This is a genomic window from Bacillus sp. FSL K6-6540, assembly GCF_038007545.1.
On record NZ_JBBOXH010000001.1, the window covers coordinates 3958259 to 4073601 of the forward strand.

Below are 115343 nucleotides of genomic sequence, written 5' to 3' on the forward strand. Positions count from 1 at the left end.
GTAATAAACCTATGGTAGAAACCGTAATCCTTCGATGTCCTAAACCGAAAAGTTTAGGATCCGTCAGCACATGCAAAGCATCAAATACATATGGATTTGCAAGTGCCTCTCCCATTCCCATAAAAGACACACTGTCCAAGGGATGGTTATTCAAAGTAAAATAAAGCAGTTGATCCGTTATTTCATCCGTTGTAAGATTCCTCTTCAAACCGAGTGTTCCCGTAGCGCAAAATGTACAACCAAATCCGCAACCGCACTGCGAAGAGATACAATAGGATTCCCAGCCCGTTTGATAACTTAACCTTACGGATTCAATGTATTCATCGCCTGGGATAGCAAACAGAATTTTGCTAACTTGGTTGGATTTCTGCTCCATTTTCGGTGTGATGCTTAACACATTGTTTCCAAGCTCTTTGATTAATTCATTTCTTAATGGCTTAGGCAAGTTGTTCATTGCTTCGAAATTTCCGATCTTGTTCTTGAAGATTGCCTCTGTTATTTGCGAATATCTATAATTCGGTTGATTTAGAGCCGATAAGATCTTACGTATTTTTTCATACTTAGATAAATGCTTCATTTCTATCTCCCTTTAAACGGAGAAAACGCAAAAAAGCACCAGCTTACCGGTGCTTTTTGCGTACATTAACCTAACTATACCTATACAAAAATAAGAGACTAACTATAAATAAGTCGCGAACTGTATATATGCATAGAAGGATAAAGTTCCGGTATCTGATTTGTAATTATGTGAACCTTGTCAAACATCGCTTTACATGACAGGTTCACGTTTACATCTACAATCTCAGAAGCAGTCATCACTTTATCCCTCCCATTGTTCATCATCGTTATTGCATGAAAAAAATTTAACACAAGATATATATTTCGGTCAAGGCGGGCTCAAAAATAGGATTCAACGGCCTTTACTGTTTCGTCTTTAGTGCTGTTGAAGCCTGCACCTCTGATTGTTCTGGTGGGTAGAGGGTAAATCGTTATGAGTTTCTCATATATTTCCTTTACCTCTGATCGATTATCTTGTTTTATATGGACTACCAAAGATTCGAACTCCGGAATGTCCTTCTTTCGATACAAGTCATATCCAAGCTCTATCGTTTCGGCAAGTTGATTGCGAAATGCTTGAGAAACTTCCGGTCTTTCGAGATACATCTTAATGGAGTACATAATATTGGACCCATACCGTTCTCCGGCTTGGCTTAATTCATCGGTTCCTGAATCAGCTTGGGGATTCATATTCATGGACTCAACAGCTTCTTTCGTTGCTATCTCTTCTGGGATGCGTGGATTGCTTTGTTCACTAGCGCTGCAACCGACACTAAATGCAATGAACAACATCATAGTGATGCGGCCAGAATTTTTCACAAAACTCTTCAAGCCTGGTTCCTCCTTAAACTTTATATTGGTAGTTTACCAGGCCGAGGTTTATTTTTCTATAAAACCCATTATCTTCATTAGATTAAGGTGTAGCATGCTGCCCATTCCATTCATTCGTCTTATTTTTGACCTGTAAAGTCATCTTGGATCTTTTTCAATCGTTCAAGATGCGGTTTCAACTGCCGCAGCATTTCCGCTTTATATGACTCTATTTGATCCTCGAAAAACATGTGGTGTGCGGCATCCTTGAACGACATAATGGTTTGATTTAACGCACGGAGCTCAGTCGCCAGTGCGCGCAAGGTTTCTCTGGTCTTGGCGTCAATTGTTTTTGGATTAGACTTCCAATACGAATAGCTTATTTGGTATAACGGTCGCCATGTCCTTGCTTGAAAAGCGAGAATAAACATGTCCTCCTGGTTATCCGTTGTCATTGCCGTATTATTAACTGAAAGCTTGGGAACCGCGTTGTTGGGGAAGGTGTCGCTAAATTCAATGATCGTTAATAGCTGCTCATCGATTTCCTCCGCTTGGATCTTCGCCTTATCGATCCATTGCCGTATCTTGGCAGGATCTTCATTTTCCTTCGACTCGCTGATCGCCATCAGCGTATCAGCAAGCGGAATGGTTTCAGAAACGTGCTTCACTAAATAGGCAAATGCCGAGTCGTTCTTCAGCTGATACAGGGAATGGAGACTGTTGTATCTAACAGATGCCTGGTTTTCCAAATGCCTGTACACCGCAACGTTTATAATGATGATAATAATAAGTATTGGTGCGTAGATCTTTATGTGCTTAGGCAAAGCTGTACTTCCTTTCTGATACATTCATCTTGTAAGTTGGATGATTTAATTGCTGCTATATGAAGTTGCTAGTTTATTTTCGCGAATGTTAGTTCATATTGCAGTCGAAAAAATAGTTTAACATACCAATTCATCAACCCTAAATGGATAATATATTCCTTAAAAGTGCCCGTCAGCTTAATAAGCATTAAATGCACCTGACTTAAGTAACAACAAGAATTTATATATTTCAAACCAAAAAAGCCGCATAGGATGCGGCTTTAAGGTCTTCAAGTTCTTTTCGTCCAATCAAAAGAAAGTCCAAAAATGATCCGTCATGATTCCCATTGGTTATCCCGAATATAATAGAAACTCCTCACTCCGCGTTTCGATGTACAGCCCGTAACGCAAAGTCATGAAGATTGCGGAAACGCCGGCCCAGCAGCTCATACCCCTCGGCTCCAGGGTGTAGGCCATCCGTCAGAAAGGCTTCATCCTCCGGACCGAACCACTTCAAGCCGTCCTGATAGTATAACTGGCGATCGCCCCGAGCCCTTAGCAGCTCCACGGTCTCGCGGATAATTTCCCGCATTACGGGCAGGGTGAAGCCCAGCGAATTGAGCTGCGTTTCGCGGACGGTGCCATAAATCGGAGAAATGACAAGCAGCGGGGTATCCCTGTGTTTGTCGCGTATCGTCTCCAGCAGGCCAATCAGCAGCGGCTTGAACATGCGAGGACTTAAGGTGCCCCCGCCATAGATGTTCACGCCTGCACATATCGAGATGAAATCGGCCGGCAAGTCGCGAATCAGACGCCCCATCATCGGTTCCATGTGGCAGTTGCCGGAGAAGCCGAGATTGGTCAAGCTGAAGCCGCAGGCTTCGGCGGCAATGGCTGGCCAAGCGCGGGAGGGGCTGGAAGCCCCGACGCACTGTGTAATGGAGCTCCCGTACGTAACCCAGCGGGGCCGGGTGTCCGGCAGCGGGACTCCGACGGCATGGGCATCAATCCGTAGGCCGGTGACGGTTATTCCTATATTTTGAGGGAGCCAAATCTCCACATCCTTGATTCCGTCCTTAAGTCCGCTGAACAAGGCTTCTGTTGCTCCGCCGGGCAGGCTGAGCGTCTGGCATAGTCTACCTTCTACAACGCAATCCATGGCGGCGGCGTCCGCAAGCGGTGCAAAAGATACTGCCACCTCGGTGGAGTCCGTCCGCAGCCGCAGGCGAACACCGGCACATATCTCGGCTTTGCCATCGATTCCCCCAGGCGGATACAGCTCGTAATCCATGTAAGGAATACGCCACGGCTTGATACCATCCTCCCCGTGTTCGAGCGACACGGCACCGTGAAACCACTCATCCGTTAATGGAAGCCGCTTCACGGCGCATTCCCGCCCTTCTGCTTATCAGCCGGAATGAAATCTTCTCCCAGCCATACATCCTGCTCCAGCAGCCGCTGCTGAAGCTCGGCTACGGAAATGCCGCGCGAGCCGGTGCCGTCCCGCAGCGCCAATGCAGCCGCCGTTCCCGAGGCCTGACCCATGGAGAAGCAGTTCGGCATCACCCGAAGGGAGCCTTGCACTGCTCGGTCCGAGGATACGCAGCGTCCGGCAACCCAAAGGTTGTCGATGCCAATCGGCAGCATGATCCGGTACGGTACGCCGTGTGAAACCCCGGGCGGCAGGTGGTTAAAGGTCATCTCGCTTTTGCTGTTGGCGAGATGAATATCGATGTAGTATGCGTTGCGGGCAATGTCGTCCGGGAAGGAACGCGCAGCAAGGAAGTCATCGACCGTCAGGATATAGTCCCCTTCGATCCGCCGCGTCTCCCGGATGCCGAGCTGCTCCCCGCTCGCTACCATATGGGCGCGCTCAAAGCCCGGCACGTAGCGGCGGAAGAACTGCAGCTGGCGTTCCGCCGTGCGGCGCCCTTCAATCGCCCCCCGCGTCAAGTCCTCGGCAAGGGTGCCGTCCACGCCGAATACATGGCCGAAGTTGACGCCTACCAAATAGTCGCTGACCCAAGCAAGGCCGGAGATCGACTTGCGGCCCTCCGGCAGCGCGCCGTCCTCGATCGCCAGCTCCACCGTCTTGTGCAGTTGTCCCGTATCCCCGCTCTCCTCTAAGTACCGTCTGAACCTTGGACGGTCCACATTCGCAAGCAGATAGCACATGCTGCCGGGCTGAAGCTCGCCCGCTTCCCCGCCCTTCTGAAAAGGAGCTCCCGCCAATGCGGCAACATCCCCATCTCCCGAGCAATCGATAATATACCTGCAGGGGATGAAAGAACGTCCTGTTTTGTTGACGACAACGACACCTTCAACCTTTCGGCGGTCCTCAGACAGGACAACATCGTAAACAAAGGTGTGATACAGCGGCGTCACGCCGCTTTCCAGAATGGCATCATCATAAACCCGTTTCAGCACTTCGGGATCGATCGGCACCCAATCCAGCATCTCTTGATATTCCTCGCGGTACTGAGGATCGCATGCCTGCTTCATCCGTTCCATCAATTGAAGGCCGAGACCGCGGATAATCGGCTTCCGCTTATCCGTAAAGGGACAGAAAGCCGGAACGAGCGCAACCGTGCCCATGCCGCCAAGGAATCCTCGCTGCTCCACCAGCATTGTTTTCGCCCCCCCTTTCGCAGCGGCAATGGCCCCGGCGATGCCTGAGGCGCCTCCGCCGATGACAAGCACATCCACCTCGCGGCTGACCGGAATGCTGGCGGATGGCAACGTAATATGTCCTTTCATAGAAACCCTCCCCATTCTGTATAGCTTCAACATGTCATCATTACTTATGGACTGTGCCGTTCAGACAAAGATGCAGCAAATCATCTACATGCGCAGTTGCCAGGCATTCTACGGTATCGGCGGCGCCGTAGTAGATTTTGACTTCTCCGGTATCCTCCAGAATCATGCCCCCCGGAAAAATAACATGATTGCGGAAGCCGCCATCGGTCTCATAATCGGCTTCCGGGGCAAGCAGCGGCGTCTCCGCCATGCCAATGATCCGGCTGGGATCGGCAAGATCCAGCAGTAATATGCCGGACGTATATCGCTTCTTCCAGCTGTCCTCCCAGCCGTTCTTCCCCCGGCTGCGATCGATGTCCACGGCATGGAACAGGGTCAGCCAACCTTTATCCGTTTTGACGGGCGGAGCGCCGGGGCCTACCTTGTCATTGGCATAAACTACATCTTCAACCGCCAGCAGCAGCTTGGAGTTTCCCCAGTATTTCAGGTCAGGCGAGTCGCTCATCCACATATCGAAGCGGTCTATCCCGCCCCGGCTGTATACAGGCATCGGGCGCTCCAGCCGGACGTACTTGCCCCCGATCCGCTCCGGGAACAATACCATGTTGCGGTTGTCCGGCAGCGATAGGCTCAGCACCTCGAAGGATCTGAAATCTTCGGTGACGGCGATGCCGCCGCGCAGCCCGTGCTTGGTATCGACCGCAAAGCACATATAACATTGTTCGCCGATTACCGTTAGACGCGGGTCATACACGCGGATGACCTCTTCATCATGCCAGGACCAGCACGGTTCCGGCTGCACATCCCATTTTATGCCGTCATCGCTGAAGGCCAGCCCAAGATTCGTCGTGTGATGAGGAGCAACAATCCCTTGATGTTCATCACCGTAGTCATTGCGAAAAACCATCACATATTTGCCTTTAAATTTGGTAACCCCGGCATTAAAGACCAACGCCGGACCATAGGGCACATCACCCGGAGTCAGAATCGGATTCGCGGAATGCCGGGTCATGATCGGGCTGGAAAACAAAGGTCCCACTGTTGAATCTCTCATTTGCATCAAACTCCTTGTATATGGAATTATGAAATTAACCTTTGACTGAACCCGCCGTCACTTGAATAAAGGATTTGTTCGCCACAATATAAGCGAGAAGCATCGGCAGAATCGACAGGCATGCTCCCGCCATCATCAAATGGATCTGCATGGCCGCGGAAGAACCGTAACGAAGATTCGCCAGCCCGACGGTGAGCGTCTGCAGCTGAGGATTCGTCATCGTGAACACCAGCGGCAGAATGTATTCGTTCCAGGCATGGCGGAAAGCAAACAGCCCGGCCACGCCAAGCCCCGGCGTCAGGAGCGGGAGAATAATCCGAAAGAAGGTTCGGACAAAGCCGGAGCCGTCCACCATGGCCGCTTCGTCAAGCTCGCGGGGAATCGCTTTGAAGAAACCCAGCAGCATAAAAAATGTGCTGGAATGGGCACTGATCAGAATCAGGATCACGCCCCACAACGTGGTATTCAGGTTCAGCGCGACCATCAAATCGAATTGCGGGCGCAGCACGATCGCACCGACGGATATAAACATCATCGACGCCTGCGTCGTCACATACAGGGATTTGCCGGGAAAATGGCGACGGTCCACCACATAAGCCGCCATGGCAGCTACCAGCAGGGTGCCTGCGGTAACCATAATGCTGACAAAAGCGCTGTTCCAGGTATAGCGGGCAAAATTAGCCTGCTTCCATGCTTCGGCATAGTTGACGAACTGCAGCTTGGCCGGCAGTAGGCTCCCGCCGGTCATCATTTCGGCGCCGGTCTTGAGCGAACCGGACAAAGTCATCAACAGGGGAAATAATGTCAGTATCGCCGTTATCAATAAGAACAGCCACATTACCGTGCGGCCCGCAATTCTGCCTATGTGACCGGTAGGCGGGCGGGCGGCGATTTTGCCGCGCGCATCCGGCTGTTGGGGTAATACCTGTTCGTTCATCTGCTGATCCTCCTGCACGCCTGCAGCCGTTCATGATCAATCGGTCTGCGGCGTTGTTGTCAAATCGTAAGGGCCTTTGCTAAGTTGGCGTCTATTGTTGCATATAGTGCATGTTCAAAAATCATGTTAAGTGGGCTTTTTAAAAGAAACTCTAATAAAGCTTGTTCATTTTACGGCTTAATAAGAAATACAAACCCGTGATGGCTCCCACAATAACAGCGGTTGCGAAGCCAACGGCGCTGCCGTATCCAAGCTGCTGCTCCACAGGCGATCCCGTGGAAACCGGAAACAACAGTTTATACAGATAGAGATACATGACCTCGGTTTTGCCGATCGGTCCGCCTTCCGTGATGAGCATAATGCTCTCATAGCCTTTCAGGGATGCGATAATTGCGAGCATGATGACCAACTGGGCTACCGGAGCCAGCATCGGAAGCGTAATGCTCCAGAACCGTCTTCCGGCGTTTGCGCCGTCCATGGCCGCGCTCTCGTATAAATCCTGCGGAATGCTCTGCAGTCCGGCCAGAAACAGCAGCATATAATTGCCGACCGCGCCCCATACCGCCACAATAATGACCGTAAGCATCGCATGCTTCGGCCCGAGCCAGTCGATCGGCTGCGAGATCAGGTGCAGCTTCATCAATACGGTGTTAACCATCCCGTTATAGGAATTGAAGATCGTATAGAACACCACGGAGATAACCGCGGTGCTGATGATCGTCGGCATAAAATAGATCCCTCGCAGCAGTTTTCCGCCTCGCAGCTTGCCGTTCAGGATGACCGCGAGCAGCAGGGACAATGGCAGCGTCAGCAGCAGCTTGCCTCCGGCGTAGACAAAGGTATTGCCGACCGATTCCCAGAACAGCGCATCGCGCATCAGCCGACGAAAATTGTCCAGCCCAACGAACAGCGCTTCGCCATACCCGGCATAGTCATAAAACATATAACGCAGCATCCATATCAAGGGGTAGATGCCCAGGGCAGCCGTCAAAATGATGCTCGGCGATAGAAACAGAGCATTCTCCCCTAGCCGTTTCCATTTCATACTCACGATGGGTTCCTCCTTCGGGGAAAGAAAAGGGGCATCCGCCAAAAAAGTGCGCGGCAGCCCCATCCTTGCCTGTTATTCTCCCTGTGGTTTGGTTGGATCAAAGGCAGGGTTCGGCGTTACATTGATCTCGCCTTTCTCCACCGCTTTGGACAATGCGGCGTTGTATCTTGTGTTCAAATCCTCCGTAATCGCTTTCAGATCTTCATCGGTAAGCATATATTTGAAGAAAGCGTCCGCATAGGTGGAACCCTCCGGTGTAACGTTTGGCGAAGCAGGCCAGAGCGAGTCGTGTTCCCCCACCAGGAAGCCTTCCATGCCATTGATCTCCGGATCTTTTGCCTGTTCTACAATGCTCGGTACAATGGCAATCCCGAAGCCTTTTTCGTGATAGGTCTTCAGAACCTCATCGCCGTACATATACTGCATGAATTTCCAAGCCGCTTCCTTATTGGCCGATTGGGCGCTGATGCCGAGCCACGTTCCGGCGGACACGATTTCGGAAGTTCCCTTGATCTGACCGTCCAGCGTTGGAGCCAATGCGCCCCCCCAGTTGATTTCAGTCGGGAATTGATCCATGTACACGCCCGGCTCCGTCGAGAAGGATAGATACATACCGATTTTGCCTGCGGCGAATTGGGCGCGCAGCGGGTCGATGTCCAACGCTTCCGCGCCAGGCAGAATGCTTCCGTCTTTATGCATTTGCTTGAAATAATCAATGACCTGCGAGTAAGGCTCGAAATCGAACTGGCCTGTTTTCAGATCAAAGCCAAGTCCCTGATAACCGCTCAAGGATAGAATCTCCCGGACGGAACGGTCAAATGCTTGCTTCGGATTTTTGAAGTTCAGCGCAAAACCATAGATGCCCTCGGCCTTGCCGACTTCGGTAATTTTCTTGGCATCCTCCACCATTTCCTGCAGCGATTTCGGAGGATTCTCGATGCCCGCTTTGGCAAAGAGATCCTTGTTGTAGACCAGACGCATGGTGAGACCGGTATTGGCAAGCGAGTACACCTTGCCGTCAAAACGGTTGACATCGTCGATCAGCAGGCTGCCGAACTTCGCTTTCAAGTCATCGGTCAGATACTCGTCAATTGGGGCGAGATACCCTTTTTTGACGAATCCGGACGTATTGGCGCTCTTTAGACGCAGTACATCCGGCGCCTGGTTGCTGGAAAAGGCAATGTCGACGCTTTGCGCGTAATTCTCGGACATGACCGTCAATTCCACCTGGATGTTATCGCCGTTTGTTTCATTGAACTTGTTGATCAATTCCTTGATATACTCCTGGTCATGACGGTCGTCAGTCCAGTATTTAAGCTGTACGGGTTGGCCCGTCTCGGTTGATGGTGCTGCCGTTCCGCCGTCAGACTTGCCATTCGTCGTGCCGCCATTGCCACTGCTGTTGTCGTTTCCGGCGCAGCCTGCGATTCCGGCTGCCAGAATGAGGCTCAAGCCGAGGCTTAACCATTTTTTTCGCATACATTCTACCCCTTTGATTAACGTTTGTATTGTGAGCTCGTTTTTTATTATAGAATCCCGTTCTCGGAAAAGGAGTGAGGCAAATTCACTCTCAAGGGATAGAATCCTATGGTCTCCTGCAGCAGGCACCTCACGCCTCCGGCCGGTCCATGTGATAGCCCGCCCTGAATTCCGACGGTGTCTGGCCGGTGATCTTCTTGAACATCTCGCTGAAATATCTGCGCTCCTCATACCCTACCGCCGCAGCCACCTCCTGCACCTGCGCCCCCTCTACCAGCAGCAGTCTCGCCTTTTGAATGCGTTCCGAGGTGATATACTGTGTGACCGTCATTCCGGTCACCTGCTTGAACAAGCTGGAAAAGTAGCTGGCACTGAGATGCACATGGGCGGCACATTCGCCAACGGTAATATCCTCGGACAAACGGCCCTTGATATAGCCTATGGCATTATAAATAACCTTCTGCCCTTCGGATAAGCTGTTCCGGCGAACCAGCTCGGCCCCTTCCGTGCACAAGGCAAGCAGTTGACGCTGCAAAGAGGCCAGCGGCAGCCCCGCCGTCCCTTGTACCGTTCTGAATTTCTGAATCATCGGCTGTATCTCCGAATAAGGAACCATTTCGTAAAGCGTGCGGATTGCTGAAGCGGCCAGTTCATCGTACAGGCTGAGGAGATAATCCGGATTTTGCCGCGAGATCCGTTTCTGCAGCACTTCCGAAATCGCGGACAGAATCGCGTCCGTCCGGACAGCATTCCCGGAACGAAGAGCCAGCAGGAGTTCGTCCTTGTACTCCAGTGCCAGCGGTTCCTGGCTTCCGCTTTGGAGGATATCGTCATACATAATGGCGGCATTGCCTTCGGTGAACAGGTGATGGGAGAGCGCCCGATGAGCCTGGCGATAGGAATCCGGAAGATTGCTGATCTCCTCCACTCTGCCGCCGACTCCGACCGAGACCGTGAACTTGGTATATCGTTCAATATTCCGGCAGCACTGCTCGGCGATTTCAATCGGACTGGATGGTCCTGTATCGTTCAGAACGGCCAGGTACTGATCATGACGGGCGCGGAAAAGAACGCTTTGCGCATAATGGGCAAGCGTCTCCTGCATAATATTCAACAGCGAGAACCGGATCAGCTCCATTTCCTGGATGGACTGCTCGGCAACCTGCTCCCGGAAACGGTCAATTTCAATCAGCATCACCACGAAGCCCCGCGGCTCCAGCTCAATATTCAGAAACTCCCACCGTTCCGAGGCCTCTTCCCATGAAGTGCGGTGGCTTACGAGCAGCGCAAAGTATTCCTGCCGCAGCGCCGGCATGCTCTCGCGGAGCTTGTTTTCCATTTCCCTCAGACTTAGCCGCTTGGACCTCTCTTCCATAACCTCTGCTTTGGCTCGCAGCACAGCCGACATCATTTCTTCTTCTGTGAAGGGCTTCACCACAAAATCAAACGCCCCCAGCTGCACCGCCTGCTGCGCATATTCAAAATCGGCATAGCCGCTGATCAGAATGACCTTGCAGCTGGGGTTCTCTTCCAGCACCAAACGCAGCATGCTCAACCCGTCCATGATCGGCATCCGGATATCGGTAATAACCAGATCCGGACGCAGCCCGGTGATCAGCGTAAGCCCCTCTTCCCCATTGCTCGATACACCTGCGACCCGAATCCCCTGCTCTTCCCAGTTCATTGCGGTCAGTCCGTCCACCACGCTTTTAATATCGTCGATAATGCAGAGACTGATCGCCTCAGGATTGCTCATCCAAATGCTCCCCTTTCTTGGGCAATGAAATCCGTATTTCGGTTCCGCGCTCCGGCGCACTGTCTACGTGAAATTCCGCACCGTCCCCATAATAGAGCCGGAGCCGCCGGATCAGATTGGATACCGCATATCCCTTCTTCGACTCCTGCAAAAAGAGTTCGCGCACTTGGGTCTTGTCCATTCCCTTTCCGTTATCACGTACGGCTATCGTCCAGCGTTTCTCATCCCCGCCAATCTCGATTTCGATTAGGCCGCCGCTCTTCAGGTCGCGAAAACCGTGCAAAATGCTGTTCTCCACCAGCGGCTGCAAAATGATGCGCGGAATCGAAAGCGATGACGCCTCCGGTTCGCGTACATGGATCTCATAAGAGAATAAGTCTTCATAGCAGCTTAACTGCAGTTCCAGATACTGGCGCACATGCTCCAGTTCTTTCGACAGTGTCGTAATTTCCTGGCCATTGTTCAATCCGAGTTGGAACAGGCGTGAGAGCGACATGACCATTTGCTGCGACGGCTCGATCTGCTTCAATTTCAATTTCCAGTAGATGGTGTTGAGCGTATTGTACAGAAAATGCGGGTCCATCTGCGCTGACAGCGCCTTGATCTCTGCAGATCGCTTATGCGTCTGCGCTTCCGTAACCTCATCAATCAACACCACAATTTGTTCCAGCATCCGGTTAAACCGAAATCCCACTTGAGCCAGTTCATCTCCGCTGCCGCTCTCAAAACGGGCGGTCAGATCGTTGTTCTCGACCCGCTTCATCACCTTCAGCAGCCCTTGCAGCGGCTTTAGCAAATAGCGTGAAAATGCGCCCGAAATCAACGTGGTGACGGTAAAAGCAGCCAGCGTAACCCCGGCAATCAGCCATTTGACAAAAACCATGTCCTGGAGCACGTCGGCCCGGGAACGGATGGTGGTCATGGTCCAATCCGCAATGCCGAGTCGGGCATAATTAAGCAGATAGGTCTGGCCTTCCATTTCAAAGGGCTGACTTCCCTCCGAGCGGCTCATCATGCCACTCAAATTACCCGTCTCCACTGCCTGCCTGACCAGCGGTTCCTTCACGGGGTAAACCGCCTCTCCATCAGCGTTCAGCAAGAAGCTGGACGCCCCTTCCGCGGTGTTCCCCTGTACCAGCTTGCGGAAACCGTCCTCACGGATATTCACGACAATATAAACACCGCTGACCGGAGTGTCAAAGATCGGCTCCAGAATAAGCGAAATGACGCGTTCCTTGCCGGAGAAGAGCATATCCTCATGCCCCTCCACCCACAGGTTCTTTTTCTCCTGTTCGATGCGCGCATACAGAACGGTATCCTCGAATTCGGTGAGCCGATTGCGGTTCATGGACGAAGGATAAAATTCGCCGATCGGTGTAAATACGTAGATCGATTGGATAAGCGGCTCGGCGATCCGCGCCTGCGAGAAAACGTTATCAAGATCGTTCAGATGCGTGTAATATCTGCTGGCATCCCCGGAGGCGGCATCCTTCAGCATGTCGTAGAAAGGCTGGCTGATCATAAACGTCATCATAATCAGCATCAGTTTGTTCAGCTTCTCATCCACGATTTGTGCCGACCTGACCACCGTGTCCTGCGTGAGCTTCAGCGCATTCTTTTCCAGCGTGGCAGCCGAGATATAATAAGACAACCCTCCGGTCATCAGGACAGAAAGCACGATGACAGCCAGAAAAGCGACCTTGAGTTTGTTGCGGAACGATTGCCTGCGGAGATACTCCAAGCTTTTCACGCCTTCCGTTAAATTTCTTCCTTTGATTATGTCACTGCATCCCCTGTACGACAATGCAAAAAAACGAAGCTGTCCCTGGCAGCCAATCATGGCGTTATGGGCAGCTCCTTCGTATGATCATCTTAACGCTGACCGACCTGTGGATCGGCTTTTTTTGAAAAAGTACGGATGCCGTACTAGTTAGATCGAATCAGGTGCCAGTACCACAACATCATCAAAAGCTACGCCTGCCGAAGTGGTCCGAAATCCTATTTTTCCTGCTGTCAGTTCGGTCTCGGGATTGGTCCATTCCACTTTTAATTCTCCATCCACATAACCTTTTATTGCGTTCCCTTCAATAGAAGCCTTCATCGTATACCACTGGTTCGCCTGAGCTGTAAACGGGGTACTGGATACAAGGGTCATGACGTTGTCCACGGATTTGTACAACTCCAGCTTTTGGGCTGCGGAATGGATTCGGAACATATAGAAATTACCCGCATCCTGTACCCTGAAGAGAATGCCTGCGTTGGCATTGGTGATGGGCATTTTCGCTTTGGCCTCATACGTATAATCCGTCCACGAATCGCCGGCAGCAATGACTGCAGTGGCAGCTTGATTCTGAATCAAGGCTTTTGTGCCGTCCGTTGTTACATCCCAAGAACCTGAAGCAGACGTCCATCCTCCGGCATTTCCATCTTCGAAATCGTCGCTGAATACAATGACCGTAGGATCCGGATTCACGGGAGGTTCATTCACGTCCGTGACATGGATCGTAAAGGTCTTCTCAACATACAGTCCGCCTGAGTCTGTACTCCTCACCCGGATGCTGTAGCTATCCTTGGCTTCGTAATCAGGCGTTACGGCTAGGAACAACTTATTGTCCGAAATGGTGAAGCTGCCGTTGTCCACATCCCCTGCCCCCGCTATCAGCATATAAGCAAATGTTTCTTCCGCATCAGGGTCGCTGGTGGAAAAGGTTCCGACCATTCCTCCCGCCGTCGTGTTTTCAACCACACTGTTGTGTGAAAGGGCAATCTCCTCAGGCGCTTTATTGAGGAGACTAACCACGGCATCGTCAAAATGGACGCCCGCCGAGGTGGTCCGGAATCCGATCCCCCCAGCCGTCAATTCGGTTACAGGATTGGTCCATTCCATCTTTAATTCTCCATCCACGTAACAGGAAATCGTGTTCCCTTGCATAACCGCCTTAACCTTATACCACTGTTTCTCAATGGCCGTGAACGGCATACTGTTTACAAGCGTCAGCTGTCCATTTACGGATTTGAACAACTCCAGCTGTTGATTCGATGAATGAATGCGATACATATAATAATTGTTTGCATCCTGCACCCTAAAGACCATGCCCGCGTTGGCATTGGTGATGGGCATTCTTAATCTGGCTTCATAAACGTAATCCGTCCATGAACCCCCGCTATTAGCGGTAATCAGGGAGGTGGTTGTCTGATTCCCGCTGGACAGCACGTGATTCGTGCCGACTTTCGGGACGGTCCAACCGCCGGACATCGACGTCCAACCCGCCGTATTTCCGTCTTCGAAATTGTCGCTGAATAGCGGAGGTTTGGAATTGGCAAAAACGATACCATATACATTGTTATTGACGGTAACATTCAAGTCGTCCAGGGTTGCTGCAAGCTTGCCTCCAACATAAACATCCGTGAACGTGACGCCGTTAACCCTTCCGCCTTTCGTGGCATTCCCGGAAATTCTGGATTTCTGGGTGCCGGTCTCGCGAACATTGATGTTCTTGACTACAACATTGCTTACATCGCCGGAAGTGCTGGTGGACACTCCAAGCCAATAGTTCCCGAATTGATTGATGCCGACGCGTTCGATGTCGATATTTTCAAAGGTGATATTTTGGGCGTAACCTTCCTCCGGGAGTGTATTCAGTTGGTATCCATGATCAATAAGCAATGCTCGGGCGCTTTGATAGACATACGAATTTCGGATGGTTACGCCGATTTGCGGCTGGGCTACACCCATGCCAATCTTGAAAGCCGCGCATCTTGTCCATGCAAAAGCGTCATCAAAGACCACATTCTCCAAATGTTCAAGCTCGCCCGGCCAGTCTTTGGACATCCCCGTCTGCAGCCAGGTTTTAGTGGAATACGTGTCATCATCCGAGATGGCAATCGAATGCTGAACAAGCACGTTCTGACTCTCATTGATATCGATAACGTCATTCTCGATTTTGTATAAATCCTGGAATCCCTTAAGATTGTTTATGGTCACATTGTCGGAACGTACCACCATGAACGACCAGAAACCGCCATCCCGCAATATTAGGCCGTCAAAAGTAAAATTGGATGTTGCGATCGGAACGAGCAGGTTATTGAGGAACCCTTCATTCTTATTCGGCGCCGGCATCCTTCGCTCTCGCATCGCAATGCCTTTTCCATCAATGGTTCCCCGTCCCCGTATCGTAATATTGGTGGAATCTACGGCAGTACGAATAAAATACGTTCCATCCGCGTTTCGTGAATCCTTGCGAAAATCAATCACGTAGTCTTCCCCCTTGCCCGTGCCGACAATGACGGCGCCGCCGGCCAGGTAAAGGGTTACGTTGCTTTTTAATGTCAGGTTCCCGCTCTTATAAACACCGGCCGGAATGAATACAACGCCGCCGCCGGCTTGATGGGCGTCATCGATCGCCTGCTGAATCGGACCCGATGCCAGCGATGTACCCGTGTTATCCGCATGGTAAGGCGACTGCGTCACATTATAAATCCCGGCACCTGTGGACGGGGGAATATCCGTCTCCAAGGGATCTGCTGCGATAACAATCTTCTTCCTCTGGTCATTGATTTTCACGATGACATAGGTTGAGGATGAAAGATAGAACGTTAGCTTGTTCCCGTTGACCGTGCCTTCGATATTTTTAGCCTGAGGACTGATGGAGTATGATGTAATCGGCACATTGTTGGTAACTTCGATACGGACCGTGCCGGAAAAGGAAAATTGCGCATAATCATAATCAGCCAGATAACTGATAACAGGAATCGCTTCGTTATTCGCTTTCAACGAAAACACGCTGGATGCGGTATAGATGGATGGCATCGGGTAATTTTGTATCGTGGCCGGAGCAGCGGCGGTCTGTGCCAAAGATGCCGGATCAGCGGCATCCGTCATATCCATTGAAGAAATTGAATACCTATCGATTTCTAAAGCATCCGCAGTTCGGGGTGAGAATCCTGTGATCATTACGGCAAGCACGACCAACAGACTAACTGCTTTTCTTGTAATGGTAAGCATAAATACCTCCTCAAGATTATTCATCTGCCACACGATAATAAGGCACTGCAGCTTCCGTTCTCCCGGTTGTATTCTTGCTTGTTTTTTTGTGAAGGCGCTAACATTTATCGGAAGCAGGCAGCCCGCTTTCTGACGTTCACTCCCCCCTCCATCCAAACTTTTCACTGTCACGATGGATTATAATCCCTGCCCATAAAAAAAGGAGTGGGGCAAGCCCACTCTCCAGGGATACATTTTAACTGTTCTCGATCGCCTGCCGTTCCACCGGCAGCCATAGCAAAGCTGCAATGAAGATCTACGCAGGCGCTATCTCCGTTGATTGCTACCAAGACTGCTTTTCCGATAAATCGTCGTAAGAAAGGACTCCCGAAGTCATGTGCTCAAAAGTTCCCTCCTCCAATATTTCATGGCCCATGCGATACAGCAGCGATATTGCGGCGCGAAAAGGACCTGAGCCGGTGCTGATACGCTGGATCCCCAGCGCTTCAAGCTCCTTTGCGGAAGGTATTCCCGGTCCGGCCAATACATTGATCGGACAGCTTATTTCATGGCGCAGTGTTTGGATGTCGGAGATTTCCTGGATTCCGGGGACAAAAATACAATCTGCCCCGGCTTCCTGGTAGGCATGGGCCCGCTTGATCGTCTCTTCAAGCCTCCCAGCAGACGGCATAGACTTGATCCAGTAAGCATCGATCCGTGCATTGATGAAGAGAGGATACCCCATGGCATTCCCCAGCCTTCGGATCACGGCTAATTTGTTTTGCTGGAGCAAAATATCATGCAGCGGCGCTTGTCGATCCATGCTGCTGTCTTCTATGTTAATCCCAGTCGCGCCTGCCTTGATCACCTGCTTAACCGATTCTGCGACTTCATCAGGCATCTGTCCATACCCGTCTTCCATATCCACGGTAACCGGGATATCCACGGTTTGCACGATCCTGCGGACCGTATCCAGCATCCTATCGAAGGGCATATTCCGATCCGCATACCCATGGGAAACCGCTATGCCGGCACTTGTCGTGCCAATGGCCTTGAAGCCGCACTTCTCGAAAGTTTTCGCGCTTGCAGCATCCCATGCATTGGGCAAAATAAAGAAATTAGAGTGAAGCTTTTTAAAGGCGGTAAGCTTTTCAAGCTGTTTTATCATGTCCATACTATACCTCTCCCCATCTATTATCGACTGGCGTACTTTTGTATATAGTATAAACCGAGTACTATTCGATACCTATCGAAATATGGAATGCACATTGAGTTCCAGAAGGATATGGAACTGTCTGACTAGAATAATAATCAGAGCCTATAAGAAATTGGAGTGAATACGGTGGGAGAAGAGACCCTGAATGACAAAATAAATGAATTTATGATTTGGGCTGAAGAAAACGGTTGGACGATAACTAAGAATGAGGATCATCAGTTACATTTAGCTGGCAGCTTGTTATCAAGATATAAGGAAATCCCTTATGATTATTTGGAATTTTTAAGTATTGTAAAACGATGCATCACACCTGATGAGGAGACCTGGTTTCTATGCGAGGATGAATACAATAATCGCTCCGATACTGAATTTAAATGGAATGAATATGAAATGCTCAGTTTGGAGGCAGCAAGGGGCGATGAACTATGGAAATCAGAAATAACTGCGTGGTGGGATTCTTACCTGCCGATCGTGATGTCAGTCGATGGTGGGTATTCCTTCTATGCGATTGATTTAACCAATGACGTTGGTGCTATCGTGCGCGGATATGAACCTGAATTTGAAGAAGTTGAACAAGCGGCACATAATCTTGAAGAGTTTTTGGAATTGATTATGTCGAACTCTATAGAGTTCCAATGATAAATAGGCAATGCATACAACCTTAGTTCGGTACTCAACCAGACTAAGGTTATTGGCCTTCGACCCAGGGAGTATTAATAATCAAGTAGACGGCCATGATCGTTCCATTGACCGTACATTTTGTTTTCTCTTGTGTTGGATATGAATTTGTCTAATCTGCTCTTGAATAATTCCGGCTGATTCTTATAGCTTTGTATCGTGTCGATCCGAACTCTTTTATAAAGATCAGGAAATGCCATGAAATTCTCAAATACTTGCTTTTCCTCTTTTAGCCTTTGTTCTATGACCCCATCTATTCTGAAAGAACCGGGATCCATGTCAGGAAGAACCCTTCTGCCTTCGTCACTCATGAACCCCAACTTTTCGAGGCGGCGGACACGTTCTTTATTCAATTCGGTCCATGAGCTTTTTTTACCTCTAGGAGACAGTCTCTGGGCCAGCTCGGTTTCGGACATTTTCTTTTTAATGCCGTCAATCCATCCAAAGCATAAAGCTTCCTCAACGACGTCCAAATATAACAACATATCAGGGGTTGGCGTCATACTAACCATCACCCAGCAAGACTTCTCGGTCTTGCCATGGTTCTGCAGCCAAATCCTTAAATCCTCTCTCGATTTTGCTGGAACCACATGTTCAATTTTCATAGCTATAACCCATCCTCCTCCTTTCTAATGAGAATATCAAAACATGGCCTTTCATTGGTAGGCCATGTTTTGAATGCGTTACTGTTTGTTTGAAATGACTTTGTCCAGGAAGCGATATGCGTCACGATTAAATTTCCAGGCAACTCCGAATTTATCAACCAGCATTCCAAAACACGAAGACCAAGGAGTATTGGATAATGGCATCACAACATGGCCGCCAACAGACAATTGGTTAAAGTATTTTTCCAATGCTTGTTTATCCTCCATGATTAGACTAATAAGCATGTTGTTTCCTTTCACCAACTCACCCGTTACCGCCTTCATGGAGGGCAAAATATCCGACATCATGATTTTCCCGCCTGCAAATTGTACCGAGGATTCCATGATCATATTGAGTTCATTTTCTGGCAATGGATAGTTTGGATCCTGCGGAAAATCCTTGAAATTCACTTTTTTTACCTCGTACGCCTGTAGAGCCTCCGAATAAAATTCAATCGCTTCTTCAGCGATCCCATCAAAGTTCAAATATGCAATAGCTGACATAAAGTTGTACCTCCTTCTTTTGATAAATGAAGTATAATTTATTAGTGGTGACAGACGTATGTCACCATTTAAAAATTTGTACCAAAAGAGGGGCAGCTATGGAGAAGGTTGAGAGATTAATATCCATTATCATGATATTGCTGAAAAAAGATATCGTTTCAACAAAAGAATTCGCACAAATATTCAACGTTTCCAAAAGAACGATTCTTCGCGATATGGAAACACTGAGCTTATCCAATATCCCCATCTATTCTGTTCATGGAATTCATGGCGGATACGGTATTATGGATGAATACAAGGTGGATAAGCGACTTTTAAACAGCTCCGACTTAGAAAATATATTGACTGCGCTCGGCGGATTGGAACAAATTCTAATTAGCGAGGAAGTTGAAATCACGATTAAAAAAATGGAGGCCATGGTTCACCCCATGTCACTGAAAGGTTCAGTCCGTCTATCATTTTATGATTGGGAGGGTCGGTCCGATATTCTTCAAACCTTGAAGACATGCCAAGAATCGATCATAGGGAAAAAGTTAATTTCATTTGATTATATAGATAAAAACGGCATGATAACGAATCGAATCGTCGAGCCGTATCAGCTTCATTTTAGCGAAACCAGTTGGTATTTGAAGGGATTCTGTTTACATCGCCAGAGCTATAGAACATTTAAATTATCCAGGATCGATAATCTCAATATGAATGAAGAAACCTTTAACCCGAGAGATTATGCATTAGAACAAGACGCAGCCAGTTATCAGCCGCAACTAGTCGCCATTAAAGCGTTGATTGCGCCCGGCATAAAAGATCAGTTTATTGAAAGGTACGGTCGAAAGAGTATTGAAAGCCACAGTTCTGAATATTACCTGGCTACCATCCAAATTCCTCAGAATCCGATTGGATTTCAATTTTTAGCAAGTTTCGGTACAAATCTGGAAATCGTAGAACCGAAATCATACGTAGAGGAGTTTCGCAATTATTTGCTTAAAATGGTCGATAAATATTCTTAATAAGGTCCTTTCAAATGAACATGTCGGCAACTTCTAACGGATAGATGCATCTTGCTGCCAACACAAAAACACCTTCAAGACCGTCTCCATATCTTACGACATGGCTTCGTTCTCCTGAAGGTGCTCTTTTTTACCGAATCGTCACTTCTCCATCCCGGTACCGGCGTCCTTCAAGCCCAGCCGGGAGTTGAAGAGTTGCTCGATCCGGGTGCAGGTATCCGCCGGGGATTCCATGCCAGCCCACAGCAGATTCAGTTCATCCAGCAGCGTCAATATCTCAGATTGGTTCATGTTAAGGATATGCAGCGGATAAGCATGCGGCAGCACCTCGAGATAACGGTTATAGTGCTGCGGATGAATGTCCGGATTCAGCAGGCTGTCATCCTCGGCTACAGACCGCAACACCGGAATGGTGCAACCGTACTGTTTTAGCAGTTTCTGTGCTTCCTCGCCCGTCATAAAATCCACGAGTTTTTCGGCGATATTCCGATGACTGCTCGCAGCGTTGATCGACAGCCCCCCGCCTAGCAGTATAGTGGCGGGTTTGCTCCCTTTCGGCAAGGTCATCACATCCCAGTCGATGGAATGGTCGCGGAATTCATTCATGAAATAATACGTGGACATGATCATCGCAACCCGTTCTTTCATAAACAGGCTTTCGGCTAAATGGCTGCTGCCATGGGAAAAGATCGGCGACACATGCTCCTTGTACATCAGCGATACGCAAAACTCCAGCGCTTCGATGTTTCGTTCGTCCGCCATCGTGCTCCGGCTGCGGTCTGCAGCCATGATGCTGCCGTCATTTTGAAGCAGGAAGACCGGCCAGCGGTTGGGGGACGAAGAGAAGCAGAACCCGTAATGATCGGTCATTCCGTCTTCGTTCGGGGCCGAGGTGCTGGCTTTGGCCACCTCCAGCAGCTGCTGCCAGTCGACAAGACTGACGGGGTGAGACAGGCCGTGCTGACGGAAGATCGAACGGTTATAACATATGACTACCGGAGAGAACACGAACGGCGCCGCGAGCATGCCGCCTTCATGATTGAACAGCTCGAAGACCCGCGGATAGCTGACCCCTTTCTCCATCAGACGGGGTGGAACATACCCTGTCAGCAGATTCGTGCGCCCGCTTTCGGTCCATTCCCGGAAATGCTGATCCGACATGATAAACAGATCAGGCCCTTGACCGTCCTCAATGGACCGGATGATGGTTTCGGTGTAGAAATCCTCGGAATACAGCACCATCTCCACCTGAACGAACGGATGCTTCCGCTCGAACGCCTCGATCATTTTTTCGATTATCGGAATCTCATAGGAAGAAGAGAACCATGCGAGTCTCAGCACGACAGGCGTTCTGTCCTCATCCGGCACTTTCACCCGGTTGCCCTTGCCCGCGATTTTCTCGATCAATCCTTCGTTCACCAGCTCATCCAGCGCCTTCCGGATCGATACCCGGCTCATTTCGTATTTTTGGCTAAGCGTGTTTTCCGGCAAAATAAATTCACCCGGCTGAAGAACACCGGCAACGATTTCATTCCTCAATTCCTGGACAAAGCGTTCATAACGCTCATGAAATTCATTTCTTCTACGCAACAATATATACCGCTCCTATACATGTCTATAAAAATCAGTATATCATGAGGGACATCAGGATTCCATGCACTCCGGATAAAGAACGCGTATATATTTTACTCCGCAAGCTGTTTTTCAAGAAAAGCATAGGCACGCTGCCGGATATCCGGCGGAAAATCGTGCCCTTCATGACCGATCCAGCACTCGAAAGCAGATGAAGCGCCCAGAAAATCATACAAACCATCCAGCTCCCCCAGTCCCGTGACAATCTCTCTCCAGTTCGGAAAAATCGGGTCTCGCGTTCCGGACCACATCAACATCGGCACCGGAGCTGCAAGCGCCGCGATTTCATGCCACTCAAACGGAAGGGAGCCGCTCCTCAGGGTGTCCGTGATGAATGGGATATGGGAAAACCATTCCCGAAGGCCCCAGCGGTTCGGCTCCGGATCGCCGCGGAACATCGTAAATCCGCAGCTCGAGACGACGGCCTTGATGCGTTTATCTATTCCGGCCAGAAACCAGCCATTATAGCCGCCAAGCGAGTGGCCGATCACGCCGATCCTGTGTGGATTTACCTGCGGCAGCGAGGTCAGCACGTCGACCCCTACCATGTGATCGGAAAGCATTTTGCCGACTGCGGTCCACGCAGGGTGCCGTTGATAGAACGGAGCCGTTTGAAACGGCGCTTCCCCTTCATAGATTCGGTCACCGAACGTGATGGAGTCCGGAGCCAGCACGGCAAAACCGCGCTGTACCAGCTCTAGACCATACTGCCGGTTCGCCCGTCCGGAAGCCAGACATACATCGTCTTTTCCATTCTCGGTTGTCGGGTGAAGGGCAAGTACAGCGGGGAATCCTCCTACAGCAGGCTTTCCTGAAGGGAGCAACAGATAAGCCGGGATCGAATCCCCGTCCGGTGATTCGTACATGATCACCTGTCTTGTGTGATCTTCTTCCTCATGCACGGAAAGCACCCGGAACCCCCCGCTGTCTGCGACCGCTCTCGGCTTATAATCAACCGTCTCCGGGGGCTCCCCCAGCAGCTTCAGCCATCGTGCTCTCAGTCTGGACTCCTTCTCCATCCAGGCCTCAAGGGTATGGATTCCCTCTAACAGCGGCACTAATTCCCCATTAAACTGAGTCATAAAAGTAATCACCCTCCCCTTCCATCCGATACCGCCACAGCTCAGCACCGGAACCGAAATACACGTTTCCGTTCAGGCAGGCGATTCCGCTGGTCGCTTCGACCGGAAGCACTTCCAGCAGTTCCGGCTGCATGTTCACCGTATTTAAGGTGAACAAAGCCCCGCTAAGCAGACCCAGAAGGAATGGATGCCCCTTGCGTTCTATCATGAGCAGTCCCTGCCGGACGATACCGCCCCAGGACGAAAGATCGCGGCAATGAATGATCTTTTGCAGTCCAGCATCGTAAACAAAGAACACCGATTCCGAGGTCAAGCCATAGACAAGCCCGTTTGTGCCGGATATCAGCTGAGCGATTTCCCTGGCACCCGGTACCGGCACCCAGCGCCGAATCACTTGTCGGGCAGGCCAATCCAACTCATACATCACCGCTTCCTCCGCCGTGCTGATCCCGCCGCCGGGCGTCTCGATGCTGGTGCCGCCGAATACCCTGCCATCCGGCAGCACGGCAAGCGAAATCGTACTCTGCCCGCTGACCATTTCCCGGTTCTCCAGCATCTCCACCTGCCCGGCCAGTACATCCACGATGCCGAGCCCGCCGCCAGCCGCACCATAACCGGGAAAGCCGACATACAACACATGGCGGCCGTCCGGATGTGCGACTGCGCATCTCGGCCTGTGGACAGCGGCATTTTCATAGATTAGCCGGGGATTCCGGTGGGGTCCTGGTTCCGTACACCATTCTTTCGCCGTATCCATTAGGTGGACCATGCCGCCGGCATAAGCAGCACCCACGATGATGCTGCCTTGAGCCGCATAAGCGGCAATATTGCCGCCGCCTCCCCGCTCCACGATATTGTCGCCACAATCGGTCAGGCGCCCGGCTTCGGTATCGTACGTGAACAGATGAAGCGGGTGATTGGAAGTGCCGTAAAGAATGCCGTCCGGACCTCCGAACAGCGGAGAGAGTGACGTTCCGCCTCCCTTGTAGTCAAGCGGAATCCGGCTCAGGCTTCCGTCCGCTTCCATGATTTCGATCTGCCTGTCGGACAGCTGCCATTTCAGCAGCACTCGACCGGCGTCAAGGTCCCGGTGCAGCTTGTTGTAACCTGCCCCCTTATACGGGGACGGGTTAACCTCCTCCGCCGACACCTGCTCTGCCCCCTGCTCGCCCAGCAGGTACCATATGCCGGCTCCGTCCTCCCCGGTTGGCAGCCAGCCGTAAACGGCGCCGTCGCAGCCTTGGTGAACGGCAGCGCTGCCTGTCGTATCCGGCGGCCCCTCCAGTACGATCTCCAACACTCCGGTTTCCTTATGAAAGCTGGCGATGGCCGGCGACGTCGTGCCCAGTCCGGCATAGACCTTCCCACCGCTTCCGCAGGCGAGCGTCATGGCATACTTCCTCTCGGCATCCAGCCTGCATAAGGTACGTGAGGATTTTGACGAAGCATCGAGCTCCATCAGATAGCTTCCCGGGTAAGTTGTTGCGTAGACCCGACCATCGCCATTCACGGCAAATGCAAAGCCGGCTCCCTCTTCCCCTTCAGGTACCCGGTGCTGCCCGACAAAAGCCGGAGTGAACGGATCGATAACGTAAAAATAGCGGCCTGCTCCGGTATAGAACCGTCCTCGGGAATCACTGATCGACGCAAACGGGTACTGGCCCTCGCCCCCTGGAAAATAAAGCTGCGTGCTGTTTCCTGTTCCCGGATCCGCGATCAGCACATATCCCCGGGCTGCGATTACGATGCGCTCGGTGCCGTCGGCTCTTCGGCACACCGCCGCAGATCTGCTCTCGTCGACATCAACGGGTACGCCGATCCGCTCAAAAACCCCCATCGTCCCCGTTGCCTTGCTGTCGTTCACTTCTTCCGTATTATTCATCGCTTTTCGCATAATAAGCGCCCACCTTGGCAACCGCCTGAATGATATGCTCAATATCCTCGGGCGTGTAGAATTCGTTCATCGGAATCTGCACCGTCGTGTCTAATATCGCCTCCGCGACAGGACAACGGCCAGGCTCATAAGAGACGCTGCTGCCGTCAAACGGAAAATGGCTCCCCGGATAAGCCTGCCGGTTCCGGAACAGCGGCTGCAAATAGCATACCTGCGGGATATAGCCGGCACGGTTGGGGATCCCCTCAGCCTCCAGCGCCCTGCAAAACTCTTCGCGGCTGCACGTCAGCTTGCCCAGATCAAGGCGCAGCATGTAGAACCAGTATGTACAGTCATGCTCCGGGTCGACCTGCGGCGGAATGACGCCCTGGATTCCCTGCAATCCTTCATTGAGCCGGTCGCCGTATTGCTGACGCCGCCCGCAAATCCAGGGCAGCTTTTTGAGCTGGGCGATACCGACGGCTCCCTGAAGCTCGGTCATCCGGTAATTCGGCGCAATATAGCTGGTTCCCCGGTCAACCGTGGTGCCGAGACGGCGGTAGTTTTTGTCCGCGAAGGCGTGAGCGGTTTCGTAATCCTCGCGCGCTCCCGAATTGATCAGCACCATGCCCCCGTCCCCGGTGGAGATATGCTTAAAATCGTTCGTGCTGAAACAGCCATAATCGCCAATGGTGCCGGCCAGCCTCCCCTTATACCGGGTCAGATAAGCCTGTGCGCAATCCTCAATGACCTTAATGCCATGCTTTTCCGCGATCTCCATGATCGGGTCCATATCGCACGGATATCCCGCCAGATGGACGACTAGGATCGCTTTCGTTCTCGGCGTAATGCAGGCTTCGATCGAGGCCGGATCCAGATTGTAAGTGTAAGGCTCCAGATCGGCAAACACGGGGATCGCATTCTGGTACAGAATGCCGATCAGCGTTCCCTGGTCCGTAATCGGGCTTGTAATGACCTCGTCCCCTACGGAGACCCCAGCCGCACCCAGCGCGACATGAATCGCCGCGGTGCCGGAGGATGTCGCTACACTGTATTCCCGGCCGTACATCGCATTGAAATCGGCCAAAAACTGTTTAACCTTGGTGCCGAAATGATAAAACAGCGTGTTCTGCTCCAGCGCTTCGAGCAGATGCGCGGCCTCCTCTTCCCCGAATCTTTTGCCTGTGCCAAAAGGACCGGTCTTGACCGGCGCTCCCCCATGAATCGCTAACGCTTCCACTGTCTGATTCCTCCTCATTGCCGTTATTCAGCTGCTGTTTTCATCATGCTCGCCACTTCTGCACACGGCCGCCCAAAGCGAATGTCCGTCTGCGAAGATGACGGGTCCGCCTCCGCAGCCAACGGCTGGCGCACGACCGCTCCCTGCGGAAGATTCTCGGTGATGAGGGTACCGTCTGCGCTTACCCGGAGCACCGCAGCTCGTCTGGCCTGCTCCCAGCGGGTGATCTCCTCGCTCGTCCAGAACGCATAACCGAGCCGCTTCGCGGTTTCGACCGCTTGCGAAAACGCATGCCGAACGTTCCCTAGATGATGGATGTGCTGCTGGTGAAACAGGAAATGGGCGACGCCGCGGACTTCCGCCACCTTTTCGAGAAACGGGGCAATCACCGACGCATCCGTAAGCGTGGGATGCTCCAGGTCCTGGGTAAGAAAGCCGATCTGCAGCACCCGGTATAGCCGGTTGCGGTCATCCGAACGAGCGATCGGGTAATACGGATGGCTGGTACCGAACGGAAAGCCGACATTTCCTTTTTTGCTCGGCCCTCTAGTTTGATCCGCTTCGATGCCGTTCTGCTCGCACCATACATAGAGCTCTCCCCAGCCCTCAAAGCGGGTATAGTGGTTCTTGTTCGAAATGATCGGCGCGCCGCTGGTGCTCCGGATTACGTTCAGTTGACGGGCAAATTCCTCGGCGCTCCATATCCCCTTCTCCTGCTCCAAAGCATTGTAGTGAAATGCCAGCTCATGCCCGGCAGCCTGAATTTCTTTGTAGAGCGACGGGGAGTAGCCTGGTTCGATCATGCACCAGGTCGAGCGGACGCCGTTTTCCTGAAGCACGCTCAGGGTCGTTCGGGCCGCCTCCTCTATGTTGAAGTCGCTGTCGTGCGAGATCATGGCCACCTGATTGACGCCTTCAGGCCAATAGTCCAGAAACGGAAGCGTCATTCCCATCGCAACTGCTTCCTCCATCAGCTGACGGATAATCACCTCGCGCCACCAGTCTGCATACGGCGTATCAAAGTACGGCATCCCGGTCTCCGTCACCGAGCGGTCTTCATTCCAGTCCAACTCACACCGGTCATCGGCCTTCAAAATGCCTTCGTCCACCGCTCCCGTACCGTCCGGTGCGGGGATGCCGTCCTGGACGACCGGGCCGCCGCCCTGCTGAAGCAGAACGATATTCGCGGGGATGTCCACATTCCAGCGGATCAGCCGGCCGGCACCTAGCGAAAACCTCAGAACGGCTGCGGCTGCCTCGGCACCAGCTTTACGGAGCCGGCGCAGAACGCCATCCGCTTGAACCGGGATGACGGAATTCTCCGACGCCATCCACGGATCGCTGCTTACCGCCCTTAGAACCGGTATGCCTTGCGCATAGCTTAGCGCTGACAGGTCCCCATACACCGCATCCCGGATGACAGACCGGGTACAGCCCAGCTGTCCGGCCATGCGGTTCAATCCGCCGTAACTGATGAGCGTCGCTCCTCGGCGGGCCCACTGCTCCAATCGGTTCAGATCCTCTTCCTTCTCTCCCGGGTGCAGTACGACGATGATATCGGGTTCATATGACTCAAGGGTTTCGGCATCATCAAACCTTGCATAAGGAATGCCCGCATGACCAAGCACCTCCTCCACATAAAGCTGAAACAGGTCCTGGCCGTGTCCCCAGAAGTATTCCGCCGACTGCCTGTTAAACCACAGACCGATTTTCGCTGTCTTTTCCATGATACAGGTCTCCCTCCTCCACAGCTCGCATTCCCATAGGCGCTAGTTATTCCAATGCAGAACAGGGGCAAAAGGATTTGCCCCGCTGTCCTACGGATCATGTATAAAAGCGTCATTTCAAAAGTCTCACTTAAACAGTGCCTTCGGATCCTTTTCTTTGATATTCGCGTTGTATTCCTGGATGACCTGGGCACCGCCTTTGTCCAGATACTCCTGAACCAGTTTATCCCAGTCCGAAACCGGACGGGTGCCTGCAATCATTTTTACCTGCTCATCCATGACATACTTTCTCAGCTCGGCGCCTTTCGAGTTGTCGGTCGGCGACTCCAGTCCATTGATTGGGTTAGCATAAAGCTTGATTTCCCTATACATGGATTCGATCTCCTCCACCAGATCGACCAGCTGCTTGGTCTGATACGTAATGGAGTAATCATTATCGAAATCCTGGGGCGCCCACGAAGTGTTATCAACAAAATAAGTGGAAGGCGCAAGTCCGTCGGATGCGAAATTCTCCTTGTTGACCTGCACGCCGTCCTTCATGTCATAACCCACACCGACTTTGCCCGACCACCAATCAAAATCGGCGTTTGTATCATTCCGCTGATCCTGCGGATAGAACTGACGGCCGAAATCAATCATTTCGAAAATCTTCTTCAGCTTTTCCGGCTCATCGGCAAGTTTGGCGCTCAGCACGGTAATTCCGTTGTAGCCCGCCCCAGACGTAAGCCCTTTGTTGCCGTAATTGTCCTCGAAAGGACCAAGACTGATAAACTGGGCATCCGGATGTATACTGAGCAGGCCGTTCATGTAATCCTGCGACATGCCGCGCGGCGTTCCAATAAAGATGCCTGCTTTGCCGGAATAGAACTCCTTGTTGGTGTCTCCCCAGTTCAGGATGGCGTAGTCCTTCGTCATCGCTCCCTGTTGGTAGAGCTCAGACAGCATCGTAATGAACTCCCGGCGGCCTTCCCCGATAATGCCCGGGATGTAGTTGCCCTGCGCATCTTGGTGGTACCAGGCATCCGGGTCCCAATACGGTCCCTGGTTGAAGTTCGGGTTAATGTCCTGACCAATGGCGATTCCGTAGGTGTCCTTCTTGCTGTTGCCGTCCGGATCTCCGTTCGTGAATGCCAGCGCTACCTCTTTCAGCTCCTCGTAATTTGTCGGCGGTTTCAGGCCAAGCTTATCGAGCCAGTCCTTGCGGAGCACCGTGACGACCTGATACTTCGGAGAATACTGCGGGATGGCGTAAATCTTGCCGTTCACCCGCATGGCATCCCAGATGAAATCAGGCACCACTTTAAGCGACGGATACTCCTGGATATAAGGCTCGATATCTAGGAAAGCCCCCTGCTTCGCAAATTTATTGTAGCGGTTCTTGATGTCAGCCGACATAAGTCCGATCATATCAGGTATTTTACCTGAGGCGAACACAGCGTTGATCTTCTCATCAAAGGCGGTATTCGGCACAAAAACCGGCTTGTAGTCGACTTTAAATTTCTCGTTGATCATGTCAAGTCCCGGACTTGAAGTCGGTGGCGGATCACCGTAGCGAAAATCAATCGTTGTGATCTCATACGTCTGCTCTGTCTGTGCCGGTTTTTCCTCCCCCCGAGTGGTCGTTCCAGGTTTCTCCTCCGCCTTCGGCTGGCCGCCGCATGCTGCCACGCTGATGGAGAGCAAGGCCGCCATCACTGCGGTAAGTCTGTGTTTCTTTAACATGAGCTTTCCCCCATTCTAATCAGTGTTGGAGTGTGACCTCCGTTTATGATTCATTCGAACAGCTCCGTTATTCGGCCGTTCGAAGTCATCAACCTTTGACGGCGCCCAGCATGACGCCTTTCGCGAAGTGCTTTTGCAAGAACGGATACACGATCAGAATCGGCAGCGTCGCCATGAGAATCGCGGCCATCTGGATCGTTTCCGGGGGCGGCGGATTATCCATGAACATGTTATCTCCTCCGAGCGTGCCCGTCGTTTCCCCCACCACCACAATCTGTCTCAGCACGACCTGTATCGTCCATTTGGCCGGATCATTGATGTACAGAATCGGCGCAAAATAGTTGTTCCAGTGCGTGACCGCATAAAACAGGCTGAATGCCGCCAGCGCAGGCTTCGAGAGCGGCAGGATGATGCGCCCGAAAATCTGCAGGTCATTCGCGCCGTCCACGATGCCCGCCTCGATCATATCGCTTGGGATGTTCATGAAGAATTGGCGGATGACAATCAGGTTGAAGGGCGCGATGGCCACCGGCAAAATAAGCGACCAGATGGAATCAAGCAGCCCCGTTTCCTGGACGACCAGATAGGTCGGAATCATGCCGGCCGAGAACAATAGCGCAAATACGACCATAAACATGACGGTACGCTGGCCGACGATCGGTCTTGACAAGGCGTATGCCATCGTCGCCGTAAAAAACAGATTGACGATGGTACCGAGCACGGTAACCAGCGACGTGTTCAGCAGCGCCTGCCGGAACGTCCTGGAGGCCCAGATATATTCATAGGCGTCGGTCGTCCATTTCGACGGCCAGAGCAGCAGTTTGCTGCCCAGAAAATCCTCGAACGAGGAAAATGAAACCGAGAACAAATATAAAAACGGAAACAGCATGACTGCGGATATGACAAGCAGCAGACTGATATTCACGCCGCTGAACAAGCGTTCCGCGATGGATTTTTGCTTCATATGTCGTTCTCCTCCCAGAAAGAATCGAAGCCCTAATATACGCCCTGTTCGCCGAATCGCTTGGACAGCTTGTTGGCGGCCATAACCAGCACGAGACCGACCAGACCCTTGAATACGCCGACCGCGGTCGAGAAGCTGTAGTCCGACTGCTGGATCCCCTTGTAATACACGAAGGTATCGAGCGTATTGCCGATGTGCATGTTAAAGGCGTTCAGTTGAAGGAACACCTGCTCGAAGCCGACCTCCAGCACGTCGCCCAAACGTATGATCAGCATGATAATGATCGTGCTGCGGATAGCGGGCAGCGTAATATGCCAGATTTGGCGGAAGCGCCCTGCGCCGTCCATGACGGCCGCCTCGTAAAGAGCCGGGTTGACGCCTGCCAGCGCCGCCAGGAAAATAATCGTTCCCCAGCCGGCTTCCTTCCAGATGACCTCCAACACCAGAAAAGCTCGGAAATAATCGGGCTCGGTGAGAAAAGGGATCGTCTGCTGCAAGCCGAACCATTCGCGCAGCACGTCGTTGATCAAGCCCTCGTTGCGGAAAAAGATCGTCACGATGCCGACCACCACGACCCAAGACAGAAAATGCGGCATGTAAACGATGGACTGCAGCCCTCTTTTCAAGAGCGGATTTGCCACCTCGTTCAGCATGATGGCCAGAATGATCGGCGCCGGAAATGCGAACGCGATCTGCAGAAATGAAATGGTAAGCGTATTCCAGATAACCTGGATAACCTCCGGGCTTTCGAAAATCCGGGCAAAGTTCGCAAAACCGACCCAAGGACTCTCCGCGAACCCCCGGAACGGGCTGTATTCTTTAAAGGCTAGGGATATGCCCAGCATGGGCAGATACCGGTACACGATAAAGTAAAGCAGGCCCGGCAGCAGCAGCAGGTATAGATAACGATCCCTCCACATTCGGGTCCGGATTCGCTTCCAAGCGCTCTTCTTGACGGGAGCGGATGGATTGACCTCCGAAATCACGGTTTCCACACAGCTTCTCTCCCTTCCGCCTGACCACCTCTGCCGGTATTCATAAGATTCCATTCATAATAGCCGGGTGGTGCGGTTTGTTTGACTTCCACGCCAGCAGTTATCTGCCTCAGCTTGAAGGAGACCTCCACAGGGTGGGGGTTATGCACAATGCAGGTTAAGCGGCGGTCATCGCTGTATAAACTCAGAGGCAGCTCCGCCTCAAAAGCGATGTCTCCGCCGGACAACCGTTCAGCCTTCCACAAATTAAGCATGCCGTTACCCGATAAACGGGCGGCTTCTCCCAGGAAAGTTATGCCCCGGTAGCGGGCTTCCACAGCGTCAGCGCAAAACAGCCAGATATCCTCCGCCCCGCCGGGCCTTTCCACCGTTAAACCGGAAGCCAAGCTTCCGGTATCCTGCTCCTCCTGAAGGATGGCCAATCTCTCGCCGTAATGGACCCGTGGATTGATCAGCGTGATGAACCGCCGTCTTTTGCCTTTCGTGCCACCGACAGCTACATATGGACCGTAGGTTTCAGCCCCAGGGTACTCGCGGAGGGTGAGCACCTTCTCCTTGGGAAAAGGAAACATCAGCTGCAGTGCGGCGCTTTCTCCCTGGAATACAACGGATTCACTTCCCAGAATCTCGCCCGGAGCCTTGGGCTCTTCTCCATCCAGAACCGCCGAAGTCGTATGAAACAGCAGCTCGGCCTCATCCGATTCCTGATGAAGCTCCACGTCATCCACGATGAAGTAATATGCCGAATCGATATGTAGGACAGATCGCCGGTAGCGTTTCAGCAGCCCGCCATAGCTTTCGGCAGCGTCCCCGACAACCGCCTCAAATGACGGGAGTAACAACTCCTCCCGGAGACCCCCGCCACCTAGGTTGATCTGCCCCTGACCATTGACGAGCAGCGAATTATGGCCCACAGTGCCGGTAGTGTAATCCGCCTTCGGACCGGGTACATAATCCTGGTAGCCGGGATTGGTCAACAGCCACTCTCCGCCGACATTGATCACCAGATTGTTCTGGTCCTTGTGATTATGGTCCTTCGCCGAGCTGCTTGAGGTGAAGCACAGCAGATGATCCTCATCGCCCCATCCCGACCGCAGGGCGGCCCAGCCTACGCTCCGGAATACTGCGGAAGCGCGCTTCCCGTACAGCTCCGTTGGACTTGCAGGTGAGGTCTCTTTCCGTAAATAAAGAAGCGATGCGTGATGCGTTTCAGCATGCTTGTGCAGGTACCAAACCGCTGCCGGATGGTCGTAATGGGTAGCTGTCATGGCCATGAGGTAAGCGATATCGAGCTTGTAAAACGAATCCGACAGATTCGGAAACGAGCTTTCCTTTCCCGGTGCCAGGAGCCGAAAAAAACGTTCAGGAAGCTCTTCCCGCAAATACGGATGCTGAACCAGGCTGTCATCGCCGCTGATTCTCCGATAAAGATCCGCCGCCATCCAGGCATGGCGCGCAGCCACATTGTCGTACAGCAGCCCCTCTGTTTCTCCGGACATCCCTTTTCGGTCCAGATAGCTTTGAAGATAAGTAAGTCCGGCCTGCAAATATTTGGCGGCAAACGGGTTCTCATCCATGATGGCCGCCGCGCCGTACACCATCGCCACCTGCTTGGCTGCCACGATGTTGTGCATATCACGGCTTCCGATATCGATGGCCAGCGGATGCAGCCCTTTATCCAGAATGGCTTGTCGAATGGATCGCCGCTCTTCTTCCGTCAGCAAGCTGTGAATGGCATCATAGGCGCACGAAGCGCCTAGCAGCAGATGGGCGTTGCTCAGATTTCCTTCCGCACCCCGCTCGTCGAACTCATACCATTTGCCGAAGGCAGCCAGGGACAACAGATGCTGCTTCACTCGAACCGCATACTTTCTCTCTTCCGTCACCAGGAAGGCCGTGGACATGACGACCAGCCGATCCTCTATCGCTCTGGCGTACATCGTCCAGAACGGGAAGAAGGTATGGCCTTGCGGTTCTCGTACCCGCTTCGGCTCCGTTAGGGGCATCGCAACCTTCCACTGATCCGATATGGACGGATACAGCACCTCGAAGCTATCTTCCTCCACATAGTCGTCCGCTTTTGCCAAGTATCCGGCCCATAGCACAGATGCATCGATTGCCCTCGCAGAACTGCCGTCATCCCGCTTAATCCGATCCCGAAAATCCGCGAGCTCATCGATCGAAAACAACATCCTCGGACGGTCCTTCAGCTTCAATTTCGCGGGTTGACCAGCCGGCCTTACAAGAACCTTCCATTTAAACTCTGAAAATCTATCGTCCAGAAAGTCTACGGCAATTTCGGTCTCGCCCGGCTTCAGCCCGGTGATCGCGCTGCCGTTCACCTCAACGATCTCCGGGTCGCTGCAAGTCATGCTAAAGGTCGTATCCGATTGCGGCTCTATTCTTCCGCAGGGGTGCACAAGCATGAAGTTAAGCCGATGTTCCTCCCCGGCCTCCAGGAGCGAGGGCTTAATAAATTCCATCCGCAGCAACAATCGCAAGTTCCTCCTTTTATTAAGTGAGTATCTTTCTTTTCAATCGATCAAGAAAACGCTGTCATAAGTTTTTGCAACAAAGCACCGATTGAAGCCATCCGCCGTTACGTAACTTCTGGTTGTCATGATTCAATTGAATTCCCTTTTTAATATACATGTATATTACTTGTATATTTTATGATCTGTCAATTCAAATTTTTGTTGCATTCGTCCAACTGCAACATGATCAATCGGAAGGAAATCCCCCTTATACGGCCTGCTATAAGGAAACTTGCCCGTTCCACAGCGTTAGGCTGCAACCATATTTATTTCCGACTTTAAATCTTTGTTGTTAATCTCAATCCTTCACTTGCGGCGTCCGTTCAGGCGAAATCCAAATGTAAAGCGGCACCAAACATTCCTTTTGGTGCCGCCTCTTTTTGCCTTGCTATTTAACCGTGACTACACATTCCGACTTCTTGCTGCATTGAATCTTTGCCAAAAGTCTATGATCCATTCCTAAAAGTTAAGCAATTAACATTAAAACTACCTGCCGGGAAGCTTGATGCCGCGCCATTCGCTTACATCGCATTGGCCATATTCATTATCGCCCACGGCTACGACCGTGCCGTCCGATTGAAGGCCGAGCGTATGAGCGCATCCCGCCGCTACCGCTACAATGTCGCGCCAGCCGCTTACATTGCATTGTCCATGCTGATTCCAGCCCGCGGCAATGACCGTACCGTCGGATTTAAGACCGATGGTATGATAACTCCCCGCCGCTACCGCCACTATGCCGCTCCAACCGATTACATCGCACTGGCCGTGCTTATTTAAACCCACAGCGGCCACCGTGCCGTCCGATTGAAGCCCGACGGTATGAAGGTAGCCCGCCGATGCTTCCACGATGTTGCGCCAGCTGCTTACATTGCATTGGCCGTACCGATTATTCCCCACGATCGTTACCGTCCCGTCCGCTTTTAGACCGACCGTATGCCAGTCACCTGCGGCGACCGCCACTATGTCGAGCCAGCCGCCTATACTGCATTGACCTTCATTATTTCGTCCCGCAGCCACCACTGAGCCGTCGGATTTAAGACCGACGGTGCGACGCCAGCCTGCCGCTACCGCAACCATATCGCGCCACCCGCTGACATCGCATTGATTATGCTTATTCCAACCCACGGCCGCCACCGTACCGTCCGATCTAAGACCGATGGTATGAGCATTCCCCGTGTTCGTTGCCATATGAACATTCCCGGCCGCGACCGCTACGATATCGCGCCAGCCGCTGACATCGCATTGGCCATTATGATTATCTCCTGCGGCCGTGACCGTGCCGTCCGATGTAAGAGCCACGGAATGACGTCGACCCGCCGCTATGGTATGTTTGGGCCACCGTTTTCCTTTGAACGCCGCTTCTGGCTGGGAAGTGCAATCCATGTCTTACCTCCTCGAAAAGTGTGAGTTTCGATATTTCTTCCGGAAAGTTCTCCTATTCCATTTCGTTTATGATAGATCCAAATTTAAAGCAGGGCGTACGCCATAACCGTCAATACTGTTATTTCCGTAACTGCGAGCACTGCAGCCTGTCCCTACAAAATACGCACGCGAAGGCTTGTTTCCTTGCGTCCGCAGCCACCACCAGGAACAGCCAGCTTCTTTGCCGTCTATGATCATATAGTTGTCTTTGTTCGTTTTATCATATACATATAAGCTGCATCCATCGGGCTTAATCGTTTTGGCATAATCGGTTCCGACAGCGCGTCTCCAATCCTTGCCGTGAGTCTCAGATACATCGTTTATTTCGGCAACGCTGAGCAGAAAAACCTTATCCTCCGTATCCGGGCAGCCCTTTCCGTTGTCCGTGCAATGCGTCGTCTTGATGAGTTCTTTCTCCGAAGCATTGAATGCGACGTTATAGAATTCATGATTCAGCCACTCGCGCAAGTCGCAGTCATGCCACGATATATCCATGCAATCACGCCACGTCAGATCCGCACGCTTGCCGTGATACCTCTTGCAGTCCAAAATATATTCGCTCAATACCAACAGCTCGCTTCCTGAGTTTTGAAGAACACGCCAAGTAATCGCCTGTTCTTTGCCGTCCACGGACTGCGGATACGTGCCGAACGTAATGAAATCGCCGGGCTTTAGGTTGCGATAGGATGCTAAAGCATAATCCCCTTTTTCCATAACGTTTACCTCCTTGATTTTTGTTCCTGCATCGATCATATAACATTCATGCAAGATTTCGCTTAATAAACCAAGGATCCTTGTGGGAAGAGTCATTGTCTCTTATAATATTGTTGCCGTACTTGAGAGTTTGACTTTAAGGAAGGTGCACGCAAATGGACAGAACCTTTACACCGAAACAGATGGCCAAGAAACTTCATGTCAGCACCACTACCTTGCGAAGATATGAAAATCTCGGCCTGGTGCCTGACGTACCTCGGACTTCAAGCAACAGAAGATATTACACGCCGCTCCATGATCAAGCTTTTCTTGCTTTACGATCCTTGGTCCAAGGATTCGATCTGCCTATCGCCTACGAGGTCATGAGTTTATTAAAGAAAGGTCATGTTGAACAAGCACTTTGGATGATCAATGTACAGCAGTACAACATTCAGGTAGAGAAGCAGCGAGTCGAGGAGGTTATGAGGCTCATTCATCAAACGGATTTCTCCAAGTATAGAAATATTAAGGTCACGGATGAAATGAAAATCGGGGAGGTCGCGTTGATCGCTGGCGTTAACCCCTCCGCTATTCGACATTGGGAAAAGGAGGGGCTTATTCGCGCTAAGCGAAACGCGGAAAACGGATATCGAGTCTTTACGTCCCAGGAATTAAAAAAGATTATAGTGCTAAGCAGTTTAAGAAAAACCGTCTTTTTCATTGAAAGCATGAAACAGCTGCTTGAAGCTCTAGAGACACATGATCTAACTACGATTGAACGCTCCTTCAAAGTGGCTCTTCAGAAGCTGAATGAGCAACTGGAAAAGCAAATGAACGGCATATCCGAAATGATGAGATACATACAATTTTTCAAGTAAAACGTATATTCTTCAAACGAAAAAAAGCCGCATTTTATGCGGCTTTTAAAGTATCCATGGCCATTCTGTTCGATGAAAGATGTTACCTGTTCTTTGATCATCTGAGGAGGCTAGGTGTATTTAACCTAACTGGCGTTTAAAGGCTTTATTAGCGAAAAAGTAAGCGATGACCATGATGCCGACGCACCAGGCAAGCGCGATCCAGATATCGTTGCCGACAGATCCTTCATGCAAGAGGGCACGAATCGCATTTACGATGGAAGTCACGGGCTGGTTCTCAGCGAACGCACGCACAATTTTAGGCATGGTTTCGGTAGGGACAAAGGCCGAACTGATAAACGGTAAGAATATCAGCGGGTACGAGAAGGCCGTCGCCCCTTCCATCGTCTTTGCTGTCAAGCCGGGTATGACCGCCAGCCATGTCAGCGCCAGCGTAAACAACCCGAGTATCCCTGTTACCGCGAGCCAATCCAGGATATTAGCGCCGGAACGGAAGCCCATCAAAAGCGCGACGAGGAAAACCACCACGACCGTAAGCGCATTGGAAACAAGCGATGTCAACACATGAGCCCACAATACAGACGAGCGCTTGATCGGCATGGTAATGAAACGCGCCATCAGCCCGCTCTTTACATCTCCGAACAGCCGGAAGGCAGTATAAGAGACGCCGGATGCGATAGCCATCAGCAAGATTCCCGGCAATAAATAATTGACGTAGTTGGCCGTGCCAGTCTCTATGGCGCCGCCAAATACGTAGACAAACAACAGCATCATCATTATCGGCGTAATCGCCACCGTGATAATCGTATCCGGGCTTCTCATGATGTTGCGCATTAAACGCCCCAATAATACCCCTGTTTTGCTTTTCATTTACATTTCCTCCTTTTTGCCGATGATTGCGAGGAAAATTTCCTCCAATGTCGGCTGCTTCTCGATATACTCTACTTTTGCCGGTGGGAACATCTCTTTGAGTTCGGTAAGGGTGCCGGTCGTGATGATTTTTCCGCCATGCAGGATGGCGATACGGTCCGCCAGTTGTTCGGCTTCCTCCAGGTACTGGGTCGTCAGCAAGATGGTCGTGCCGCTGCCGGCAAGCTCCTTGACGGTATTCCAGACTTCAATCCGTGCTTCAGGGTCAAGTCCTGTGGTCGGTTCGTCAAGAAAAATGACGGCTGGACTCCCGATCAGGCTCATGGCGATGTCAAGCCGGCGCTTCATCCCGCCGGAATACTGGTCCGCCCGGCGGCCCGCCGCATCGGTCAGGCTGAATTTGGCAAGCAGATTGTCGGCGACTTGTGCAGGTTTGGAAACTCCCCTGAGCTTGGCGATCATCATCAGGTTTTCCCTTCCTGTGTTCATGCCGTCAATAGCTGCAAACTGCCCAGTCAGGCTGATGCTTTGGCGAACATGATCCGGTTGACGCTGGACGTCAGAGCCGCAAATACTCGCTGCGCCGCCATCGGGCTTCATCAGCGTCGAGAGGATGTTGACCGTCGTCGTCTTGCCCGCTCCATTGGAGCCCAGCAGGGCGAAAATTTCGCCGCGCCGCACTTCAAAATCCACCCCTTTTAAGACTTCCTTGTCTTTAAAGGATTTTTTTAACCCTTTTACAGAAATCGCTGCATTGCTCATATTTTTTCCTCCTTATAATAAGCCCGATTAGGCCGCGCTTGAGAATTCCGAACATTACGGTTAAGTGCCTTGAGAGCTACATTAACGCAACTAGTTAGTCTGACTGATAATCTGTATCACTTACTACTGGGCAAAAATATAACTGAATAGCGAAGGTGGCAATTCACACGTGTAACCAGCTAATCAGTCGGTATTATTGTAATGAATTTATTTCTTACCCAATCGTTTCATGATGCTCTGATTCAAATCTTCACGATACTTCGCGACATAGGTTTTAGCGTTAGCAACCAGCTCGTCGGCAAAGGATGCCACGTCATCCCCAGTGATCTCCAGCACTGGTCTGCCTTCCGCCGCACCGGCTTCGAACAATTCGATTAATTCATACTGCATATGCAGCATATCCATCCCGTTGCCTGAGGAGAAATTCCACATGTAATTTTGAATCTTCTTAAATACATACTGGTAGTCTTCCGGCAGGGCTTCAACGCGTGCCATCATCATCTTGTATTCTTTTTTATCGCCGATCATTTTTTTGAATATTTCCATCATGTTATGGTTCCTCCTTTTTTATAAAACCGAACCCGACACTACATATCTCGGACGGAATATCTTATGATGCTACGTCGACTTCAAGACGTTGATTTTTGATGATACAAAATCCCACTTTTCCCAAAACAACTCAAGTTCCTGGCGGCCCGCTTCATTCAGTGTGTAAAACTTGCGAGGCGGTCCCATGTCTGACGGTTTTTTTTCGATGTTCACCAATTTCTTCTTCTCCAATCGCACGAGAATGGTGTAGACCGTCCCTTCCACGACTTCGGTAAACCCAAGCTCGTTCAGACGGCGGGTAATCTCGTAGCCATAGGTTTCATGGCGGCTGATGATTTCAAGCACGCAGCCTTCCAGCGAACCCTTCAGCATTTCAGTTAAATTTTCCATGTTCAAAGCCTCCTCTTTTTCGTCCCTCCTCTATTTAGTCTGACCAATATTCAGTACAACATAGTACTAAGGGAATGTTTTACCTAACAGATTTTATAAATCGAACTATTTAGTATTACTTACTACAGGTACATTGTATTACATAGTAGATGGAGTGTCAACTGTTTTACTAAAATTATTCACCACATTCCGCAGCTCGGTAATTAGTGTGACATATTACCGGTATATCGTAACACAAAGTAGCTGGTTTTTCAACATGATTGTCTTTTTCCTTGTAAAGCAGGATCAACCTGACGCTTCTCCAATTATTCACACTTTAGTCCTCCAACCTTGATTTTAGATTCTTTAAATAGCATGATAAGGAAAATCAGGTCACTGCAAGCCATGCTTTTGGAGGGAGTCCGAATGAGATGAGCCTGCCGATCTCAAGTCTGGATTACGTATCCTCCGTTGTTGACTTCATGATTGAGGAATACGCGTGCAAGCTGCAGGGCTACCAGACCATCCTGCGTTCGCGATTTATGGAGCTCGTCGTTCAGTTGTCACGGCAGTATGAAAAGCAGGAGCGTCAAGGAACCCAAAGTAATCTGATGCATTTGGCCAAAGCCATTTCTTTTATGGAGGATCACTATTTGCAGCCCATTTCCCGTGACGAAATTACGGCCAAATCCAATATATCCGTCAGGCATTTGAATCGGATATTCCAATCTTACTACCAAACAACGCCTTTCGCTTATCTCCTGCAGCTCCGATTGGAGCATGCATGCAGGCTGTTAAAGACGACCAACCTGCCGATATCGGAGATTTCTTATCAGGGCGGATTCAATGACAGCAATTATTTTACCCGTCAGTTCTCGAAGATCTTTGGACAGTCTCCAAAAGCATACCGAACCAATAGGTAAAGTGCTTTCTACGCGCGGCATACAGGTTCTTTCTCCACACGCGCCGCCTCGCCAATGGAAGAAGCGACGCACCCATGTAAAAGGCGCGTCGCTTCATATTTACAGCTTCTGATAGATAAAGTTTTTAAACGTAACCTCGCCGGAACCTTTCGCCCGGAGAGCGATTCGCAATGCAAGAAATCCGCCCAATGTGTTATGATGCCAGCCTGAGGTTTCGAATGAATGCTCAAATTTATTCCATAATGATCCATCCGCACTGTAATAGAAGACGACTTCATGCTCGTTATTTTCAAGACGAACGATGACACGCCGATGCGGAAAAGGCTTTGATGGCGTCTCCCAGCCGCGAATAATCCCATAAAGCCCCTCTTGGGATATGCCGAATCCGCTATACGTCGATCCATTATAGAACAATAAAAACTGGGCTGCCGATTCTTCGGAAAGCTCAATCTCTACCTGCGCGGCATACGAATGGTCTTCCGGCATCATAACCAGTGGCGACGCCTCGGGAGCAGCTTGGATCGTTATCGCTTGCTTCTGCAGCGTATATTGAATATCATTGCTGGATTGATACCAGCTCCATGGATACCCCAGCCCGCCGGACACTTCTTGAAATTCACCGTAAGTCATGCCATGGGGAACGGCATCTCCCGGCGGTTTTGGAATAGGCTCATCTGTCTTGCAATGAAGCGGGACGCGGAACCATCCGTCCTCCGTCCATTCCAGCGGTTCGAGCAGCGTTTGCCTGCCGAGTGTGTAGTATCCTTTTTCGTACGCGTGATAAACGATCCACCAACCGCCGTCCGGGGTGTCAACCAATGAACCGTGCCCTTTAGAGCACCATCGTTCATTCCGGCTTTGCGTTCGAATAATCGGATTGTGGGGGGAGTGTTCATATGGCCCCCATGGCTCTTTGGATCGCGCAGAAGCGACCATATGGCTAGTCGAAGGCCCCGATGTACCTCCTTGCGCCACGGTAAGATAGAAATATCCGTTATGAAACGTTAGCTTGGGAGACTCCATAAAGTTTCCTTCCACGACCCATTCCTTCGGAAACGGCCAGCCATCGTACACTTTGCGCGGAGTGCCCACAGCCGACAAACCGTCCCCAGCCAGTTCTACCATATAACCATCGCTAAAAAACAAATACCGGTTACCATTGGAATCCGCGACATGTCCCGGGTCAATTCCTTGCACCCCCACCTTTTGCGGATCACTCCAAGGTCCGTGTGGGTGCGTCGCCGTCAGCACCATGATCTCTTCATTGATGGGAGCATAGATATAAAACCGGTCTTTGTAGTATGTCAAATCTGGCGCCCAGACATCTCCAGCATAATCGGTTAACGCTTTGGCGATGGGTTCCCAGTTCACCAAGTCTTTAGAGTGCCAAATCAATAACCCCGGCGCAAACTTAAAATTGGAGTGCGTCATATAATAATCGTCTCCGACTCTGACTACGCTAGGATCCGCATAATCACCGGCCAATATCGGGTTCCTATACATGCCGTTTCCTAAATCTCCGCTTGCCTGCATGATCAAACTCCTCACATTCCATGATGTTATGAACTGTCCAATCTACAATTATAAGGAGATCGAAATGACCGGACCTTGATTATTCTGTCATGGATTAGCATGATTGAGACATTACTGCTCGCGAGTGCTCTTCCGAATTCGTTCATACAAATCATATTTGGCAAAGGATATAAGTTCGAGACCTTATCAACCTAACATATAGTGCTGTACGGCTATGCTATTTTTGCGTATATTGGGAAGTAAGACTTTTAAAAAGGAACGTGAACGGTGACAACCATACTTGCAAAGAACCACAAACGATTTCGAATCATTGCATTACTCCCGCATTTTGCGGCATTTGTCGTTTTTTTGAGCATGCTCCTGGGGATCCGTTGGCTCTGGCTTGAATCCTATGCCCCTCCTGCAGATCAACCGAAAGTCTCCAATGGAATACTCGATTTGAGAGGCTGGGATCTGTTGGGCGCAAAATCCATTAATCTGGACGGAGAGTGGCAGTTCTACGCCGACATCCTGGCTAAAGAACAAGAAATGAAGCCGTCTCATGAGTTTTCCTACGTAAATGTACCTGGGGACTGGAATAACAATCGTACGAATAAGGCAAAAACTTCGTTTGGCAGTGGAACGTACCGGCTTCGCATTTTGCTGGATCGCCCGCTTTCGACCCCTATCTCGTTCTGGATCCAGGAGATTCAATCCGCGGCTACCGTGGACATCAACGGCGAAACGGTAGCTTCCATGGGAAGGACGGGCGAGCCCGGCCAAGCCTCCTATCTGCCGAACCGCACCTCTTTCGTTGTCGATTATGTTCCCGACCGGGATGCTCGCGAGCTCGATCTGATCATCCGCGTGGCGAACTATGAGCATCCTTACCTAGGCGGAATCGCAAAGCCGATCAAGCTGGGATCGCACCAGGCGATCCAGGATGAGCACGGCGTTTCCGTTGATCTTCAGCTGATTATGTTTGTCGTCCTGATGCTGCACGGACTGTACGCCTTCATCCTATACATATTCAATCCGCGGGAAAGGTCGCTGCTCGATTTTTTCCTGTTGCTAGTATCGGCCGCTTTAACCGTCGTGACATCAGACGACAGCCTCCTGCTGAAATGGGTGCCTTTAAACTATGAATGGGAGGTCAAAGTAACCTTTCTCTCTTATTCGTGGCTGTCGTATTTCATATGGAAGCTGAGCCGCACCTTTACCGCCCGGAACCGTAATGTGTGGTTTATCACATTCAGCACGCTTCTGGCTCTATATACGGTCGTAGTCTTTGCCGCTCCTGTGTCTTGGGTTCACTGGCTCGTAGAATTCCGGGTGTTCGGCGCCTTTTACCTGCTGCCGATGCTGATGTCGCTGTTCCTGTTTACCCGAATGGTCTTTAACAGCCAGGATGATTCCATATTCCTGCTGCTGTCGGCCAGCGGCGTGCTGGCAAGCGCCGTATGGGGGGCGCTTAATAAATATTGGGAACTCCCCGCCGTGTATTATCCGGTGGACGTGCTCGCGGCCATCATCGGGTTTTCGGCCTATTGGTTTAAGCGATACTTCCGCAACCTTCATCAAATCAGCAAACTCAACGATAAGTTGAAGCTCGCGGATCAAATGAAGGACCGGTTCTTGGCCAACACGTCTCACGAGCTGCGTACGCCGCTGCACGGAATCATGAATATCGCCATAAGCCTTGCTGAACGGGAGAAAGAAACCCTCGGCAAACAGAGCAGCGAGGATTTGAACCTGTTGATTACGGTCAGCCGCCGGATGTCGCATTTATTAAACGACCTGCTGGATGCCGTCCGTCTTCAGGAGAAGCAAATTCAGCTGCAGCTAAGCCGGGTTTCCCTGGTTTCCGTCGTCAACGGGGTATTCGATATCGTAAAATTTATGACGGACGGCGCGCCCGTTCAGCTCAAGATGAATATCCCCGAAGCCCTTCCTGCCGTACAGGCGGATGAAAAGAGGCTCGTTCAAATTTTGCTCAATCTGATTCACAACGCCATCAAATACACGGAGAAAGGCTCCGTTACCGTCTCCGCCTTTACCAAGGGCAGTAAAATGACGATCTTGGTAACGGATACGGGGATCGGGATGGACCCTCAAACGCTAAACCGCATTTTTCTTCCGTACGAGCAGGGGAATCAAGGGTTGAATGACGCGAAGGGGATCGGCCTAGGGCTTAGCATCAGCAAGGAACTCGTTGAACTGCATGACGGCGAGCTGACGGTCGAATCGGAATCAGGGAAAGGAACGACTTTTGCGTTCACACTCCCGCTTGCGGACACAAACGCAGAGTACTCTGCTTCGCAGCGGGTTCACGTACCCGCTGTAGACACAGCTGTCTACAAAGAACTCGCTGCCAGCTGGGACGTCGCAGCTGGCGGTACCCCTATGCAGGTACCCACGAAGTTATGGTCGAAAGAGCATCCCGTCAGTATCCTGGCCGTGGATGACGATCCTGTAAACCTGCGCATCCTTGCCGGCATTCTTTCGACAGAGCCGTACAACCTGAGTGTCGTTGCCTCGGCTGCCGAAGCGCTTGAGCTTCTCGGCTCGCAGCCGTGGGATCTCCTCATAGCGGATGTCATGATGCCGGAGATGTCCGGCTACGAGCTCACCCGCACCGTAAGGGAGCGCTTTAACGCAGCGGAGCTGCCCGTACTGCTGCTGACGGCTCGAGGCGAATCGGCCGATGTGTATGCCGGCTTCCAATCCGGCGCAAATGATTATGTGACGAAGCCGGTTGATCCTGTAGAATTGAGATACCGCATCCATTCCCTGATCACGCTGAAGCATACGGTGGATGATCGCCTGCGCATGGAAGCAGCCTATTTGCAGGCACAGATCCACCCTCACTTTTTGTTCAACACCTTGAATTCGATTATGGCGCTTAGCGAAATGGACATCGATCGCATGCGAAGCCTTGGCGAGGCTTTCAGCTCCTATCTGCAGATCAGCTTCCATTATCGGAATCAGGATCGGCTGGTACCGCTGCAGCAGGAGCTTGAGCTTATCCAAGCCTATTTATACGTAGAGACGGAACGATACGGGGAACGCCTGAACGTGACCTGGGAAGTTGATTGGGATCTCAACGTCCTCATCCCGCCGCTGGCGATCCAGCCATTATTGGAGAATGCGGTTCGGCACGGCATTATGAAGAGGGCCAGTGGCGGTACGATACGGGTCAGGATTGCGATGCAAGAGGACTTTATCATCGTTGAAGTGACGGATAACGGGCTTGGCATGGAACCCGACCAGGTTACCCAGCTGTTGAATGCACCCGACCATCGAAAAGGCGGCATCGGTCTCTACAACACGAATCGTCGTCTGCTCCAAACCTTTGGCAGCGGGCTGGTTATCAAGAGCACGATGAATCAAGGCACTACGGTTTCTTTTAAAATTCCGATATAGCTCCCATTACATTCTTAATTAAATAAATCCCAACCTCAACATGTTGGGATTTTTTTTAATTAAGTGGGTGAGTACATTTACAGGTGAATAGCGGCCTCTTACTGGCGCAGAGGACATTCTTCACTTTTCTTCCTACGGCCTATTATCCCCCTCTAAAGCAAGAATCTCCCTTGCGGCTTCTATAAAAGACATCATGATTGGTGAAAGCCACTTGTCCTTATGCCACAACATCTGTGTATACACGTGCAAATCCGGAATTTGCCATGGAAGGGCAACCAGTTCGCCTCGTTCAACTTCGGCTTCCACTACGATTTCAGGAAGAAAAGCAATGCCGATTCCCGAAATAGCACATTGTTTAATCGCTTCGGCACTTTGAAACTCTAAATACGTAATACTGTCAATGCCCTCTTTTTCAAAGGACCGGTCAAACATGGTTCGATAGGGACAACCCTTTTCATTCGTCAAGAACACTTCTTCGTGAAAATCTTCGAGCCGCAGCACCGTCCGTTTTGCGAGCGGGTGGTCTGGAGCGGCGAATAAGCGGAACGTTTCTTCCAGCAAGGGTTCCACGGCAAGTCCGCTTGAGCGAATGGGTTCGTCCAACATAAAGACGACGTCCGCGCTTCCTTCAAAGAGTGTTTGTTTGAGCTCTTGATTGGGAACGGAGCGGAAGATGAGACGCACGCCCGGATGGCGCGAACGAAATAACTGAAAGACAGCCGGAAGCCGATAGGCGCAAATCACCTCGTTGGCACTGATCGTTAGGGTGCCGCTTAGAACCTCGTTGTCATGAACGACGGTTTTAGCTTCTTCCAATTGGTCAAGAACACTCTGGACATGTGTTAAAAAGCGTTTACCCGCCGTTGTGAGTACGAGCTGCTTGCCCAAACGGTCAAACAGGCGAACCCCCAGCTCATCCTCCAATGCCTTCATTTGCATCGTGACGTTGGAAGGGACGTAGCTCAGCACTTCCGCAGCACGACTGAAATTTAATGTGGACGCCACCGTGCGGAACGTAATCAGTTGGCGTAATTCCATCTACGATGCCCCTTTTACCTTCAATTTTATTGAATACAGCTTTGAATTCTATTCACTTTTATTGAGAGTACCATGACCCTATACTGAGTACAAGAACTACACTTTAAATATATGGTTTCATTTTGAAGGGAGCAAACGATATGATGGATTATGAAATTTTTGATTTGGGTGACGTAACCTTGCAATCCGGAGTGACGTTACCGGACGCTTTTCTTGCTTATAAGACATATGGACGATTGAATGAGAAGAAAGATAATGTCATCATCTATCCCACAGCCTTTGGGGACCAGCATACTCAGAATGAATGGTTGATTGGAAACGGTATGGCATTGGATCCGCGAGAATATTTCATTATCGTTCCAAACCTGTTGGGCAACGGATTATCTTCCTCTCCCAGCAACACGCCCCCCCCATTCGACCGGGCTCATTTTCCGCAGGTAACCATCTATGACAACGTTGAATTTCAGCATCGGCTGGTGACCGAGAAATTCGGCATTCACAAGATCGCTCTCGTCGTTGGGTGGTCCATGGGAGGCATTCAAGCATTTCAGTGGGGTGCGAGTTATCCCGACATGGTGGAGCGAATCGCCCCTTTTGCCGGCGTTGCCAAGACTTGGCCCCAAACGTACGTGGTCCTGGAAGGAATGAAGGCTCCGCTCATGGCTGCAGTCGGCTTCGATTCAAGCAAACTAAACAAGTTGACTTCCGCAGACATGCGCGCCGTCGGACGCGTCTATGCCGGGTGGGGCGTATCGCAGGCGTTTTATAGAGAGGAACTTTATCGTGAGATGGGTTTTGACTCTTTGGCAGAATTTATGGCGGGCGTCTGGGAAGACAGCTTTATGAAGATGGATCCGCACAATGTCCTGGCCATGTTATGGACAGGTCAACATGCAGACATAAGTGCGAACCCCTCCTATAACGGAGATTTCGATAAAGCGCTCAAAAGCATTTCGGCGCTTGCCTGCATCATGCCGGGTAGCACGGATCTCTTCTGCCCGGCCGACGACAATGAATACGAGGCTAATCTTATACCACATGCTCTATTTAAACCCATTGAGTCGATCTGGGGTCATTTTGCCGGACGCGGAATCAACAGCGCCGATAATCAATTTATAGATGATAACTTAAAACGCTTGTTAGCGCTTCGTTCTAACGAATAGAACATCAATAGCTGAGGTCACCAGAGCTTGCTGGTCGACCTCTTTTTATCCTTCGCCCTCCAGTCCGGATAGGATGGGTAAAATCCTCAATGCAAAGAGTCTATAAGAATATCCAGAATCGTCTTACAACGTTCCCATTCTCCTCCACATACTCCGACTCAAACTGACCACCATTCTTCAGAATCGTTTTTTCCGATGCCACATTTCCTTTATCACAAACCAGCAGCACTTTGTTTAGTCCCATATCTCTCGTGATTTCAAGGGTTAATGCTAAAAGTACGGAAGCATAGCCCTTTCTTCTTTCCGACGGACGTATTCCGTAACCGATATGCCCGCCGCTATTCAAGAGTTTTTCATTAAGTCTGTGTCTAATATTGACTGCACCCATTACTTTTTTTGAATAGCTGTCGATAAGCCAGTACGTAGAATGAGGGACAAAGCTCTTGTTCTGTAGCTTCTCTTCTGTATCTTCCGCATATAAAAATTCGATCATGGAATCAAAATCAGCTGGATCTTTCCTCACTACCCACGGGGTAATATCCTGTTCATCCGACATCCAATCTTCGTAAAAAGACAGATACTCCCTCTTATATGCAGCTGAAGGTTTCACCAACTCAACGGCGTTCGACATTACACCATATCCCATCTGTTAAATTTTATATATAGTACTCCTAGTAAAATGAATTTACCTTTCTTGTCGTCCGACCTTTTTTATTGAAGTTTGGCTGAATAGACATGGTCAAGAAACTCGATAGAGATGCGTTCTGCTTCCGTTTTGGTTACAATTTCCGATGCCTGGCGTAAGCTTTGGTACAACGCTATCGTATTTTTTAAAGCCTGGTAGCAACTATCCAAGTTGTGGAGGGAAATCGTTCCTTTAAGCTCCTCTAATTCCTGGACACCGTATTTCTCTAATTTTCGAACCCCTCGCGGTTGCTGGCCGTTACGCATGAGAACGAGCGGCCCCAAGACTGCGCTTCGCATAAATGTTAAAAGATCTATTACTTCAAACAACTCGCCTCTCCCTAGTTTTGTTGCACCGTAATGAACCCATACCCAAAAGCGGTCTTCAATCCATTGCGGATCAGGGTTAGGAAAAGACAACGTCGTTTTGTTCAGTATCGTTGTAATGTCAGAACCTCTCTCCCATAGAATTCTCGGGTCTTCGATTCGAGATTCGAGCTCTTGCGGCTGTACAAATTTGAGGTCGACATGAAGCGGATCGGGGCCGTATAGGCAAATAACCAAACGAGGCTCACCAACATGCTCCCCGGTGAATGCCGACAGCAGGTTACCCAGCCCTTCCGCAATTTGAAGCCGTTGATCCATGATCTCACTTCGGAATTCATTACGATAAACCAGAATTAAATCTAAATCACTGTACTCATCCATAGCGCCGTGCACCATAGAACCGCCTGCGAGCAAACCTGCAAATCGTTGATCTTGGCGAAAATGCGTTATTGCCTGTTCAATGAATCGTTCATGCACGGGTAATCTCATACAAAACACTCCTTAAATGATGACCCATAAAATGGGTATTATTAAAAAGTAACATTGAAGCAATACGCGTGTCAATCAAATGAAATCCAATTTGCGAAATATGAAAAAAGCCGCAGTTTATGCGGCTTATCCATGTTTATCTGTTCTTGTCGTCCAACAATAGAAGTTGACAAGGTAGTTACCAGCTGGACTTCGTTATACCAGGAATTTGCCCCTTATGGGCCAACTCCCGAAAAACAATGCGTGAAACGCCAAATTTACTGATATAACCTCTTGGCCGGCCGCTGACCGCACAGCGATGATGAAGCCTGGTCGCCGAAGAGTCGTGGGGCAGTTTTTGGAGCGCTGCGTAGTCGCCCTTCTCTTTCAGTTCCTTACGCTTCTGCGCGTATTTAGCAACCATCTCTTGTCTTTTCCGTTCTTTCACGACTTTCGATTTTTTCGCCACTTGGAACACGCCTCCCTTCCTATTCGTGATTATTCATTCAAAGCCTTTGTTAAAGCGTCGAGGTTTTGACGCATAATGGCAATGTAATCAAGGTTATCCGCGATATCTTCCTCGGTTAATCCTTCGATCGGATTAAGTACGGAAGTCGAAGCGCCGATCTCAGAGGCTATCGTCTCTGCAACGTTTGACGACACAAGCGTTTCAAAGAATATCGTTTTTACATTGTGCTCCTTGGCAAATTCGATCACTTTAGCCATTTGAGCAGCCGAGGGCTCTTGGTCCGGAGACAAGCCTGCAATCGGCACTTGAGTCAAACCGTATTCTCTGGCTAGATACCCGAACGCAGCATGCTGCGTAATGAAGTCTTTTCGTTTGGTATTTTTCAGTCCGTCTCGAAACTCTTTGTCCAATGCCTCCAGTTTACTAACATAAGCATCTGCGTTTGCTTTGAATGCCTCTTGATGTTCCGGAGCAGCTTCGGCCAAACCTGCCTCGATGTTGCGCACTTGTTTGACAGCCATGGCCGGCGAGAGCCATACATGCGGATCCAGTCCACCGTGGTCATGGTGATGCCCCTCTTCCTCATGATCATGGGCGTGCTCATCATGGCTGTGATCGCCCTCTTCATGATCATGGGCATGCTCATCATGGCTGTGATCGCCCTCTTCACCATGATCATGGGCATGCTCATCGTGGCTGTGATCGCCCTCTTCACCATGATCATGGGCATGCTCATCGTGGCTCTGATCCCCCTCTTCACCATGATCATGGGCATGCTCATCGTGGCCGTGATCCCCCTCTTCACCATGGCCATGAGAATGACCGGTACCTTCCATGATCTCTATTCCCTTACTGGCCTCAATTGCCGATACCCCGGTGCCCTGGATGCTCTCCAGAACCTGATCGACCCAGCCTTCCATGCCGGCGCCATTATACACCAGCACATCGGCATCGGAAATCCCCGCCATGTCCTGGGGTGTCGGCTCCCAATCATGCGCTTCAATACCCGGAGGAATTAAATTCTCCACATCTGCCAGATCGCCCGCTACCTGTTTAGTAAATTCATACATGGGGTAGAAGCTGGTTTTAACTTTCAGCTTTGTAGTTTCCGTTGTGGAAGCATCAGACGTCTGGTTACTGGCGGAAGACCCGTTTCCATCATGAGAAACCGTCGGTTTACCCGAGCCGCAGCCTGCAATAGCCAATACTGCGGATAGGGATAGTAGGGTTAATACTCGCTTAAATCTCTTCATAATTCTTATGACTCCTATTTCTATTTATTTTTTGTATCGATCTTCGATTTTGTAACCGAAGCAATTTTTGAAAGATAACGGCCAAGATTAGAAATCCTAACAGAATCAGGGCAATGGTACCTCCTGGCGGCGTATTGAGATAGTATGAAGCAGCAAGGCCCGAAAAAACACCGCTCAACCCAACAAAGACGGCGATCCCCATGGCTGCTAAAAAACCTGTTGCCATCCGCAGTGCGATCGAGGCCGGCAGCACAATTAACGCCGAAACCAACAGCACGCCGACTACCGGCATGGCGGCGGCAACCGTCATTCCCGTAAACACGGCGAATAAAAAAGACAGGAGAGAGACACGCATACCGGATACCGAAGCGGTCTCCTCATCAAAAGCAAAGTTATAAAGCGGCCGGCGCAAACCAACAAAAAAGATGATCCCTACTGCTGCTACCACCGCAATAAGCCGAAGCTGCGTATCGCTAACCGCAACAATCGATCCGAACAAATAGGAGCTGAAGCTCTTGCTCAGATTTTGATTCAAGCTCATCAGGACCACCGATAGAGCAAGCCCAGAGGTCATAATAATGGCAACCGGAACCTCGGTGTATGTACGATACACTCTTCTAAGCTGTTCAATCACAAGTGCCCCGATCATAGCCATTGCAAAACCGCTGAGTGCGGGATTCAGTTTCAAAAAAGAACCCAATGCGACTCCCGCCAAGGATACATGAGAGAGTGTGTCCGCCATGAGAACCTGGCGCCTGAGCATTAAAAACACGCCCAGAACGGGACCGATCACGCCGATCAGGCCTCCTGCCCAAAACGCGCGCTGCATAAATTCGTAACTGAGCATCGCCATCCCTCATTCTCCTTTCGCTCCAAGTGGACGACCTGGTCCAGATATGGACCGATTTCATCAAGCGAATGGGTGACCATAATGACCGTGTTGCCTTTGTCCTTGACATAATCGTTTAATAGTCGGTACAGATCCGTACGACTCGACACATCCATCCCTGTCGTAGGCTCGTCAAGAATCAACACCTGCGGCTCCTGGGCCAACGCCCTGGCAACGCATATTCGCTGCTTTTGCCCTCCCGATAACTCGCCGATCCTCCGATGACGATATTCCCACATCCCCACTTCCTTCAGGCTTCGCTCAACGATCTCATAATCTGCGGATGTGAAACGCTTGAACAATCCGAGTCGTCCGTAGCGGCCCGATCGTACAAGCTCAATCACTTTACTGGGAAAGCCAGCGTTGAACGAGGCCACTTGCTGCGGAACATATCCAACAGATAACCTGGATCCGTCCTCCAATACTCGCTTAAAAACGATGGACCCGCTCCAGGGCTTTATCAAACCAAGCATCAATTTCAGCAAAGTTGATTTTGCGGCGCCATTTGGACCGGATATACCGATGAATTGTCCCAAATGAATGTCGAGCGACAAATTCTCAACGACAGCTTGATCCCCGTATCCAAACATAACGTCGCGCATGGAAGACAATAACATATCCCCATCTCTTCCTTCCTTGTGACAGAAAAACTGTTTTATTCAGCATGAAACCCGGTGTATCCTATTGCTAATCCCTTTTCCAACCCGGCAGGAGGACAGCCATCCCCCTTAAATCTTCGCCAGATCAGGTTTATATTCATCATAGGAATCTTTTATATGGCTTTTCAGCAGCGGTTGCCGTTCAATAATGGCTTTTCGCTTTGCTTTCAATACAATTTGCTCCATGTCGGCAAAGCTGCACCCTTCAAGCAGGTCGCATGCCTCCGTCAACGCTGACGCCTCACACCGGAAATCTCCGAGAAGAATTTCGATATAATGCTGCCTTCTGCCAAAGTCCGGCAGGGAATACGTCATCTTAGTATCGAACCTGCGCCATATTGCCTGGTCCAATTCCTTCTCCAAATTGGTGGCCGCCATCATGATGCTCTTGTCCCCAAAATCATCCAAACACTGCACCAATGTATTAACAGCATGGGCCATCTCCTTCACTTCATCGTTACTGTCCCTCGTCCTGGCAATGGCATCGAACTCATCCACAATTCTCTGATTGAAATCCGGCAATATCAGGTGCCTCGCTTTTTTGCCGCACTCCTTAGGTGAATACACGGTTGCCATATCGATCCCTTTGGCACGCGGAATACGCTGGCTTGCATTGCGTTTGCTCATGATCAACTGCTGCTCCTTCACTGCATAAATCGAGTATCATGGCGTGACCGTTCTTTCTCTGATTCGGTACGTTAACCTCTCTACCGTTTATAACTTAATCGTTTCTTGAACTTATCGACACGCCCGCCGATTTCGGTATTTTTCTGCTTGCCCGTGAAGAAAGGGTGCGAAGCCGAACTGGAATCTACGCGAATCACGGGATAGGTTTGACCGTCTTCCCACTCCATCGTTTCTGTCGAAGTCTTCGTGGACGCACTGAGAAATGAAAAGCCAACGCTCGCGTCTAGGAATATGACTTTTTGAAATGTTGGATGTATCCCTTTTTGCATGGTAATGTTCTCTTCTTTCCGAGCCAATCGACTCTGTATTATTTGTTATTCGTAATATTTACGATTAACATCATGGATGAATATTAAAATATAAAATCATTTCTGTCAACTCTCGGCCCATACTGAAAAAATCGTTTCATTACTCTTGGTCATAAAGAAAAACCGCATACCACGAATGGAATGCGGTCGGACTATGCGATCATAAAGGTTTTTTAAACATTTCTATTAAGCTGGTAATGCTATCGTCAGCTTTGCTTGAAGTTCGATTCCACACAGTCATATTGTAGTCCTGATCCAAAAGAACACTGACCATCGCCTTGCCCATGAGTCCTAAGGTCGATACGCTGAGCTTCCTATCATGTTATTATTTGAGTGTTTGGGTCATGATAAGATCGATTTGCTCTTCATCCCCCATATAGAAAGTATGGGTCCCCATCTGAACAAACCCCATTTTATTATAAAAGGTAATGGCATTCTCATTTTTTTCCCAAACCCCTAGCCAGATCTTCCTTAGATTGCGTTCCAACGCGATCTCTACGGCTTGATTCATTAGATATTTGCCAAGCCCCTGTTTATGAAAGCTTTTCTTGATATAAATCCGCTCGATCTCTAGGCAATCATCGCCCATTGCTTCAGACTGAGCATGATGGGTGTTAATTTTTAAATACCCTGCAATTTCCCTATCAGCATAAATAAAATAGAATTCCGAAAAGATATTCGATAATTCTTTTTCCAATTGATTCAAGTGGAAAGCTTTATCTAAGTAGGCTTTCATATTTTCAGGCGAATTTTGATCCTTAAAAGTCTCGTTAAATGTCTCAATGCTTATTTCTTGAAGCAAGCCCAGATCTTTAATCGTGCACTTTTCTATAGTTATGGTCACTTTGCTTCGTCCTCCTTTGAATACATCAATAGTGTCGCTTGTTACCCTTTTTAACAAACTCCCAGTCTTTTTCCACATTGTGTCGGACTCTTTGGAGAAGCTCAAACATGACTTCTACTTCACTTGCAGAGAATCCGGATAGTGCAACCAAATTGGAATAATCGTTCTCCCTTTTTATTAATGGATACACATGGCTCCCTTTCTCCGTAGGAAACAGTTTTTTGATTTTTTTGTTATATTGATCTTCTCTCTTATCAATAAACCCATTCATCTCAAGCTTCTTTATAGCCCGGGCCGTTGTTGTTCGGTCGACCTTTATCATTTCAGATAACTTTTCTTGAATAATTCCTGGGTGTTCACATATTCGCACGAGGTACAAATACTGTCCTTTTGTAAGGTCGTATTGCTTAAACTCAATATTGCTTATCGAATCCAATGACCTGGCGATCATACCAATCTCACGTAGTACGTCCTTCATATATGCAACTCCACTCTTCTCGAATTTATTCAAATGAAGCAGTAAGAAAATAGTACACCATTTTTGTTGCATTTACAACAAAAAACAAGCACTCGTAGGTCCTGATCAAACACCAAGCCCTACAGGATAACCATCAACCAAAGATAAGGCAAACAAATCGAACGATCATATGGTCATATTCTCCTGTAATGACCGGCCGTCAGAAATCATCGGGTTGCCGTTACTTTACATGTTCTGGCATAACTTTCTGGCCGAAAAACAAATACTATTCATGAAGGAGGGTCATCATGGTTAATATCAACAGCTGGCTTGGACAACTGGCTCACAATTATTTGCTGATTGTCATTGCAGCCATCGTCTTTTTGGGCATCAAATCCATTCTCGGTGTATTAACTTACAGACATTACAATAAAGAACTGCGGCACTTGCACCAAAAAGTAGATCTCCTGCTAAAAAAGTTCCCCAAAGAATGAGGTCGGCGTGCAGAATCTATGATAGAAGGCAAGCCACCCTTCCTCCACTCCATTCTCTTACCGCCCCTCTCTTTCAGCCCTTCCCTATCCGTTGGGGCATCGCCGATGCCCGCTTGCGTTTGCTTTAACGGCCGCCATCAACTTGGTGGATTGGGGCAATAATTCGCGGATAGTCGCAGGCATCCTACACCAAACCATCCTGCGCCATTTAAAATGGACTTCGCAAAAAAAGCGCCGATGGACTCGGTAAGATCCTCAACCAAGCTCATCGGCGCTTCTCATTTCGCTGTTTATCTCGACAGCCTAACATATCTAATACGGATGATCTTACGAAGCCCTTACAGGATCCATTCGGTTACCCTTCTACGATATCCGCCCGCAAATCAGTTGCAATTTCGATCATGAGAGGCACAAGCTCTTGATGGGAAACGGCGACATACAGCTCTCCCATGTAGTGCCTGAATGGAATCAAGGCTTCCCCATGTTTCCACATAAAGAAATCGCCTTCTACCGACATGGTGCTCTCTTCCCCTCTCACAGTGAGCTCCGTCTGATAAATAAAATCAGCTTTGGTTGAAAAATATTGTTGGCATTCTTCCAATGAAATCCCCTGATCGCCAGCGTTGGGTTGCATGGATCTCGTGATCCGAAAACGTTGATTCATTATTGATCCTCCAAAATAAAATAACTTGTATCTCCGATTACTTTCGTTAACCAGCCCTTCTCTAACGGTGGTGGTGTCGAAGCGCCACCGACACAGACAATACTATTCATACCACGATTGGTGAACCTCGTCTACTCTGCCTTAGACTTTCCATGCCGTTCAATTAAAATCCGATTGGTATGCGAAAATTTCTTTGATATGCTGAAATCAAACATATGAAACTGGAGATGAAGCATGTATGCATAAGATACTAATCGTGGACGATGAGGCGGATCTTCGAAAGCTGCTGACCGATTACTTTGAAATCAATGGATATTTTGTCATGACGGCCAAGGACAGCCGGGAAGCCATGCGAAAAGTGGAACTAGGACCCGATCTCGTTTTGCTCGATATCAACATGCCTGAGGAGAGCGGCCTTGAAATTTGCGAAAGAATAAGAGGCTTTGTTTCGTGCCCCATCTTATTTTTGACCGCTCGAATCGAAGATGCCGATAAAATAGCCGGCTTTCGGGCAGGAGGCGATGACTATATCCTGAAACCTTTCAGTATTCGCGAGCTTGGCGCCAGAGTAGAAGCGCATTTGCGCAGGGAACAGCGAGTCCCAACCAAAGCCTCGGTGAGGTTTAACCACGATTTGGTCATTAATTATACGGCCCGGGAGCTCTATTTCCAGGATAAACGAATACCTCTGGCCAAAAAAGAGTTCGGCATTATCGAATTGCTGTCCATGAATCCCGGCATGGTATTCGAGAAGGAGCGCATTTACGAGAAAATTTGGGGCCTGGACGAAGAAGGCGATAGCAGCGTCATCGCCGAGCATATTCGGCGAATTCGCAACAAATTCAAGGAATACGGCTGCAGCGATCGAATCGAGACGGTGTGGGGAGTAGGATACAAATGGCTAAACTCGTAAATAGGCTGCTGCTAGAAAGACTTAATTTGCTGCAATCGTTCATCCTGTTATGCATTCTCACGCTTTTGGCCGTACTGGCCATGATCACTTTGGAATTTGCCTGGGCGGAGATCCTGCGGGAGCGTTTTGGAGAGGCCGATTGGTTGCTGCCCTCCCTCGTCGCGGCGGTGCTGTTGACGGTAGCCGCAGGAATAGTCGCCATGGCCGTTCTATTTTACAGATGGAAATTAAAACGACCGCTGACGATTCTGATGCAAGCATCCAAGAAGATCTCGGCCAACGATCTAGGCTTCAGCATCTCCTATGACAGCCGGGACGAGATGGGCGAGCTCATCGCCGTATTTGAAAACATGCGCTCACAATTGGAAATCAATTTAAAGGCGCTCTGGCGTTCGGTTGAGGAGCGCAAGCAGCTCAATGCAATTTTTGCCCATGACCTGAGGACGCCGCTGTCTGTGCTGAAAGGATACGCCGAGTTTCTCGCCACCTATGTTCCCGGGAAGAAATTGTCGGAAGAGAAGATTCTGGACCTGATCCATACCATGAACCTTCACATCGTTCGCCTGGAGAACTATGCGGAGGCCATGAGCTCGATTCAGAAGCTGGAGGATACCCCGGTGCATCGCGATCCCGTGGATATCATCCCTTTCACGGCTTTGCTGAACGACAGTGCCAATCAAATCGCTAGTCAATTCGGCATAAACTTTGCCTCTTCCATTGATAACGCTGATTCTGAAATCAGCCTGGATGCCCATGTCGTCATGCAAGTATTCGAGAACCTGGTAGCCAATGCGGCGCGTTACGCAACCAGTCAGGTGAACGCTCGTTTTATCATTCGGGAAGCCTCTATGGATATTGCCGTCACGGACGACGGACCCGGTTTCTCGAACGAAGCCCTAAACAAGGCTGCTCTTCCTTTTTACCGCGGGGATATGTGGGATGCAACCGAACATCGTGGGCTAGGACTGTATGTTTGCAAGGTGCTTTGCGAAATACATGGCGGGAGCTTGCAGGTCGAAAACGGACCTCAAGGCGGCGGGTGCGTTACCGCAAGTTTTGGATCGTAGTTGATAAATAGTTGAAAATTATCCGATAGCATATCCTTATCTTGATTGAAGGAGTGCTATGATGCCGAAAACAATACAAAGAATGTTTACCATAATTACCTGCCTGGTGCTATCTTGGACCGTGATGGCGGAGTCCGTATCTGCATTGGGGGACGGGGACCGCACGGAACTTTGGCGGGACATTGACGAATACATGAGCCGGAGCATGAAGGCCAACCATATCGAAGGTGCGTCCTTGTCAATCTCCTTAAACGATAAGACCTTCTATGCCAAAGGTTATGGTACGTTTGGTGAAAACCAAAGCATAACGGACGAAACCCCTCTACCCATTGCTTCTCTTAGCAAGTCCTTTACCGCATTAGCCGTTCTGCAGTTGGTGGATAAAGGCCGGATTGATCTGGATGAGGCTTACGTTTCCTATTTTCCCGAACTGACTCCTCAGGATCCTCGAGTTCATGACATAACGGTCCGGCATTTATTGAATCAGACCAGCGGCCTGACGGATGGCTCCAATCCCGATATGACGAGGACTCCGCAATTCCAAGCACTGCACGAGGCGAACCGGTTATTAAACGAGGTTGAACTCGCCCATAAACCCGGAACAACTTACAGCTACCACAATCCCAATTACGTGCTGTTGGCGAACCTCGTGGAAAGCATCAGTGGAGAGCGGTTTTCGGATTACCTGAATCGTCATATTTTTAAACCCCTGGGTATGAACATTACCTACAGTGTCAGCACGACGCATCAAATCAACGCGAATGAAGCTATACCGCCGGGTCATTACTCGATTCTTGGCCGCTCCGTGAGTCGCTCAGAGCCGCTGTGGTTTATTGACGGTCCCGCAGGGATCGTTTCAACCGCGGAAGATATGTCCAAGTGGATGATTGCCCAATATAGCGGCGACCTTCTTCCCCCGGCGTTGATGAATCAATTTCATTCAGCCGGAGACGCTTCGCCGTACGGCATGGGTTGGCTCGCAGACCAAGACCCATCGCGCGGCCGAACGATCTCCCACAGCGGCATTTTCTGGACGTACAAGTCGGAAGAAACGGTTTATTTGGACGAGCAGATGGGGATCGCGGTGATGTTTAATTCGGGATTGAACGCATTTGTGAATTACTCGGGAATCATCGATGGGGTCGCGGCTATGATGAGGGGAGAACATCCCAACATCTCTTTTCTTAACGATCGAAACATGTCTATGATCATGATGGCGTTGATTCTCGCAACGCTTGTATGGGGCGCCTATGCTTCTATTCGTATTCGTCGGAAGAAAAAACGCCTTACAATCGCCATGTTCATTCTCATATCGGTCATTAGGCTGATTCCGTTCCTTATCCTCTTGTCTCTCCCCCCTTTGCTGACGTTTATCGGCGGAGGGCGCGTGCTGCCATGGTCCGGTCTTTGGACTACCCTGTCGTCACCTATCATATGGCTCGTTGTATGGTCGCTTGTCAACTTCGTGCATGTGGCTTGCTATTATAACGTCTATGCTCGTTACGCTAAGAATAGCCAATCGATGGTTAACAACCCATAATGCCACAAGTTCAACATCATACGAGTGAAGAAAAGGCAGCTGCATCAGCTGCCTTATTAAATCGTTTACCTATAAATTTACATGCTGGATCCAGAGCTGGTTTTACCGCCGGCTAATCTTTGTCCCCCTTGAATCAGGATGAGATAGGCAGCAATAGATAATACACTGGTGGAAAAGATGACAACTCCGAAAGGAATCGCGGAATTTTCGCCCGCAATTCCCACAAGCGGAGACGTAACGGCGCCTAACGCGAATTGTAAGGAGCCGAGCACGGCGGAAGCGCTGCCTGCAATATGCCCCTGCGACTCCATAGCTAGCGTAAAAGAGATTGGCCCAATGATCCCAATGGAAAAAGCGAATAAGAAAATCGAGATAAACATGGCAGACAATGCGCCATGTACCAATACGACGAACAAGACCGCTGCAGAAGATATGAACGCAATGATTAATCCGATCCTGAATAGCCGGCTTTCCGGTACCCGGCCTGCAAACAATTTGACGAATTGAGATCCCGCAATGATCGCAAGGCCATTCAACGCAAAGAGGATCGAGAACATTTGCGGCGACACGCCGTACATATTCTGATAAATAAACGGGGTACCCGCCACATAGGCGAAGACGCCTGCGAACAGTATGCCGTTAACTAGTGCATATCCCATAAACGACCGCTCTCGGAACAAGCTGTTATAATTTTTTATCAACGTGCTGAAACTGCTTGGTACACGCTGCTGTACAGGTAAGCTTTCCTTTAACCCTCCTAAGGTTATCGCGGTCAGTGCTATGCCTAGCGCCCCCAAGAACAGAAATACACTTCCCCACGAGCTGTATGACATAACCGCGCTTCCAAGCGTTGGCGAAATTAACGGTGCCACATTGCTGATCATGGTTAAGAGTGCGATAAACTTCGTCATTTCAACACCATGGAACCGATCTCGGACGATCGCTCGCGAAATCACGAGTCCTGCCGACGCTGCAACCCCTTGCATGAATCTCAAACATATGAACCACTCGATGCTTGGCGCAAAAGCGCATCCAATCGAGGACAGAATGTACAAGATCATGGAAGTCAGCAAAGGCGGACGCCTTCCATACATGTCGCTTAATGGCCCCATGATCAACTGTCCCAATCCTAATCCTAACAGGCTGGTGGTTAAACTCGCTTGAACCGCAGCTGCGCTTGTTCCAAAAAATACAGCGATTTGCGGAAGCGATGCCAGGTACATATCGACCGTAAACGGCCCCAATGCCGAAAATGTCGCCAAGATTAGGGCAAAACCGAGAGAACTTTGTTGAGCTTTATAGTTCATTTCTCTAACTCCTATGACTGATGAGATGTTTTCTTATAAAATAACGCATCTGCTTAAGACGATTGCTCAGGTAGCCGTTCGTTCGACCGGTTCCTCATTTAACTAAAGGGCACACCACTCGGCGTGCCCTTCATGATTCGGGGATGCAATGAATTCTTATTCGTTCTCCATCGTGCTGATATCAATGACAAATCGATACCGGACGTCCGAAGCCAGCACGCGTTCCCAAGCCTCATCAATCCGACTTGCGGAGATGACCTCGATCTCAGGCGTTATGTGGTGTTCAGCGCAGAAATCCAGCATTTCCTGCGTTTCTCGAATGCCGCCGATTGCCGATCCAGCAAACGACCGACGATGCGGGATTAGCGAAAATACTTGAACAGGCAATGCCTCCGGCGGTGCACCGACGTTGACCAAGGTACCGTCCACTGCCAGCAGCGAGAGATAAGCATTCAAATCAATCTTCGCGCTCACCGTATTCACGATGAGATCAAACGTGCCGGCCAACTTGTTAAATGTCTCCGGATCGTTGGTAGCATAATAATGGTCTGCGCCTAACTTCAAACCGTCTTCTTTCTTCTTCAAGGTCTGTGATAAAACCGTGACATCGGCTCCCATGGCATGAGCCAGCTTTACAGCCATGTGGCCGAGCCCGCCAAGTCCAACAACTGCGATCTTCTTGCCAGGAGCGGCACCCCAATGGCGAAGCGGCGAATAGGTTGTGATTCCGGCACATAAGAGCGGTGCAGCGGCATCAAGGGCAATGCCGTCGGGAATGCGTACGACGAAATCCTCCGTAACGACGATATGGGAGGAATAGCCTCCTTGTGTATATTGACCATATTTGTCGGTAGCTGCGTAAGTACCCGTATGTCCTTTCAGACAATATTGCTCCTCTCCTCTGCGGCAGCTCTCGCACTCTCCGCAGGAATCAACCATGCAGCCGACGCCTACTCGGTCACCAACCGTGTACTTTGTGACATTCGAGCCAACCCGGGCGACAATGCCGGCGATTTCATGTCCTGGTACGAGAGGATATTGGACCGGCCCCCAATCGCCGCGAGCGGTATGGATATCCGAGTGGCAAATCCCTGCATATTTGATTTCAATGAGCACATCATGCGGCTTAAGATCCCTGCGCTCAATTGTTGTTAGTTGGAACGGACCTTCCGGACCGAATACAGCACGTGCATTAGCTTTCATCGTGTATAACCTCCAGGTAGTATCAATTTTCTCAACTAGTCCCTTTTAGAAAATAGTTGAGTGGGCGTAAAACAGGCAATTCCTTAGCCGTCCCAATCCACAGAAAGCGACTAAACAAATTAAGTTGTTTAATCAACTCATGTCTATTATTATAGGAGCTAGAAGTTGAAGTTCAATGGTTAAATCAGCGCGATTTGTTGAGATATCAACAAGATCATCAAAAGTGTTCATTATGTTAGGAAGGTCAGGGGGTTAATCCAAGATGGCAAAAGTGGATCGTAGAATCCTAAAAACGCAAGAAGCCTTAAGAAAAGCCGTCATTGAATTGATGGCCGACAAAAACTTCGATGACATAACCATTCAAGACATCGCAGACCAGGCAAATTTGAATCGCGGCACGATTTATCTGCATTATCAGGACAAGTATGATTTATTGAATCAAATCATGGAGGCACACATTCAGGAATTAAAAGAGATGGATACTTGGGCGTGTGAAATGGAATGGGCGGATGCTCTCGTGCCGTATTTCGAATATTTTGAAAAGAATTATGTGCTTTTTTCAACCATGTTAGCGTCCAAAGGCGCCCCTTCCTCTTTCAGAACGCGGCTGCTTACGTCTTTCATGGAAGGATTCAAAGGTGAGATCGACAAAGAAAGCGGAAAAAACGCCGAATTACACGAAGATGTGATGCTGCAATATGCCGGGACTGCTTATGTCGGGGTCATTGAATGGTGGATCCGAAACGGAATGCCTTACTCGCCGCAAGTCATGGCCAAACAAGTGGGTACCTTGTTAGATAGAAGCCTTTAATCGGCGTATGTGCGGCCGGGGCAGCTGATCAAATAATCGAAACGTACGTCAAGTGGGAATGACACGAACGATAAAAAAAGCCGCATTATTAACGCGACTTTCAGAAGACAACTCTCTCATCGTTCATCGTACCCTCATCGCCGCCGTACGGATGCATATCTCTTTCAGCCACCACCGATCTACGGATACGCAGTTTACAGGTGCCTATTCGAAGCTGTTATTGTTGCTGGCCTCCCTGATAGACCGTCTCGTCCTGACGTACTTTGCTTCCCGCCGCCTTGGCTAACTCAAGCAGCTTTGCTGCGTCGTCCTGAGGTTTGTATCCGATCAATTCTTCCAGATAATCGATGTTATAATAGTTATCCGTATTGGCGGAAGTGCCGTACAAGTTCAAATACGTTAGTTTGTCATCTGCTTCAATGCAGCAAACGATCAGTTGAAGCATATCGCGTTCCGATATCCAGATATGCCCGGCGCGCTCTGAATGAGGTCGATCATCTCCAGGGAAGTTGCCGATTCGAATATTAATCGAAGAGATCTTGCCCTGATCTGAATAAAGCCGGCCCAGCAGTTCGATATAGCATTTGCTGAGTCCGTAAAAGCTATCCGGGCGGTACGGATCGTCTGGCTCTACCTTTTCGTAAACCTTGTAATAACCGGTCGCATGATTGGAGCTGGCAAATATCATACGGCGAACGCCATTCTGCACGGCAGCCTCAAACAACTTGTACGCGCCGGTCACATTTCCCTCCAGTACCTTACCGAGGAAATCCCCGTTGTCCTTAATCCAGGCAAAATGGAGCACCGTATCGACTCCTTGCGTAAGCTCTGCCAGCCGCGCCTCGTCCACGATGTCCAACTGCACGATACCCTGCCTATCGTCCGCCTCTATATCCGCACCGATGATGTCATACCGGCTGTCTTTTTGCAGTCCCTTGTAAATTACGTTCCCTATGGTGCCTGCCGCTCCGGTTATCAATAGTTTGCGTTTCATTCGTTTCAAGCCCCTTTCCCACTGATCGTCACGTTTTTGCTGTGCTGTTAGTTATTACCCGTTGGGAGAGGGATGTATACGATCATGTTTTGGGTTCCCTCTTGCGGAAAGCGAATAACGGCTAATGGATCATATCTCTTGTTACCGTTAATGTTCATAAGCTCCTGCTTTGGCAATTACAAAAAGCCGCAAAGATGCGGCTATTGTAATTGTAAGTTCTTCTTTAGCGCGATTCTGACACACGAGTAATCCTTAGAATTTCTCAGGGAATTGCTTGACAATGCCTTCTGTCAGAATATCCGCTAAATGAATCATATGGATCTCGTTTTTGTCGGTTGCAGCAATATCCGCTTTCCAATCTCCCTTGATACAGCTAACGACGATTTCCGTAATCAATTGGAGATGCGTATATAACATATCCTGGAGCTCTTTAAACTGCCAGTTCGGATTCGCTGCGCTTAAAAATTTTGATATATCGTCAGCGTTTCTGTGCCAATCCGCCTCTAATTTGTCCACTTCCGACTGTTTGCCGGCCTTGGCCGCAGCCACGATTTTCACTGCAATCAGAATATGTTCTCTCATTAGATCGGCAAGCTTATTCCCGGCGGCTTCCCCATAGTAAGGTTTGATCACGTTGCCAATGTCCTGCTGGTTTCGCAAAAGCCGGTCCAGAACGTCCTTCTGATCAGGACGATTAGATATGGCACTCACGATATAGCTTCTTGTCCATATCGTATGGTCGATCCAAACCTTCTCCATTTCGCCTTTCAATTGGACTACTTTGGGACTTATGCAATCCGGATTCTTCTTCTCGCCCACCATGGCTTGCACGGGCGCTACGGCCTGAGTCATGCTAATTACGAACGCTAGGGTTAACGCTAGCAACCATTTGCTTTTCACACGTATCTGCTCCTCTGAATGGTTTGGAATAAAAAAGGCTGTATTATTATGATGTAAGGTTCCAATTTTTATGCAGAGGATCATATTGACGGTGCCCTGGTGTTCTGCAAAGCCGCTCAATAAGTAGATTCACCCATGAGATGCTATAATGAGCAATTTATATTTCCTTGATTTTAGTCAGATCTCCGCTGCATAACGTTTCAAGATGGTCAAAAATTTTCCGAGCAGGCCAATCCCACCATTTAATGGCAAGGAGATGGTCGATGAGTTCGTCATCAAATCTTTTCTTAATAACCCTGGAAGGGTTCCCGCCTGCAATATGATAAGGGGGAACATCTTTTACAACAACCGAATTGGCCGCTATGATAGCCCCGTCGCCGATGTGTACACCGGGCATTACGGTCACGTTTTGACCAATCCAGACATCGTTGCCAATGACGGTGTCGCCTTTAAGGGGTAAGTCGGCCAGTGCCGGAGTCGATTTCTCCCAACCGTTGCCCATGATGTTAAACGGATAGGTAGTAACACTGCCCATTCTGTGGTTGGCGCCATTCATGACGAATTCAATCCCCATTGCGATTGCGCAAAACTTCCCGATAATCAGCTTGTCTCCAATAAATTCATAGTGATGCGTGACATGCTCTTCGAATTTTTCGGCACCGTTTAGATCGTCATAATAGGTATAGTCGCCGACAATAATATTGGGACGTGTCACTACGTTTTTAATATAGCAAATACTTTTAATCGCCTCATTCGGGTAGATTGCGTTAGGGTCAGGCCCATATGGCATATAGAATCCCTCCTTCGTTTATATCAATCATGAGTTGTTCAGCGTCGTGTTCCTATCCATGAGGTCCGATACCGGAAGACAAACATTTACCTTTTCAATTTCGACGTATAGATTGGTTATCCTGTTTGAATCCTACATAAAATCACTCGAGCTCGTACCTCAAAATGAAAACATCCCATTTCCACTTTGGTGAGAATGGGATGTTTATTAATTTCATTATTGGATGTTTTGCCAATTCATTTATTGCTTGACTCATGGTTTTTTTGTGCCTTGTTAACCCCGGAGGCATAATAACTGATCACGACAATACCCAAGAAAACAATGCCTGTAATCAGGGAAATCCGAGTTTCATCGTTGATCCACATACCGACCAGCACCATAAGCAAAAAGGCAATCGTCACATAGTTGGTCACCGGGGCGAAAGGCATTTTGAACGGATGATCATCCAATGCACTCCCCTTGGTTCTTCTGAAATTGATTTGACTGATCAAAATGACGAACCATGGCACCATGCCGGGAAGCACGCTGGCGCTGTACACATGCACAAACAGATTTTCCGGTGCGATATAACTTAAAAACACCCCAAGGCCCAACCCCGCGAGTACGCCGATCGTTCCCAGCAGGGGCACGCCGTTACGGGACAGTTTCGTAAATATTTTCGGTGCCTGTCCATTGACCCCTAATGTATAAAGCATGCGGCCTGCGCTAAATATCCCGCTGTTGCAGCCTGACATGGCAGCGGTGATGACAACAAAGTTGATGATTCCGGCTGCAGCAGTAATGCCGACTTTCGCAAACGTGGCAACGAACGGACTACCGAGGGCTTGCAGCTGATTCCAAGGGTAGACCGTAACAATCACAAAAATCGCGCCGATATAGAAGATCAAAATGCGCCAGATAATGCTTTGCGTCGCGCTCATTAACGTTTTTTGCGGGTTTTTGGCTTCACCTGCCGTAATCCCTATCAGCTCGACGCCTTGATAGGCCCCGATCACTAACGAGAGAGCAAAGAAAAAGCCTGACCAGCCGCCGGTAAAAAAGCCCCCATGCTGCCACAAGTTAGAAAATCCGATCGCATTTCCGCCATTGCCTAATCCGAACAAAATCAGACCAAACCCGGCAACAATCATCAAGACGATGGTTACGATTTTAATCATGGCAAACCAAAACTCGAATTCACCAAACGATTTCACGGAGAACAGGTTGGCTGCACCGAGAATCGCCATGGCGACGAGCCCTGGTATCCAAGCGGGCAAATCCGGAAACCAGTACTTCATATACGTCCCAACGGCAATGATCTCCGCCATCCCGACGATCACCCATTGGAACCAGTTGCTCCAGGCCGTCACATACCCCGCCAAGGGATGAATGTACTTATGGCCAAAGGTCGCAAACGATCCCGTGCTCGGTTCTATGTACTGCATTTCCCCCATTGCGCGCATGATGAAGAAAATAAAAATCCCTACAATAGCATACGCAAGCATCACCGATGGACCTGTCCATTTGATCGTGCTTGCCGAACCCATAAATAACCCGACACCGATGGTGCCGCCCAAAGCAATCATCTGAATGTGGCGAGCTTCGAGCCCCCTCTTTAGTTCATTGTTTTTCATTCCAAGTTTCCCCCTCTGTTACTCTCTTAGCTGTCAATTTGAACAAGAGTAAAATCTAAACACTGGTATGTAAGCCTTGATCCAATTGTAGTATCTTTTTCCTGTGAAAACAATTATATTCATTTGGTAATCCTGCAGCGGAGACGGAAAAACCCTCCATTTACCCGACAGCCCAGTTCAATCATAATGAACCGATGTCGTTGAATGGAGGGTTCTGTTGTAGGCGTTTCCAATTATTCGGATTGCTCAGGGATGTTACATTCAAACCGGACATTCTCCAGCCACTTGCCTGCAGCGAAATCCCGGCCTTTGACGATTACACGATCTGCATAAACCTCGACGAACAGCCCTTGACTCCCATCTTTATGTTCGTCTTTATCCGTCCATAGGTACGCGACAGAGGATCCGTTAAACATATAAGGCAGTCGTTCCTGTCCATCGAACATCGTATGCTGAGCCTCCAGCTCCCAGTGAGTATGGCCCGTGAACAGGATGGCATGCCGGTGTTTAGCCAGAACTTTCTTGAGCGCTTCGTCCTGAGCAACGCCGTACCATCGCTGCGACTCATAAGATCCTGCAACCGTGTCTTTGAGCGGCTGATGCAGGAAGACGAAAGCCGGTTGAACCGGATTCTTGCTCTCGGTTAGCTTAGTATCGAGCCATGTCAGCTGAGTTTCGGACAAGGAAGCAAACAGTTCCAGCCCCTCCTCGGTTCCGAGGAAGATAAAGTGGTACCCGTTAACCCAATGATCGTGATAGGGTCCCCTCATCCCCGTGGCATCCAGATAAGCTCCCAAACGTGAGGGCCAATGCCCCAGACCGACATCGTGATTGCCTGCAGCAAAATAACTGACCGGCAATCCTGCGCCATGCTCCCGCCATATTCTGCGAAACTCCGCATATTCCTCCGTACTCCCCTGGTCGGTTAAATCGCCTGCGTGCATAATGCCGTCACTGTCCGGCGCCATTCGTTTAATATCTTCTAGTGCCCTCGCCAAATTACAATTGTAGGTATGTCCGGGGTCCGCCTTCACGTGCGTATCGGTGATAACCTGAAATCGGAGCAGTACGTCCCCCTTCCGGTTTTCTCCATCTTGATTTCGCTTGTTCAAACTACTCAATCCTCCTTCTAAATGATGTCGAATATGGCCGACGCGTTATCCCCGTGGTCAACGCAACGGTAAAATGCCGTCTAACTAATCATATGCCCAGCATGCCTACGAGTAAGATTCCGATAAAGATAATGCCGGCCGATACGATCCGCCGCCCTCCTTGACCTTCCTTCAGCAGCAATACGCCCAGCAAGGTGCCGAATACGGTTCCAATTTCCCGAAGAGGCGCTATGTATATTAATGGGGACATACTCATGGCAAACAAGAACAACAAATATGAGCCTGGAGAAAGGATCGCGCCAACTGCAAGCCATTTTCCATGTTCTCTTATCTCTCTTACCCAGCGGATTTCGCCAAAACGGATAAACGGGGCCAGCCCCAGCATAAATCCGATATTGGATATTTCCAAAAGCAGCGTTGGCGAAAAATGCTGCAGATTCACTTTGTCTACCATCACGTACGCCATCGTGCAAAGCCCCACGGCTGCAGTATAGAAAAGAACCCTGTGAGGGGTATGAATTCTTTGCTTCCTCATAAAGATGCCGCTGGATAGAAAGAAGCCAAATGCAATCAATCCGAGTCCCAGCCATCCCCAGACGGATAATCGCTCGTTCAGGAGAATGACTCCGCAAAGAGGCAACAAGAAAGTGGAAATGCCTCTCATCATCGGGTAGACCTGGGATAGGTCGCCATAGGTTAAGGACTTGGACAAGAAATAGGCATATCCTCCTTGAATGAACACGGACAGGAATAACAAAAGGTAAGCCGACATGGGTGGATTCGCTGTAACGATTTCGATCATAAGGCCAGGGAGCAGCATAAGCGTGGTGGGGATATAAATCATAAATAAAAACAACTGCTTATTCCCACTCGACTTTGCCAACATATTCCATACCGCATGCGCCATGCCAGAGCCTAGAACCAATAAAACTGCAATTGAAATTATTGCACCCCCTCGAAAACACTATGTTACACAATAATATACTTATAAACACACATTTATACAACTCGAGATTGATCGTATCATGGGGAATTCTTACTGTCAATTGATATGATGAGCAAAAAAAAGAACCTCGTCGAAAGGCTCTTCTTGTTCCTTTGAAATTATTAGCAATCGATGTTGACCCCTGCCTCCCGATATTGTTCAAGGACATCATGCCCTAGCCCGGAGTCCGTCACAATCCGTTCAATCTGATCCAATCCGCAGACCGGTGTAAGCGAAACCGCGTTAAACTTACTGCTGTCTGCAAGCACGATGACCTTGTGTGCCCGGGCCAGCATTTTCTTCTTCAATTGAATCTCGCTTAACCCATAATCCGTCAAGCCTTCGGTCAGGGATATGCCGCTCACGCTCATAAAGAAAAGGTCGGCATGAAACTGAGTGACAAAGGATTCGGCAAAATCGCCGACCACGCAATGTTCCGAGTTACGGACCACCCCACCGACAAAGATGATCGTGAAATGAGGTTTCTCCATAAGTATCGATGCGATCTGAAAGGAATTGGTCAGTATCGTCAATCGATCAAAGCGCGTCATCAAGGCCTTGGCGAATTCGGTATTGGTGGTGCTTACATCCATGAACAAGGATTGCCCTTCTTCCACGTAGCGGAGGGCAATCTGGGCCAACTCCCGTTTCTCTTGAAGCCTCTTCATTTCCCGCACGGTAAAAGGCAGTTCTTTCTGATAGTCCGCTGCCGGCAAGGTTGCCCCGCCATGAACCCTTTTTAAAAAGCCCTCTTGTTCCAGATATTCCAGGTCTCTTCGAATCGTCTCGAAAGAAACTCCGAATTGCGCGATTAAATCCGTTGTCTTGACCGATTGGATTTCGTGAAGCAGTTTCATGATTTGTTGATGCCGATCATGTGCAAGCATTGAATATTCCTCCAATAAACGATTACCGCGTTTGAATTACTAGTACAGAATACCACAAAAACACACAATCTCACATTGTTCTCTGATATTAAGACGTGATAAGAAACGATTTACACTTGCTGGGGATTGGACATACTAGTTACAATCTCGAAAAAAGCCGCCATTACATGGCGACTTTTTCGTAAAATATTTAAAAAATCGTATCCGGCACATAGTAAATTTTCTGCGTGTTTTTCTTGTTCTTGGGATCCGTCACGATCGTAAAGTAAACCTTCCCGTTCTTGGTCTGAACGCCCTCGATTTCATGCTTTCCCACATTCGTAATTTTCACGAGGCTCTTGTAGGCGCCCGAGCTGGTCATCATGGCGATCTGCGGGGTTTGGCCTTCGGCGCCTCCCGAAGTGTAAATTTTGGAGCTCCCCAGCATATCTGCACCTTGAAACGATCCATTCGGTCTAATAATACGATTGCCGGATTGAGTGAAACTCGCTATGCTCGCTTTTACCGCTGCGGCACTATCCATTCGAACCTGCTTTTTGCTGTCCAGAAGCTTGTTCAGGGCCGCTGTGCTGTATATGGACCAGGTGACGGTCTTTTCCTTGGTTTGTACGCGGAAGAACGTATATTTGCTGTTGCCGCCGCCGTCAACCCTATAGGTTGTGCCTAATCGTTTGCCGGTCTTGTTGGCATAATTCATATAGACGAACCGGTCTAGCTTCGTATAATCGACCTTTGATCCCGCCTTATATTTTAGTCTTGCCACTTGGAGGGACCAGAATTGCTTGGTAGAAGAATCGGCTTTGGAACTGAAGTAGAAATAATGTTCCCCTTTGTACGTATACATATCAAGCGTTTGACAATGGCCGGTATTGGTGACGGTCATTTCGTCTACGTACTTCGCGTCTTTCCCGCTAATAAGCAGCCTGGAAAGATAGCATGTACCCTTAGACCGCTGTGTAACATAAATATACTTGTCTGCAATATATGCTTTTTGAACGGCCACATTGTGCTTAAGCCCTTTAAGATTATAGGCCAGCTTAGCCGAAGCATTCACGGTTTTGCCTGGTGATGCAGCTGCAGCCGGCAGGACCGGCATGATAAGTAAAATAATGGCGAGAACGAACGATGTAAAAATCTTTAAGTTCTTACCGCTGAGAGCAAAGCGCTCCTGAAACATTAAGATACCTCCTTTGACATGAGTCTCACTGGGGTTGATATGAAGCAGGAATTATAGCTGACGACAGCTAATCACAATCCTCCTTTCGGTTTGCGCGTAATCAGCACTTTTTACTGGAATGTGATGGTAAAATAATGTGCTGTAACTAATGATTACCCTTTTTTTAAAATAAATCAATATCATGAAGTTCCGAAACATGAAAAAAAGCCGCTGTATTTAGCGACTTTTATTGATCACTTCGCCTTGTAAGAAGCAACATTATAAAGGAAATCATGATCATGGAACCTGTCCAGGCCCATGCCATCGTCGTATTGCCCGCATCAACCGCAACGAATATGGCCGTAGGAATGGTCTGTGTTTTGCCCGGAATATTGCCGGCTATCATTAACGTTGCTCCGAATTCACCAAGTCCACGAGCAAATCCAAGAATATAGGCAGTTACCAACGAGCGATAAGTCAAAGGAAGCGTTATATACCTGAAGACCTGCCATTCGTTAGCTCCGTTTGATCGAGCTGCTTCCTCGACTTCCCGATGGACAGAAGAAAACCCTACCTTCATCGTTTGGTAGACCAGCGGAAAGGCTACGACGACCGAAGCGATCACGGCAGCCCACCAAGTAAAAATGACGGGCGCGGCAAAGAGCCATTCTATCCATTGTCCAAACCAGCTTTTTCGACCAAGTATGACTAATAGTACAAAACCAACCACGGTTGGCGGAAGAACTAACGGGAGCATAAAGGCGGTCTCAAGAATCGTTTTGCCTTTAAAAGATTTGCGTGACATCCACCAGGCAGCAGCCACTCCAAGCAGGACAACCGTTAGGCTGGACAGTACGGAAACCTGTAGTGACAGTTTAATCGGTAACCAGAATTCGTTCCAATTCATATTGGCCCCAATCAATTCAGAACGGAGAATCCGTACTTCTCAAAGACGTCCAGCGCTTCTTGAGTCTGCAAATAAGCGTAGAAATTCTCAGCCTCTTTTCGATGTTTTGTTGCCTTTACGATTCCAATCGGATATTCAACAGGCGTGTATGTTGCGGGATCCACAGCAAAAGCAACCTTCACTTTGTCAGAGGTTAATGCGTCCGTTTTATACACAAACCCGACATCTGCATTACCCGTTGCTACATATTGAAGAACTTGACGTACGTCTTTACCTTGTACGATCTTGGATTGGAGCGAATCCCAGAAGTTCGTTTTTGTAAGGGCCTCTTTAGCGTAACTTCCCGCAGGCACACTTTCAGGAATGCCAATGGCAATGTTCTTTATATCAGACTTGGACAAGTCGGCAAAGCCTGCAACCGGTACTTGTCCATCCGCAGACACGACAACCACCAACTCGTTGCTAAGAACATTTTTTTGTTGATTTGCATCTATCATTTGTTTTTCCACGAGCGCTTCCATGTTCTTGGCTGCGGCTGACAGGAACAAGTCGGCTGGTGCTCCCTGCTCAATCTGCTGCTGCAATGCGCCCGATGCGCCAAAGTTAAAATTTAATGTGATATTTGGATACTTCGTTTTATAATCTTCCTGGATTTCCTCTAGAGCTTCTGTCATGCTTGCTGCCGCAGATACGGTCAATTCAACCGTTTCCGCTGCTGCCGAAGTTTGCGTATTCTTATCCGCAGCTTGAGAAGCGGTATGATCTTTTGCTGCCGTGCCGCAACCCGCCATTACTAATATCATGGATAATACAAGAGATAAAACCACGCTAATCTTTGCTGGTTTAATCATGGGTCCCCCTCCAAAAAACTATATTTAGTTATAATCAAGCATAAACATTATACTTTCATGCGCAATTCTTTGTAAACCAAATATATCTATTTATATCTAATTTAATGATATACATATAATCCGGAGAGGGGAGAAATCAGGAGAATCGTTTGAATTCATTCAATTGTGTTATAATTAGCCTCAAATGTTAAACCATTTATACAGTTAACCGGGAGGAACATGATATGTCCAATGACATGTCTTATACAACGGAGGAAATTGCCAAGCTCTTAAAAATATCCAAACTTACCGTGTATGATCTGATCAAAAAAGGGGAGCTGCCCTCTTATCGGGTCGGCAAACAAATGCGGGTGGATGCTGCTGACCTGGAGGCCTACAAACAAAGGACGAGAACGGTTCCGGCATCCAACCAACCTGTTGAGGCGCTTTCGCCTTCACCTATCCAACCGCCTACTTTCACCAGTGGGAATCGTCCGATCGTCATTACCGGACATGACATTAGCCTAGACATTTTGGCCAAACATATGGAACTAACAATTCCCGCCATTCGGCCCTTGCGTTCATTTGTCGGCAGCCTCGACAGCTTAATTTCTATGTACAGAGGCGAGTCGGATATCGTCAGCACGCACCTCTTGGACGGAGATACAGGAGAGTACAATCTTCCGTATATTCGAAAGCTTCTCGTTGGTTCTTCCTACGTGGTCGTCAATCTTCTTTCCAGAAACGCAGGGTTATATGTCCAGCCGGGGAACCCCTTCGGCCTTAAAGGGTGGTCTGATTTAGACCGTTCCGGGCTGCGATTCGTGAATCGCGAGAAGGGATCAGGCGCCCGCGTATTGCTCGACGAACAGCTCCGCCTTCACGGAATCAATCCGGAGCAGCTTTCAGGCTATGATCATATACAGACCAATCATCTCGGTGTGGCGACGAAAGTTGCTACCGGTGAAGCCGATGTTGGCGTTGGCATTGAGAAAGCTGCCTCAATAATCGGTCAAATTGATTTTATTCCTTTGATTCAGGAGCGTTATGATCTTGTGATACTTAAAACCACGTGGAGTCAGACTTGGATTCCCGCCCTTTTGCAAATTCTGCAATCGGACACCTTCCAAAAGGAGCTGCGTTCGATTCCGGGGTTTGATGTTTCCCGTACAGGAGAAGTCCTGTTTGAGACTTGAGCACGGCAGCAATTTGCATGCATATAAATAAAAGCCGCATACGATGCGGCTTTTATCGTCTTCATTTACTTGTTGTCCTACATGATTCATAAGAGTCAGGGTTATCTAACAAATCCGTAAATTACTTCTGCACGATCTGAATAAGGTTCCCGCAGGTATCGTCAAAGACAGCTATTGTGAGTTCGCCCATTTTTGTCGGTTCCATCGTAAACTTCACGCCTTTTTCCCTTAACCGCTCGTACTCTTTGCGAATATCTTCAACGCCAAACATGGTTGCCGGGATGCCTTCGGCAAAGATCTTCTTTTGATACTCCTTTGCGGCAGGATGCTCGTTCGGTTCGAGCAAAAGCTCGGTACCGTCTTGAACATCGGGCGAAACAAGCGTTATCCACCTGAATTCTCCGACAGGAACATCCTCCTTTTTAACAAATCCGAGCTTCTCTGAATAAAACTCCAGCGCCCTGTCTTGATCCTGCACGAATATACTGGTTACAATGATTTTCATGATTTTATGGCCTCCTCCAGCATTATAAAATTAAAAATTACTCTATCCATCCTTTCAGCAAATTCTTCAGTGGTTCGTTGTTAAAGATAATGACTCGATATTTCCCCTTACGCTTGGTTATGACGAGTCCGGCATCTTCCAATGCAGCAAGATGTTTAGCTATCGCTTGCCGTGAAATGGAAAGGTTGTGCTTCATGATGAGACGTACCGTAAGTTCATACAACGTCAGCTCATTGCGTTCGGATAATTCGTCTAACATAAGCCGCCGAGTTGGATCGCCAAGTGCTTTGAATATTGCGTCTTTGTCCCACTTCATAGTCCGATTATAAGCAACCCTAGGGTTGCTTGTCAACAATAAGCAACCTTAGAGTTGCGTGAATAAACCGTAACGTATAATAAGCTTCCTAAGTCCGCTGATCACCCCAGCCGATTTGTATCCATGGAAGGCATCTGCTTCCTAGATGTTGTTCAATAATTGAAAAAGCCGCGAAAATCGCAGCTTCATGTTGGTATTTATTATAATATTTCCACATACCCCTCTGTTCCATTCACGCGAATGCGCTGCCCATCCTTGATCCTTTTGGTTGCATTCTCGACGCCGACTACGGCAGGCAATCCATATTCACGCGCAATAACGGCTCCGTGGGTCATCAGTCCGCCCACTTCGGTGATCAATCCTTTAATGGATACAAACAATGGCGTCCAGCTAGGGTCCGTAAAGGCAGTGATTAAGATGTCTCCTTCCTCCAGATCAGCGTCTTCCATGTTTAAGATGACACGTGCTCTTCCCTCTATAACGCCCGAAGAAACTGGCAGCCCTACAATGGCTTCAGCAGGAATATTTTCCCGTTTGTACTCACCAACAATGATTTCGCCATCCGATGTGATCACACGCGGAGGAGTCAGTTTTTTATATAATTTGTACTCGTATTTTCGTTTGTTGATCATTCGGTAATCCAGTTTATTTGTGCGTGCGACCTCGTGAAGTTCTTCAAAAGAGAGATAATATATATCTTCTCTGTCATGAAAAACGCCTGCTTCTACGAGTTGTTCGGCTTCTTTCAGTAAAGCCTGCTTATAGACGAAGTAGCGATTAACCATGCCGTATTTCGGATACTCCCGATAACCAATGAAATTCCGGATAAGGTCGATCATTCGTTTGGTTTCTGCGGCTTTTTGTTCACCATCCGGTAATCGGCTTAATCGTTCCAGTAGTTCTTGTTCTTTGTTCAGCGCTTCCTGTCGTCCTTGCTCAAACTTTCGATGGCTGGCATTAGGCTCAAAGTTTTTGATGTTACCCATAATCAACGGGATGAGCGTTGTGGGTTTTTCGCTCCAACGTGTTCTAGTGATATCGATTTCTCCGGCACATCGCATCCCGTATTTGTTGAGAAAATCACGGATCGCGTCTCGGGCTTCACGCCCGCCATCAAACGTAACCAGCTCATCCAAAAAGTCATCGTGTTTGACTTGCTGCAAATAATCAATGACTTCCGGATAAGGACGAATCGCATCTGCGACATCGAGCAGCGCCAGACCCATTTCCGAAGTAATATTATGGGGTACAGACTGAGAAAGCGTGTCTGCTGCGTTTTTTTCACCTAGCCACTCGTTCATTTTTTCATTGATCCATGATGAAGCATTCATGGCAGCCATAAAGACAGCCGAACTTTGCGGGTCGAACAGAATCTTCTTCAATTGCTGGATATCTTCCACAATGAAATCAAATAAATCCGTCCCAGATTTCGTCTCGATGTTATGTTTTAACTCTTCGATCGATGTTTGACTTCGTTGAATCAGATCATTAACGATTGTCGGCTCGTTTTCGAATTGTGGGGGAGCACCGGCAGGCGGCATAGCATTACTGCTTTTAACGGGACTCGCTTCTTTTTTATCATCGGGTAACGATTTTATAAAATCTCCTCGATCAATGATGGTCATAAGTGCGTCTTTCATGAGCGGATCGTGTTGTTCCATGCTATTTAATAAAAATTCTCTGCTGTTAGGCGATGCCAGATGATGTGTGACATCAACAAACAATCTTCCGCCAGCTTTGCGCATGGGTGCAGGAGTCGTTAGCAGGAAAAAAGACAATCCCAGCGGTTTCATGGGATCCGTCATCATTTGTTGATGACCAACAGAAATATAGACGCGATTTTCTTGGTCACTCGCTTCAGGAATCGGGTATAACGTCGTGATCGGCCGGCTCTGAACGATATAAAACACGTCATCGGCCAGGCACCATTCGATATCTTGCGGCCGGCCGAAAAAAGCTTCAATCTGTCTTCCGATGCGTGCCAGCCGTAAAATTTGTTGTTCGGTAAGGGTTTGGATCTTTTGCTGATCGGGGGCAATCGACTGGGTCTCCGTTCCGCCCTCCCGTCGTCCATAGATCGCCAATGTTTTGGCGGCTATCCGCTTATCGACGATGACCTCATCCTGTACTTTGTAGCAATCGGCAGATACCAAACCGGAGACCAGCGCTTCTCCAAGTCCAAAGCTGGCATCGATGGAGAGCAGCTTTCGATTGGATGTCATCGGGTCTGCCGTGAATAGTATCCCTGAAGCCTGCGGGAAAACCATCCTTTGAACGATCACGGATAAATAAACTTGACTGTGGTCAAATCCATTTTGCATCCGGTAGATCACGGCGCGATCCGTGAATAGGGATGCCCAGCATTTACTGATATGCTGCAAGACGGCCTCTGTCCCGATGATATTTAAATAGGTGTCCTGTTGACCGGCAAAGGAGGCATGAGGTAAATCTTCAGCTGTCGCACTGGAACGCACGGCATAAGCATGTTCCTCGCCATACCGAGAGAGATAATGAGTTACGGCTTTCACGACGTCGGCAGGAATCTCTGCGTCCATAATGATTTGCCTGATCTTCCTGCTGACTTCACCAATTCGTTCCCGATCCTCTGCTTTTAGCATGGCTAGCTGTCCCAGCAAATCATGATAGGTTTCGTTTTGTTCGATGGCTTTTTGATATCCCGCGGTTGTAACACAAAATCCTTCCGGTACGTGTATTCCTTCGATTTTTGCTAATTCTCCTAGATTCATTCCTTTTCCGCCAACGAGCAACAGCTGGTTTTGTTCCATGTCTTGAAAATCGAGAACCAAAGAACGCATTCAACATCTCTCCTAACCATTAATTTGAGAAAAAAACATTTGACAAGGGTATTTTTAGCGTGGTACAATTAAATTGTAAGATGACATATTTATACCCTTAAACCTGATTGTATCGCATTCAGATTGTATCATCGTGTCTATGTAATTGCAATAATAAAGAACCTGAAATCAGAGGATTCAGGTTCTTTTTTGGGTTTTCGTTATTTATTTGACTGCTCACCGCTTAGTATTCCTTTTTAATTACAAAGAACGAGCCCCGAATGGTTCCGGCTAATTTGGACTTCTGCCTTGCAAACTTAAACTTCCCTTCCAACTCCTGCGGTACCTCCATCCCCTCCGAAAGCTTAAAACCGACAGCCCGCTTCTTCGGATCATCAACCGTATACATGACATTGACCGCGAGGCCATCCTCATAAAAGACGAAAGCCCACTGGATATTTTCCACTTGAAAACGCGACGTCTCCAAAGGTTTGGCCGCAAACTCAAGATCTCGTTCTTCTTTCAATATTCGGTTCACATAATCCAAAGTCTCCTGGCTATCGCCGGCTGGTACAACCGTAAATTCATGCTTATATTTGTTCATGAAGTAACGCGCCTCATTCGCTCGTAAACCAGCCAGCGCTTCCGCTGCGGGCGAAGACTCCAAACCAACCGTAGATACATTTTTAAAATCAACGATATAAGCCATGCCGCTTTCTCCTTTGATCTTATTTATTTCCTTACGACGGGAATCCACAATTCGCCACTTACGAAGCCGTCCCGCTCTTCCATCTCCACCGTAGCATTCGGCCCGCCGACATAGGCAAAATCCTTGGCTGACGGCAATACTTGACCAAAGGCAATGCCGGTAAGTTTATTGCTCAGCTCATCCGCCGTTTTCCCTTCCCCTTTTACAACGAGGTATTCCCCTTTAGGGAATTGAATAACTCTAGTGGCTTCTGGTAACGACTCCTCCGTCATGACGCCGGCATAATACATCATCTTGTTATTGACCGCCTCGTTTACGGCAAAAATGTAATCATTCGCAGCTATGGCCTTTAAGGTATCAAGCCTTCCATCTTGCTTCACCGACTCCCAAAATTCCGTTTTTTCCTTGTTGATGCCGGCATAATCCGTGTAATCGCTTTTAAGTTCGGTTCCAATACCTAATACGATAAAGCTGTCTTTTTCCTCAAGCGTATAATTCTCCATATTCAAAACCTTCCTTTTTTAATTTTTTTCAAATGATTTGTCTTTTCACTTGATAGGTTTATAATAACCTTAAATCATGTCAAAAAATGATACTGTTTAGGAGAGTCCGATGAAAAAAGTTGAGCGGATTAATACCATCATGCGGTATATCAACAACCGCGCCCACTTTACCATTTCCGAAATAATGCGCGAATTTAACATTTCTCGCTCGACGGCGATTCGAGATATTCGAGAAATCGAAACCATGGGGATGCCGCTTGTCGCTGAAGTTGGGAGGGATGGGGGGTATTTTGTCATGAACAACTCCGTCCTGCCCACGGTCCGCTTTACCGACACTGAAATCAAAGCTTTGTTTATCGCCTTTATGGCCACTCGAAATCAACAGCTCCCTTATCTAAAGAGTCGCCATTCTTTGGCTGAAAAATTACTCGGCCTCATCTCGGAGAACCAACAAGACGATCTTGTTCTACTAAATCAAATATTGCTGTTTGAAGGAACCAATCCTCATAATCCCGACTTGCTTGATCTGTCCGACCTGCCCCATCCGATGTTAGAAAAACTCATCCAGCTCCTTCTGCTGGACAACTATTTATTGGTTTCCATCCAGGAAGAGAAGGAAATAAAATCTTATCCCATTTATCTCCTGCACCTTTATCGTGAAAAAAGCTTATGGTTAATTGAAGGCTTTGACTTAGCGGAAGAAAAGAGACGGATTATTCCTGTCGACAATCTCTCTGACATAGAACGATTCCATACAAAAAAAAGAGTTGGCAAGAAAAAGATCTTAGAGCAGCTGAGTAAGCAGGAAGAGTTCATCAACCTTGTCCTTGATCTTGGTCCAAAGGCGATAGCCCAGTTCAAAAAGTACCATCCTGTAAAGTTTTCCATTGCATATACGAATCCTTACCAAACCACAGCCGTTCTTAAGGCTTTTATCGATGTGAACAAGGTGGAAGAATTGACCGAAATCACAAATTGGCTGCTATTTCTAGGTGGGGATATCAAGGTTAGGGAGATACCCGAACAAGTCGTAGAAGGTTTGAAAGAAAGATTCAGCTTGTACTGCCCATAAACACCGCCAGCGAAACGATTAATTCAGTGATAGCCTTCCCGTGGTCCCTCATCGTAATCAGCAACAAATCCCCAAGCAGGTACTAGCTTATGGTTCATCGAGAACGAAAAGCTCCAAGCTGCGAGTAACGCACCTGTACACGCATGATCAACGTATCTTTTTTGAAATCAGGCTATTTTACGGGATCCGGGCCGAATACCGGAGCCAATTTTGATGCAGACAATTGCTCGCTCAGACCGAAATATTCGCAAAAATTCATAATCATCGGATTCCATTTCGCAGGATCGATATAATTGGGGTTACCAGTCACAAGAAGTTCTTCTTCAATATGGATTTTTTCAATTCGAACTTCGATGGCAACCAGCGAGCTTGGTTCTTCAAATGCATGGAGCTTCACAAGTTTGGCTTCCAGCTGCACAGGGCATTCTTTGACGCGCGGAGCCTGAACGATTAGGGATGGAAGTGGTGTTAAGCCAGCGACTCCGAATTTATCCGCCTCATGCCTGTAGCCCCTCTGTGCTTTAGAATCAGGGACTGGGTTGCTCCCCGTCAACAGCGTCAGCCGATCCACAGCAGGAATCAAGTCAACCGACGGAAGACTAAGTACGCACTCCCGTTCGCGGATCAAATTTTGAACCGTCTTCGATTTTCTGCTCATGCCCAGCATACACGATTGGTTGAGCCACCAGGCTGACGACATCGGAGACAGGTTGGGCGTGCCATCTTCGTTCATTGTGCTGATTAACACAACCGAAGTCCCGAAGTAAAGGATTTTGGGTTCAATTACTTTATGCATAACAGATTCACTCTCCTCGATAATAAGCTTCTAGGGTAATGTATCACAAATTTCCGGACTTTCTGGGGAATATCGAGTAAGAGCACAAGATACTGAAATTATGGATACACCGCAGATACGACTGCAAAACTTCTGACTTAAAAACCGCTTTAACAACCATTTATAAGTTATAAGAAAGTGCAAACAGAACTTGCACTCTTAATGTAATTACGATACTGGACTTTAGTCGAGGTTCGCTACCTGCCGCGGTCTGTTCCGAACCACGGAGATATTCGTTACAATATAGCGAAGACGTTTAGAGGAGCGATTGATCATGAATTACGAGCATAAAGTACAGAGGGAGATCGCCGACTGGGAACACCAGATGTTCAAACCGCCGGGCTGGCTGGAAAAAACTTCGAAAACCATCGGCAGCCGGATTAATCATTGGATTCCCCCGAAGGTGCACACCATCATAACGACCACCATACGATCGATCGTGCGTACGGCACTGTTCGGAGCAGAATATACGCCTAGCCGGCCGGTCCAGCGTTCTCTGGAACTGGAAGCTGCCGATCAAGAAGCGAAAGCGTTGTTTGCTCTGTACCAAAAAATCGCGGTTGCCGAAGGAGCGGGTACCGGAGCCGGAGGCATCATGTTCAGCATGGTAGACTTTCCGGCTTTAATCGCGATCAAAATGAAATTTTTGTTCGAGCTGGCGCATGTTTACGGTTATGACACCAAACACTTCTCCGAGCGGGTATTCATCCTCAAGGTATTTCAAATGACGTTTTCGGGGCCCGAAAACCGTGCCAGGCTGCTCGATTCCGTCAAGCGTTGGCATATTGAAAAGGAACAATGGCGCTCCGATACCGAATATGCCCGGAATATGGACTGGGAAACCTTTCAGGTCGAGTATCGAGACGCCATGGATTTCCGGAAAATGCTGCAGATGGTGCCCGGGATCGGCGCTTTTGCAGGCGCATGGGCAAATTACACCATACTTGAGGAGCTGCGCCAATTCGCCATGAACGCTTACCGCCTGCGCAGATTGCACGATTTCGAGGGATTGGGTTAGCCCTATCCTATACATCTAAGAAACATGAACGATGCATACCCAAAAAGCAGCTCATCCATAGGATAAGCTGCTTTTTGGTGTGATTCCATTGTCATTACCACGCGCATATTTCCATTTCCGAAATGGCGAACCCCATCCCGAAATTCCGCTACTACTAAATTTTGGTAAACGGAATTATAATCTTTTTGTCATCGCATGGATTGACTCTTACAGTCAGCCAACTATCAGGCCAAAATAAAGGAGGGATGCCGTTTCAGTCCCGAATGCGAAGTTGTTTTAATCCCAAGTTCAAAGGAGGAATTTTGATGATGCAGAAGGGAATGCGTTACCTGCTGGTTCTGTCGCTGCTGCTGACCTGTTGGTCCGTTTTCGGTGCGAGAGCCGAAGCTGCGGACTATACACAGGGCGTTGAATTATCCGGCAGCGCAGCCACCGTATGGTTCAAATCCGCCGTCAACACTAGCTGGGTCGATGTCCATTATCGAGTGAACGGCGGTGAACAGCAAAATGTCAGAATGTCTTACCATGCCGGAAAATCCCGATATGAGCAGGCCATCTCAGGCATTGCCGCCGGCCAAGTGATTACTTATTCGTTTACTTACAATAACGGGATCCCTGCCTACGACACGGGTGTATTCTCTTACACTGCCGGTTCCACGCCGCCTCCCTCTTCTTCCGGCTCCATATATGACATTCTTCCATCAACTATCCCCATGCCGTCAAACGGTGCCGTCTCGGTCAAGATCATGAACGGGACCCATGGCGCTTATACCGACCAGCAAATATACTGGGGCGTTCTCGGCATCAATCCCGTCAACAACCAGTGGAGCTATTTGGACCTTAACGGGAATCTGATCCCGATCTCCAGCGCCTTGAATGATGCGCCAGGCCATTTAACCAAGAACGGCATCAACTACGCCAACATTTATCATAAGGTAAGCGATGCTTCTTGGGTCACATTGCCCCAGATCACATCGGGCCGAATGTTCCTTAGTGTTGGCACTCCTCTGTACTTGAAGACCTTTAACGATGGATTCGCCGGCCCCGATCTGAACAATCCGACCGACCCGAACCGCGATATTTATTTTGATTTCGTTGAATTCACGATTGACGCCGCCGGCTACCACGGCAATACGACACGCGTCGATGGATTCGGTTTCCCCCTTCAGCATCGACTGGTCAATAAATCCGGTTCCTTCGACCAGACTGTAGGCGAGCTGGAATCCGAAACCCGAAACGGAATCTTCGCCAAATTCCAGTCGGAAGTTCCTGCCGCCTTCAAATCGTTGGCCACGATTCAAGCACCGTATCGCATTGTTGCGCCGATTCACGGTTCGTTTGCCCAGGGTGGCGCGAATGCCAACTATTTCGCCGGGTACGCTCCGTACAGCACCCAGGATATTTTCCGGTGCGACGGCGCTTTAACGGATGCGGCAACTTGTGCCGCCATTCAACGTCATGTTTACACGGCCAACGACTGGAATAACGTTTCGAATTACTATCAAGCCGCCCCGGCCAATTATTACGCAAAATTCTGGCACGACCACAGCATTAACCGCTTGGCCTACGGTTTTCCGTATGACGATGTCAACGGCCAGGCCGCTTACCTTGAAGTTGGCGACCCAAAGGGCCTGATCATCCGCATCGGTTGGTAAATCTCCCATGATACCTGACTGACTGAGATTGCAAATTGCCTACTCGCTTTATCTATCATCTTTAGTGCAAAAAAGCCGCGATTTTGGCGGCTTTTCATGCGTTTTAGGGGGCCTCATAGTTTTTTAACGGCATACCTACATATTCGCGGAAGGAGGCAATCCGCTCTCCCTCGAACTCGAAGACGATGGCAAGCTCATTACTATAAGACCGGCCATTCAACAAACCTTCTGAGCGAAATACCACCATCCCGTGGTCCGCATTCTCAATCAAGACGAGTGGAATCAGCTGCATCTGAAATACGGAACGCTCGAACCTGACCAGCTCCTCGAACCGCGCTTTGCCTTGCTGCTTGTGATCCCACCCATCTAGCGGGAGCGGAACAAAGAAATGAAAACCATCTGTAACCTTATCAAGAAAATCCGCTGTATGCCCTGTTTCTAAAGCCTGCTTAAAAGCTTCAAAACTTTCAGTTGTTCGGGTTGATACGGAGTCTACGGATTTTTGCAAGTAGGCTTCCTCCTTATGGTTAATCGTTAAAATGATAGCTCCATTTATGAAGCTGTCGATCATTCGCCTTTGTTTACGCTTTCCAAGCTTTGATTAGCGTGTCTGAACCTTTAGCTGGCTTGATATCGTTCCGAGGTGAATGGCTTCGTGAAGCAGCGCGAAGTTGAACAGGTCCCCAGCCGTACTGAATTGGAACGGTCCCATGACATACGGAGTTGAAAGCTTCTCGTCCAGCATATCCGAATTCAGCCCAGATAGGCGTGAAAGCTGAGCTGTTAACATCTCGACCAGCTCTTTTTTCGATGGAGGAGCCACCTTCCATTCCGAGGGCTTGGTTCCGGAGTTAAACAGTAAAGCAAACGAGTCCGGTATGTCTGATGGGGAACCAAAGCTCAGGGTAGCATACGTATCCATCCAATAAATGATATGGCCGACATTCCAACGGATGGTGTTGTTAAATCCTGCAGTTTGTATGTCGAACTGCTCCTCCGGTATAGCCTGCACCTGCTGCAGCACCACTTGACGTCCAATCTTCGCCGTATTGATTATCGCTTCGGACATGTTCATTTCCTCCTTTGTCATAATAAACGTTTGTTATGCTCCCCAGTATAGGTCGCACGGAACGTTACATCAATGCAGTGGACATTACCGGAACGTTAAGTATAAGTTAACGATAATGAATTGACAGATCAGGAAGATAACGCCACAATAATCGTGAAACATCCATTCCATGATGCAAGGGAAAGCAGGTGTGCAGGATGGAGTTAAAACAACTGCAGTATTTTATGGCTATATGCGAAGAGCTTCACTTCTCGAGAGCAGCCGAAAAAATGGGAGTCAGTGCTCCCAACGTAAGCCAGCAGATCAGGAGATTGGAAGAAGAATTAGGGGTTCTGTTGTTTGATCGCTTGGGAAAAACCATTGTTCTTACGGACGCTGGAGCGATTCTTCATGAACATGCCGCCGCCGTGTTCGGGCATCTGCAGCAAGCGGGCGATGCCATTGCCGATCTGAAGCAGATGCAAGGTGGATCGCTATCGATCGGCGTCTTGCCCGGTGACGCGGATCTCATGTTTAATGCCTTGCTGCTGGATTTCCATCAGACCTATCCCACCATCTCGCTGTCCCTTCTGGAAACCATGAAGGTCACGGAACAGGTTCTGGACCGAAGCATCGATATCGGCGTAACCATCGGACCCGTTAACGATGAACGTCTTACGTCAATTCCCCTGTTTCACGAGGAATTCTCATTGGCTGTACATAGGAACGATCCTCTTGCAGGGGAGAACTTCATCCCGTTGAACAGGCTGCGCTCCATGAATATGGTCATGTTTCCACCCGATCATCAATGCCGCAAGCTGATCGACCGCTTCTGCATGGACAACGGCTTTGCAGTGCAGCCGCATATGGTGACAACAACATTATCCTCCCTCCTCCAGATGGTACAGAGCGGAGTTGGCGCGTGCGTTCTGCCGCGACTTCTACTGGATAATCTTCGCAATACAGAGATCAAAGTCGTGCATCTAAGGAATCCTACGCCTTCTCAAGACATTTGTCTGATCTACCGCAGCGACAGATTTATGGGATATGCCATGCGCACATTCATCAAAAATTTGAGGGCATACATCGAGACGGCAATCCGTCATTCGAAGTCTTCATAGATCTGGGATCTTTCCGTGTTCAGTTGTTCACATGCTGGATAAGATATCAAAAAGCCTGATAACTCAGGCTTTTCTTATCGAATAAATGCAGCATTTTTGTGTCAAATGCTGCCCCAAAATTAAACATGCAATCACTAACTTTTTCAAATGATTTGCTGCGCAATCTCCCACACATGCCCTGCCGGATCTGTGAAGGCAGCGGTTCGGACACCCCACGGCCGATCCATTGGACCGTTAAGCAGGGTAACGCCGCGTGTTTTCAATTCGCTGCATACTGCATCTACATCATCCAACCGGATAGTAAACTGGAACCGAGATCCGGATTCTCGGATCGCGACGGTTCCAGGATGGATCAGACCGTGGGCTTCGGAGATATTCAGGAGGTTAATGCTCATATTTCCGAAATTGAACACCGCAGAAACATCGTCCTCATAAACAGCGGAAAAACCAAAAACTTCTTGATAGAACACCTTCACATTGTGCAAATCCTCCACAAACAATGTAATTACATCAACATTCAACGACCCTAAAGACCTCATACCTACACCCCTTCACACTCAAATCAACGCATATTCATCATAATAGAATTAAGGAATTGATATTTCTTTTTATTTGCTATGTCATTCCTATGAATATCTCATTGTTTCTTCATATCATATAAATTTCACTTGCGGCATTTTGTTAAGTTGCTCTTTTATAACGCGAGCTATGGTTTGGACTCCGATTTCAATGTGCTCCTCCACTACCTGCGATACGCTTAAGCGAATCACCGAATCCTGGGCAAACTCGGGAAGATACATTTTTCGGGCATCGTCTACGTATACGTTTTCCTTCTTCAAATCCTCAATCAACATCCCGGCCTTAAGCAGACCAGGTAACCGGATCGTTGAATAGAATCCCGATTGAGAAACCGAATATGCGGCGCTTGACGGCAGCTTCTCTTGATAAGCCTTTTGCAATAAGGCCGCTTTCCTGCTGTAGATGGATCTCATGCGCTGGATATGAGCCTTGAACATGCCGCTCTTCAAGTAAATTTCCAAAGCCCCTTGCATAAGGACCGGGGTATGGAGATCGGTAGCGAATTTGGCGCTAAGGAATGATTCACGCAGGAAGTCCGGAATAACAGCAAGCCCCAATCTTAAGCCGGGCAGCATTACTTTGGAAAAGCTTTTGATATATATGACCCTTCCGGATGGATCGTAAGCAAACATCGGATCCTGGTTCTTGTCAGGATCGAGATCGCCTAGATAATCGTCCTCGATAATGTAAACGTCGTATTTTTGGGCCAGCTCCACGATTTTTCGTCGTTCCTTATTGGAATAGCTGCATCCTGTCGGGTTATGAAACCTGGTCACGGTGTAGAAACATTTAATGTCGTTGCATTTGAACAGATGCTCCAGCCGTTCCATGTCGATTCCTCTCTCCGTTATTTCGATTCCGTAAGTCGTGGCCTGCTGAACCTTGATCGACTCGATCATACTGACATGAGTAGGCTGTTCTACGCAGATATTTTTTTTGCCATTAGGAAAGGGAAGCGAAATCAATAGATGAATCGCTTGCTGTGACCCGGATACCACGCAGATTCGGTCAGGAACCGTAAACACTTGCAGTTCTCGCAGATGCCGGGTCAGTTCCTCTCTTAACGAAGGCAGCCCCTGGATCTCCGAATAGGTAAACATCTCCTCTTTATATACATCAATCGCTTGATTGATGCAGTGCTGAAAGTCCCGGTAAGGCATGGCATTCTTGTCGGGGCCAGCTGAGAGAAAATCTATGACTCCCGTGTTAGCTGAACCTGAATGTCCGGAAGGCACCCGCTCTACAACATAGTAACCGCTTTTCGAGACGGAATAGATTTTGTGTTTTTTTTCCAATTCTGAGTATGCTTTGATGATGGTATTCACACTGCAGTCGAACTGCTTGGCTAACGCCCGTATGGATGGCAGCCTCTTCCCGGGTTTCAACTCTCCATTATCGATTTGCTGTTCGATGCTCTTCATGACCTCGGCATAGATCATATGGCCTCCTCTTCCTCTCCTCAATCTGTATAGGTACAAACGTTAAATAATCAGATTTACTTGCAGCACCTGTAACCATAGACTAATAGTATCAAAATGCATTTGATATGGGGAATTTGTTCTGTTCGATGGCCATCGAGACCATTCCCGAAATAAGATGTTCTAGGAGTGATGCAGCCATGTTACAGATGAATAAGAAAAACCGCCTATCCGCTTTTATCTTTATATTCCTTGCACTCGTTTGCTTGTTCGCATACTCGTCAAGTGCCGATGCAAAGCCAAGCTCCCATGGACTTGAGCTGGAACAAACCTTCCGGAAGTCCCACGCGACACTGGTCCTCAAGAATTTGAAGACCGATCAAGTATACACATTCAATTCTGAAAGGAGTAAACAGCGGTTTACTCCGGAATCCAGCTTTAAAGTGGCAAATGCCCTCATCGGTTTGGAAGTCAAGGCTGTTGCTGACGAATACGAAGTCAAAAGATGGGACGGTATCGTAAGAGAGTTTCCGGTTTGGAACCGGGATCACTCACTCGCTTCGGCTATGAGGGAATCAGCGATTTGGTATTACCAGGCGATGGCTCGCGATATCGGCCAAGAGCTGATGCAGAAATACGTGAATCGAATCCATTATGGTAACCGCGACATAACCGGAGGCATCGATACATTCTGGCTGAACAGCAGTTTGAAGATCTCTGCCGTAGAACAAGCGGAATTTATCGAAAAGCTCGTTGAAGAGAATTTGCCCTTTCAGAAGAAAACGATGAAAACGGTCAAGCGGATGATGATCGACGATGAACAGAATGAATATACGATTCATGGAAAAACCGGTTCGAGGCTGTCCGATATGGGGCTTGGCTGGTATGTCGGATATGTCGAAACGGAGAAAGAGACCTGGGTGTTCGCAACGAATGCAGCCGGCAGCGGTACATTCGCGAAGCAATTAACGCTGACAACATTGGAGAAGATGAAGATCTTGAATAATTAATAAAGAATTTGCGTCCCATCTGATTGATTACCTTACAACTTTAGAGATACAGAATAAAGATTGGAGATTCATGCCACCGGACATAATATGGTAACAGGGTCCTGACGAATAGATCGTCAGGACCCTGTATTTGTTTTAAGATTTCGAGCAAGATCATTGCTCAGCCTTCTATGGCTGAGCAATGAATGCTTGGACGGCAGCGGCCAATCCATGTAAATCATCGATTAGCGGGGAGTGTCCTGCATCCAAGGCTACATACTGAACTGGCTTTCCATGACTTGCAAAGTCTTCTTTGATTTCTTCCGTCATCTGCTGCGTGGTAATCAAATCCTTAACGCCCCAAATGACGAGGACCGGACATTGAATACGCTCCAACTCTCCTGTTCCATCCGCGAGTCCGTTGGATACGGAACTGATATTGAATCGGTTTGCGGCATCGGCAGCATCCACCATGTTTCGCTGCTTCATGCAGGCATCGATGTACTTCCCACGGGTGGCAGCATCAGACTCACGTTCATGAAACAAAAGGTAGTCCATCGCCTGAGCAAAGTAAGCCCGGTCCTGCCTCTGATTTGCTTGAAACGTCATGGCAAGTCCTGGGTCCTTGACTATTTCCTCTTTAGTCTTCAGACGATCGCCATCGGAATTCACGGCTGCATATCCTCTAGTCGAGATGGAGGCAAGCAGAATCAACTTTCGTACGCGATCTGGATAATCTGCCGCAAACTGCATGGCGATGCCTCCACCATTCGACCAGCCCATAACCATAACATGGCGAAGACCAAGCTGTTCTACGAATTGATGCAGGTCCGCGGAAAAGTCTTTCATGTCACCAATGGGATTCTGATAGCTGGACTCGCCGTAACCGCGCAAGTCTACAGCGATGAAGCGTTGGGTCATATCGGCATGCGTCAACAAGGGTTCCCACAGCTCCGAAGAAGCCATATTCCCGTGAATCAACAGCATGCAGGGTTCCGTACCTGTTCTTTCTCTATAAATCAGCGTTTCTCCATTAGGTAACAAAGCAGTTTTCACTTCAAGTTTCATGATGCCACATCCCCTCTTTACAAATCCCCTAGTTTATTCACGAATTTAACCGATAAAATGACGCTTGCCACACCCAATACGGTGAAAATGGCATATAAAAAGTCAGGATGCAGCGTAATCCGCAGCAAACCGAGAAAATTAGGGAACTGCATCAGGAAGACGGCGCAAATGACCGTAGGGATGACCGCCCTTTTCCATATTCCGAACCAAAATAGCGGAATCAATGAGGCAAGCGCGACAACGATGGAGTGTAAGGTCATTCGGATCGCATAATTCGCCAGGTCAGCTGCCGTCGGCGTTCCCGGGATGACATCCATCACTTGGTTGAGCGCATAAGTTGCAACACCGCCAAGTACGAAGGACACCAGCGTACCGAAGAAAACCGCCAACACAATGAACAGCACCTTGGCCATCACGAGCCTTTTTCGGCTGAGCGGATATCCAATTGAAAGAGCCATCGTCTTATTCTTATATTCTTCAATGAATACATGATTGATCAGGGACGCTCCGAACAATATAAACCCCATCTGAATGGGTATCATCAGTTCCAGAGCGGCAGCATAACTTTCTCCAAAACGAATCATCGGCATTTCGGCAAAAACGACCTTGAGAAAAAATACCGGCAAGAACATAAGAATGATCCAGTACGTAATCGCTTCACCGATCACTTTCTTACGATCCAGCTTCTTCCATTCCAGCTCGATTAATTTCAACATATCGGATTCACTCCTTTCCCTGAATTTGATGATAGAAATAGTCTTCCAATGTACTGTTATATTTTTGGATCTCCTCGATTTCAATCTCATGCGCAATCAGCAGTTTGGTAATTTGACTGGTCGATACGTCCTTATCATAGACTCGGATTCGCTGATCCTGCACGATTTTGATATTGGATATACGAAGCTCATGCTCAAGTAGAAAGGCGGCTTTCTGCACATTCGAGGTCATAAGTTCAATATAATCGGTACGCTGCTTTCGAATGTCGGACAACGTGACTTCGTCGACCAATTGACCGCGTTGAATGACGCCGATCCTATCGGCTACCTGCTCAATTTCCCCTAAGATATGGCTGGACAAGACAAATGTAATCCCATATTCCTGGTTCAGTGTTCGGATCAAATCCCTCATGTTTTTAATGCCGATCGGATCCAGTCCGTTCGTGGGTTCATCCAGCACGATCAATTCCGGCTTGGTGATGGCGGCCCTGGCGATGCCAAGACGCTGCTTCATGCCGAGCGAGAAATCCTTCACTTTTTTATCTTCGATTCCTTCCAATTGGACCAGGTCCAGGGCTTGACGTATAGCTCTCTTATCATAATAGCCCAAGTATTCGCAATGAATTTGGAGATTCTCAATGGCCGTCATGTGCTCGAAAAATATCGGGTATTCAATGATGCTCCCGACCCGCTTGAGGCCTTCTTTGGAGGTTTCTGAAAAATTCTTGCCAAACAGCATGATCGCGCCGGAGGTCGGAAGAATGAGCCCCGTCAGCATTTTCATGATGGTTGTTTTACCCGCGCCGTTTGGACCCAGCAAGCCATAAATCTCGCCCTTTCTCACATTGAGATTAACACTCGATACAATGGACATCCCTTTTACGGTTTTGCTCAGATCCGAAGTTTGAATGACGTAATTCACGAAGACCACCACCGTGTTTACAATTTGATTTCCTTTGTTATCTTTATCATAGACCTGAAAATGGACTTATTCCTTTCCCGTTCCTTACATGTTTCTTAAGAATCAATCGAAACGTGCGGCTGAAATAAAAAAGAGACGTTGAACAAGAGGACAACATCTCATGGATCAAGATTAGTAGGTTAATTGCTTAAATTTGCATGTGAAAATGGTCTTTTTGTCAGCCTCCGAGCTGCTTAGACTGATCCGTCCGTTCATTTCTTCCGTTAGGCGTTTAGAGATACTGAGTCCCAGCCCGCTTCCTTGAAATTGCGGATTCCGGGCATCGTCCAGGGTATAAAGTCTTTCAAATACGCGATCCTGATGAATCTCTGCGATCCCTTTCCCCCGGTCCCACACGTCTACGGCCACGTATTCTCCTTCTTCCCGAACCGTCAGCCCGAACACGCCTCCGTCGCTTCCATAGCGGATGGAATTCGATATGAGATTGCTCAATATTCGATGCAGCGCATCCTTGTTGCCAAGGAAATAAAAGGGCAGCTCCGGAATGTCGATCTCAACCCGAAGATTTCTGGAAACCAGCAGGTCGTAAAACTCAAGAACGCTGTTCCGGCAAACCTCGCTCAATGATATTTTGCTTAGCGGGATATCATAATCCTCAGACTCGATTTTGACAAGGTCGAAGAATTGATTAAGCAAGGCGATCAGACTGTTTACTTTTTCATTCAACCGTTGAATGACTTGCTCCTCGTCTTGCGCGGTCAACATATTCTTCTGATTCAGTTTTTCCGTGTAGCCGAGAATGACCGTCAGCGGCGTCTTCAAATCATGAGACATGTTTGAGATCATTTTCTTTTGGCTGTCCTTCGTTCTGGCATAATCCGCAAATACCTTCTGTTTGTTATCCAGCAAACGGTTAATCTGTGTGAGCAGCCGCCTGACGGCATCGTCGCCAGTGGGCACCAACACTTTCTCGGCTGTGTCCTGGTCCAGAATATCGGAGATTTTATTCGCTATCTCCAGGATGCTTTGATTTCGTTTCTTCTTGGAAACAAATAGCCATCCGATGATTGCAACCAATAGGGCAATGATGACGGATAAAAGATGGACCATGTGCTAATCCCCCATTTTATATCCGATTCCCCAAATCGTCCGAATGTATTGCGGAGCTGACGGATCCTCTTCCATTTTTTCCCGGAGTCTCCGGATATGTACATTAATCACGTTCTCATTCCCGTAATAATCTTCTTCCCAAATGAGCTGATAGATTTGTTCCTTGGTGAATACCCTGCTGTGATGGGTTAGGAGCAGCTTCAAAATATGGAATTCCTTCGCGGTGAGCGGCACGCTTTTTCCTTTGACTTTTACGGAGAACGAATGCAAGTCCAGGACGAGATCCTTAAACGTAATGACGGGAGGGTCTGCAGGTTTGCTTTCCGTTTCCGCGTATACCGTTGCCCTCCGAATGGCAGCTTGAACCCTGGCTGTTAATTCGATCATGGAGAAAGGCTTGCTGATATAATCATCCGCGCCAAACCCAAGGCCCATGGCCTTGTCGAGGTCGCTGCCTTTCGCAGAAATAATCAGAACAGGAACTTTGCTGGTCTCTCGGATATGTTTGAGCAGCTCCATTCCGTTTACCTTGGGGAGCATCAAATCGAGCAAGATCAGATCGAACTTCTCTTTTTGAAAAAGCGCGAGTGCTTCCTCGCCGTCGCGTGCCGAATCAACGCTATAATGATCCTGTTTCAGCTGGCTTTCAATCAACTGATTGATGTCGTTGTCGTCTTCAACGAGCAGAATGCGTTTTTGCATATCCTATGTCCTCCTGTGCATGCTCTGATCCATTCTACGGTTCCGATCCGAAACAGTAGTTTTTTCGATTTTAACACAATTTGGCATAATCTAGTGATCAATAGGAATTAAGCAATTACAGAAAAATCCCTTTCGCAGCAATCGGGTGCGGCTTCATGGGTGAAACAAAAAAATCCGCGTATTCCGCGGATTTATAATGCATGTATGTTGACGAAACTGCCGCTGTTTTTGTTATTTCCACCAAACGACAGCATGATCAGGCTCCGTAGAATATGCCGATGGAGCTATTACTACCGATTCCCCAATTTGAGGAGTGAGTATGTGCACTTGTTTTTGTTTAGCAGCCGTAGTAACACGTTCGATCGGTTCATTCCAGTCATGCAAGGCCAACGTAAACCCTGCCCAATGGATCGGAATCAACCATTGCCCTTTCACATCCAGATGAGCCTGCACCGTCTCTTCAGGCATCATATGAATATTCGCCCAACGTTTGTCGTATTGACCACATTCCATGAGCGTCACATCAAATGGGCCGTATTTTTCTCCGATCTCATGAAAATGTGGACCATACCCGCTATCCCCGCTGAAATACACTCGACTCTTGTTGCTGATAATGACCCAAGACGACCATAAGGTCGAATCGCGGTCAAACAGGCTTCGCCCTGAAAAGTGTCTCGCTGGCGTGCAGATGAGTTGTAGACCGTCTAACCCGGATGCATCCCACCAATTATGTTCGGTAATGCTCGATTTCGAAATCCCCCAGCGCTCCAAGTGACCACCAAGGCCAAGCGGCACATAAAAATGCTTAGCCTTCTCCTTAAGCTTCTGAATGGAGCTAAAATCCAGATGATCATAATGATCATGTGACAAAACGACGGCATCAATGGGAGGAAGCTTGTCCAGATCAATAGGAATATCCCTGCTATAACGTTGATTCCCAAAAACAGGGATTGGGGATGGAGACGTTCCTAACATAGGGTCGAACAGCAGCGTTTTCCCCTCGATTTCCAGCATGAATGCAGAATGCCCAAACCACGTTACACGTGTTAGCGCTTGTTGTTGTATACTTGCGGGATCTACTCGCTTTATCGGTAATGGAGAAGTCGGCTTCCGATTGGGATTCCGTTTCATGTAATCTCGTAATAGTGACATGAAGTCCGTTGCTCCCATCCTCATGGAGGTATGGATTGGATTCACAAAATGATTACGGTCGAAATTCGGGAGTTTGCGAAATTCGTTTCGTTTTTCCCTAGATACTCTTTGGCCGAATGGCGGATAATATCTCAGAAACAATGAAATGGATAGGATTAAAGCAGCGCATATTAAAAAAATGGTCATAGGGTTCTACCTCGATTTGTCCAATCTAGTCTAAGATAAAAGAATCGGATTACATAAATTGTAATGCTCCTTCTTACATTTAAGCTTTCACAGCATCCCAGCTCATAACTATAGCTGCTTCCATTTCCCGATCACCAAATCGGGTTCCGTTCTTCAGATGTGATTTCGCCAATTCGGCTACGGGTAAAATCGAATAAACGATCAACATATCCACATCTTCCGCTTTCAATATGTTCTGTTTCTTTCCCGTTTCAAACATCTCGAAAATGGGTTGGAACAGGCTTGCGGTCTCGTCCAAACACCATTTCTGGGGCAATGGAGAATTCATGATTTGCTCTAAAAATAGAAAATAGTCTTTGTGCGTATGTATAAACTCAACATACTTCCGGATGATCGATTCAAAGCGTTCTTTAACCGATCGCGTATCATCGAATCCCTGTAACATGCTCTTACTCATCTTGCCCTTCACCTTTAAGTAAGTTTTAAGCAGCAGATCCTCCTTATTCTCATGATAAATATAGATCGTTGCAGCCGATACATTAGCCTTCTTAGCTATTTTGGATATCGACGTTTCCGCAAACCCAATCTCATTCACTAATTGAATCGTCGCGTCAAAAATGGCTTCCACTTTGTTATCGTCTCTATGTCTCATGAAACAATAATAAACGATCATTCGTTTATAATCAAGAAACCGGGCCGGGAACTCCTCCCGAAACCCGGTTTTTGATAAGTTAGTCTGCCTGCTTCCTGAGTGCATTTTCTTTTTTCATGATGGTCTGTTCATATCTTGCGATTTTATCGTTCAAGCGTTCCAGTGTGTTCGTCATTTCTTCGATTTTGTCCCCCAGTCGATTGCGCTGTTCAATCAACAATCCCTTTCGCGTTTCAAGCGTGTCGTCGCCTTGTTGAAAAAGCGAAACATACTCGATCAGTACCTCGACCGGAAGCCCCGCGCCTTGACGCATGCATTTAACAAAATCAACCCATTTGATGTCTTCCTCCGAATAATCCCTGATACCATTTTTGTTCCGGTTTACTGGCGGAATCAACCCAATTCGCTCATAATAGCGCAGGGTATCCTGGGAAAGCCCAAACCTTTCGCTGATTTCTTTAATCGTCACCGTCATGTCTTGATTCACCTTCTCTGTTCAATACCTTTTCCTGAATAAGTCAGTTGTTAAAGCTATAAGGCGCCCACAACCCGGTGAGGTATGTACGGCTCTTCCAGGGAGGCCATCTCCTCCGGCGTGAGTTTGACCGTAAGCGCGGCTGCGGCATCCTCCAAGTGTGATATTTTGGTCGCGCCGACAATGGGAGCCGTGATCGGTTCTTTCTGCAGCAGCCAGGCGAGCGCAACTTGAACGCGCGGAATGCCCCGCTCATTCGAAATGCCTGCAAGCCGTTCCACAATGATCCGATCGGCATCCGCCGTGGCATCATACTTGGATTTCTGAACCATGTCCGTTTCGGAACGCTGCGTCGTCTCCGACCAGTCTCGCGTCAATCTTCCCGATGCTAGTGGGCTGTAGGGGATCACGCCGATTTTTTCGGATTGGCACAACGGCAGCATTTCGCGCTCTTCTTCGCGGTAAATGAGGTTGTAATGGTTCTGCATCGAAACGAACCGGGTCCAGCCATTCTTTTCAGCGGTATGCTGGGCCTTGAGAAACTGCCATGCATACATGGCTGAAGCTCCGATGTAGCGAACCTTTCCGGCTTTCACCACATCATGAAGGGCCTCCATCGTTTCTTCGATAGGCGTATCATAATCCCATCGATGAATCTGGTACAGATCGACATAATCGGTACCCAGCCGCTTGAGGCTCTTGTCGATTTCGCTCATGATTGCCTTCCGGGACAGCCCCATCCCATTGGGGCCCTCGTGCATACGGAAATGAACCTTTGTCGCCAGGACGATTTCGTCGCGATTCGCATATTCTTTCAAGGCGCGGCCGACAATTTCCTCGCTTGTACCGTCCGAGTAGACATTCGCCGTATCAAAGAAATTGATGCCAAGCTCCAATGCCTTTTTAATAATAGGACGGCTGCTCTCTTCATTTAACACCCATTGATGCACCCAGCGCTCTGCTACGCCAAATCCCATGCACCCAAGACAGATGCGGGAAACATCGAGACCGGTGTTCCCTAGTTTCACATACTCCATCATAATCCCTCCTTAGACTTAAGTTTATCACTTGGAGTTAACTCCAGGTCAATACGCAATAAACACTCATGATGTTCCGTTTGACTCTAACCTGCAAAAACAAAAACTCCGCGTTCATCACGGAGTTTCCTTTGCATGATTGTGTATTGCTAGCTTACGAATCGCTTTGAACCGTAGATAACGAAACGAGGACAGGACTGGCAAAGTCCGAAGCCTCCTCGCCTTTTGGATTGTGAAGACGGAACAGAAATGCGTCACCCGTTTCAGACTTCCATACGATATAATCGTTAATCCCTTTATCGCTTGAGGCTTGAAGGTATAGCTCGGCGGAGCCCAGCGGATGCTCGACGAGTTCTCCACTGTAATCGGAAACTTCGCCGGACGCCTCCAGTTCTTTCCTTCCTGCCGTCTCAAGCTGCGTCAGGTCATAATTGGCAGGCAGTGCTTCAATGGTGACCTCGTATTCCGGATTGTCGCTTAGAAACAGGTGTCCTTCGGCAGCGTCAAAACTGAACTTTTCAAATACGTATAAGGAAAAGCCATCGCCTCCGACTCTACATGGTAGAGTCGGGTTCGCGTTAGAAAGAGATGGATTTTTCGTTTTTATCCTGACCTTGCCATAGCATAACCGGGATCAGCAGCAGGGCGAGTATGCTCCCGGCAAAGGAAAGTGTGGCATAACTGGAATGAGCAACCACCATACCTGAAAGGGCCCCACCTGATGCCCCCGCGAGGGCAATCAATACGTCAACAGACCCTTGCACTTTCGCGCGGTTTGTTGAGGTTGTTGCATCTACGATCAATGCCGTTCCGCTGATCAAGCCAAAATTCCATCCCAACCCTAGAAGAGATAGGGCGACAATCAATACGGTCATGGAATCAGCCGGTGCCATGGCGGCAATGACCCCTGCAAGCAAAAGCGTAACTCCAGAAGCCATTGCCATTGCCTTACGTCCGATTTTATCGACCAGGATACCGGTTATCAGGGATGGAAGATACATCGATCCGATATGAAAACCAATGACAAGCCCCACTTCGCTTAGTCCATGACCATGATGTCTCATATGTACGGGCGTCATGGTCATAATAGCTACCATTATAATTTGCGTTAAGATCATAACCACAGCGCCGATTGCGATTCCACGCTTTCCTGATCCTGCAGTACCCATTTCTTTTGCAGAACCGGCATGCTCATCCGAATTTCCCTGCATGGCTATAGCATTCGCTACCAGCAAAGGATCGGGACGTAGAAAAATTAGCAAAACGATGCCTGCGAGAATATATGCCGCAGCTGCCAATAAAAAGGGTCCGGCCAAACTCGGTATCCCCACCGACAGGGCGAAATCGCCAGTGACATTGACTAAATTCGGGCCTGCTACTGCACCAAAGGTAGTGAATACCATGGCCGTACTGGCGGCGGTTGCTCGTTGCTTAGAGTTGGCCAGGTCCGTCCCGGCATAGCGTGCCTGCAAATTCGTTGCGGTGCCTGCACCATATATCAATAGTGAGATTAAGAGCAGAGTCAGGCTATTCAACACGGCTGCTAACACGACTCCAATCGCTCCTATGCCTCCCGCCAGAAAACCGAGTCCCAATCCCAAACTGCGTCCATATCGCTGGGAAAGACGGCCAACCAGCAAGGCCGCACCTGCTGAGCCTAACGTAAACAGTGCCGTTGGTATACCCGTAAAGTTGTCGGTTCCCAGCATATCCTGAGCCAAAAGCGCCCCTACGGTAATGCCTGCCGCAAGACCAGCGCCCCCGAAAATTTGTGAAACAACAACGATGTTTAGTGTCCGCCGGTACAATTTACGTTGTTTTTCGGGTGAATCCACATAGCCTTGCAGCGAAGCCGGCAGCTTCGTCATGTCTTTTTTCGAATACATTCAAATGACATCCTTCCGTAGAAATACGATATGAAGTTGCCCGTCTGATTTCCTTGAATCGCGGCCGGTTCCACAGACCTTAAGCTCTCCAATTCGTCGTCGTATACCTTCATGATTGGGTGAATTGATAAATTGGAAACTTGTTTCACGAAATGGCCTGCTCTTCGCTGTTTCGCTTATTCGTAAATGCTTCCCAGTCCTGAACCCTCTTGCTTAAGCGAGCCGCATCGATTCCTTTGGACTTTAGTATCTCGATGGCTTTGATAGACATTAAACAGTGAGGACCCCGGCAATAGGCTACGACTTTGGCCTTTGCCGGCAACGCATGTAGCTGTTCGGCCAGCTCTTCTATAGGTATCGAGATAGCGCCAGGAATATGAGCAGCTTCATATTCGTCCTGTGGACGAACATCGATCAGCGTTACTTCCCCTGCTTCCATGCGGCTCATGAGTTCTTCAAACGATACTTCTTCTATATCCGATAGCTGACCCAGGAATTCATTTTTAATATGCTGGACTTCAATAAGTTGTTTTTCAGATAAACCATACAGAGAATCTAAAAAGTGCAAGACTGCAGGATCAGCGATTTCATAAATAACGAAATTCCCTCGTTTCTTATAATCGACTAGTTTGGCATGATGGAGGGTCTGCAAGTGTTGAGAGACATTCGCTATAGACATGGATGTGATTTTCGATATAACTTCTACGGATTTTGGTCCTTGTGTCAAAACATCCAGAATTTCTAAACGTTTTGGGCTGGAGAGGCATTTTCCAATTCGTGTATATTCCTTGTATAATTCGTCTTTAAGCTCTCTTTCGTTCATCGATTCAACCCCCCTGTAATAAACTATTCAATTGATATATTGAATAGTTTAAGTGGCATTCTGTCTTACGTCAATATTCTTTTGGCAAAGAAAACAGGCTGCCGGTTGAATGAACCAACAGCCTGTTACCTTGGCGTGTATTCTTGTTTAGAAGAACTACGCGGTTAGCGCAGCGTGTAATCCCCAATATGTAAAAACAACTAATCGTTTAATCCCTTTCCATTCAGGATATGCGGGATATATTTTTCAACCCTGGACTCTCGTGTTTTGGCTTGCTTGGGTGCGGAGAAATGCAGAATGTACGCTCTTTGCCGACCTGGCGTCAATGCTTCAAAAGCCTCTTTTAGGTTAGGCATTTCCTCGAATTTATTTTCCAGCTCTTCAGGTATGGTGTAATCCGTATTCTTTTTAAAATTTACTTGCAGACCGGCTTTCTCCACTTCAATGGCTTCCGTAATATAGGCTCTCACGATCAGTTGCATTTCATCTATATCTTGAGCACTGGTAAACCGAATCTGGCGTGCGGCCTGAACGTTCTCCGTTTGCTGGATCAGGATCCCATGGGGATCTTTTAATAATGCGCCTTTGTGAAACAGAAGCGCACAGTAATCCTTAAAACCGTGGATCAACACGATGTTTTTACCGTCGAACGTGTAACAAGGATGCATCCACTTAAAATCCTCGGTCAGCCCGCAGTCCAGCGCAATTTCTCTCAATAGCCCGAACTCTTCCTTCCACTTTTTAAGCTTATTAAAATACGGATCAATCTTTGTATTCCTTTCACCTCTTGTCATAAAGGTGCCTCCTCTGCTTTTGGTGGTTCTGGCTTTCTCGTTTGCGGTTCGATATATCTGATCAGTACAATATGGATTCTAATGGACTGGCACAAGCCCCTTTGATCTAAGTAACTCTAATTTCACTAGAGGTATACTTTTTTCAAGTTCGCCATTTGTTACATCCAAGCCCTCACGATCGACAAACACAATAAAGTCTTCAGCAAGTATGAAGTTTTCGGACCAATTCGTTTCATTTAATGAATAGGCCACTTCCTGCCACAACTTCATACCTTCCTCCCACCAATCATCTGTATTACGCCAAAACATAATCAGATTTCTAAGTTTCTGAATTAGTTCTTGATCTGTAAGTTCTTGTTGGTACTTCACAGGATGCTCTCCCGAATTCCAGATGGTCTCATAGTCCTTTTTGTTATCCACTTGCTCATCTCGTATATTTTGCAAGCCAGGTTGGAAAATCGGCGAGTATACCGTATGAGCTTCATCATGTAGAAAGATGGCAAGAAAACAACAGCTTCTATCTACTAATACTCGGGACACATTACCAATTATCTCTCTTAAAGCTGCTATTAGTCCTTTTTTAACTTCCTCTCGGAGAAGCGCCACCTCTTCAGCCAACATCATCACATAAATTACACCTTTTGTGCCATCTAATACTCGACTGAGAATGCCTTTCTCATCATACTCAAAATAGGTTCGAACTAAGTGTTCAAAGTAACCTGAATTACTTTCGTATTGAGGCTGATATACTTGGATCAACCGTTCACCCTCATATATGTAATCTTCGTACTGTAATTTATCATTCCGAGCAGAATATTCTATGCATCGCTTGATAAAACCATCGTATATCAAATATTCCTTTATAGAGTCCAATACTCCACGGACATATAATCTAGTGATGATTCGGTTTTCTTCGTAGACGGTATAAGCGTATCCATCAATTAATTCATCACAAGCTGAAATGCGAAGTCTATCATGATTATCGAATTCATAATAAGTGTCCGTCTCCTCTTCAGTAATTTCCCCTGGAACCGTACTTTGTCGCCCATACCAATACGGAGAAATATCATAACGTTTGCTTATGGTATATTCTCTCCTACAAATTGAAGACTCAGCCTCTTCTTTATAAAATTTATAATTATCTTGCGCTTCCTTACTTAATTTCAAATAATATTCTTTATCAACCATTTTGGGCTCCTTTTTACATTATGATTGACAAGCAATTCGACACAAAGCTAAATTTCACCTTTTTTGTCCTCTTGCCCTACAGTGATTATTCACAATCTTTTTTTGCTTGATTGTCATAACAAAAAAATAACCTTGGCCGACTTAAAGGCCAAGGTTATTGACATACGAGCAATTCGGAGACGATTCACGATGAGCGGAGGCTGCATCGTCCCTTCGGCTCCGATCGGTTTGGTTTTGAGTAAAGGGCTTGCGTTGCTCCCTTACCTATTTCTACTGCGCTCATCGTATTCTAGATGGTCTAATAGCCTGGTTAAAGAGCAAATTTTGTTGTTTTCTTATACAAATGCTCAGGCACTGCTTGCACGAACGGAGACCACTCGCTAGTCGCGTAAAGATACAGTCGGTGCATGGCCCGCGTACAGGCCGTATAAAGAAGCTTGCGTTCATTTTCCCTGCCGTAGGCTTCTGACGAAGCATCATAGACCAAGACCGCATCGAACTCGATGCCCTTTGCGAGATATACGGGGACAACCATCACCCCGTTTTGATAGGTGACGGTCTCCTTCGTAATGAGCTGCAAGGCTTCGCATCCCTGCATCTGTAATGATTCCAATGCTTGTCGGCTTTCGGCCGCAGTCTTCGTAATGATGGCAATAGAGTCGATGCCGTCGGCTTTAAGTGCCGCGATGTCCTTCAGCAACTGCGCATCACGTCTCTCTCTGCCTTCAAACCTAGCAAGAACAGGCTTCGGTCCGCTCCTCTCAAAGGGTACGATGTCCGACTCATCGATAAGCAGTTCTTTCGTGAATTCCACGATCTCCCGTGTAGAACGATAACTGCGCACTAGACGAATCAAGCTTGTATCGGCTTCACCATAAAGCCGAAGCAGAGGCGAATCGTCCCCTTGCAGCTTTGTGGACTGCATGAAGATCGCCTGCCCGAAATCGCCGAGTACCGTCATGCGGGCACGAGGGAATAGTTTCTTGATATACTCGTATTGAAACGGCGAGTAATCCTGTCCCTCATCGACGAAGACATGCCGAATCTCTGTGTTCGTCCGAACGCCTTCGATCAATTCTTTTAAATACAAATATGGAGTCGCATCCTCATAGAACAATTCGAGCCGATCCAGCTTTTCTTTGGTTTGCTTGCAGATTTCAGGCCACATAGCAGGGACATCGGATTCCTTCGTTTTTTCCCGATATGCAGCTACATCGCCGAATAATTGGACGTATAAGCCGTGGGCATCGATAAACGATAATTTCCTCACGGTTTGCCTCAGCGGTTTGAAACTCTTCTTCACGATCCGCTGGCTGAGCAATTCCTCTTCCCGTCCGGCGAAGTCAAAGTCGCCTTCATCTCCCCGGCGTTTATTGCTTTTTATCTCGTTCACTACGGCGTAATGCTCGGCAATGTCAAAGACTTCCCGATCCTTGTGCAGCTCGCCGAACACTTCCGCATAGAGCTCCGTATCGAGGTAACTCAGCTCCTCGACTACCCAGGACGCCTTAAGCTCCTTGCGTTCCAGTAGCGATAGCTCCTTCAGCAGCCATTTCTGTAGCTGCTCAACCCGATTGGCCAAGCTCAAGGAAGGGTCGTAGCTGTAAAATTGGGTCCTCATATGCTCCGCCGTAATCAGATCACGCTCCCGGAATCGAATGCCTTTAAATAGCATCCCTTCCCGGCCCAGCCACTGTGCATAATTCTGCAAGGCTTTCATGAAAGACTCCGATGCCTTGTATTGAATTCCCTGCAGACGTGTCTCGTAATTCGGGGTTGATTGTGCGGTCAGCACATATTCGATCTGATCAAAGGGATCCTCCAGTCGCAAGGATGGACCCAGCCAGTATTCGAGATATTCCTGCAGCGTCGTCTGCTGCATGTTCTCCTCGCCGAGCTCGGGAAGAACAGAGGATACATAGCTGTTAAAAATCGGGTTCGGCGAGAAAAGAACAATCTGGTCAGCCTTCAGCGAATCGCGGTTTTTGTACAGCAAGTACGCCACGCGCTGCAAGGCCGCAGAGGTCTTCCCGCTGCCGGCCGCGCCTTGTACGATCAGAAGCCGGCTGCGATCGTTTCGGATGATGGCGTTTTGCTCCCGCTGAATGGTTGATACGATGCTTTTCATCTGTGAATCTGCGCCTTTGGCTAGCATTTGCTGGAGCAGCTCGTCGCCGATCGTCAGGTTCGCATCAAACATATTTCGAATTTGACCGTTGTGAATCTGATACTGCCGTTTCAGCTCCATCCTACCCGAAATCTGCCCCATCGGGGTGATGTATGAGGCCGCGCCTGGGGAGTGGTCGTAGTAAAGACTTGCGATGGGAGTACGCCAATCATACACCAGAAAGTTCATTCCATCTTCATCGATGAAAGATGATACGCCGATATAAATCTGCTCGGTCAGGTTCATGCCGTCTTCCAAAAAATCGACGCGCCCGAAGTAGGGAGAAGGCAGCAACTGATTGAAGTTCTTCCATTGCTGGGTCAGAAGCCGCTGCCGGCGTTCCCGTTCGGATAATATCGCGGCCTGTTGTTTGATCGTATAGAATGTTTCTTCGAATTCTTCATCCGTGCTTGTGTTGACCGTTACTTCTTCCCAGAATCGTCTGCGTATCTCAGCAGCCTGGTCGCTTAGCCCGGTAACCACAGGTTCCAACTCGCCAATCCTTGCTTTCAGCTTTTCCCTGACCTGTTCCAGCCGTTCTTGTTCTGTCTGCCATTCTTTTGCTTCCATGTTGTTCTGACACACTCCTTTTACCATTTTATGGGGATAAAAAAGAGCATTGACAAATCAGAGGTCACTGGTGTACAATCAAATTAGGAATAGTAATGATAATGCCAGTTAACTTGATTTTTTTCAATTGCGCTATTGATTATAACATAGCGTCTTTTTCATGTTCAATATTTTTTTATTGTCGCTTGGCTTATGGCCAAGCTTTTTTATTTCTCCATATGACGAACTTCTCCGCTCTACCTCATAATTCCTTGTCCCTTCGCGTATCCACTTCTCACCAACGATCCATCCGTCCGTTTCATGGAGGGAATTTAATAGTACTTAACAAAAAAGCAGCCGATTACGCGTCGGCTGCCTTCTCAATATGGATCTTTCGGATTTCTTGCAGTTCATTCACTTGCCTGTGAATAAGTTACTATCATACCCGGTATACATATGAACAATGCGATTAGCCGGTTACGCGATTCACGATTTTCAGTACGGCATCCCTCGTTAATTTGCTTCCGCCAGCAGATATGAGATTTACCGTGGCATGAGCTAAGGATAATGGGATTTTGCAAAATTTCAATGCTGGACCATCCTTCAAATCGGCAATATATGAATCGGCAATTTGTAAATTTCGGCGTGTGTATTGCTGCATCTCCTTAAATCCCCAACCATCCGGGTAGAAGTCGACGCCGCGATGAAGATCCTCTTCTCTATTGCGAAGGATATTTACCGCTTGCAGTCCTCTTCCGAAGGCAATTGCTTTGGTTGAATCAGACTGCGTCCCGTCATGCCAGAGCCAAAGCTCGGATAACATTTCTCCAACCATCCCAGCCACGCTATAAGTATATCTGTCCAAATCCTCTTCCGTGTGGATATTCCACCCGCTTTGAACCCACTGCGCCATATGTAACGACATCTTCGCGATGTAACGATTTACGATCGGGGCGCCGGATGACGGACAAAGAAGCGCCCAGTCATCGATCTGCATCGTAACGTCCGGTAATATTTCTTGGTAAGGTGAGAGCAAATGTTGTGTTTGGGTTACCATCATATCCTCGGATTTGAATATATCATGAATGCCCAGCAGCAGTTTCACTTTCAATTCGTCCGCGAGTTCTTTATGGTCCTCGATTTCGTCAATTGCCCTCATGCATAGATAGGCAGATGTAACAGCCTCCTTTAATCCCAGTTCCAAATAACTTATGGGTATATAAAAAGTCCGGCTCGTCTTCTTTAACATGATCATCGCTTCATTCAGGGTAACGTTACTAATGAGTATTCCCTCCAAGTATCAGGCTCAACTTTATATTAATTATTACTATGATAACATACATAGATATGGTTAAAGCAAATTTGCTGACGTACATCGTTAAAACAAAAAAAGCCGCGGTTTCCACGGCTTTCTAGACATGTTTAATCTTATCCTATCAAACAGCGCGACCATAGTAGTTTAGCGGATTCCGTTCTTCTTGTCTTGTTATGCAAATAGCTCCAGGCCAATAAAGAGCAGTAAACCGCTAACACTTGCATAAGCACTGAGGAAATGTTGTTTGGTATCCTTCATATAGCGTCTTTCTACAAGGGAACGGAACGCATGCAGAATAGCAATAACAAGAATTATATCCTGATGAGCCCACACTCTCCATTCCAATACATATCTCATAACGAAAATGGCAATGAGGGCAGCGACTACAAGGATGAGCTCTCCAATTAAATGAAATCGATTGATATGCTTATATAGCAGTCCGTCTGACGTGGAGGATACCTTCAGCTTTTTTTTGATCCAAACGTAGCCGCAAAAGAAGATGATTACATACAACATGATTGTGATGAACATTCATGAGGTCCCCCTTTCATAAAGTAGCAGTCATTATCAGCTTAACATCTTCATGATAGGTTTTCCACAATTACATGATTATGGAATAAGTTTGATTTGTATTGCTGAACACAAGATGTCGAAAAAAAACCGGCCATGATCCTGGCCGGTTCTTCCGCATGAAAATGTTAAAGCTTAGGTTTGTTGTGCAAGATGTGCGTGATCCGGCGCTTTTTGATTCATGATCGGTACCATGACCAGTGAGCCAAGAAGGAATAATAGTCCTGCCCCGCTATAGATCGTGCTCAGTGAGAAGGCATCCTTTAACGCGCCGGCGAAAGACATCGAAATGACCATCATGCCAACGAACATCGGATTCAAAACCCCGTTCACCCGTCCGACGATGGAAGCATTGGACCATTTCAGAATCATCGTGCTGATCCCGATATGAATGCAAGGGAACACGAGCCCATTTAGAAATTGAACCGTCAGTGTCAGCGGAATGCTCGTCGAATACCCGACAATTGTCGTGCAGACGGCGCCAGACAGCATGCCTATGGCAAGAAGTAATTGCGGCGGTACCCGCTTCGCAAAGACGGCTACGATCCCGCCGCCGATCAGCATGGCTGCACCATTCACCATCAGCAGATATTGCAGGAACTCCTCGCTCCTGCCCAGCCGCTCGGTTACGATAAACAGGTTGAGGGCTTGAGCTACGCCAACCGCGAGTCCCGCGAGAACAAACGCGAGTCCAAGCATTCGCAGCACCTGGCTTTGCCACACATAGCGGAAGCCCTCAACGAAATCTCTACGGAACTGGCCTTTAGCGGCGATGGTCTGCGGCTTCATATTATCCTCCGGCAGACGAACAAGGACGAGTGCGGACAGCAGAAATACCGCGCCCATGATCGCAATCGATGTTTCAAGGCCGAACGTGCTGTAAACGAAGGTGCCAAGCATAGGGCCGAGCACCATGAAGATGGCCATCAACGATTGGAATAAAGCCATCCCTTGCTGCAGTTGTTCTTCTGCCACATGATACTTAAACAAACGCATGCTTGACGGCTGCGAGAATTGTGAAAGGATAGCCGAGATAAACGCAACGAGGTAGACGGAATGCCAAGAACCGTAATGTATGGTCAGAAGGACAACGAATACCGATACTGCGGATAACAAGTCGCACCAGATCATTGTTCGCTTAGGCCGCCAACGGTCGGCAAATGTACCTCCGATGAACGAAAAAACAAAAATAGGAGCGAATTCTGCTACGCTGATTAACGAGATCGCATATGGATCATTATTCGTTCGATCCGCAACGTACAGGAGAATCGCAAAATTACGTACCCAGATCCCGATCTGCAGGAGCACGCTAGATAATAAAATCGTCTGCAGGAACCGATTGCGAAGCAGGCTTGGTGCTTGGGTGCTTTTATCGTGCCTAGTCAATCTTTTCTACCTCCAATTTGTCAATGAAAATGCATTTCTTGTGTAATGGAATGACTCTCCTTTCATGATCTAATTATACGGACCGCATCATCGTTCACCTCCTACTTAAGACTGAATTTTTACTTATGTAGTTCCGCTAAATTCCGTTCAATTCCAGCTTTTTTTTATATCCATTCTCTCCCTTGTACCTGTTCGGAATCGGGAATTATAATGATGGTACCACGCCAGCTCGTTGAATAAACTCCGTAAGCTTGATTGCATCAATCGGCAGCTTCGGTGAATGGATGCCAACGGAATCCAGAATCTGAAACGGTGTATATTGAATAAACCAACTGCAGCTTTTATTAAAAATTCACCCCAGGAGGCGTTGAACGTATGATTGAAATTACCACCGAACTTGTACGCCGGTTAATCCATAGTCAATTCCCCCAATGGAAGGATTTAACCATCAACCCAGTGGAAAAAAGCGGACACGATAATCGTACCTATCGGCTGGGTAACGATATGACCGTTCGTCTGCCAAGTCACGATCGCTACGCTTCGGCTGTCGAGAAAGAGCTGACATGGCTCCCGGTCTTCAAACCCCATTTGTCCTTGCCCATTCCGGCTCCGGTTGCAAAAGGAGAGCCTACGGAAGAGTATCCTCTTCCATGGTCGATCAATCGCTGGATTGAAGGCGAAACCGTATCGCATGCCAACATTCGGGATGTTAACGAATTGGCCGAAGACCTCGCTGCATTTTTGAAGGAGCTGCAGGCGATCGACGCAAGCGGCGGCGTACCGGCGGGCATCCAAAATTTTCATCGCGGAGGAAACCTTGCCGTCTACGACAATGAGACCAGATCCATCATCGAAACGCTTTCCGACGAATACGATCAAGCGCTTTTAACGGAAATTTGGGAACTCTCCCTTACGACAAAATATCAATCCGCACCGATGTGGCTGCACGGCGATGTGGCGGTAGGCAATCTGCTCGTAAAGGATGGACGGCTGTGCGGCGTTATCGACTTCGGGACTATGGGTGTCGGCGATCCTTCAAGCGACCTCGTGATGGCATGGAACTTTTTTGACGACGACAGTCGCCGGATTTTCCTAAACCGCATGAATTTTGATGATAACACCGTTCATCGCGCACGAGGATGGGCCTTGTGGAAAGCACTCATCACCTTCGCTTGGAACGAGCATGGTTCGGAAGCCTCGAATTGGGGGAAGCATGTAATGGATGCCATTATCCGAGACTATAAAAAGCACGGTTTATGATGATGCTTTCAACGCATACAGCTGCGAAACCGTTCTGTCGAGCCACTCTTTGATGAGGATCGCTTCCGCATATCGGGCTGGTATGCCTTCATACCCGTAGTAAATACCCGCCAGCCCGCCGGCGATGGCGCCGATCGTATCGGAATCATTCCCTAGATTGGCCGCCTTCTGTACGACTCCTGCAAAATCTGACGTATTGAGCAAAATATGCAGTACCCAGCGGAAGGTATGCACCACAAAACCGCTTGCCGGACAATCGGGCTCGGCTTCAATCAAGTGTTCGTATTCGCTTCCCGCCACCTCGGCCATGACGGCAGCCCTTAAGTTTTCACCCTGCAAAAGGCGCCACGCGATTCGGTTGTACATGAGGCAGGCATCGGCGCACCTTGGATCGTAATGCGTCATCCTCGACTGCAGAATCGTCACTCGTTCCATGTCCGCCGAATCCTTATAGGCCAGAGCCGCCGGCAGGCAGCGCATGAGGGATCCATTCCCCCCGCTTTGCCCCATATCCATATGCGCAACAAAAGCCGCTTCGAGCCAATCCCCCTCGTAGGTTTGAAAAACATGACGGATGATATTCCCGATGTCTTTGGGACGCGATTGATACCATTCCATAAAGAAACGCCCGATCGCTTCCATCGGCTCTGCAGGATTCTCGATAATGCCTGCCGCGACGCAAAGCGTCATCATCGTATCGTCGGTCACTTCTCCCGGTTCCAGATTCCAGACCCCGCCGCCGATGATTTCCGTCAAATAACCGTACTGTGCTTCGATCTCCCGCGTACTCATAAACTCCGTCGTCCCGCCCAAAGCGTCGCCCACGGCCACCCCGTATAGTCCGCCCTTGATGCGGTCTAAATATTTGTTGTCCATGCAAACACCTCACATTCTGTCCGTGTAAAACCACTCGCAGCATTATATCAAAGTTATAGAGGCGGATGTCTTCCCCACACAAGCGATACTCTGTAAAAAGCAGTAAACCCAGCCTTGGTAACGGACTAGGTTTTGTACTTAAAGTCAGTTTCGCAGTTCATGAAAAGGCATTAATCCTCAGTATAAATCTGGAAGGTCACGCCGAATTTATCGGTTACATCGCCAAAGCCTGGGCTAAAAGGGGCTTCCTCGAACGGCATATTCACTTGACCCTCTTGCTCCAAGGCTTCAAAAAATCGTTTGGATGTCTCCACGCTGTTCGTTGAAATGCAGATGGTGACCTGTTTGCCTTTCGGAATCGAGGTGCCGGTCGGTGCATCCGAGAACATGAGTTCAGCTTCGCCAATCCGCAGCTTCGCATGTGCGACAAGCTGATTTAATGCATCCGTGTATGTGTTCGGCATTTCCGGCATGTCTCCGTAAGTAATGATGGAAAGGACTTCGGCATCTAAAGCTTGTTCATAGAAGCGGATAGCTTCCCTTGCATTCCCTTCCATATTTAAATAAGGGGTAAGTTTGACTGTCATCCTCAATCAACTCCTTTTTTTCAATCATAGCAAAACAACCAAGAATGGGTTTCTTATGGATTGCTATCTTGAAAATCAGGCTAGCCATCCCCTTTATAAAGCAACCCAAGCGAATGGGCTTGGGTTGCATCGTTTTTTTTAGCATGGATATTAAGCCGTGCACCTTATGAAACCGAAATTTCCTTTTCCATAATATAATCGTCCATCACGTATCCATTCCCGATATCCGCGATTTGTTCCCTCACGGTCCGATAGCCTTTTTTCTCATATACGGCGATACTGGATTCATTATGTCGATTGACCGTCAGCCAAATATGGCTTAAGCTTCGGTCTTTACACAGCTCTTCCAGGAATGCCATCGCTTGACTGGCATAGCCGCGTCCGCGGTGCTCCCTGCTAATGTAAAACTTGCTCAGGAAGAGCTTGTCCTCTTCTTGTCTGACCGACATATAACCGACGGTGGAGGAGTCTGCCGAATGGATCAAGTAATATTCGTAGTCCTGATGCCGGATCTGATCCGTAATCGCCGGGACAGCTTGATATTTGCCGATCATGTATTCGATCTGCTCCATAGAAATGATGGATACGTAATATTCGCGCCAAATGTCTGCCGCCAGTCGGGCAACCTCTGCGATTTCTTCGGCCGTTTTCACTTGTGTAAATTTCAGTTTCATACATCTTCCCGCCTCTCCCGGATCGTTGGTTCACGCTCTACTACCATATCATCCGATCCCCGGCAGGTTCAAGAATGGTTGGTTGAGCCGGGAAAGATTGTTATTGGAATACTTATCAGGATAATGCCTTAAGTCCGTTTCCCGAGTACATGCTTTCATCCTGCAATCGAACCAATACCTTGCCGTAACGCCCACTCTGCCGGATGGTGACTTTTCCGGACGGATACGCTTGCTCCAAATAATCCGTTATCAATTTCCGCTTCTGATCATCTGGGACTTGACCATGACCGCGAAGCCAGTTCATGATTTCCTGCAGCGCAGCTTCGCTTGAGACTTCCGTCGTTTTCGTTTCCCGCGTCACAAGGGACTCGTAGGAATATCCTTTAAGATACAGCAGGTGAAGCAAATACCCGAATTCCATGTGTTTCGATCGGTAAGGCTGATCGGTGATGAGCGGCCAGATTTCATTCATCAGGCTGATCTCGGTGGAACCTGCGGGCATACTGATATAACAAAACTCCCGGGCGCATTGTAGTACCTTCTCTACGCTCTGCCAATCCACGATGACCGGGCACATCGAGAGAAAAACGAGATCGAACGCCTGGCTCCAGCCTTTGGCCTGTACGTCAATATCTTCAAAACGTTCGGGAACGATCTTCACCTGATCCTGCGGAAAATTTGTTATATTCTCTTTCAGCAGATCGATCAATGGCAGCGAAGACTCCACGGCCGTTACATCCGCCCCGCGCTCTGCAAAAGGAACCGAAAACACGCCCGAAGCGGCCCCGATATCCAGAACGGAGGCATTATCGAATCGAACGCCTTGCCCTTCAAGCCAGTTCATGATGCGCGAAGTCCTTTTTCTCCCTTCTTCATTAAATGATTGCTCATTGAAAGTCCGGGCCTTATGATCAAATGCTCGGGCCGGTTCGATTCCGGCTTTTTTCATTTTGTTGATGACGCTGTCGCCATGTTCCTTCCAAGCTTGTTCCCATATGGCTTCATTAAAAAAATCGTTCAAGACATCCCTCTCGCTTTCCGTTATGGTTTATGGTGCATGGTATTACAATTATGGATATTAAATATCCATAATTGTCGCGCACGAGAAGTATATTTCTTCCCGTTTCAGCATACTGACAAAAAGTTGATTACGGATCTACGTTATCCATAATATATGATTCATCCCCCATTTGCAATGCCCTTTTTTTGATTAATCTGCGGTTGGCACACTGCCGCTGGCAACATAGCTTGAACATAGCCGCTCATAAAAAATGCTCGCCTATTCCACCAATCGTCTGAAATCAAATCTCCGTTAAGGTTATACAGCCGATCTTCCTCCGGAGGAAAATCGGCTGTGCTTCTGATGTTTACTTAGTGAATTGGAGTTGATCAATTTTGCTTGTCTTATATGTCGGTGACGCGAAGGTAGAAATTCACCCGACACTTCAATGGCAAGATCAGGCTTCGCCTATCATTTGCCGCTCAATTTGTTTCATCTCATAGAAGTAGCCCTTTTGCTCCATCAGCTGCGAATACGTGCCTGCTTCCATGATTCTGCCTTGAACCATGACCACGATCCGGTCCATTTCTTCCAAGCCGGTCAGCCGATGACATATGAGAATAAGCGTATCATCCTGCGCTTGCGCCAGCAATTGACTGTAAACGCGCTGCTCGGTGATGTAATCCAGTGAAGACGTCGGTTCGTCCAAAAGCCACAAACGCCCTTTCCGGAGCATGGCCCGCGCCAAGGCCAGCCGTTGCTTTTCTCCGTCGGACAAGTTCTCGCCCTTCTCATATACCGCAGCGTCCAGAGATAGATTCGGCAGTTGGACTTTATCCAGTATAGCCGACAACTCATGGTCGTCGTGATGTTCGGCATCCAGCAGCAGGTTGTCTCGAATGGTTCCCCGGAAGAAATGACTGTGCTGCAGCACTACTTTCGACGCTTGCCAAATGCTCGCTTCATCCAATTCCTGAATCGAAACATCATGCAAACGAATCTCGCCGCTTGTCGGGGTACGCAGCTTGAGCAGCAATTCGACGATCGTTGTTTTCCCAGACCCGCTCGGTCCGACAATGGCCGTTTTGGAACCAGCGGGAAATTGGAGGGAAACGTTTTGGAGTGCAGGACGCCATTCGTCTTCATATTGGTACGAAACCCCGCGCAGCTCCACCGAAACGGCTTCGTTGACGGGTAGAATGCCGCTCGGCTGCGGCGACATCACATCGGCAGCATGAACGATTTCCGCGAGCCGCTTGGCCGCGTGCTCGCTGTCCTGCTTATAAGCCGGCAGCGTGGCCATTGGCGCCGCCTCTTCGAACACCGTAAGCGAAGCCATGACCAGCATGGCGAGAAACACGCCGGCAAGGGAGCCGTCCATAATCAGATAAGCACCGAGAATCAGCACGCCCCAAGAAATGAGATACGTCACAAAAGTATGCAACGATTGCCCTCGCAGCAGGTGCACGGCAGATGCCTGCTGCTCCGCTGATAAAACTGCCGAGGCATGCTGAAGCAGCTTCTCTCGCTGCTTCAGCTGCCCATATACTTTTAAATCACGGAACCCGTAGAGCAGTTCGGTCACTTCCGTGGAAAATGCGGCCCGCTGCCGGCGAACGCGACCATGAATTCTTCTCTGTCCAAGCAATACCAGCGCTGGAACCACAAAAGCCGTTGCCAGCATCCCCGCCACAAACAAACAGGCAATCCAGATCGAGAAAGCGGAAGTAAACAACACCGTCGCCAAAAACACCATAACAACGATGATAGGCGGATAAGCAACGCGCAAAAAATAATGCTGCAAGCTTTCTACATCCCCTACGATCCGCGCGAGCAGCTCACCGCTCCGCTTCTTGCCCAGTATCCCTGGCGTTAACGGAACAAGCTTGGCAAAAAAAGACGTGCGCAAACGGCTGAGCAGAGAAAACGTCGCCCGATGGGAATACAAACGTTCTGCATAGCGGCTGGCCGCCCGCAGCAGACCGAGGATTTTCACCAGAGACGTCAACACAATCAAGGTATAAAGCGGCGGAGCAAATACCGTCTGCGAAATGAGATATCCGCTAAGTGAAAAGAGACATACACCTGCGATGCCTGCCACGAATCCGCCGATGATGGCCATGGCAATATCCTTGCGTTCCTCAATCATCGCTTTTGTTAGAATTGCCAGCTCATTCATGCGAACCTCCCTTTCCGATGGGCATCCACCATTTCGGCATATTGCGGCAGCCGAACAAGAAGCTCTTCATGGCGCCCGCAGCCAAGCAGGGCTCCGTTGTCCATAAACAGGATCTTGTCGGCATCTTTTATCGTATACAAGCGGTGCGCAACGGTAATCATGGTCGCTTGGCTTGCAAGCTCGGCAATGGACAGCTGCAGCACGCGTTCGGTGTGGAGATCCAATCCCACCGTGGGCTCATCAAACAAAATGACGGCAGGCCGCTTCAAAAAAGCGCGCGCCAGCGCAAGCCGCTGCTTCTCGCCGCCTGACAACCCCCTGCCCCCTTCGCCGACGAAGGTGTCATAGCCCTGCTCGAGCTCGGCTGCAACCGCAGCAAGTCCGGCAGCTTCAGCCGCCTGCTCGACGTCATTTCTAGAGACATCCCTGCCCGCGCCAATCGCAATATTCTCAGCAAACGTGCCGGCAAAGATATATGGATGCTGGGTAATGTAGCTGACATGATCAAACCATGGAGCCTCATCGTCTGAATTAAGTGCCCTTCCGTTCACCAGCACTTCACCTGATACCGGCTTCAGCAGCCCGGCCACGAGATGCAGCAAGGTTGTTTTGCCGGATCCGCTTTTACCGACAATCGCAATATGCTCCCCTGGTCCAAACGATGCGGAACCCACCGCAAGCTCGAAGGAATCCGGCGCATACTGAAACCGGATGTCCCTCAGCTCGATGGTCGGGGGCATTTGAATGAACCCCCCACCGGCTGTCCCTGGCTTGTCCACTGCAGTCGTCCAATCTAACTCGCCTGTTCCCTCCCTATGATCAGTACCCTCACGTCGAGAGGTTGCCGCTTCTTCATCCTGAGTTTCCTCAAGCATCTCTTCCACCTTACGGATCGCCCCCATACTGGTGCGGCCCCCGTGAAAGGCGGTTCCCGTGTTTTTTAACAAACTGTAAAACTCGGGCACCAGCAGCAGGATCAAAAAGGCGGTGTGGAAGGAAAGCGATTTGAAGACCAGGAGCTGAAGCGCCAGCTCAAGCGCAACGATGCCAATGCCGAGCATGACGATGGATTCCAGCATGAAGGTGTTGGTGAACGCAATTCGCAAAATGTCCATCGTCGCATCCCGGTACCCCAGGCTGCTGCGTTCGATGTCCTGCTGATGATGGCGAGCACGGCCGAAGAGTTTCAGCGATACGAGTCCTTGCAGAGAGTCGAGAAACGTGCCGGAAAATTCGGCCAACTGCGCGAATTTCTCCTCCGATTTGTTCTTCGTTTTGAGCCCCACCAATACCATGAATATCGGGATAAAGGGAGCGGTAACCAGCATAATGAACCCGGAATTCATATGCTGCGTAAATACAACGGCTAAGATTAAAATAGGAATGATGGCAGCTTCCATCATTAGCGGCACATACTGGCTGAAATAACTGTCCGCCTCATCCACGGCATCCAGCGCCACGCTCACCTTTCCGCCTGTTTGCC

General features: G+C 48.7%; 106 protein-coding genes and 1 pseudogene (2 of these 107 running past the window's edge). 18 read left to right on the forward strand and 89 right to left on the reverse strand.

Annotated features, from left to right (window positions below; translation table 11 throughout):
• The 13 genes from MHH82_RS17315 to MHH82_RS17375 form a co-directional block, all read right to left on the reverse strand.
• A protein-coding gene (locus tag MHH82_RS17315) for a Cfr family 23S rRNA (adenine(2503)-C(8))-methyltransferase (RefSeq protein ID WP_251496369.1) crosses the window boundary here: on the reverse strand, window positions 1-577 show its 5' portion. Its footprint begins 464 nt before the window's first position; 577 of the gene's 1041 nt are visible here — the first part of the coding sequence; the start codon lies at window positions 575-577; its stop codon lies beyond the left edge, outside the window.
• A gap of 320 nt (window positions 578-897) precedes the next feature.
• On the reverse strand, window positions 898-1389 hold the full coding sequence (locus tag MHH82_RS17320; RefSeq protein ID WP_251496372.1) for a hypothetical protein: 492 nt from the start codon (window positions 1387-1389) through the stop codon (window positions 898-900).
• Window positions 1390-1508: 119 nt separating this feature from the next.
• Window positions 1509-2216: a hypothetical protein gene (locus MHH82_RS17325; RefSeq protein ID WP_340966982.1), complete on the reverse strand. Its 708-nt coding sequence runs from the start codon at window positions 2214-2216 to the stop codon at window positions 1509-1511.
• Between the two features lie 331 nt (window positions 2217-2547).
• Window positions 2548-3555 carry an SGNH/GDSL hydrolase family protein gene (locus MHH82_RS17330; protein ID WP_340966984.1) on the reverse strand — a complete coding sequence of 336 codons (1008 nt, stop codon included), beginning with the start codon at window positions 3553-3555 and terminating at the stop codon, window positions 2548-2550.
• Entirely contained in the window at window positions 3552-4928 is a 1377-nt protein-coding gene (locus MHH82_RS17335) for an FAD-dependent oxidoreductase (RefSeq protein ID WP_340966985.1), read from the reverse strand. Before MHH82_RS17335 ends, MHH82_RS17330 begins: the two co-directional genes overlap by 4 nt.
• Before the next feature lie 40 nt (window positions 4929-4968).
• Window positions 4969-5982, reverse strand: a complete 1014-nt coding sequence (locus MHH82_RS17340) for a glycoside hydrolase family 130 protein (RefSeq protein WP_340966987.1) — start codon at window positions 5980-5982, stop codon at window positions 4969-4971.
• A gap of 34 nt (window positions 5983-6016) precedes the next feature.
• Complete coding sequence (locus MHH82_RS17345) at window positions 6017-6919, reverse strand: carbohydrate ABC transporter permease (protein ID WP_251496388.1); 903 nt, start codon at window positions 6917-6919, stop codon at window positions 6017-6019.
• Window positions 6920-7070: 151 nt separating this feature from the next.
• Window positions 7071-7970 carry a carbohydrate ABC transporter permease gene (locus tag MHH82_RS17350; protein WP_081746274.1) on the reverse strand — a complete coding sequence of 300 codons (900 nt, stop codon included), beginning with the start codon at window positions 7968-7970 and terminating at the stop codon, window positions 7071-7073.
• Window positions 7971-8042: 72 nt separating this feature from the next.
• A complete protein-coding gene (locus tag MHH82_RS17355) occupies window positions 8043-9449 on the reverse strand; it encodes an ABC transporter substrate-binding protein (protein ID WP_251496391.1) in 1407 nt (468 codons plus the stop codon).
• A 130-nt stretch (window positions 9450-9579) separates the two neighbouring features.
• On the reverse strand, window positions 9580-11205 hold the full coding sequence (locus tag MHH82_RS17360) for a response regulator (protein ID WP_340966993.1): 1626 nt from the start codon (window positions 11203-11205) through the stop codon (window positions 9580-9582).
• Window positions 11192-13045: a cache domain-containing sensor histidine kinase gene (locus tag MHH82_RS17365; RefSeq protein WP_251496397.1), complete on the reverse strand. Its 1854-nt coding sequence runs from the start codon at window positions 13043-13045 to the stop codon at window positions 11192-11194. Before MHH82_RS17365 ends, MHH82_RS17360 begins: the two co-directional genes overlap by 14 nt.
• A 90-nt stretch (window positions 13046-13135) precedes the next feature.
• Window positions 13136-16210 (reverse strand): family 16 glycoside hydrolase, encoded by a 3075-nt coding sequence (locus tag MHH82_RS17370; RefSeq protein ID WP_340966995.1) that lies wholly within the window; start codon window positions 16208-16210, stop codon window positions 13136-13138.
• 322 nt (window positions 16211-16532) lie between these two features.
• On the reverse strand, window positions 16533-17363 hold the full coding sequence (locus tag MHH82_RS17375) for an isocitrate lyase/PEP mutase family protein (RefSeq protein WP_340966997.1): 831 nt from the start codon (window positions 17361-17363) through the stop codon (window positions 16533-16535).
• 183 nt (window positions 17364-17546) lie between these two features.
• Here MHH82_RS17375 and MHH82_RS17380 point away from each other — a divergent pair, with 183 nt between their 5' ends.
• Window positions 17547-18044 (forward strand): SMI1/KNR4 family protein, encoded by a 498-nt coding sequence (locus tag MHH82_RS17380; protein ID WP_251498798.1) that lies wholly within the window; start codon window positions 17547-17549, stop codon window positions 18042-18044.
• A 74-nt stretch (window positions 18045-18118) separates the two neighbouring features.
• Here MHH82_RS17380 and MHH82_RS17385 read toward each other — a convergent pair whose 3' ends face one another.
• Together MHH82_RS17385 and MHH82_RS17390 are read right to left on the reverse strand one after the other, a co-directional pair.
• Complete coding sequence (locus MHH82_RS17385; protein WP_251496403.1) at window positions 18119-18688, reverse strand: YdeI/OmpD-associated family protein; 570 nt, start codon at window positions 18686-18688, stop codon at window positions 18119-18121.
• 78 nt (window positions 18689-18766) lie between these two features.
• Window positions 18767-19231 (reverse strand): VOC family protein, encoded by a 465-nt coding sequence (locus tag MHH82_RS17390; RefSeq protein ID WP_251496405.1) that lies wholly within the window; start codon window positions 19229-19231, stop codon window positions 18767-18769.
• A gap of 98 nt (window positions 19232-19329) precedes the next feature.
• Here MHH82_RS17390 and MHH82_RS17395 point away from each other — a divergent pair, with 98 nt between their 5' ends.
• Complete coding sequence (locus MHH82_RS17395; RefSeq protein WP_340967002.1) at window positions 19330-20238, forward strand: helix-turn-helix transcriptional regulator; 909 nt, start codon at window positions 19330-19332, stop codon at window positions 20236-20238.
• Between the two features lie 141 nt (window positions 20239-20379).
• Here the strand turns inward: MHH82_RS17395 and MHH82_RS17400 are convergent, their stop codons facing one another.
• From MHH82_RS17400 to MHH82_RS17450, 11 genes are all read right to left on the reverse strand, one after another.
• A complete protein-coding gene (locus MHH82_RS17400) occupies window positions 20380-21831 on the reverse strand; it encodes an extracellular solute-binding protein (RefSeq protein ID WP_251496411.1) in 1452 nt (483 codons plus the stop codon).
• Between the two features lie 92 nt (window positions 21832-21923).
• Window positions 21924-22952 (reverse strand): alpha/beta hydrolase family protein, encoded by a 1029-nt coding sequence (locus tag MHH82_RS17405; protein WP_251496414.1) that lies wholly within the window; start codon window positions 22950-22952, stop codon window positions 21924-21926.
• Window positions 22939-24846: a hypothetical protein gene (locus tag MHH82_RS17410; protein WP_340967004.1), complete on the reverse strand. Its 1908-nt coding sequence runs from the start codon at window positions 24844-24846 to the stop codon at window positions 22939-22941. Before MHH82_RS17410 ends, MHH82_RS17405 begins: the two co-directional genes overlap by 14 nt.
• A complete protein-coding gene (locus MHH82_RS17415; RefSeq protein WP_251496419.1) occupies window positions 24827-26065 on the reverse strand; it encodes a DegT/DnrJ/EryC1/StrS family aminotransferase in 1239 nt (412 codons plus the stop codon). The genes MHH82_RS17410 and MHH82_RS17415 overlap by 20 nt, the downstream gene beginning before the upstream one ends.
• A 23-nt stretch (window positions 26066-26088) precedes the next feature.
• Window positions 26089-27792 (reverse strand): hypothetical protein, encoded by a 1704-nt coding sequence (locus tag MHH82_RS17420; RefSeq protein WP_251496422.1) that lies wholly within the window; start codon window positions 27790-27792, stop codon window positions 26089-26091.
• A gap of 126 nt (window positions 27793-27918) precedes the next feature.
• A complete protein-coding gene (locus tag MHH82_RS17425) occupies window positions 27919-29514 on the reverse strand; it encodes an extracellular solute-binding protein (RefSeq protein ID WP_145038330.1) in 1596 nt (531 codons plus the stop codon).
• An 88-nt stretch (window positions 29515-29602) separates the two neighbouring features.
• Window positions 29603-30478 (reverse strand): carbohydrate ABC transporter permease, encoded by an 876-nt coding sequence (locus MHH82_RS17430; RefSeq protein WP_015735651.1) that lies wholly within the window; start codon window positions 30476-30478, stop codon window positions 29603-29605.
• A 32-nt stretch (window positions 30479-30510) separates the two neighbouring features.
• Window positions 30511-31473 (reverse strand): ABC transporter permease, encoded by a 963-nt coding sequence (locus MHH82_RS17435; RefSeq protein ID WP_145038328.1) that lies wholly within the window; start codon window positions 31471-31473, stop codon window positions 30511-30513.
• Window positions 31461-33968, reverse strand: a complete 2508-nt coding sequence (locus tag MHH82_RS17440; RefSeq protein ID WP_340967008.1) for a heparinase II/III domain-containing protein — start codon at window positions 33966-33968, stop codon at window positions 31461-31463. The genes MHH82_RS17435 and MHH82_RS17440 overlap by 13 nt, the downstream gene beginning before the upstream one ends.
• A 525-nt stretch (window positions 33969-34493) precedes the next feature.
• Window positions 34494-35390: an RCC1 domain-containing protein gene (locus MHH82_RS17445; protein WP_251496429.1), complete on the reverse strand. Its 897-nt coding sequence runs from the start codon at window positions 35388-35390 to the stop codon at window positions 34494-34496.
• A 66-nt stretch (window positions 35391-35456) separates the two neighbouring features.
• Window positions 35457-36143 carry a DUF6273 domain-containing protein gene (locus MHH82_RS17450; RefSeq protein ID WP_145038322.1) on the reverse strand — a complete coding sequence of 229 codons (687 nt, stop codon included), beginning with the start codon at window positions 36141-36143 and terminating at the stop codon, window positions 35457-35459.
• Between the two features lie 155 nt (window positions 36144-36298).
• Between MHH82_RS17450 and MHH82_RS17455 the strand changes: the two genes are divergently transcribed.
• Complete coding sequence (locus MHH82_RS17455; RefSeq protein WP_145038320.1) at window positions 36299-37000, forward strand: MerR family DNA-binding transcriptional regulator; 702 nt, start codon at window positions 36299-36301, stop codon at window positions 36998-37000.
• Window positions 37001-37120: 120 nt separating this feature from the next.
• On the opposite strand, the gene MHH82_RS17460 is transcribed toward MHH82_RS17455, so the two are convergent.
• The 4 genes from MHH82_RS17460 to MHH82_RS17475 all read right to left on the reverse strand — a co-directional run bounded on the left by MHH82_RS17460 (window position 37121) and on the right by MHH82_RS17475 (window position 39571).
• Complete coding sequence (locus MHH82_RS17460; RefSeq protein WP_009592402.1) at window positions 37121-37870, reverse strand: ABC transporter permease; 750 nt, start codon at window positions 37868-37870, stop codon at window positions 37121-37123.
• Window positions 37871-38632 carry an ABC transporter ATP-binding protein gene (locus MHH82_RS17465; RefSeq protein ID WP_145038318.1) on the reverse strand — a complete coding sequence of 254 codons (762 nt, stop codon included), beginning with the start codon at window positions 38630-38632 and terminating at the stop codon, window positions 37871-37873.
• A gap of 207 nt (window positions 38633-38839) precedes the next feature.
• Complete coding sequence (locus MHH82_RS17470) at window positions 38840-39181, reverse strand: DUF1048 domain-containing protein (RefSeq protein ID WP_009592398.1); 342 nt, start codon at window positions 39179-39181, stop codon at window positions 38840-38842.
• 69 nt (window positions 39182-39250) lie between these two features.
• On the reverse strand, window positions 39251-39571 hold the full coding sequence (locus MHH82_RS17475; protein ID WP_015735658.1) for a PadR family transcriptional regulator: 321 nt from the start codon (window positions 39569-39571) through the stop codon (window positions 39251-39253).
• 404 nt (window positions 39572-39975) lie between these two features.
• Between MHH82_RS17475 and MHH82_RS17480 the strand changes: the two are divergent.
• A pseudogene (locus MHH82_RS17480) lies at window positions 39976-40473 on the forward strand (helix-turn-helix domain-containing protein); the annotation flags it as partial.
• Between the two features lie 99 nt (window positions 40474-40572).
• Here the strand turns inward: MHH82_RS17480 and MHH82_RS17485 are convergent.
• On the reverse strand, window positions 40573-42006 hold the full coding sequence (locus MHH82_RS17485; protein ID WP_036660696.1) for a family 43 glycosylhydrolase: 1434 nt from the start codon (window positions 42004-42006) through the stop codon (window positions 40573-40575).
• 267 nt (window positions 42007-42273) lie between these two features.
• Here MHH82_RS17485 and MHH82_RS17490 point away from each other — a divergent pair, with 267 nt between their 5' ends.
• Window positions 42274-45408: an ATP-binding response regulator gene (locus MHH82_RS17490; protein WP_145038314.1), complete on the forward strand. Its 3135-nt coding sequence runs from the start codon at window positions 42274-42276 to the stop codon at window positions 45406-45408.
• A gap of 132 nt (window positions 45409-45540) precedes the next feature.
• Here the strand turns inward: MHH82_RS17490 and MHH82_RS17495 are convergent, their stop codons facing one another.
• A complete protein-coding gene (locus MHH82_RS17495) occupies window positions 45541-46446 on the reverse strand; it encodes a LysR family transcriptional regulator (protein ID WP_145038312.1) in 906 nt (301 codons plus the stop codon).
• 143 nt (window positions 46447-46589) lie between these two features.
• Between MHH82_RS17495 and MHH82_RS17500 the strand changes: the two genes are divergently transcribed.
• The gene (locus MHH82_RS17500) at window positions 46590-47609 is read left to right on the forward strand and encodes an alpha/beta fold hydrolase (RefSeq protein WP_041622202.1); all 1020 of its coding nucleotides are present in this window, start codon (window positions 46590-46592) and stop codon (window positions 47607-47609) included.
• 100 nt (window positions 47610-47709) lie between these two features.
• On the opposite strand, the gene MHH82_RS17505 is transcribed toward MHH82_RS17500, so the two are convergent.
• The 11 genes from MHH82_RS17505 to MHH82_RS17555 form a co-directional block, all read right to left on the reverse strand.
• The gene (locus tag MHH82_RS17505) at window positions 47710-48240 is read right to left on the reverse strand and encodes a GNAT family N-acetyltransferase (protein ID WP_015735663.1); all 531 of its coding nucleotides are present in this window, start codon (window positions 48238-48240) and stop codon (window positions 47710-47712) included.
• Window positions 48241-48320: 80 nt separating this feature from the next.
• The gene (locus MHH82_RS17510) at window positions 48321-49109 is read right to left on the reverse strand and encodes an oxalate:formate antiporter (protein WP_036660699.1); all 789 of its coding nucleotides are present in this window, start codon (window positions 49107-49109) and stop codon (window positions 48321-48323) included.
• 178 nt (window positions 49110-49287) lie between these two features.
• Entirely contained in the window at window positions 49288-49557 is a 270-nt protein-coding gene (rpsN, locus tag MHH82_RS17515; RefSeq protein WP_036660701.1) for a 30S ribosomal protein S14, read from the reverse strand.
• Between the two features lie 29 nt (window positions 49558-49586).
• Window positions 49587-50810 (reverse strand): metal ABC transporter substrate-binding protein, encoded by a 1224-nt coding sequence (locus tag MHH82_RS17520; protein WP_036660703.1) that lies wholly within the window; start codon window positions 50808-50810, stop codon window positions 49587-49589.
• Window positions 50797-51663 (reverse strand): metal ABC transporter permease, encoded by an 867-nt coding sequence (locus MHH82_RS17525; protein WP_036660704.1) that lies wholly within the window; start codon window positions 51661-51663, stop codon window positions 50797-50799. The genes MHH82_RS17520 and MHH82_RS17525 overlap by 14 nt, the downstream gene beginning before the upstream one ends.
• The gene (locus MHH82_RS17530) at window positions 51609-52316 is read right to left on the reverse strand and encodes a metal ABC transporter ATP-binding protein (protein WP_015735668.1); all 708 of its coding nucleotides are present in this window, start codon (window positions 52314-52316) and stop codon (window positions 51609-51611) included. Before MHH82_RS17530 ends, MHH82_RS17525 begins: the two co-directional genes overlap by 55 nt.
• A gap of 111 nt (window positions 52317-52427) precedes the next feature.
• Window positions 52428-52985 (reverse strand): ATP-binding protein, encoded by a 558-nt coding sequence (locus MHH82_RS17535; RefSeq protein ID WP_041622008.1) that lies wholly within the window; start codon window positions 52983-52985, stop codon window positions 52428-52430.
• Window positions 52986-53065: 80 nt separating this feature from the next.
• The gene (locus MHH82_RS17540; protein ID WP_015735669.1) at window positions 53066-53314 is read right to left on the reverse strand and encodes a type B 50S ribosomal protein L31; all 249 of its coding nucleotides are present in this window, start codon (window positions 53312-53314) and stop codon (window positions 53066-53068) included.
• A gap of 199 nt (window positions 53315-53513) precedes the next feature.
• The gene (locus MHH82_RS17545) at window positions 53514-53639 is read right to left on the reverse strand and encodes an NAD(P)-binding domain-containing protein (protein WP_081746264.1); all 126 of its coding nucleotides are present in this window, start codon (window positions 53637-53639) and stop codon (window positions 53514-53516) included.
• A gap of 39 nt (window positions 53640-53678) precedes the next feature.
• Window positions 53679-54197: a GNAT family N-acetyltransferase gene (locus tag MHH82_RS17550; protein ID WP_015735670.1), complete on the reverse strand. Its 519-nt coding sequence runs from the start codon at window positions 54195-54197 to the stop codon at window positions 53679-53681.
• A gap of 25 nt (window positions 54198-54222) precedes the next feature.
• Window positions 54223-54675 (reverse strand): MarR family winged helix-turn-helix transcriptional regulator, encoded by a 453-nt coding sequence (locus MHH82_RS17555; protein WP_015735671.1) that lies wholly within the window; start codon window positions 54673-54675, stop codon window positions 54223-54225.
• Window positions 54676-54962: 287 nt separating this feature from the next.
• Here MHH82_RS17555 and MHH82_RS17560 point away from each other — a divergent pair, with 287 nt between their 5' ends.
• Entirely contained in the window at window positions 54963-55148 is a 186-nt protein-coding gene (locus MHH82_RS17560) for a hypothetical protein (protein WP_009591326.1), read from the forward strand.
• A 355-nt stretch (window positions 55149-55503) separates the two neighbouring features.
• Here the strand turns inward: MHH82_RS17560 and MHH82_RS17565 are convergent, their stop codons facing one another.
• Window positions 55504-55812 carry a hypothetical protein gene (locus tag MHH82_RS17565; RefSeq protein WP_015735672.1) on the reverse strand — a complete coding sequence of 103 codons (309 nt, stop codon included), beginning with the start codon at window positions 55810-55812 and terminating at the stop codon, window positions 55504-55506.
• Window positions 55813-56050: 238 nt separating this feature from the next.
• Between MHH82_RS17565 and MHH82_RS17570 the strand changes: the two genes are divergently transcribed.
• From MHH82_RS17570 to MHH82_RS17580, 3 genes are read left to right on the forward strand one after another with little or no spacing between them, the layout of a single operon-like run.
• The gene (locus MHH82_RS17570) at window positions 56051-56725 is read left to right on the forward strand and encodes a response regulator transcription factor (protein ID WP_015735673.1); all 675 of its coding nucleotides are present in this window, start codon (window positions 56051-56053) and stop codon (window positions 56723-56725) included.
• Complete coding sequence (locus MHH82_RS17575) at window positions 56710-57792, forward strand: HAMP domain-containing sensor histidine kinase (RefSeq protein WP_015735674.1); 1083 nt, start codon at window positions 56710-56712, stop codon at window positions 57790-57792. The genes MHH82_RS17570 and MHH82_RS17575 overlap by 16 nt, the downstream gene beginning before the upstream one ends.
• Before the next feature lie 58 nt (window positions 57793-57850).
• Entirely contained in the window at window positions 57851-59332 is a 1482-nt protein-coding gene (locus tag MHH82_RS17580) for a serine hydrolase domain-containing protein (protein WP_340967034.1), read from the forward strand.
• A 77-nt stretch (window positions 59333-59409) separates the two neighbouring features.
• Here MHH82_RS17580 and MHH82_RS17585 read toward each other — a convergent pair whose 3' ends face one another.
• A complete protein-coding gene (locus MHH82_RS17585; RefSeq protein ID WP_340967036.1) occupies window positions 59410-60639 on the reverse strand; it encodes a multidrug effflux MFS transporter in 1230 nt (409 codons plus the stop codon).
• 156 nt (window positions 60640-60795) lie between these two features.
• A complete protein-coding gene (locus MHH82_RS17590; protein ID WP_340967038.1) occupies window positions 60796-61842 on the reverse strand; it encodes an NAD(P)-dependent alcohol dehydrogenase in 1047 nt (348 codons plus the stop codon).
• 262 nt (window positions 61843-62104) lie between these two features.
• Here MHH82_RS17590 and MHH82_RS17595 point away from each other — a divergent pair, with 262 nt between their 5' ends.
• Entirely contained in the window at window positions 62105-62653 is a 549-nt protein-coding gene (locus MHH82_RS17595) for a TetR/AcrR family transcriptional regulator (RefSeq protein ID WP_009591318.1), read from the forward strand.
• 217 nt (window positions 62654-62870) lie between these two features.
• Here MHH82_RS17595 and MHH82_RS17600 read toward each other — a convergent pair whose 3' ends face one another.
• The 10 genes from MHH82_RS17600 to modA all read right to left on the reverse strand — a co-directional run bounded on the left by MHH82_RS17600 (window position 62871) and on the right by modA (window position 72848).
• Window positions 62871-63647, reverse strand: coding sequence for an NAD-dependent epimerase/dehydratase family protein (locus MHH82_RS17600; protein WP_015735678.1), 777 nt, complete (start codon window positions 63645-63647; stop codon window positions 62871-62873).
• A 252-nt stretch (window positions 63648-63899) separates the two neighbouring features.
• Window positions 63900-64547 (reverse strand): glycosyltransferase, encoded by a 648-nt coding sequence (locus MHH82_RS17605; RefSeq protein ID WP_340967043.1) that lies wholly within the window; start codon window positions 64545-64547, stop codon window positions 63900-63902.
• 157 nt (window positions 64548-64704) lie between these two features.
• Entirely contained in the window at window positions 64705-65337 is a 633-nt protein-coding gene (locus tag MHH82_RS17610) for a Vat family streptogramin A O-acetyltransferase (protein ID WP_251496451.1), read from the reverse strand.
• A gap of 236 nt (window positions 65338-65573) precedes the next feature.
• The gene (locus MHH82_RS17615) at window positions 65574-66950 is read right to left on the reverse strand and encodes an amino acid permease (protein ID WP_251496453.1); all 1377 of its coding nucleotides are present in this window, start codon (window positions 66948-66950) and stop codon (window positions 65574-65576) included.
• 233 nt (window positions 66951-67183) lie between these two features.
• Window positions 67184-68062 (reverse strand): metallophosphoesterase family protein, encoded by an 879-nt coding sequence (locus MHH82_RS17620; protein WP_015735682.1) that lies wholly within the window; start codon window positions 68060-68062, stop codon window positions 67184-67186.
• 88 nt (window positions 68063-68150) lie between these two features.
• The gene (locus MHH82_RS17625; RefSeq protein WP_285857286.1) at window positions 68151-68987 is read right to left on the reverse strand and encodes an EamA family transporter; all 837 of its coding nucleotides are present in this window, start codon (window positions 68985-68987) and stop codon (window positions 68151-68153) included.
• A gap of 182 nt (window positions 68988-69169) precedes the next feature.
• The gene (locus MHH82_RS17630; protein ID WP_036660720.1) at window positions 69170-69934 is read right to left on the reverse strand and encodes a DeoR/GlpR family DNA-binding transcription regulator; all 765 of its coding nucleotides are present in this window, start codon (window positions 69932-69934) and stop codon (window positions 69170-69172) included.
• A gap of 190 nt (window positions 69935-70124) precedes the next feature.
• Window positions 70125-71111 (reverse strand): phage baseplate protein, encoded by a 987-nt coding sequence (locus MHH82_RS17635; protein WP_036660721.1) that lies wholly within the window; start codon window positions 71109-71111, stop codon window positions 70125-70127.
• 226 nt (window positions 71112-71337) lie between these two features.
• Window positions 71338-71997 carry a molybdate ABC transporter permease subunit gene (gene modB / locus MHH82_RS17640; protein WP_036661011.1) on the reverse strand — a complete coding sequence of 220 codons (660 nt, stop codon included), beginning with the start codon at window positions 71995-71997 and terminating at the stop codon, window positions 71338-71340.
• Window positions 71998-72008: 11 nt separating this feature from the next.
• Window positions 72009-72848, reverse strand: coding sequence for a molybdate ABC transporter substrate-binding protein (modA, locus tag MHH82_RS17645; RefSeq protein WP_145038296.1), 840 nt, complete (start codon window positions 72846-72848; stop codon window positions 72009-72011).
• 224 nt (window positions 72849-73072) lie between these two features.
• Between modA and MHH82_RS17650 the strand changes: the two genes are divergently transcribed.
• Entirely contained in the window at window positions 73073-74023 is a 951-nt protein-coding gene (locus MHH82_RS17650) for a helix-turn-helix transcriptional regulator (RefSeq protein ID WP_145038294.1), read from the forward strand.
• A gap of 121 nt (window positions 74024-74144) precedes the next feature.
• Here the strand turns inward: MHH82_RS17650 and MHH82_RS17655 are convergent, their stop codons facing one another.
• The 5 genes from MHH82_RS17655 to MHH82_RS17675 all read right to left on the reverse strand — a co-directional run bounded on the left by MHH82_RS17655 (window position 74145) and on the right by MHH82_RS17675 (window position 78851).
• Window positions 74145-74528, reverse strand: a complete 384-nt coding sequence (locus MHH82_RS17655) for a VOC family protein (protein ID WP_036660724.1) — start codon at window positions 74526-74528, stop codon at window positions 74145-74147.
• Window positions 74529-74565: 37 nt separating this feature from the next.
• A complete protein-coding gene (locus MHH82_RS17660) occupies window positions 74566-74844 on the reverse strand; it encodes an ArsR/SmtB family transcription factor (protein WP_036661013.1) in 279 nt (92 codons plus the stop codon).
• A gap of 200 nt (window positions 74845-75044) precedes the next feature.
• Window positions 75045-77660 carry a phosphoenolpyruvate synthase gene (gene ppsA, locus MHH82_RS17665; RefSeq protein WP_145038292.1) on the reverse strand — a complete coding sequence of 872 codons (2616 nt, stop codon included), beginning with the start codon at window positions 77658-77660 and terminating at the stop codon, window positions 75045-75047.
• A 223-nt stretch (window positions 77661-77883) separates the two neighbouring features.
• Window positions 77884-78348, reverse strand: coding sequence for a hypothetical protein (locus MHH82_RS17670; protein WP_009592531.1), 465 nt, complete (start codon window positions 78346-78348; stop codon window positions 77884-77886).
• A 23-nt stretch (window positions 78349-78371) separates the two neighbouring features.
• Complete coding sequence (locus MHH82_RS17675; protein WP_015735692.1) at window positions 78372-78851, reverse strand: GyrI-like domain-containing protein; 480 nt, start codon at window positions 78849-78851, stop codon at window positions 78372-78374.
• Between the two features lie 109 nt (window positions 78852-78960).
• Here MHH82_RS17675 and MHH82_RS17680 point away from each other — a divergent pair, with 109 nt between their 5' ends.
• Window positions 78961-79923 (forward strand): helix-turn-helix transcriptional regulator, encoded by a 963-nt coding sequence (locus tag MHH82_RS17680; RefSeq protein WP_340967057.1) that lies wholly within the window; start codon window positions 78961-78963, stop codon window positions 79921-79923.
• Window positions 79924-80095: 172 nt separating this feature from the next.
• Here MHH82_RS17680 and MHH82_RS17685 read toward each other — a convergent pair whose 3' ends face one another.
• On the reverse strand, window positions 80096-80719 hold the full coding sequence (locus MHH82_RS17685) for a flavin reductase family protein (RefSeq protein WP_015735694.1): 624 nt from the start codon (window positions 80717-80719) through the stop codon (window positions 80096-80098).
• Between the two features lie 313 nt (window positions 80720-81032).
• Here MHH82_RS17685 and MHH82_RS17690 point away from each other — a divergent pair, with 313 nt between their 5' ends.
• Window positions 81033-81776: an EcsC family protein gene (locus MHH82_RS17690; RefSeq protein WP_340967059.1), complete on the forward strand. Its 744-nt coding sequence runs from the start codon at window positions 81033-81035 to the stop codon at window positions 81774-81776.
• A 305-nt stretch (window positions 81777-82081) separates the two neighbouring features.
• Window positions 82082-83431: a glycoside hydrolase family 64 protein gene (locus tag MHH82_RS17695; RefSeq protein WP_340967061.1), complete on the forward strand. Its 1350-nt coding sequence runs from the start codon at window positions 82082-82084 to the stop codon at window positions 83429-83431.
• 103 nt (window positions 83432-83534) lie between these two features.
• Here MHH82_RS17695 and MHH82_RS17700 read toward each other — a convergent pair whose 3' ends face one another.
• Together MHH82_RS17700 and MHH82_RS17705 are read right to left on the reverse strand one after the other, a co-directional pair.
• Window positions 83535-83939, reverse strand: coding sequence for a nuclear transport factor 2 family protein (locus tag MHH82_RS17700; protein WP_340967064.1), 405 nt, complete (start codon window positions 83937-83939; stop codon window positions 83535-83537).
• Window positions 83940-84032: 93 nt separating this feature from the next.
• A complete protein-coding gene (locus MHH82_RS17705) occupies window positions 84033-84500 on the reverse strand; it encodes a DinB family protein (protein WP_251496478.1) in 468 nt (155 codons plus the stop codon).
• 197 nt (window positions 84501-84697) lie between these two features.
• Between MHH82_RS17705 and MHH82_RS17710 the strand changes: the two genes are divergently transcribed.
• Window positions 84698-85600, forward strand: coding sequence for a LysR family transcriptional regulator (locus MHH82_RS17710; RefSeq protein WP_340967066.1), 903 nt, complete (start codon window positions 84698-84700; stop codon window positions 85598-85600).
• Between the two features lie 143 nt (window positions 85601-85743).
• Here the strand turns inward: MHH82_RS17710 and MHH82_RS17715 are convergent, their stop codons facing one another.
• Complete coding sequence (locus tag MHH82_RS17715) at window positions 85744-86139, reverse strand: VOC family protein (protein WP_015735700.1); 396 nt, start codon at window positions 86137-86139, stop codon at window positions 85744-85746.
• A gap of 114 nt (window positions 86140-86253) precedes the next feature.
• Window positions 86254-87618, reverse strand: a complete 1365-nt coding sequence (locus MHH82_RS17720) for an aminotransferase-like domain-containing protein (protein ID WP_340967068.1) — start codon at window positions 87616-87618, stop codon at window positions 86254-86256.
• A gap of 179 nt (window positions 87619-87797) precedes the next feature.
• Here MHH82_RS17720 and blaOXA point away from each other — a divergent pair, with 179 nt between their 5' ends.
• Complete coding sequence (gene blaOXA / locus MHH82_RS17725; RefSeq protein WP_036660740.1) at window positions 87798-88607, forward strand: class D beta-lactamase; 810 nt, start codon at window positions 87798-87800, stop codon at window positions 88605-88607.
• 168 nt (window positions 88608-88775) lie between these two features.
• Here blaOXA and phaZ read toward each other — a convergent pair whose 3' ends face one another.
• The 17 genes from phaZ to MHH82_RS17810 all read right to left on the reverse strand — a co-directional run bounded on the left by phaZ (window position 88776) and on the right by MHH82_RS17810 (window position 107284).
• Window positions 88776-89654, reverse strand: coding sequence for an intracellular short-chain-length polyhydroxyalkanoate depolymerase (phaZ, locus tag MHH82_RS17730; protein ID WP_340967071.1), 879 nt, complete (start codon window positions 89652-89654; stop codon window positions 88776-88778).
• Window positions 89655-89671: 17 nt separating this feature from the next.
• On the reverse strand, window positions 89672-90370 hold the full coding sequence (locus MHH82_RS17735) for an ABC transporter permease (RefSeq protein WP_340967074.1): 699 nt from the start codon (window positions 90368-90370) through the stop codon (window positions 89672-89674).
• A gap of 7 nt (window positions 90371-90377) precedes the next feature.
• Window positions 90378-91292: an ABC transporter ATP-binding protein gene (locus MHH82_RS17740; protein ID WP_145038272.1), complete on the reverse strand. Its 915-nt coding sequence runs from the start codon at window positions 91290-91292 to the stop codon at window positions 90378-90380.
• A 171-nt stretch (window positions 91293-91463) separates the two neighbouring features.
• Window positions 91464-92402, reverse strand: coding sequence for a sensor histidine kinase (locus MHH82_RS17745; RefSeq protein ID WP_036660744.1), 939 nt, complete (start codon window positions 92400-92402; stop codon window positions 91464-91466).
• A 3-nt stretch (window positions 92403-92405) separates the two neighbouring features.
• Window positions 92406-93104, reverse strand: coding sequence for a response regulator transcription factor (locus MHH82_RS17750; protein WP_036660745.1), 699 nt, complete (start codon window positions 93102-93104; stop codon window positions 92406-92408).
• 231 nt (window positions 93105-93335) lie between these two features.
• The gene (locus tag MHH82_RS17755) at window positions 93336-94256 is read right to left on the reverse strand and encodes an MBL fold metallo-hydrolase (RefSeq protein ID WP_397359564.1); all 921 of its coding nucleotides are present in this window, start codon (window positions 94254-94256) and stop codon (window positions 93336-93338) included.
• A 265-nt stretch (window positions 94257-94521) separates the two neighbouring features.
• Window positions 94522-95070 (reverse strand): TetR/AcrR family transcriptional regulator, encoded by a 549-nt coding sequence (locus tag MHH82_RS17760; RefSeq protein ID WP_260871407.1) that lies wholly within the window; start codon window positions 95068-95070, stop codon window positions 94522-94524.
• A 103-nt stretch (window positions 95071-95173) separates the two neighbouring features.
• Window positions 95174-95569: a MerR family transcriptional regulator gene (locus tag MHH82_RS17765; RefSeq protein WP_222125848.1), complete on the reverse strand. Its 396-nt coding sequence runs from the start codon at window positions 95567-95569 to the stop codon at window positions 95174-95176.
• A 56-nt stretch (window positions 95570-95625) separates the two neighbouring features.
• On the reverse strand, window positions 95626-96606 hold the full coding sequence (locus tag MHH82_RS17770; RefSeq protein ID WP_036660748.1) for an aldo/keto reductase: 981 nt from the start codon (window positions 96604-96606) through the stop codon (window positions 95626-95628).
• Between the two features lie 578 nt (window positions 96607-97184).
• Window positions 97185-98492: an MFS transporter gene (locus MHH82_RS17775; RefSeq protein WP_145038264.1), complete on the reverse strand. Its 1308-nt coding sequence runs from the start codon at window positions 98490-98492 to the stop codon at window positions 97185-97187.
• A gap of 145 nt (window positions 98493-98637) precedes the next feature.
• Window positions 98638-99315 carry an ArsR/SmtB family transcription factor gene (locus MHH82_RS17780; protein WP_340967078.1) on the reverse strand — a complete coding sequence of 226 codons (678 nt, stop codon included), beginning with the start codon at window positions 99313-99315 and terminating at the stop codon, window positions 98638-98640.
• 200 nt (window positions 99316-99515) lie between these two features.
• Entirely contained in the window at window positions 99516-100109 is a 594-nt protein-coding gene (locus tag MHH82_RS17785) for a YdeI/OmpD-associated family protein (protein WP_015735715.1), read from the reverse strand.
• Window positions 100110-100187: 78 nt separating this feature from the next.
• The gene (locus MHH82_RS17790) at window positions 100188-101297 is read right to left on the reverse strand and encodes a hypothetical protein (RefSeq protein ID WP_015735716.1); all 1110 of its coding nucleotides are present in this window, start codon (window positions 101295-101297) and stop codon (window positions 100188-100190) included.
• Window positions 101298-101607: 310 nt separating this feature from the next.
• The gene (helD, locus tag MHH82_RS17795; protein WP_340967081.1) at window positions 101608-104034 is read right to left on the reverse strand and encodes an RNA polymerase recycling motor HelD; all 2427 of its coding nucleotides are present in this window, start codon (window positions 104032-104034) and stop codon (window positions 101608-101610) included.
• Window positions 104035-104482: 448 nt separating this feature from the next.
• A complete protein-coding gene (locus MHH82_RS17800; RefSeq protein WP_036660753.1) occupies window positions 104483-105268 on the reverse strand; it encodes a squalene/phytoene synthase family protein in 786 nt (261 codons plus the stop codon).
• A gap of 231 nt (window positions 105269-105499) precedes the next feature.
• Window positions 105500-105859, reverse strand: a complete 360-nt coding sequence (locus MHH82_RS17805) for a DUF4181 domain-containing protein (RefSeq protein WP_340967083.1) — start codon at window positions 105857-105859, stop codon at window positions 105500-105502.
• A 174-nt stretch (window positions 105860-106033) separates the two neighbouring features.
• On the reverse strand, window positions 106034-107284 hold the full coding sequence (locus MHH82_RS17810) for an MFS transporter (protein ID WP_145038252.1): 1251 nt from the start codon (window positions 107282-107284) through the stop codon (window positions 106034-106036).
• A gap of 375 nt (window positions 107285-107659) precedes the next feature.
• Between MHH82_RS17810 and MHH82_RS17815 the strand changes: the two genes are divergently transcribed.
• On the forward strand, window positions 107660-108544 hold the full coding sequence (locus MHH82_RS17815; RefSeq protein WP_340967086.1) for an aminoglycoside phosphotransferase family protein: 885 nt from the start codon (window positions 107660-107662) through the stop codon (window positions 108542-108544).
• Here the strand turns inward: MHH82_RS17815 and MHH82_RS17820 are convergent.
• The 6 genes from MHH82_RS17820 to cydD form a co-directional block, all read right to left on the reverse strand.
• On the reverse strand, window positions 108539-109420 hold the full coding sequence (locus tag MHH82_RS17820) for an ADP-ribosylglycohydrolase family protein (protein WP_340967088.1): 882 nt from the start codon (window positions 109418-109420) through the stop codon (window positions 108539-108541). The two genes, MHH82_RS17815 and MHH82_RS17820, sit on opposite strands and share 6 nt — an antisense overlap.
• Window positions 109421-109590: 170 nt before the next feature.
• On the reverse strand, window positions 109591-110007 hold the full coding sequence (locus MHH82_RS17825) for a VOC family protein (protein WP_036660759.1): 417 nt from the start codon (window positions 110005-110007) through the stop codon (window positions 109591-109593).
• 164 nt (window positions 110008-110171) lie between these two features.
• Entirely contained in the window at window positions 110172-110681 is a 510-nt protein-coding gene (locus MHH82_RS17830; protein ID WP_340967090.1) for a GNAT family N-acetyltransferase, read from the reverse strand.
• Window positions 110682-110796: 115 nt separating this feature from the next.
• Window positions 110797-111702: a class I SAM-dependent methyltransferase gene (locus MHH82_RS17835; protein WP_015735726.1), complete on the reverse strand. Its 906-nt coding sequence runs from the start codon at window positions 111700-111702 to the stop codon at window positions 110797-110799.
• 436 nt (window positions 111703-112138) lie between these two features.
• On the reverse strand, window positions 112139-113860 hold the full coding sequence (gene cydC / locus MHH82_RS17840; protein WP_340967092.1) for a thiol reductant ABC exporter subunit CydC: 1722 nt from the start codon (window positions 113858-113860) through the stop codon (window positions 112139-112141).
• Window positions 113857-115343, reverse strand: partial view of a thiol reductant ABC exporter subunit CydD gene (cydD, locus tag MHH82_RS17845; protein ID WP_340967095.1) — the 3' portion only. 334 nt of this gene lie beyond the right edge of the window; 1487 of the gene's 1821 nt are visible here — the last part of the coding sequence; its start codon lies off the right edge, out of view; its stop codon occupies window positions 113857-113859. The genes cydC and cydD overlap by 4 nt, the downstream gene beginning before the upstream one ends.

Excerpts from the sequence above, each read along its gene's own strand:
- modA (WP_145038296.1), bottom strand. The coding sequence starts at position 72,848 with ATGATTAAACCAGCAAAGATTAGCGTGGTTTTATCTCTTGTATTATCC.
- MHH82_RS17465 (WP_145038318.1), bottom strand. The coding sequence starts at position 38,632 with ATGAGCAATGCAGCGATTTCTGTAAAAGGGTTAAAAAAATCCTTTAAA.
- MHH82_RS17345 (WP_251496388.1), bottom strand. The coding sequence starts at position 6,919 with ATGAACGAACAGGTATTACCCCAACAGCCGGATGCGCGCGGCAAAATC.
- MHH82_RS17745 (WP_036660744.1), bottom strand. The coding sequence starts at position 92,402 with ATGGTCCATCTTTTATCCGTCATCATTGCCCTATTGGTTGCAATCATC.
- MHH82_RS17485 (WP_036660696.1), bottom strand. The coding sequence starts at position 42,006 with ATGCAGGCAAGCGGAGATTTAGGAAACGGCATGTATAGGAACCCGATA.
- MHH82_RS17545 (WP_081746264.1), bottom strand. The coding sequence starts at position 53,639 with ATGGGCAAGGCGATGGTCAGTGTTCTTTTGGATCAGGACTACAATATG.
- MHH82_RS17585 (WP_340967036.1), bottom strand. The coding sequence starts at position 60,639 with ATGAACTATAAAGCTCAACAAAGTTCTCTCGGTTTTGCCCTAATCTTG.
- MHH82_RS17705 (WP_251496478.1), bottom strand. The coding sequence starts at position 84,500 with ATGTCCGAAGCGATAATCAATACGGCGAAGATTGGACGTCAAGTGGTG.
- MHH82_RS17670 (WP_009592531.1), bottom strand. The coding sequence starts at position 78,348 with ATGGCTTATATCGTTGATTTTAAAAATGTATCTACGGTTGGTTTGGAG.
- MHH82_RS17785 (WP_015735715.1), bottom strand. The coding sequence starts at position 100,109 with ATGACAAGAGGTGAAAGGAATACAAAGATTGATCCGTATTTTAATAAG.
- MHH82_RS17710 (WP_340967066.1), top strand. The coding sequence starts at position 84,698 with ATGGAGTTAAAACAACTGCAGTATTTTATGGCTATATGCGAAGAGCTT.
- MHH82_RS17720 (WP_340967068.1), bottom strand. The coding sequence starts at position 87,618 with ATGATCTATGCCGAGGTCATGAAGAGCATCGAACAGCAAATCGATAAT.
- MHH82_RS17790 (WP_015735716.1), bottom strand. The coding sequence starts at position 101,297 with ATGGTTGATAAAGAATATTATTTGAAATTAAGTAAGGAAGCGCAAGAT.
- MHH82_RS17660 (WP_036661013.1), bottom strand. The coding sequence starts at position 74,844 with ATGAAGTGGGACAAAGACGCAATATTCAAAGCACTTGGCGATCCAACT.
- MHH82_RS17610 (WP_251496451.1), bottom strand. The coding sequence starts at position 65,337 with ATGCCATATGGGCCTGACCCTAACGCAATCTACCCGAATGAGGCGATT.
- MHH82_RS17470 (WP_009592398.1), bottom strand. The coding sequence starts at position 39,181 with ATGATGGAAATATTCAAAAAAATGATCGGCGATAAAAAAGAATACAAG.
- MHH82_RS17690 (WP_340967059.1), top strand. The coding sequence starts at position 81,033 with ATGAATTACGAGCATAAAGTACAGAGGGAGATCGCCGACTGGGAACAC.
- MHH82_RS17765 (WP_222125848.1), bottom strand. The coding sequence starts at position 95,569 with ATGACGGTGACGATTAAAGAAATCAGCGAAAGGTTTGGGCTTTCCCAG.
- MHH82_RS17630 (WP_036660720.1), bottom strand. The coding sequence starts at position 69,934 with ATGCTTGCACATGATCGGCATCAACAAATCATGAAACTGCTTCACGAA.
- MHH82_RS17455 (WP_145038320.1), top strand. The coding sequence starts at position 36,299 with ATGGACAGAACCTTTACACCGAAACAGATGGCCAAGAAACTTCATGTC.
- MHH82_RS17675 (WP_015735692.1), bottom strand. The coding sequence starts at position 78,851 with ATGGAGAATTATACGCTTGAGGAAAAAGACAGCTTTATCGTATTAGGT.
- ppsA (WP_145038292.1), bottom strand. The coding sequence starts at position 77,660 with ATGCGTTCTTTGGTTCTCGATTTTCAAGACATGGAACAAAACCAGCTG.
- MHH82_RS17580 (WP_340967034.1), top strand. The coding sequence starts at position 57,851 with ATGATGCCGAAAACAATACAAAGAATGTTTACCATAATTACCTGCCTG.
- MHH82_RS17800 (WP_036660753.1), bottom strand. The coding sequence starts at position 105,268 with ATGATCATGTTAAAGAAGACGAGCCGGACTTTTTATATACCCATAAGT.
- MHH82_RS17805 (WP_340967083.1), bottom strand. The coding sequence starts at position 105,859 with ATGTTCATCACAATCATGTTGTATGTAATCATCTTCTTTTGCGGCTAC.
- cydC (WP_340967092.1), bottom strand. The coding sequence starts at position 113,860 with ATGAATGAGCTGGCAATTCTAACAAAAGCGATGATTGAGGAACGCAAG.
- MHH82_RS17395 (WP_340967002.1), top strand. The coding sequence starts at position 19,330 with ATGGAGAAGGTTGAGAGATTAATATCCATTATCATGATATTGCTGAAA.
- MHH82_RS17570 (WP_015735673.1), top strand. The coding sequence starts at position 56,051 with ATGCATAAGATACTAATCGTGGACGATGAGGCGGATCTTCGAAAGCTG.
- MHH82_RS17405 (WP_251496414.1), bottom strand. The coding sequence starts at position 22,952 with ATGACTCAGTTTAATGGGGAATTAGTGCCGCTGTTAGAGGGAATCCAT.
- helD (WP_340967081.1), bottom strand. The coding sequence starts at position 104,034 with ATGGAAGCAAAAGAATGGCAGACAGAACAAGAACGGCTGGAACAGGTC.
- MHH82_RS17560 (WP_009591326.1), top strand. The coding sequence starts at position 54,963 with ATGGTTAATATCAACAGCTGGCTTGGACAACTGGCTCACAATTATTTG.
- MHH82_RS17825 (WP_036660759.1), bottom strand. The coding sequence starts at position 110,007 with ATGACAGTCAAACTTACCCCTTATTTAAATATGGAAGGGAATGCAAGG.
- MHH82_RS17390 (WP_251496405.1), bottom strand. The coding sequence starts at position 19,231 with ATGTCAGCTATTGCATATTTGAACTTTGATGGGATCGCTGAAGAAGCG.
- MHH82_RS17460 (WP_009592402.1), bottom strand. The coding sequence starts at position 37,870 with ATGAAAAGCAAAACAGGGGTATTATTGGGGCGTTTAATGCGCAACATC.
- MHH82_RS17815 (WP_340967086.1), top strand. The coding sequence starts at position 107,660 with ATGATTGAAATTACCACCGAACTTGTACGCCGGTTAATCCATAGTCAA.
- MHH82_RS17475 (WP_015735658.1), bottom strand. The coding sequence starts at position 39,571 with ATGGAAAATTTAACTGAAATGCTGAAGGGTTCGCTGGAAGGCTGCGTG.
- MHH82_RS17510 (WP_036660699.1), bottom strand. The coding sequence starts at position 49,109 with ATGAGATTACCCGTGCATGAACGATTCATTGAACAGGCAATAACGCAT.
- MHH82_RS17770 (WP_036660748.1), bottom strand. The coding sequence starts at position 96,606 with ATGGAGTATGTGAAACTAGGGAACACCGGTCTCGATGTTTCCCGCATC.
- MHH82_RS17595 (WP_009591318.1), top strand. The coding sequence starts at position 62,105 with ATGGCAAAAGTGGATCGTAGAATCCTAAAAACGCAAGAAGCCTTAAGA.
- MHH82_RS17575 (WP_015735674.1), top strand. The coding sequence starts at position 56,710 with ATGGCTAAACTCGTAAATAGGCTGCTGCTAGAAAGACTTAATTTGCTG.
- MHH82_RS17495 (WP_145038312.1), bottom strand. The coding sequence starts at position 46,446 with ATGGAATTACGCCAACTGATTACGTTCCGCACGGTGGCGTCCACATTA.
- MHH82_RS17735 (WP_340967074.1), bottom strand. The coding sequence starts at position 90,370 with ATGTTGAAATTAATCGAGCTGGAATGGAAGAAGCTGGATCGTAAGAAA.
- MHH82_RS17830 (WP_340967090.1), bottom strand. The coding sequence starts at position 110,681 with ATGAAACTGAAATTTACACAAGTGAAAACGGCCGAAGAAATCGCAGAG.
- MHH82_RS17775 (WP_145038264.1), bottom strand. The coding sequence starts at position 98,492 with ATGTATTCGAAAAAAGACATGACGAAGCTGCCGGCTTCGCTGCAAGGC.
- phaZ (WP_340967071.1), bottom strand. The coding sequence starts at position 89,654 with ATGAAACTTGAAGTGAAAACTGCTTTGTTACCTAATGGAGAAACGCTG.
- MHH82_RS17615 (WP_251496453.1), bottom strand. The coding sequence starts at position 66,950 with ATGAAAAACAATGAACTAAAGAGGGGGCTCGAAGCTCGCCACATTCAG.
- blaOXA (WP_036660740.1), top strand. The coding sequence starts at position 87,798 with ATGTTACAGATGAATAAGAAAAACCGCCTATCCGCTTTTATCTTTATA.
- modB (WP_036661011.1), bottom strand. The coding sequence starts at position 71,997 with ATGAATTGGAACGAATTCTGGTTACCGATTAAACTGTCACTACAGGTT.
- MHH82_RS17430 (WP_015735651.1), bottom strand. The coding sequence starts at position 30,478 with ATGAAGCAAAAATCCATCGCGGAACGCTTGTTCAGCGGCGTGAATATC.
- MHH82_RS17355 (WP_251496391.1), bottom strand. The coding sequence starts at position 9,449 with ATGCGAAAAAAATGGTTAAGCCTCGGCTTGAGCCTCATTCTGGCAGCC.
- MHH82_RS17410 (WP_340967004.1), bottom strand. The coding sequence starts at position 24,846 with ATGCGAAAAGCGATGAATAATACGGAAGAAGTGAACGACAGCAAGGCA.
- MHH82_RS17540 (WP_015735669.1), bottom strand. The coding sequence starts at position 53,314 with ATGCAAAAAGGGATACATCCAACATTTCAAAAAGTCATATTCCTAGAC.
- MHH82_RS17445 (WP_251496429.1), bottom strand. The coding sequence starts at position 35,390 with ATGGATTGCACTTCCCAGCCAGAAGCGGCGTTCAAAGGAAAACGGTGG.
- MHH82_RS17650 (WP_145038294.1), top strand. The coding sequence starts at position 73,073 with ATGTCCAATGACATGTCTTATACAACGGAGGAAATTGCCAAGCTCTTA.
- MHH82_RS17325 (WP_340966982.1), bottom strand. The coding sequence starts at position 2,216 with ATGTATCAGAAAGGAAGTACAGCTTTGCCTAAGCACATAAAGATCTAC.
- MHH82_RS17685 (WP_015735694.1), bottom strand. The coding sequence starts at position 80,719 with ATGCATAAAGTAATTGAACCCAAAATCCTTTACTTCGGGACTTCGGTT.
- MHH82_RS17590 (WP_340967038.1), bottom strand. The coding sequence starts at position 61,842 with ATGAAAGCTAATGCACGTGCTGTATTCGGTCCGGAAGGTCCGTTCCAA.
- MHH82_RS17600 (WP_015735678.1), bottom strand. The coding sequence starts at position 63,647 with ATGAAACGCAAACTATTGATAACCGGAGCGGCAGGCACCATAGGGAAC.
- MHH82_RS17500 (WP_041622202.1), top strand. The coding sequence starts at position 46,590 with ATGGATTATGAAATTTTTGATTTGGGTGACGTAACCTTGCAATCCGGA.
- MHH82_RS17425 (WP_145038330.1), bottom strand. The coding sequence starts at position 29,514 with ATGTTAAAGAAACACAGACTTACCGCAGTGATGGCGGCCTTGCTCTCC.
- MHH82_RS17365 (WP_251496397.1), bottom strand. The coding sequence starts at position 13,045 with ATGATTGGCTGCCAGGGACAGCTTCGTTTTTTTGCATTGTCGTACAGG.
- MHH82_RS17680 (WP_340967057.1), top strand. The coding sequence starts at position 78,961 with ATGAAAAAAGTTGAGCGGATTAATACCATCATGCGGTATATCAACAAC.
- MHH82_RS17555 (WP_015735671.1), bottom strand. The coding sequence starts at position 54,675 with ATGAAGGACGTACTACGTGAGATTGGTATGATCGCCAGGTCATTGGAT.
- MHH82_RS17820 (WP_340967088.1), bottom strand. The coding sequence starts at position 109,420 with ATGGACAACAAATATTTAGACCGCATCAAGGGCGGACTATACGGGGTG.
- MHH82_RS17750 (WP_036660745.1), bottom strand. The coding sequence starts at position 93,104 with ATGCAAAAACGCATTCTGCTCGTTGAAGACGACAACGACATCAATCAG.
- MHH82_RS17530 (WP_015735668.1), bottom strand. The coding sequence starts at position 52,316 with ATGTTATTGTCTTCCATGCGCGACGTTATGTTTGGATACGGGGATCAA.
- MHH82_RS17635 (WP_036660721.1), bottom strand. The coding sequence starts at position 71,111 with ATGTTTCAGGAGCGCTTTGCTCTCAGCGGTAAGAACTTAAAGATTTTT.
- MHH82_RS17335 (WP_340966985.1), bottom strand. The coding sequence starts at position 4,928 with ATGAAAGGACATATTACGTTGCCATCCGCCAGCATTCCGGTCAGCCGC.
- MHH82_RS17715 (WP_015735700.1), bottom strand. The coding sequence starts at position 86,139 with ATGAGGTCTTTAGGGTCGTTGAATGTTGATGTAATTACATTGTTTGTG.
- MHH82_RS17420 (WP_251496422.1), bottom strand. The coding sequence starts at position 27,792 with ATGGAAAAGACAGCGAAAATCGGTCTGTGGTTTAACAGGCAGTCGGCG.
- MHH82_RS17520 (WP_036660703.1), bottom strand. The coding sequence starts at position 50,810 with ATGAAGAGATTTAAGCGAGTATTAACCCTACTATCCCTATCCGCAGTA.
- MHH82_RS17450 (WP_145038322.1), bottom strand. The coding sequence starts at position 36,143 with ATGGAAAAAGGGGATTATGCTTTAGCATCCTATCGCAACCTAAAGCCC.
- MHH82_RS17525 (WP_036660704.1), bottom strand. The coding sequence starts at position 51,663 with ATGGCGATGCTCAGTTACGAATTTATGCAGCGCGCGTTTTGGGCAGGA.
- MHH82_RS17360 (WP_340966993.1), bottom strand. The coding sequence starts at position 11,205 with ATGAGCAATCCTGAGGCGATCAGTCTCTGCATTATCGACGATATTAAA.
- MHH82_RS17755 (WP_397359564.1), bottom strand. The coding sequence starts at position 94,256 with ATGTCACTATTACGAGATTACATGAAACGGAATCCCAATCGGAAGCCG.
- MHH82_RS17340 (WP_340966987.1), bottom strand. The coding sequence starts at position 5,982 with ATGAGAGATTCAACAGTGGGACCTTTGTTTTCCAGCCCGATCATGACC.
- MHH82_RS17780 (WP_340967078.1), bottom strand. The coding sequence starts at position 99,315 with ATGAACGAAAGAGAGCTTAAAGACGAATTATACAAGGAATATACACGA.
- MHH82_RS17375 (WP_340966997.1), bottom strand. The coding sequence starts at position 17,363 with ATGGACATGATAAAACAGCTTGAAAAGCTTACCGCCTTTAAAAAGCTT.
- MHH82_RS17505 (WP_015735663.1), bottom strand. The coding sequence starts at position 48,240 with ATGTCGAACGCCGTTGAGTTGGTGAAACCTTCAGCTGCATATAAGAGG.
- MHH82_RS17385 (WP_251496403.1), bottom strand. The coding sequence starts at position 18,688 with ATGAAAATTGAACATGTGGTTCCAGCAAAATCGAGAGAGGATTTAAGG.
- MHH82_RS17655 (WP_036660724.1), bottom strand. The coding sequence starts at position 74,528 with ATGAAAATCATTGTAACCAGTATATTCGTGCAGGATCAAGACAGGGCG.
- MHH82_RS17370 (WP_340966995.1), bottom strand. The coding sequence starts at position 16,210 with ATGCTTACCATTACAAGAAAAGCAGTTAGTCTGTTGGTCGTGCTTGCC.
- MHH82_RS17565 (WP_015735672.1), bottom strand. The coding sequence starts at position 55,812 with ATGAATCAACGTTTTCGGATCACGAGATCCATGCAACCCAACGCTGGC.
- MHH82_RS17535 (WP_041622008.1), bottom strand. The coding sequence starts at position 52,985 with ATGAGCAAACGCAATGCAAGCCAGCGTATTCCGCGTGCCAAAGGGATC.
- MHH82_RS17695 (WP_340967061.1), top strand. The coding sequence starts at position 82,082 with ATGATGCAGAAGGGAATGCGTTACCTGCTGGTTCTGTCGCTGCTGCTG.